The sequence below is a fragment of the Dorea sp. AM10-31 genome, assembly GCF_003435815.1.
GTDB classification, from domain to species: domain Bacteria; phylum Bacillota; class Clostridia; order Lachnospirales; family Lachnospiraceae; genus Dorea_D; species Dorea_D hominis.
Genome location: NZ_QTUV01000004.1, coordinates 115,344 through 205,672, shown reverse-complemented (window position 1 = coordinate 205,672; position 90,329 = coordinate 115,344). Strand labels below are relative to the sequence as shown.

Genomic DNA, 90,329 nt, shown 5'->3' with positions numbered 1-90,329 from the left:
CTCTTAAGAATTTTCAGGGTTGTTGTCTATTGTTTAATTATCAAGGTTCTTATTTTTTCTTGCTGCTCATGTACGAATCAGCTTGTTTATAATAGCATTTCTTAGTACATTTTGTCAAGAACTTTTTTCGTTTTTTTCAAATCTTTTTTACATCTTTTTAACAGATGCATCCGCTCTCATTCTCAATCGCTTCCGCATTAGAACTTCGAGCAAACGGAGAAAGAGGGATTTGAACCCTCGCGCCGCTATTAACGACCTACTCCCTTTCCAGGGGAGCCCCTTCAGCCTCTTGGGTATTTCTCCAAAACACTGATCTACAGCTTTACATATCACAAGACATATAAAAAACTACCGTCGCACAGACTAGTAGTTTTAAAGCGGAGAGGGTGGGATTCGAACCCACGCGCCCTCTCGGACAAACGGTTTTCAAGACCGCCTCGTTATGACCACTTCGATACCTCTCCATATATTCACTTGTTTATCGCTTCTGTATCAGCGACATGTTGTATTCTAGCACACTTCATGCCGCTTCGTCAATATCTTTTTTCATATTTTTTTATTTTTTTGTATCCTTACACTTTCCCGTAGTTAAACACCGCCTGCAAAGCCTCTTTAATTCAGATCTCATCCCTGTCTGCGACGTTCCAGCAGAAACATTTTTGCAATGTCCAGATCTTCCGGTGTCGTTATTTTTATATTTTCATAGGAACCTTCAAATAACTTTACCGGCATCTTAAGCATCTGTTCCAAAACCATTGCATCATCCGTCACCTGTACAGCGTGTTTTCCCATAAGTTTGGAATATGCATCTGTAATCAATTCTGTTTCAAATATCTGTGGTGTCTGGACTGCCCAGACATATTTACGTTCCGGTGTTGCTGTCGAATATGTCTTGTCGTCTACGATTTTAATGGTATCTTTGCTTGGCATGCCAGCTACACAAGCACGACATTTGCACACTGTATCATACCCTCTTCTTAAGATATTTTCTGTCACAAACGGTCTTGCTCCATCATGAATAAATACATAGCCGGTCTTGCTCTCTTCGCCGATTCTTCCATCTGCAATTGCCTGCAGACCATTCCAGACGGATGCATAACGCTCTGCGCCGCCTTCTACAACCGCCTTTACTTTTGAAAAATGATATTTTCGTACAATTTTTTCGTAAACTTCTTCTTCCTGTCCCTTTCCTACTACAAGAACAATATCATCTATAATAGATGATGACTGAAAAATCTCCAGTGTATAATAGATGACCGGTCTTTTATAAAGTTCTATATACTGCTTCTCTACAGAAGCATGCATACGTTTTCCACGTCCTGCCGACAGGACGATTGCCGTACAGTGTTTCTTCTGTCTGATTCCCATTATCTTTCACCTAACTTCAAGTTCGGGACTGCATTCAGATCCCAACCGTGCCTTGTTCCATTTATATATTCATAATATGCAGCCACGCCGATCATTGCTGCATTATCCGTACAGTAGATTGGCGACGGATAGTAGAACTGTACACCTTTTTCTTCACATGCTTTCTTCATTGCAGCACGCAGTGCACTGTTTGATGCCACGCCTCCTGCAATTGCAAATTTATCCACATGATATTCTCCTACCGCATGCATGGCATTTGCGACAAGTACATCTGTAACAGCTTTCTGGAAAGATGCTGCAATATCCGCCTGATTGTATTCGATTCCCTTCATCTGACAGCCATTAATATAATTCAACACAGCAGATTTCACTCCGCTGAAGCTGAAATCATATGGTGAATCTTCTACATGTGCACGTGGAAATGCAATTGCCTCTGGATTTCCTTCTTTTGATACCTTGTCAATCTTTGGTCCCCCCGGATAACCGAGCCCGATTGCTCTGGCTACTTTGTCAAAAGCCTCTCCTGCCGCATCGTCTCTTGTACGTCCGATAATGTCAAATTTGCCGTAATCTTTTACGCGTACCAGATGGGTATGTCCCCCGGACACAACAAGAGAGAAAAACGGCGGTTCCAAATCTTTGTGTTCAATAAAATTTGCTGCAATATGTCCTTCAATATGATGCACTCCGACCAGTGGTTTCTTCGCAGCATATGCGATTGCCTTCGCTTCGGCAACACCGACAAGAAGCGCCCCAACCAATCCGGGACCGTAGGTTACTCCGATTGCATCTATATCTTCCAGTGTTACTTCAGCTTCTTTTAATGCTTCTTCTATTACCTGATTAATCTTCTCAATATGTTTTCTGGATGCGATTTCCGGAACAACACCTCCATATAAGGTATGAAGTGCAATCTGCGAAGAAATCACATTGGACAGCACTTCCCTGCCATTTTTCACAACCGCTGCTGCTGTCTCATCACAGGAACTTTCAATTGCCAGTATTAATATATCTTTTTCTTCACTCATTGTTTTACCTTTCTTTTCTCTGTTTGTTATTCACGTTCTAATCCGAAAATACAAGTTCCACCGAACGCCTGTCTTTTGCTGCAATCGCATTCGGGAAAATCTCTCTCACTTCATCCATATATTCTTCCGGCTTACTGAGTGATGGGCTGTAATGCGTCAGCCACATTTCTGCTACTTCTGCATCTTTTGCCAGCTTTGCCGCCTCATAAAATGTCATATGCTTATATTCTTTTGCTTTTTTCTGCTTATCTTTTTCACCATACATACCTTCGCAGATAAACAGATCCGAATGCATGGCATTCTTGCGGATAGCATCTACCGGTCTTGTATCGGTACAATATGTCAGTTTCAGACCTTTTCTTGCCGGTCCTAATACCATATCCGGAGTATATACATGTTCTCCATCTTCTACAGTCTCACCTTTTTGCAGGATTCCCCAGAACTGCTTTGGAATTGCATTTGCATTGGCGCGTTCCACATTGAATTTGCCGGCACGATCTATTTCCATCGTATAGCCATAGCATGTTACATTGTGATTTACACGGAATGCCTTCAGTCGGTATCCATTCATCTCAAGTGTCTGCTCCTGATCTTTGATTTCTATATATTTGATAGGAAACGGAAGCTCCGGCGCGATCACACGCAGTGCATTGACAACCCGTTCCAGCCCTTTTGGGCCAACCAATGTCAATGGTTCCGTCCGGTCTGCATTTCCCATTGTAAGGAGAAGTCCCGGTAATCCACTGATATGATCTCCATGATAATGTGTAAAACAGATCACATCAATCGGTTTGAAACTCCAGCCTTTTTCTTTAATTGCAATTTGCGTTCCTTCTCCGCAGTCGATCAGCAGGCTGCTGCCATTATATCTCACCATTAGTGACGTAAGCCACCGGTACGGCAACGGCATCATCCCTCCTGTTCCTAACAAACATACATCTAACATATTTTTACTTTACCTCTGTTTCTTCTCTTTTTCTTAACTGTCGCACGTTACAGGTATTGAAAATCCAGATACGATCCTGTCATAGCAGTCCTCACAAAGATCAAACGCGTCTTTCTGTCCGTCTTTCTTCGACAAATACCCCCAGTGCTTCTCCACTTCCACGATATCTTCCTGTGGGACTTCGTTTATTACCGAAATTTTCTTTCCGCAACAGTTGCAAATAATCTCATCTAATTTTTTTATCTCTATTTTTTGTGTTCTGTAATGGCGCATACGTTCCTCCTGCATGTGTCGGTCACATTTTTTCTCTTTGTTACGCCTACATTATATTCTTTCATTTTGCAGATTCCTAGTGGAAACTGCTGACAATTATGGTATCTGCCGGCTCATCAGAACCGCATCTTCCACCGGATCTGCATAGTAATTTTTACGCACTCCGTCCTCTGTAAACCCAAAAGACCGATAAAGTGCTGCCGCGCAGTCATTTCCGGCACGTACATCCAGCATCCATCTGTGGATTCCCGACGCTTTACACCACTCTGTAAATTCATTCATAAGTGCTGTAGCGATTCCTCGCCTCTGAAACTTTGGTGCAACTGCGATTTTGACAATCTCCGTCTCATCCAGCACATAAGAGCAAAATAAATATCCTGCCAGTTTTCCTTCTATCCATACCCCTGTATTCCGATATCCCGATGCCTTCAGTGTCTCTTCTATACTGCCTGAGCTCCACGGATCCGGAAATGTACATTTTTCAATTGCCAGTATCTCTGATACTGAGTGATTTGTTGCTTCTAATACATCCTGCGGATCAAAAATCCGAACTTCTATTTGCTGTTTCATCTGCGAAACCTCATCAATCAAAATCTACTGACCGGATTTTTCCTTTTTCTCGCGTTCTGCACGTTCTCGTTCTGCCTGTGATACACGCAGGTAATCCGGGCGGTGTTCCATTGCTGTGACTGTTCTGCCTTCTCTATAATAATTCATGCCAAGTGCACCTACTGCTGCCGCGCGCTGTCGGTTCAGGTGAGCAGGCGCAAACTGAATCTTCATATCTGCAAGCAGCTCATTTTTCAGCTGTTCTCTGAAAGCCGGTACACCATCTCCCAAAAATGTTACTTTCTGATTGTATTTTTTTAATTTTTCTGCCAGTTCTTCTATCGGAACTGCCATCTGTTCTTCCATAACTTTAAGTTCATTATCTGCACATGCATAAATACCTGTATAGACCTGCCCTCTTCTCGCATCCATGATTGGACAGATCAGTCCTTCTGTACCGCAGAGATTGTATGCCAGTCCTTCCAGTGTCGGCACTTCTACCAACGGCTTCTTAAGTGCAAGTCCCAGTCCTTTTGCAGTTGCTGAACCGATACGAAGTCCGGTAAATGAGCCAGGTCCGCTCGCGATTGCAATTGCATCGATCGTATCCAGGTCTAATTCTGTCATTTTCACAATCTCATCCAGCATCGGAAGCAGAGTCTGAGAATGTGTCTTCTTATAATTCACAGTATATTCGGCAATCGTCTGCGCATCTTTCTTTTCATTTTCTGATTCCAGAACCGCAACTCCTGCTACAAGGCCGGAGCTGTCCAGTGCTAATATTCGCATATACTAATCCTCCGATAATCAAATCCTTTTTCCAGATCTTTTTCTATCTTAATCTCTGTATAATGTTCCGGTAAGATCTCTTCGATCAGGTTCGCCCACTCGATCAGGCTCACCCCGTCACCATATATATAATCTTCATAGCCAATCTCATCCATCTCTTCGACATCTCCAATCCGGTACACATCAAAATGATAGAACGGCAAACGCCCTTCCTCATATACCTGTACAATTGTAAATGTCGGACTGCTTACCGGCTCCAGTATATCCAGACCTCTTGCCAGACCTTTTGAAAAAACAGTCTTGCCAACGCCAAGATCACCGACCAGCGTATATACCTGTCCGGCATGTGCTTTCTTACCAAGTTCTAAACCGAACGCATAGGTTTCTTTCTCACTGTTTGTCTCTATTATCATGGATATTGTCCTCTCTGTTATCTTTGCACACGAACCGCCGGTGCCGGCATATTTTCATAAATCAAGTCTGCAATTTCTTTGTATTCCGCTTCAATCTGGTTTAATGGAAGAATAATTGCCTGCCCGGAATTACTGTATAAGATCAATATTTTCTTCGTTGTCACTGCACGCTTAAATGCATCCCACGATGCCATTCCACTGTCTGATTCTGTTGTTGTCAGGATTCCTTTCTCTGAAAATTCATAAGTCACCGGCATACTCAGACGATTGGAATGTTCCATCTGTTTTGTTACACGGTTGCGGATGATCATCTTCAATCCGCCCAGAACAAACGCTGCAAACAACGCAAATACAACTGCCAGTGCGATCTGCTGTTTTACAAGAAATGCCACTGCCAGTGCTACGTTCAGTACTCCAAGGACATTCCGGAATATTCCGATCTTACCGGAACAAATATGATGTATCGTAAAGTCTGTCACCGATGGGACATCCAGTTTTACTTCTACTTTTACTGCCATTTACACGCACCTCCAAATTTTCGTTATATTTCATTGTAACACATCTTTTTTTTCCGTGCCACTTCTGTTATAGAAAAATAGGTATTATTACCAGCGTTTCACCTGACGCATTCCCCGGTTTGAAACCAGATTCATCAACACAATAATCAGAAATGCAATAAAAATTACGATTGCAACCCAGACACCTGCCGTCGCATAGTCTCCATCCTGGATAACCATGGCAATCCTCTGTGAAATCGTTCCTGTTTTTCCCGGAATGTTACCTGCCAGCATGGATGTTGCGCCATATTCTCCCAGAGCCCTGGCAAATGTAAGGATTGTCCCTGACAAAATTCCCGGACCTGCTGCCGGAACTACTACTTTCCAGAAAATAGTAATCTCACTCATTCCAAGTGTGCGTCCGGCATGAATCAGGTTAACATCAATCTGTTCAAACGCCGCTCTTGCATTCCGGTACATAAGAGGAAATGCAATAACTGTTGCTGCTATAATACAGCCAAGCCATGTCTGCACGACTTTAATGTGGAACTGTTCAAACAAAAAAATTCCAAAAGGTCGTCTTCTGCTGAAAATCAACAAAAGGAAAAATCCTGCTACTGTCGGGGGAAGTACCATCGGCAGTGTCAGAAAACCATCCAGAATGGCTTTCATCTTAGGTCCTGCCTTTACCACTTTTCTCGCCGCATAGATGCCAAGAAAAAAGGAGAAAATCGTAGCTGCTATACCTGTTTTCATGGAAATATAAAGTGGGCTCCAGTCCAGATTTCGTATAATTTCTGCCATTTTTTCATTCCTCCTGTGTTTTATAATCATTTGTTATGTCCGTTATTTCTAAAACAGACTATGCTTCCCGCATAGCCTGTATCTGTTTTCTATCTATTTCATGTTTATTTTACATTTGTGTCAAAGTAATAAGAATCAAATACTTTCTTTGACTGATCCGATGTTACAAATTTTAAGAAGTCTTCTGCTGCCGCTTTCTGTGCTTTGTCAGCTTCATCATTTTTCACTTCTGCGATTGGATAAATAACATCCCCTGTCAGATCATAGCTTACTTTTTCCAGGATATCCAGATCTTTTTCGTATCCATATGTATCTGAATAGTAAGTGGTTCCGACTTCGCAGGATCCTTCTACTACTGCGGAAAGGACTTTACTGACATTATCCTGTTCACTGATTTCCACACCGCCAAGCGCTTTGGAAACTTCTTCTGTTGTAATCGTTGCCGGATCTTCCACTTTTTTCAGCTTACCAATAGATATCAGTGCCGCTCTTGTATATTTACCAACCGGAACACTGCCGCCTGCTAATGCAATACTTTTAGCGTCTTTTAATGTTTCCAGACCTTTTACTTTTGTTTTGCTGTCTTTTCTTGTTACAACAATGACCTGATTGTTTACTACATTTTTTCTTGTACCGTCTACAACCAGTCCGTCCTCTTCAAGCTGATCCATCTGTTTCTGTGCTGCTGAGAAGAATAAATCACACTCATACCCTTCTTCAATCTGTGTCAGAAGTGTTCCTGAACTGTCAGCATTATAAGTGATTTTTACATCCGGGTGATCTTTCTGATATTCTTTTGCAAGTTCTGTCATGACTGTATTCAGACTTGCCGCAATAAATACCTGGATCTCTGTCTTTTTCCCGGATTCCTTTTTTGAATCCTTGCTCTCGTTTTTGTTTCCCGCACAGCCTGCTAAAGAAAATACCATAACAGCCGCCAGCACTGCTGCTAAAATTCTTTTTTTCATTTGTCTTCTCCTTTTGATTAGATGTTGATAATTAAGAAAAATCTCTTCTTATAAATTTATAATCTAATCTTTGAAAGTTTACACCCATAGGTAATAAATAATACGAGCTTTGCCGAACTTATTATGCTATACTCGCGCACATTCGCGGCTTGTCCCACGGAGTACTTCAAGTCCATGTTCCAGGTGTGGCAGCAGAAATCTCAGTGCTTCCTTTACTGCTTTGGGGCTTCCCGGCAAATTAATGATCAGAGTTTTCCCCCTGATTCCCGATACTCCCCTGCTGAACATTGCCCTCGGTGTAATCGTCATAGAATAATTACGAATTGCTTCTGCAATTCCATTTGCCATTCGATTGCAGACCTCGATGGTTGCCTCCGGCGTTACATCTCTTTCTGAGAATCCGGTGCCACCGGTTGTAAATACAACATTAATCTGCCTTTGATCGGCAAGTCTTTTCAGTTCTTTTTTTAATGCTTCTTTTTCATCCGGCAGAAGCAGGCTTTCTTTTACGATGTATCCAGCCTCTTCAGCAAGGCTTACCGCCTCCGGACCGCTCTTATCTTCTCTTTCTCCCCGTGAGCCTTTATCGCTCAACGTAATGACTGCTGCAGTAAATGGACGATTTTCATCCAGCGGTAACTTCTCTACTTCATCTCCGACTTTTATGTGTCCGCCTTTTACTACTTCAGCAAATGCACCTTCTCTCGGCATGATGCAGTCACCCATCCGTTTATAGATCTCGCAGTGGCTGTGGCAATTCTTCCCGATCTGCGTCATTTCCAGAATCGCATCTCCGATTCGGAATCTGGTTCCGACAGGAAGATCCCGAAAATCATATCCTTCAATAATCAAGTTTTCGCCAAATGCTCCCAGTGCTACATCCGCACCTTTTTCTCTGAATTTCTGTATTTTTTCATAAGAAAGAAGGCTGACCTGCCTGTGCCAGTTACCACCGTGGGCATCTTCTTGCAGTCCCCAACCTTCTATTAAATTCACTTCTTTTTGTTCTTTTTTGACTGTACCTCTTTTTTCACTGGTACAGATTCCGACAATTTTTCCCATAGATTTACCCTCCGATCTGTGCCATTTTTTTCTTTTCCGACACTTTTTCAATCTCTGAAAAACAATGTTTTTTCGGTTTTATTTGTATTGCATGCTTTATATTTTCTCTGATTTTTTCCGAATCACCGCATCTTGCTACATCACGCACAGATATCGTTTCATCATAACAGAGACATGGTTTTAATTCGCCTGTAGATGTCATGCGCAATCGGTTACAGGAATCACAGAACACACCATGTATTGCACTGATAAATCCTATACTTCCTTCAAACCCAGGAATTTTATAATAGATTGCCGGTCCATTTCCGTGCTTTCTTTCATCCGGTTTTATATCCGGATAGATTTCTTTTATTTTCTGAAACAGCGTTGTATTGGAAATCGTTTCTCCTTCTTTTCCTTCTCCGATTGGCATGAGTTCCAGAAACCGGACATCGACAGGAATATCTTTCGCCAGAATCAGTAATTCCTTCCATGAAGATTCATTTCGCCCTCTTTGTAAAATCGTGTTGGTCTTCACATGCATTCCCATCTTCATTGCAGCTTTCAGCGACTGCAGCACCTGATCCAACATTGGAAATCCGGTAATCTCTGTATAAACTTTCTGATCTAATGTGTCCAGACTGATGTTGACACTCCGAAGACCGGCATTCCAAAGTTCCGGTAAATATTTTTCAAGCAGCACACCATTTGTTGTAAGTGTGACTTCCTCTGTACCTGGAATCTCATAAATCATCCGGATCAGATCTGCACAGCCTCTTCGCACAAGCGGTTCACCACCGGTAATTTTGAATTTATGAATGCCAAGTGAAACTGCTTCCTGACAGACACTTACAATCTCTTCATAAGTCAGAAGGTCTTTCATAGGGCAGAGCTCTATTCCGTCCGGCATACAATATTGGCAGCGCAAATTGCACCGGTCAGTAATTGAAATACGCATATAATTGATTTCTCTGCCACATAAATCCTTCATTTCTTCTATCTCGCTCCTTGCTCTCTTCCTTCTTGTTCTCTTTGTTCTCTGGGAAGGCTGTCTATCAATGATTGTTTTACATTCTTACTCCTCAAGAAGTTCTAGCAATACTTTTACAGAGCCCCCGCACACCATGCCTTCTTCACCTGCGTCTGCATTTTGCAAATCTACAGAATAAATGCTGGCTGTGTCTGTTTCGTCCTTCCCACTTTGCGGCTGTGTAGTAGTTAATGTCCGGGCTTTTGACATCAGCAGTCTTGCTTTCTGCACAACTCCGGCTTCCATACAGCCTCCACCAATCGTGCCAACACAGGTTCCGTTTTCGCAGATCAGCATCTTCACGCCAACGCCCTGTGGCGCAGAACCTTTTCTATCTATAATTGTTGCTAAGACTTTCTGTCCATAATCTGTATCATTTTCTATCGCCTTACGGATTTCTTTGGAATAGCCGTAGGTGCGTTTCTTCTTATTTTTTACTTCTATGATCTCTGCAATGATCGCAACACCGATTTCTTCCGGTGTCTCTGCCCCGATATTTAACCCGATCGGTGAATAGATCTCATCCAGCACAGCCTGATCGCAGCCTTTTTCCAGTAAGTGTTCTTTTACCATCGCAATGCGTCTGCGGCTTCCGATCATTCCAATGTATGCATGTCTTTTCTTTGTAATCTGCTCCAGGCACTCTTCATCATAGCGATGTCCTCTTGTCACAATGACGAAATAAGTGTCTGCATCTCCGTCGATTCTCTGCAGACCATCCGCAAATGCTTCGCAGTATACTTCATCTGCTCCTGCTTTTCTCGCCGCATCCGCAAATTTCGGTCGGTCTTCCAAAACAATCACATGACAGCCGATCATCCGCCCCATACGGATTACCGGAATGGAAACATGTCCGCCACCGCAAATGACAAGTTTCTTTTCATTGCCTAATGTATCACAAAATACTTGTTCATCTGAAAGCTGTATCTTTCCACTTATATCCAGCTTATGAAGTTCTTCCGGGTGTTCTCTAAAATATCTGGCATAGCGTTCTTGTGCATCCGATTCCCATACAATTTTATGATCTGCCACAAGGCACTTCTCACCCAGATATTCTGTTTGCAAGCTTGTAAGTACCTGTTTTTCCACATCCGGTTCACACTGATCAATTGCCTCGAATAATGCCCACATGTCAGTCGCTCTGCTTTTTACATCTACCATTACCGGGTGCCTCCTTTACCGAAACCACAATTCGGGAAGATGCATTCCGGACAATTCAGACATAAACCACCTTCTCCAAGTGTATTCAAATCTTCTGCTGTTAATATTTCACCGACAGTCAATCTCGGAAGTACAAGATCGAAAATCGTTCGTTTAGAATACATGACACATCCCGGAAGTCCTAAGACTGGAGTTACTTCTTTTCCTTCTTCTCTATAATATGCAAGCAGGAACATGGCTCCCGGGAGAACCGGTGCGCCGTAACTCACAATCTCGCCTGTCACCTGCCGGATTGCATACGGAGTCCGGTCATCCGGATCTACGCTCATTCCACCGGTACAGACAATCATGTTACATCCATCTGCTAATAAGCTACGAATTGCATTTTCAATCATCTGCGGATCATCATTGCAAATCTCGTGTCCACCAATCTCTATATCGTATTCAGCCAGTTTTTCTTCGATCACCGGCGTAAATGTATCCTTGATCCTGTGATAATAGACTTCACTTCCAGTTGTAACAATACCTGCTTTCTTCTTTTTATAAGGAAGGATGTTGAAAATTGCTCCTCCTGCTGTCACATCTTTTGCCTGCTGCATTTTTTCTTCACTAATCACCAGTGGGATTACTCTTGTTCCGGCTAATTTATCGCCTTTTTTTACTGGAAAATCGCCGTGTCTGCTGGCGATCATTATCTCGCCAAGACTATTGACTTTCCGTAATTTCTCCCGTTCAATCTTCAATACACCATCTATATCCGCAATCAGTTCAATTTTCCCTTCTTTGACATCTGATGGATGCATATGTTCTCCCTGGCAAATCTGGCGTAAGATCTCTGCCGCATCATTTTCATGCAGCATGCCTTCTTCCTTTTCCCAGACATAGAGATTCTCTTTTCCAACAGATAACAGAACCGGGATATCTTCTTCTGTCACAATATGACCTTTGCGGAATACTGCGTCCTTCGTCACGCCTTTGATAATCTGTGTGATATCGTGGCACAATACATGTCCGACTGCATCTTCCGTTTTAATCAGCTTCATCTGTAGTTCCTCCTGTCTGTATGTCTATGATTGCTTTTTCCAGACTAATAACGCTTTCTTCTGTGATTGAGCTGTTTATTGTGATCGCATTCCGAAAATCTTCGCCGTAATACTTATAAAAGGCATCTTCAGCGGCTTTTTGCACTTCTGTTTCCATCTTACGATAAGTTTTGACCAGCTTTTTACCGGCTTCTGTCAGCCTTGCGCCTCCGCCACCTGCGCCACCTGTCCAGCGTTCTACTATAGATATACCAATCACCTGATCCAGTTTTTTTAACATCTTGCTCCCCTTGGAATAAGAAAGTTCCATCCGTGCACACGCTTTTTGCACAGAACCGGTCTCATCAATCAATTCCAGAAGTTCACACACGCCCGGTCCGAAGAACTTTTCCTGCGTGTCAAAACGCAGACGGATCTTGGGATGGATGCAGTTGTTTATCGTGTTCGTGTCTTTCATAGTAGTGTTTCTCCGAAAAATCCATTTAATAAAATCGTTTTATGAATATATTTATTATAAGTTTCGTTATGTTTTTCAAAATATAACGGTTGTATTTTAGCATATGAAATAAAATGAGGCAAGGGTTAAGATGTTAACTTCCAGAAAGATTATCTATGTCGTTGATTTATTTGATGTCAGCCTGGATTATCTTAATACAGTACATTGTAATTCTATATTTATCTATGAAAAGATTGAGTATCACAACTACTTTTAATAAAATAAAAAAGACGATCGGTTACATTTCGTACTATTCTGCAAACCACCGTCTTTTTTTCTTTACTTTTATTTACCTATATTCATTTATATATAATGAGTTTACACAACAACCGCATCCATAATCTCCCCGATCGGAGCTGCAATGGTAAGATCTGCTCCGACAGATCTCGCTGTCTCGCTTTTATTGATCACAACCAGGTGTTTACCATGGAAATAATCGATAAATCCGGCTGCCGGATATACAACCAGAGATGTGCCACCGATAATGAGCATATCAGCTTCACTGATCGCACGGATGCTTTTCTGGATTACTTCCGGATCCAGTCCTTCTTCATAAAGGACCACATCCGGTTTGATCATTCCGCCACACTCGCAATGCGGAATCCCCTCCGCATTTTTCACATATGCTGCATCATAAAATCTGCCACATTCCATACAGTAATTACGGTGTATACTTCCGTGCAGTTCCAGTACATTCTTACTTCCTGCTGCCTGATGAAGTCCGTCAATATTCTGTGTGATCACAGCAGTCAGCTTTCCTGCTGCTTCCAGTTCTGCGATTTTCTTATGTGCTGCATTCGGTTTCGCGTTCAGATACATCATCTTTTCTTTGTAAAATTCATAGAATCCTTCCGGGTTATGCATAAAAAAACTGTGGCTTACAATCTGCTCCGGTGTATACTTATAATTCTGATGATACAATCCATCTGCACTCCGGAAATCCGGAATGTTACTTTCCGTCGAAACGCCGGCGCCTCCGAAAAATACAATACGGTCTGAATCATCAATCATTTTCTGCAACTGTGTAATCTGTTCTTTCCATTGTTCCTGCATAATCATGCACCTCCTGATTTATCTTTTTCACAAGGTATCCATATACTACCGATATCATTTTGCATTACATCTATGTGCTTCCAACCACCCAATCACTTTCCCCAGATCTGCAAGTGTTTCTGTCACTTTCGCTGTCACTTGTTCCGGCACAATTGCAATATCCGGAATATAAATAATTGCACCGCCAAGTGCGATTCCTGCGCGAAGTCCTGCTTCACTGTCTTCTAATACAAGACATTCTTCTGGCTTACATCCGATTTTCTCTGCCGCTACACGGAAAATCTCCGGATCCGGTTTGCTTTCTTTAATCTCATCACCATAGACAAATGCGTCCATTTTCTCATACACGCCCGCATCCTGCAAAAGTTTGCTTGCACGTTTCTTTTCTGTGGATGTTGCCACTGCTTTTTTAATTTCCTGTTTTTCAAGATAACCAAGCAATTCCTCTAATCCCTTTTTGACCGGTACACCATCTCCGGCTATAATCTCATTAAAAATTACATGCTTGGCAGCTCTTGCAGCGTCATAGTTGAATGTCTCTCCAAATGCTTCCATATATAATCTACGAATGACTGCAGGGTTCTTCCCTCTGCAGTCATTCATCAATTCGTCTGTTACATTAATTCCAAGATTCTCTCCTGTTCTCTTCCAACAATAGCTGGATAATCGCTCCGTATCAAACATGGTGCCATCCATGTCAAAAATTACGCCTTTTATCATGCCTGTATTCTGCCTCTTTCTTCCTGCCTGTTCTCGTGAATGTTTTATTCTCATATATACGCTCTCGTTCATTACTTCTGCCTGAAAGCATTTCACACTGTGAAATTACTCCTGGCGCAAAGCAATTCATGCCGTGAGATTATTTATTCTCCGGCTCTTCGCTGTATCCGTTAAAAAATTCTGACAATGCATCCAACGTCTTGATGAGTACCGGCAATTCTTTTTCATCCAATTTGTCCAAAATTGCCTCTGTCATCTGTCTGTGATAATCTGCATGGTGATGGTAAGCACGTTCTCCACGCTCTGTCAATTTCACAAATACAACTCTTCTGTCTTTTTCGCTGCGCTGTCTGGTCACGTACTTTTTGTTCACAAGGCTGTTCATTGCTGTCGTTAATGTTCCGACCGTTACATTTAGCTTTCTGGCTATCGAAGACATATTGCCACCTTCTCCAAGTCCGATTGCCTCAATAACATGCATATCGTTGTTCGAAATATCTTTAAATTCTTCGGTAATGATGGCTTTTTCCTCTAAGCGCCATATCTCATTGATCAGCGAAACTAACGTGTCATTGATCACCTTGTAAGCATCTTCCATGTTTTATCCCTCTTCATTCCCTGGCACTTTCCTCCCGTGCCATTCCTTGGCTGCCTTCATTCAGGCAACTTCTCATACTTTTATTATATCCATCACTCCAGGCAGAATCAAGCCTTAAACAAATCTTGTATCACCTCTTCAACCGTTTCTATTTTCGTCGCCTTATATGCATTTGCACCACAAAATAAAAGTGCATCTTCCACTTCTCCTTTAGCAGCATGGATCAACGCATCTGTAATACAATACGGAATTTCTGCTGGATTGCATTTGTGCAGACATCCGTGACATGGACTGTGTGGGATTTTCTCACCGGCACGCACCTTTTTCTGAAATGAATTTAATATTGCCCGCCCCGGCATGCCCACCGGGCTTTTCACAATTACAATATCTTCTTTCTTTGCATCCAGATACGCCTGTTTATAACGAATATCCGCATCACATTCTTTCGTTGTCACAAACCTTGTTGCAACCTGTACGCCGTCCACTCCAAGTGCAAATGCTTCTTTCACTTTTGACGCATCATCTATACCGCCGGCGAGTACAACCGGAATTTCATGATCGCATTTTTCTTCGTAAATTTTCACTGTTTCCAGAATCTTTCTGACTTCATCTTCATATTTCTTTTTCCCACGATTTTCAGATCCGCTATTTACAGAACCATGGCACAGATTTCCACATTCTGCTTCATACATTTCCAATTCTTCCACAGAAAATCCGAGGTGTCCACCTGCGAGCGGTCCTTCTATTACTACCAGATCCGGCTGCCGTTTATATTTTTTCTCCCAATATCTGAAAATCACACGTGCGGATTTTTCTGACGAAACGATCGGCGCAAGTTTCACCTGACTTGCTCCTGCTATTTTCGGCAGATCCATCGGAAGTCCTGCTCCGGAAATAATAAGATCTGTACCTGCCTGTATCGCCGCTTCTACATATTTTTCATAGTGGCGCATTGCTACCATGATATTAAAACCAATCACGCCGTCCGGCGCAATCTTTCTCGCTTTCTCGTATTCTTTCTGAATCGTTCTTAAATTGGCTTTTTCCGGATTCTGATCAAAATCCGCTTCTTTAAAACCAATCTGGGCGGCAGAGATAATCCCTATGCCGCCCACTTTTGCAACAGTTCCGGCAAGATTTCCAAGGCTGATCCCGATTCCCATTCCACCTTGTATCACTGGAACTTTTGCTGTCAAATTTCCTATTTTTAATGGTTTATAGTCCATATTTTGCTCCTTAATGTGCAAATATCTGTGTTTCCTTACATCTTACGGAAACGCTGATATCTGTGTTCTGTCAGTTTTTGCTCCGGCATTTGCTCATAATTTTCTATAAACGCCTCTACTTTTCCCCGGAGCTGATCTGCAACTGGTTTCATCGTCTGTACCGTATATTGTTCCGGCTCTTCCAGCACACATTCAATCACGCCCATTTTCTTCAGATCATCTGCTGTCAGCTTCATCACTTTTGCCGCTTCTTTTGCTTTCGTGCTGTCTTTCCACAAAATGCTTGCAAATCCTTCCGGTGAAAGAATCGAATAAATGGAATTTTCCAGCATCCACACTTCATCTGCGACTGCCAGCGCAAGTGCTCCGCCACTTCCACCTTCACCGATCACAATTGAGAGTACCGGCGTTTTTAAACCGGAAAGTTCATATAAATTTCTCGCAATTGCTTCTCCCTGTCCACGTTCTTCTGCTTCCAGTCCACAAAATGCTCCCGGTGTATCTACAAAACAGATTACCGGACGGTGGAATTTTTCTGCCTGTTTCATAAGACGCAATGCTTTCCTGTAGCCTTCCGGGGATGGCATAGCAAAATTGCGCATAATATTTTCTTTGGTGTTTGTTCCTTTTTCCTGTGCGATCACAGTCACCGGTCGCTCTTTAAAATATGCGATCCCGCCAATGATCGCCGGATCATCTCCATAGAGACGGTCTCCGTGAAATTCTGTGAAGTCCTGGAACAGCATCCGTATGTAGTCACTGCCAACCGGACGGTTTTTCCTACGGGACAGAAGGACGCGGTCCCATGCATTTATCTTCTGAGTCTGTGCCATATCTACGATATCTTCTGAGTCATTACTCTTTATCTCATCCGCTGTATGAACCGTTGTCTTACTTACCATCTTACCTGTTGCCCGGTCTACCGCCTGATCTCCTGTCTGACTTGCTGTCTCCCCTGCCGTCTTATCTATTGTATCTTCTATGTCAGTCTGCACTTTCCCGTGAAATTCCAGAATTCTGCCTAATGTCTCCCGCATCTTTGGACGTTCTACGATCTGATCAATAAATCCATGCTCCAGCAGAAATTCCGAACGTTGGAAACCTTTTGGCAGTTTCTGTCCGATTGTCTGCTCAATCACACGCGGCCCTGCAAAGCCGATCAGTGCCTTTGGTTCTGCCAGTATAATATCTCCCAGCATTGCAAAACTTGCAGTTACACCACCGGTTGTTGGATCTGTCAAGACACTGATGTATAAAAGTCCCGCATCGCTGTGACGCTTCAATGCTGCGGATGTCTTCGCCATTTGCATAAGGGACACGATTCCTTCCTGCATTCTGGCACCTCCGGAACATGCAAATATAATAACCGGCAATTCCTGCCTTGTGGCGCGTTCTACTGCTCTTGTAATTTTTTCTCCGACAATTTCTCCCATACTTGCCATCATAAATCTGCCATCGCAGACTGCCAGTACGGCGGGTTGTCCAAGAATCGTTGCTTTTCCTGTTACAACGGCTTCCCTAAGTCCTGTCTTTTCCTGCAGTTTTTCAATTTTTTCTTCATAGCCTTTATAATCAAGTGGATTCTCTGTCTGAAGATCCATATCCCACTCTTCAAAGGAATTTTCATCTGCGATCATTTCTATCCTGCGGTATGCATGCACACGGAAATACCCTCCGCATTTCGGGCAGATAAAATACTCTCTTTTTACATCTTCCGCTATAATTGCACCGCCGCATTTGTTGCATTTGCGCAATAATCCTTCCGGCACTTCCGGTTTTCTGCCACCCAGATGAATATAATTTTTTCTTCCAGAAATCTGCCTGGTCTTTTTAAACATATTGTCCAGTTTCATAAAATGTCACCTTTATTATCTCTATCCTTATGCTTTGTGTTACTGTGCTTTCACCTGCATATTTTCAATAAACCCAATGTCAATATTGCCTTTTAAATAATCCGGATGATGCAGAATCTCATACTGGTAATCTACATTTGTATCAATTCCTTCGATAATAATTTCCCCCAGTGCACTCTGCATTTTCCGAATGGCTTCTTTTCTGTTTTTTGCCCATACGACCAGCTTGGCAACCATGGAATCATAATATGGTGGAATCGTATATCCGCTGTAAATTGCTGAATCGATGCGGATTCCTTTGCCTCCCGGAAGATACATATCCGTAATTGTACCCGGAGACGGACGGAAGCCTTTTTCCGGATTTTCTGCATTGATCCGGCATTCAATTGCATGTCCGCTTAAGTGAACATCTTCCTGTTTATAAGAAAGTTTTTCCCCTGATGCGATCCGAATCTGCTCCTTGACCAGGTCAATCCCTGTAACCCATTCAGTCACCGGATGTTCCACCTGGATACGGGTATTCATTTCCATAAAATAAAAATTCCCGTTTTTCTCCAGCAGAAATTCAATCGTTCCGGCATTCTCATATCCGGCTGCTTTTGCCGCCGTAACTGCCGCATATCCCATCTTTTCCCGCAATTTGCTGTTAAGTGCAATCGACGGCGATTCCTCGATCATTTTCTGATGATTTCTCTGAATAGAGCAATCTCGTTCTCCCAGATGAATGACATTTCCATATTTGTCTGCAAGGATCTGAAATTCAATGTGTCTGGGATTTTCCACAAAATGTTCGATATACATTGTGTTATCCCCAAATGCCATCTCTGTTTCTTTCTGCGCTGTCTGAAATGCATTTTCAAACTCTTCCGGCGTATCTGCAACACGCATTCCTTTTCCGCCACCGCCAAGCGCTGCCTTGACAATGACCGGATAACCGATTTCGGCAGCTGTTTTTGCGCCTGTCTCTACATCATAAATTGCTTCTGTACTTCCCGGAATCACCGGTACACCAGCCGCTGTCATTGTATTTCTTGCTTCCTGCTTATTTCCCAGTCTCGAGATTACATCGGAATCCGGACCGATAAATGTAATGCCACAGTCTTCACATAATTTTGCGAATTTACTATTCTCGGATAAAAAACCAAATCCCGGATGAATGGCATCTGCACCGGTTATAATAGTTGCGCTAATAATGCGGTCCATGCTCAGATAACTGTCTTTCGACGGAGCCGGACCGATGCAGACTGCTTCATCTGCAAGTTTTGTATGTAATGCTTCTTTATCTGCTTCTGAGTACACCGCAACCGTTTCAATTCCCATTTCCCGGCACGCACGAATGATGCGAACTGCGATCTCCCCGCGGTTTGCGATCAGAATTTTCTTAATCATACATGCTCACCTATCCAATCATAAATGTCAGTTCTGCACTTGCAACAACTTTACCGTCTACACTTGCAACTGCCTCTCCGACACCTACCGGACCTTTCTTTTTAATGATCCGTGTCTCTAATTTTAATTTGTCACCCGGCAGTACCTTTCCGCGGAATTTACATTTATTTATTCCGCCGAAAAATGCAATCTTTCCTTTATTTTCCGGTACACTTAAAATCGCAACCGCACCTGCCTGTGCCAGAGCTTCAATCTGCAATACTCCCGGCATGACCGGCTGTCCCGGGAAATGTCCGGCGAAAAAATCTTCCCTGTAAGTTACACATTTATATCCAATGGCATATTCGCCCGGCTCATAATCTTCAATGTAATCCAGAAGTAAAAATGGATGTCTGTGTGGAATAATTTCCTGAATTTCTGCTATATCTAAATGTTTCATCTGTTCCTCCTGTGAGACTCTTTTTCCTAAATAATGCGGAATAATGGCTGTCCGTATTCTACCGGTGCTCCGTTCTCTACCAGAACTTCCGCAACCGTTCCATCGTAGTCACTCTCAATCTCATTCATCAGTTTCATCGCTTCTACGATCGCCAGCGTCTGTCCTTTTTTCACCGTATCTCCGATTTGTACAAATGCTTCCGCATCTTCCGCAGGTGCTACATAAAAAGTTCCGACAAGCGGGGATGCAACTACTTTTCCCGCCGGCACGTTTTCTTCATTTACATTTTCTTTGCCTGTACCGGTACTTTGAATATCCTTTTCATTTCTGCCTGCCGTAAGAGCTGCCGTCTCGGATGTCAGTGCCTCTGATACCTGGATCGTCTGCACTTTTCTTTCTTTTTTACTGAGTTTTATCTTCACACCATTTTCTTCATATTTCAGTTCGGTCAGATCAGATGCTGACACGGACTCAATCAATGTAATCAGATTCTGAAATTCCATGTTATTCTCTCGCTTTCCAGTATTATCCTTCATAACGTTTCAACAACAGTGTTGCATTATGTCCACCAAATCCCAGTGAATTGGTCAGCACATAATTTACGTCTTTCTCTACCGGCGCACCTACTGCATAATCCAGATCACACTCTTCATCTGTCTCGGTAGTTCCCACTGTCTGATGGATAAATCCATCCTGTATCGTTTTCACACAGACGACACACTCTACGCCGCCTGCTGCTCCTAATAAATGTCCGATCATAGATTTGGTCGAATTTACCACTACATTTTTAGCTGCTTCATCTCCAAGTGCCAGCTTAATCGCGCGTGTTTCAAACAGATCATTGTGATGTGTACTTGTCCCGTGTGCATTGATATAATCAATCTGCTCCGGCGTTACATTTCCTTCTTCCATTGCAAGTTCCATCGCTTTGGCTGCACCGCTTCCGTCTTCTGCCGGTGAAGTAATGTGGTAGGCATCTCCGGTTGCTCCATATCCTGCGATTTCCGCATAAATCTTCGCGCCTCGTTTTTTGGCATGTTCCAGTTCCTCCAAGAACACCACTCCCGCGCCTTCACCAAGTACGAATCCATCTCTGTTTTTGTCAAACGGAATGGATGCGCGCATTGGATCTGTTGATGTAGACAATGCTGTCAGACTTGTAAATCCTGCTACTCCGGTCGGACAGATACAGCTCTCTGTTCCACCTGCCACCATAACATCTGCATCGCCGTACTGGATCGCGCGGAATGCATCACCGATACAGTTTGTCCCAGATGCACATGCAGTCACAACATTCGTACATTTTCCGCGGAATCCAAGCTGAATCGAAACATTTCCTGCTGCCATATTGGAAATCATCAATGGCACCATTAACGGATTCACACGTCCCGGTCCGCGGGTTTTGATTTTATCGTATTCTTTCTCTACTTCCTGCAGGCTTCCGATTCCGGAACCAATGATCACACCTGCACGGAACGGATCTTCTTTTGTAATATCAAATCCTGCATCCTCACATGCCTCTTTTGCAGCTGCCACTGCATACTGGGAAAATGGTTCCATTCGCTTTGCAGCTTTAAAATCCATCCGCTCTTTTGCTACGAAATCTTTCACTTCAGCTGCGATCTTCACTTTATAATCTGTGGTATCGAATTTCGTAATCTCTCCGATCCCGACTTTTCCTTCTTTAATTCCCATCCAGAACTCTTCTACCGTATTTCCAATCGGAGTTACTGCGCCAAGTCCGGTCACTACTACTCGTCTCTTCAAATCCTTTTCTCCTTTATGCCATTACACACTTGTATCTTTGTCACGTCTGTAATCACTGCCATGCTCTTTTTCTTCCTGCTTACATCACCATGCCGCCGTCCACATGGAGCACTTGTCCGGTAATATAAGCTGCATCAGAGGACGCAAGAAATGCGACTGCAGATGCTACCTGCTCCGGCGAACCGAATTTCCCAAGTGGAATCTGCGATACCGATGCTTCTTTTACTTTTTCCGGGAGCACTGCTGTCATATCCGTCTCAATAAATCCCGGTGCAACTGCATTGACTGTGATTCCTCTGGATGCCAGTTCTCTTGCTGTCGCTTTTGTCAGTCCGATCACGCCTGCTTTCGATGCAGCATAATTTGCCTGTCCGGCATTTCCTGTCACGCCTACAACGGATGCCATGTTAATGATCCTTCCACTCCTCTGTTTCAGCATCTGACGTGCCGCAAACCGGATCGTGTGAAAAGCACCTTTTAAATTTGTATCGATCACCCTGTCAAAATCTTCTTCTGACATTTTCATCAGCAGACCATCTCTTGTAATTCCTGCATTGTTTACAAGAATATCCATACTTCCTTCTGTCTTTATTACATCCTGTATAAATGTCTGACATGCACCATAATCTGAAACATCACACCGGTAAATCACTGCTTTTCCGCCTTCTGTTTCAATCTGCGCCTGCACTTCTTTTGCTTTTTCTTCTGAACCGTTGTAATTGATCACAACTTTTGCTCCCTGGGATGCCAGTTTTAACGCAATCGCTTTCCCGATTCCGCGGGATGCGCCTGTGACAACCGCCACTTTTCCTTCCAGCATATATATCCTCGCTTTCTGCCTGTTTTATATGAACCTGTTTCAAATTTTTCTGTCTGTTTTTTTTGTATAAACCTGTTCCAATTTTTTTCTGTTATTTTCCGGAAAGCATTTCTGCAACTTTATCAACATCTTCCCATGCCGCTACATTGTATACGGCAACATCCCGGTTGATCTTACGAAGAAATCCTGCCAGCGTTCTTCCCGGACCGATCTCCACAAATGTATCGACACCATCAGCGATCATCTGCTCTACACTCTGCATCCAGCGGACCGGTGCACTTACCTGTTCCTTTAACAGTGCCTTTGTTTCTCTGATGTCCTCTACTTTTTTCGCAGTTACATTTGTATAGTACGGAATGGCAAGCGGATGTAATTCTGTCTGTTCTAATTCTTTTTCCAGCTCTTCACCTGCCGGTTTCAGCATCGGCGAATGAAATGGTCCGCTTACATTTAAAAGAATGGTCCGTTTTGCACCTGCTTCTTTTAATTTCTCCGCTGCTTTTTCTACACTGTTTTTTTCGCCCGTAATAACAATCTGTCCCGGACAGTTATAATTTGCGACCGTTACACCGGAAATGTCTGCAATGACATTTTCAATCTTCTGCGCATCCAGCGCCATCACTGCACACATGGCTCCTTCCCCCGCCGGCACCGTATTCTGCATCAGTATTCCTCTTTTTCTGACTAAACGGATGGCATCCTGATCTGTCATTCCGCCAGCCACAGCAATGGCTGTATATTCTCCCAGGCTCAGACCGGCTGTTACATCCGGTTTTACACCTGCATTTTCCAATACTCTCTCCATAGCAAGGCATGTTGTTACCATTGCCGCCTGTGTATATTCTGTAACGTCAAGCTTCTCATTTTTTTCAAAGCAAAGCGCCTTCATATCTATTCCCAGATGTTCTGCTGCTTCATCGTAAATCTTCGCCGCCAGTTCGCTGTTTTCATAAAAATCAGCTCCCATTCCGGCTTTCTGCGCTCCCTGTCCAGGAAAGATAAATGCTGTTTTACTCATAAAATCCTTTCCCTCCGATCAATTCATCGGTCTCTTTCACCAGTTTCTGGATCAATGCCTGACAGGACATTCTTTCTTTTACCATTCCTGCAATCTGACCTGCCATGACACTTCCATTTTTCACATCTCCGTCTACAACTGCTTTTCTTAAACCTCCAAGTGTCAGATGTTCCAGTTCTTCGAAGCCTGCACCCTTATTTTCCAATTCTATATATTTCTTTGTCATATCATTGCGAAGCGCTCGCACCGGATGTCCGGTCGTTCTTCCTGTCACACGAGAATCAATATCCTTCGCTTTGATAATCCTCTCTTTGTAATTATCGTGTACCTGCGACTCATCTGTGACTACGAAATGCGTCCCCATCTGTACACCTTCTGCGCCCAGCATGAATGCTGCTGCAATTCCTCTTCCATCTGCGATTCCTCCGGCTGCGATCACCGGAATCTTCACCGCATCTGCGATCTGCGGAACAAGTACCATCGTTGTATTTTCTCCGATATGTCCGCCGGCTTCGCATCCTTCTGCTACGACTGCATCTGCACCGCAGCGTTCCATTCTCTTCGCAAGTGCGACAGAAGCAACCACCGGAATGACCTTCACGCCGGCTTCTTTCCACATTTTCATATATTTTTCAGGACTGCCCGCTCCTGTTGTCACAACTTTTACGCCTTCTTCAACAATCACTCTGGCTACTTCATCTGCATATGGACTCATCAGCATAATATTGACTCCAAATGGCTTGTCAGTCAGCTTCTTTGCTTCTCTGACCTGCTCTCTTACCCAGTCAGCCGGAGCAGATGCAGCACCTATGATGCCAAGACCTCCGGCATTTGAAACGCCAGCCGCCAGATGGTATTCTGCCACCCATGCCATACCGCCCTGAATAATCGGATATTCGATTTCTAATAATCTGGTTACTTCTGTCTGCATAGTTCAACCTCACTTACTTATTTGTACTTTGTGCCACTTGTTTTATTTATGTGCTTCGATATATTTCACAACATCTCCAACTGTTACGATCTGTTCCAGATCTTCTGTCGGGATTTCAATTTCAAATTCCTCTTCCAGTCCCATGACCATCTCAAAAAGGTCAAGAGAATCCGCTCCCAGATCTTCTTTGAAAGAAGAGTTCTCTGTAATTTTGCTTTCTTCCACTCCAAGGTTTTCTGCTACTAACGCTTTAATTTTCTCTAACATATGTCTGTTCTCCTTCATCTTCATTATTTTTCTGTTCTTATAAATACTGCTGGGAGATCTTCTAAGCAGTCTTCCCTGTGATGTCATGTTCTCCCGGCGTTTTATATAAAGGTGGAATTTTCCAGCTCTTTATATCTCTGTGATATTTCGACCTTATACGGTCGCCTGCCGAAACTGCACTGATTGATTATTCCAAATGCTATGACCACTGAATGATTGTCGCACCCCATGTCAGTCCTGCGCCAAAGCCGGCAAGTACAATTTTACTGCCACTCTTTAATTTCCCTTTACGGTTACATTCGTCCAGCAAAATCGGGATACTGGCAGAAGATGTATTGCCATACTCCTTAAGATTCATTGGGAATTTTTCTATCGGTTCATCCAGTCTCCTGGCAACCGCTTCAATGATTCTTCGATTTGCCTGGTGCAAAATATAGCATGCGATGTTTTCTTTCTTTAATTTGTTCTTTTCGAGCGTCTCCGTTATGACTTCTGGCACTTTTTTTACAGCAAATTTAAATACTGCCTGTCCGTCCATCTGCATGAAATGTTCTTCATCAAATACTGTTTCCTTATCGATCTTTTTTGTAAGGCCATTTGCATCATGTCTGCTCTTTAGCGTAAGTGCTTTTCCGCTTTTCCCATCGGAATGTGTCACCGGAAAATACATTCTGTCTGTCGTTATTTCCTCATTCTGTGCGTCATACGCCTGTACAACTGCCGCTCCCGCTCCGTCTCCGAATAAAATGCATGTCCCACGGTCTTCCCAATTTGTCAGATTCGACAGGCTCTCACTTCCAATAACCAGTACTGTCTGGTACATTCCTGCCGCAATATAAGCTGCTGCCGTATTATATGCCAGTACAAATCCGGTACATGCTGCGCTTAAATCAAAACAAGTTGCATTTAACGCACCTATTTCTTTCTGCACTTCACATGCCGCACACGGAAGTATTACATTCGAAGAAATTGTTGATACAAGGATCAGATCTACTTCTTCCGGTCTGACATTTGCATTTTCCAGTGCACGCTTTCCTGCCTCTGCTGCCATTGATACGGTTGTCTCATTCGTGATAATGTGCCGCCTTGCCACGCCGGTGCGTTCCTGAATCCATTCATCACTGGTTTCTACTAATTTTGCAATGTCGTTATTATCCATACAATATGACGGGATATAAGAACCCGTTCCTGTTATTCTTCCAATCATGTTCATTCCTCTGTATATTTCCGCCGGAAGACAGATCGTGACATCGCATTTTATCTCCGACGAATTATTTTGACTTTCAAAGTATATATTCTTTTCCTTTGTTTGTCAAGTATTTTGATATTCAAATTATATTATCCTAAAAAATTACCCCACCGCCGGTCAGGAGATATTTCCAAAACCGGCGGTGGGTTTGAACTGTATGTACACATCAACCAATTATGGTCTCTGTCCCATTCCACCTTCCAATGTAATTGTCTCACCATTCATATATTTAAAATCCGGAGAAGCAAGCTGTACGCATGCACGTCCGATCTCTTTCTCAACGTCTCCGTAGTGTCCTGCCGGCGGCATCTTAACATTTGCCTTAAATGCGTCAGGATATGCTTTCTGGAAATTCTCTAACTGTGCTGTCCATGCAAGCGGGCAAACAATATTGACATTGATTCCATCTGCTCCCCATTCTGTTGCTGCAACTCTTGTAAGTCCACGGATACCTTCTTTTGCAGCCGCATATGCACACTGTCCATAGTTGCCAAACAATCCTGCTCCGGAAGCGAAGTTGATTACTGAACCTTTAGTCTCTTTCAGGTAAGGATAGCATGCTTTCATATAATAGAATACTGCATAAAGTCCGGAATATACTGCAAGGTCAAACTGCTCTGTTGTGTGATCTGCAAGTGTTACACCCGAAGCAGATGCCTGTGCATTGTTGATCAGTACATCAATTCTTCCAAATTTGTCAACTGTCTGTTTTACTACATTCTGAACTGCCGCCTGATTGTCCGCTCCGGCGTTCACATCTGCCTGTACCGGCAGCACTTCAATTCCGTATAATCTCTCTAATTCTTCTTTTGCATCTTCCAGCTTCTTTACATTTCTTCCGGTAATAACAAGATTAGCGCCCTCTTTTGCATAAGCAGTTGCAATACCATATCCGATCGATCCGCAACTTCCATCACTTAATACAGCGCGTCCTCCTCCTGTAATGATTGCTGTTTTTCCTGTTAAAAATCCCATAGTTTTAACTCCTTTCTGTGCGTTATGTCTTTTCTGATCCATACCTTCTGTCACGGCACCTGCAAGTTATCTCTCCTGCACTGTGGAGTGGTCTTCTTCTCGTCCTTTCGAGTTCCCCTTAAGCAGCTTCATATCCTGGCTGCACACTTCCCGAAATGGGCAACTGCGCTTCCCCAGCGCGAAAGGTATAAGAGTATAATAGCAAATCGCTCCTGCGAATTCAATATACAATTTCGTTTATTTTCAGTCATATTTGTTAATTTTTTACTAATCTTTCTTATTGTTAGAAAATTGCCATTTGAATACTTATTTATTCCATCCCCACCTGAATATCTGCTTTATTTTTCTTTTCATTTGTCCCCCAGCTTGTTACAATAAAGTATGATGTCAGGGTCAAAAGTCTGAAAACACGATATGTTACACAAGAGCGGTTTTATGGCTTTATGACCCGCCTCGATATGAGCATAAAAAGAAAGCATTAGCTTCACGATATGCGAATATGGGGTAGAATTTAAGAAAAGATGAGGTAACAAAATGAAATTAATGATTGCATCCGATATTCACGGTTCAGCTTATTACTGCAAAAAAATGCTGGAAGCATATAAAAAAGAAGAAGCAGACCGTCTGCTTCTTCTTGGCGATATTTTATATCATGGACCACGTAACGATCTTCCGAAAGATTATAACCCAAAGGAATGTATCGCTATGTTGAATCCGATGAAAGAACATCTGCTCTGTGTCCGTGGGAACTGCGATACAGAGGTTGACCAGATGGTTCTGGAATTCCCGATCCTTGCCGACTACGGTTTCCTGGAACTGGATGGACATACGATTTTCGCCACCCATGGTCATCATCACAATCCGAAGAATCCACCGATGTTAAAAAAAGGTGACATTCTCTTAAACGGACACACACACATTCCTGCACACCAGGATAATGGAACTTTCATTTACATGAATCCGGGATCTGTCTCTATTCCAAAGGAAAATTCTGCACATGGGTATATGATCTATGACGGTGAATTCCACTGGAAAAAACTTGATGGGGCAGAGATTCCTATGCCACTCCAAAAGGTTTAATAATAATTTAAATTAAAAAATAGATCGCGTCCAACCTCATTGTCTGGCACGATCTATTTTTTTCTTAATTTTTCTGTTCTTTCTTAAACACTCTTCTATATAAATTACGCATTCCACTGACTAACAGTGTCAGATAACGAAGTACCGGTTCTGTTGCAATGGAAAAAATCACAAACAACATAATGCATTTTTCTGACATCCCTGTGATTGCAAACAGCTTTGGCAGGAAGATACTGCAGAGGATGAGACCTGTCATGGACCCAATCCACACAATTCCGCGCAGAAGATTCAAAGGCTGACAGATCCGGTACAATATCATAAATCCAACAACCGCAAGCAGCATAGTTGCTGCTGTCGAAATAGCCGTTGCTCCAACTCCGAATTCCTGCCCAAACACAACCAGTGCCCCAACTGCAAGTACATCAGTAAGCCCCGCCGGAAGTGCTTTTAATACAACATTTGTAAGGAAATGTCCTTTAATAATATCTTTATTCGGCTGGAACGCAAGGAAAAATCCCGGTATTCCGATCGTAAACATACTAATCAGCGAAACCTGTGATGGTTCCAGCGGATAAGAAATCATAAATACAACCGAGAACAATGACAACAGGAAGGAGAATATGTTCTTTACAAGGAACAGACTCGCTGATCTCTGGATATTATTTACTACACGTCTTCCTTCCAATACAACTGATGGCATACAGGCAAAATTGGATTCCAGAAGCACAACCTGTGATGCCTGTACCGCCGCGTCACTTCCGGATGCCATTGCAACGCTACAATCCGCATCCTTTAATGCCAGTACATCATTTACTCCGTCTCCCGTCATTGCTACGGTTCTTCCCTGGGCTTTCAAAGCCTGTACAAACTGACGCTTCTGCGCCGGTGTAACACGTCCAAACACAGTATATTCCGCAATCGCTTCCGCTGTCTCTTCTTCTGTCCGAAGCGTAGACGCATCAATATAACGATCTGCATTTTTAATTCCTGCTTCTTTTGCAACCTCAGAAACCGTCAATGGGTTATCACCGGAAATAACTTTCACATCTACTCCCTGTTCTGCAAAATAGGCAAATGTTTCCGGTGCCTCCTGACGGATTGGATTTGCCAGAAGAATATAGCCGTAAGGAATCACCTTATCTCTCAGACGTTCTCCGTCCAGTTCTCCTTCGTATTTACCAAACAATAGCACACGATATCCTTTGCCGGCATATTTCTGGACCTCATCCCTGCACTGGTCATAATCTTTCCGAAGCACCAGTTCCGGTGCGCCAAGTACATAATTATTCTCTGTGCCATCCTTTTCCTTCAAACACACTGCACTGTATTTCACTGCGGATGTAAAAGGAAATACCTTCACCACGTTTCGTCCGTCTCTATCCTGGAAATACTCTTTCAGTGCCGCCATTGTTGCATTATCATTGCTCATGGCTTTTGCAAAATCTCCAATTAACGTACGGAGCTCCTTTTCATCTGGTTTTCCTGCTGACTTTTTCTCACCGATTTCTTTTTCTTCGGTTTCTTCTTTTTCTTCATTATCTTTTTCATCTGCTGTAACTGCTACCAGTTGCTTCACACACATAGATGGTTCGGTAATCGTTCCTGTCTTATCGACGCACAATACATCTACACGCGCAAGCGTCTCGATACTCTTCATGTCATGCAGCAATACTTTCTTGCTGGCAAGTCTCATGGAACTTACTGCCAGCGCAACACTTGCAAGCAAGTATAAACCTTCCGGGATCATACCGATCACAGCTGCTACCATAGATGTAATACTTGACCGGAACGGATCATGGTTCATAAAGAAGCTCTGCACAAATAAAACAATTCCAATCGGGATCAACGCAATTCCGACAAATTTGACCAGTTTGTCAAGAGAACGGATCATCTCCGACTGTTCACCCTGTTGCATCTGCTTTGCTTCCAGAGTCAGTTTTGAAATATACGAATCAGCACCAACTGCATCCAGTCTTGCATGACACTGACCTGCCACAACAAAGCTTCCCGACATCAGCGAGTCGCCTTTTTGCTTCGTAATCTCATCCGATTCTCCGGTAAGCAGCGACTCATTGACCTGCACCTCGCCTGCCACAACAATCGCATCTGCCGGTATCTGATTTCCCGCTTTAAAAATTACAATATCATCCAGAACAAGCTCCTGTGCATCTACTCTGGATATCTTACCGTCTCTTACCACACTGGCATGCGGTGCATTTAACATATTCAGATTATCCAGTACTCTTTTTGCGCGGACTTCCTGTATGATACCGATCAATGTATTAAAAATAATAACCGGAAGAAATGTCAAATCCCTGAACGCTCCGACAAGGCAAAGTAAAATTGCCAGTACGAGAAAAATCAGGTTAAAATAAGTAAATACATTCTCATGTATTATTTCTCCTGTTGTCTTTGACGGCGGATCTACCGCTATATTCGACCAGCCATCTGCTCTGTGCTTAGCCACCTGTGCCGCTGAAAGCCCGATCTCATAATCCGGCTCGTAACGGTCTGTAGTTCTCTTTCTAACACCTGTTTTTGTAAATGTTTCTGTTATTCCTTCATCAAAAGGTTCGTCCTTATAGCCTTTATTTTTATAGTAATTCTGTCTTTCTTTTTTATATTTCCAACCGGCGGGCTTTTTTCTTTTCATTTAGTCCCTGCCTCCTTTTATTTTATGTTAGGATTAAAAAATGCCATACGAATTATTCCGTACTGTATACTCCTACAATTCTCCCCAATCTTCTATATCATCTTAGCACATTTTTCCATCTGCAAATCTAAAGATTCTGTAAATAGTTTCTTAGTTTTATCATAACATACTTTAAAATATTATCACAAAATATCTTTTGACTATCTGTCTATTCTTCGTTATAATCGTAAAAGCAAATAAGAAAAGGAGACAGAACATCTATGAATTTCAATCAGATTACCATGTTATCAAAAATGAAAAATGCCATGGAAACATTTCGCCGGAATCATCCAAAATTCCCATTGTTTTTGAATGCCGTATCACAGAATGCTCTTGTAGAAGGAACTATTATTGAAATAAATGTAACTACGCCAGAAGGAAAAAATTACTGTACTAACGTAAAATTAAAAAGCAGCGATCTTGAATTAATGGAAACCTTGAAAAATATGAACTCTTAAGACCTGTTGTTTCTGTCGGGCAATGCTAAAGCGAGCTACAAAGCCTGCCACTGACAGTTTTTTCCGGATATTAGGGCAATACAAAAGCAGCACCGCAATATCTTTCTGAGGAATTCCCTCATTTTCAGATATTACCGTGCTGTTTTTTATTACTACCTTTATAGTCTGACTTTTAGCTATATATGAAGAATCTGTCACTGACATTCTTCAAAAACGACATGATACTTCAGACTCCCACTTTTTTACAGATATCTGCCAGACAGCATCTGTCACAGTGTGGCGTTGTCCGTGCTGTACAGACTTCTCTTCCGTGATATACAAGACGATGGCAGAGCTCACTTCCTTCTTCCGGAGGGATGATCTTCCATAGTTCCATCTCTACTTTCTTCGGATCTTTGATTCCATCTACCAGTCCGATCCGGTTAGACAGCCGGATACAGTGTGTATCTGTAACGATCGCAGGTTTTCCAAACACATCTCCCATAATCAGGTTTGCGCTTTTACGCCCAACACCTGGAAGTTTCAGAAGCGCTTGAAAATCATCCGGTACATTTCCGTCGTATTGTTCATCCAGAATCTTCATGCAGGCGCTGATATCTCTTGCCTTACTTTTGCCAAGTCCGCATGGTCTGACAATTTCTTCAATCTCTTCCGGTGAAGCCTGTGCCAGCGCTTTCACCGTCGGATACTTATCATACAATGTTTCAACGACTATATTCACTCTGGCATCCGTACACTGTGCGGCAAGTCTCACACTTACCAGTAGCTTCCATGCCTGATCATAGTCCAATGTACAGTCCGCATCCGGATATCTCTTTTTCAAACGTTCTATTACTTCAAGTGCTCTTTGTTTTTTTGTCATTCTGTCTGCTCCTTCTTGCTGCCATCACTAATCATCTGTAATCTTGGAATGATGTATTACATACCCAGTTTTTCTGCAACAGCCTGTCCTGCCGGTGTGCCTGCGACACCACCGATACCCGTCTCACGAAGAGTGACATCCATCTTATCTCCAACATCTTTCATTGCATCAATCACCTGATCGATCGGGATCTTACTTGTAATTCCAGCCAGCGCCATATCTGCAGCTGCCAGTGCATTCACTGCACCTCCGACATTTCTCTTCACACATGGGACTTCTACCAGTCCCGCTACCGGATCGCATACCAGTCCCATCAGATTCTTAAGCGCCATTGCACATGCATTGGCGATCACTTCACTGTTACCGCCACGTACATGACAGATTGCACCTGCTGCCATCCCGGAGCCGGAACCGATCTCAGCCTGACATCCACCTGATGCACCTGCAAGATATGCTCTGTTGGCTATGATCTGTCCCAGACCTGCTGCTACATATAATGCTTCTATCATCGTTTCCTCCGGCACCTGATACTCTCTATAATAAGTAACAAGAACTGCCGGAAGTACACCACATGCTCCAGCAGTCGGTGCTGCTACTATTCTCTTCATGCATGCATTATTACAGCCCATTTTCAATGCATTTGCCATAACTTTTGCCATAAAATCGCCACATAACGGTTTCTCATTCTCTCTGTAGACATCCATCTGACCGCCGTCTTTTCCGACCATTCCACTTTGTGAAACCAGATTCTCTTCATAGGCATCCAGGTTTTCCAGCATAGACTGCCACATACCTGTCATCTGTTTCCAGGAGTTCTCCAGTGTAACTCCTCTTTCATTTGCATCTTCTATCTGTACAGCCTTCCAGAATGGAATGCCATCTTTTTTGCAGCGTAGCTGCGCTTCTTCCATTGATTGATATGACATACGCTTCTATCTCCTTTTACTATTCTTACTCTACTCCGTTCGGATCCAGGAATTTTACCCGGATAATTCCCGGCTTACTTTCCAGATCTTCGATTGCTTCCTTCGGAATCACCTGATCTGTCTCAACAACCATTACCGCACAGCCGCCACGTTTATCGCGAAATACCTGCATTGTCGCAATATTAATCTCCGCTTTGGAAAGTGCTGATGATACATCCATGATCCGTCCAGGTTCATCTATATTTCGAATAATCAAAGTGCATGTCTCACCGCTGAAATTCACGTCTATTCCATCCAGCTTGCAGACTTTGATACGACCACCACCGATGGAATGTGCCTGCATCTTCATCGTCGGAACACCTTCTGCTTCCATCACAATCTGTGCTGTATTCGGGTGTGCACCTTTAATGTCCTTGTTCTCAATTGTAAATTCCATGCCTTCTTCTTTTGCTACATCAAAACTTACCGGAATCCGCATATCGTCTGGCAGCATCCCCAATAATCCTGCGATCAGTGCTTTGTCCGTTCCGTGTCCTTTCCCCGTTGCAGCAAATGAGCCATGCAGATATACTGTAGCTTTCTCTGGCTGTCTCCCGAACAATTGTCTTGCAATAAGACCGATGCGCGCTGCACCTGCTGTGTGGGAGCTTGATGGACCGATCATAACCGGTCCTAAAATATCAAAGATATTTCCCATTTTTTTACCCTCTCTTTTCTATTTTTTGACACATATCTACTTCTTATTATACGTTTTCTCACCTCTCTTTACAATCTTTTTCTGTACGCCGTTCTACTTATTTTCTTTCTCTTTTTTGTTATAAAAATCACATAATTTCCACCGCACTTTCCACTCCTGTATTCATCTATTTTGACACTGCAAACTTGTAAACAAAGTCATGATATGCTAACATTGAAGTCAGTCTAAAAAAGGGAGTGTATGACCTATGAACAAGAAAGAAGTACTGGAAATCCGCAAGCAGTTCACGCCGGAAAACTGTGCAATTACACGTATTTGCGGCTGCTATGTGGATCACGAGAAAGAAAAAAAGACAGAACTGAAAAAGGCTTTTCTTTCCATGCCGGAAGAAGAAGCCTTCAAATATTTTGATATTTTCAAACATACGTTATCCGGAACACTTGGGAAAAATCTGATGAACATGGAATTTCCGACAGAGCAGGAGATGCCGGGTGGAACGCAGGAATTTCTCTTAAAGCTCCGTGACAGCAAGCTTACCGATGATCTTCTGGTTGAGGAATTTTACGATAAGGTCATTGAAAATTATATTTACCCAGAAAATTATTACATCATACTGATCCATGCGGTCTATGATGTGCCGGGCAAATCTTCAGACGGTCTGGAGATGTTCGATGCTTCCGATACTGTATATGAACATATCATGTGCAGTATCTGTCCGGTAAATCTTACCAAAGCGGGACTTACATACAATGCAGAGACGAACAATATTGAGGACCGTATCCGCGACTGGTTTGTGGAATTACCTGTCAAAGGTTTCCTCTTCCCGGCATTTAATGACCGTGCAAGTGATCTTCACGGAGTTCTGTATTACTCCAAGAAACCAGAAGAGCTGCAGCCGGACTTCATTGAAAATGTTCTCGGAAGCCAGATCCCACTTACCGCAAAAGATCAGAAAGCATCTTTCCAAACGATCATCAGTGACACACTGGGGGAAGATTGTGATTATGAAGTTGTAAGAAATATTCACGATAATCTGAATGAAATGATCGAAGAAGCCAAAGAAACACCGGAACCGCTAGAACTCGGCAAACCGGAAATGAAGAATCTTCTTGCCAGAAGCGGCGCTTCCCAGGAACATCTCGAAACTTTCGATGAGGAGTTTGAGGAAGTGGTCGGCGAAAAACAGACATTACTTGCCGCCAATATTGCAAGCACAAAAACTTTCCAGATTGAAACTCCGGATATTGTTCTGAAAGTAAACCCGGAGCGGTCTGATCTCGTTGAAACCCGAGAAATTGACGGGCGGAAATGTCTCGTTATTCCGATTGATGAACATCTGGAAGTCAATGGAATTGAAGTCCATTAAGCATGGGATAAAAAGTATGGACTTTCGTTTTACAATTGAGTGCAAATAAAAATTTGCATATTTTTTCAAAATAATGCAAAAAAACATTTGCATTATCTGCCAGAATGTGATATTATACTTTTTGTCAGCGAGCGGAGATGGCGGAATGGCAGACGCGCTAGATTCAGGTTCTAGTGGGAGTTTATCCTGTGAGGGTTCAAGTCCCTTTCTCCGCACTAGCGATAAGAACTCTTGAGTAATCAAGAGTTTTTTTGTTATGGCAACGAAGCAAATGCATCATATTTGCATGACAGCATTTAACGACCGCTAATCAGAGCAAGATTCTCGAGAGCGTATCTTGTCTCTGTGTATACGATGAGCCAAGTACAGATTTGTGCTTGCACAAGGATCTGTATTTGGCGAACAAAACAAAAGACTTCACCCTGGGCACGCCCAAAAATGAAGTCTTTTTCGTTCCCTTACTATTTTCCTGCGAAACTTATTTAATAGCATCTCTCCATGTTGCAGGCTCAAACTTGTCCTGAATTGGGATCAGTCTCTGGTCAACATCGATCTGTAATACAGAGTTGAAATTATTTGTTGCCATCATCTGGCATGCAAATCCAACAATAACTACGATCTCTTTGTCAGTGTAATATTTCTTTAACTCTGTAAATGTTTCGTCAGATACTTTTGTAGGGTTCTTAACGATCTGCTCTGCAAGACTCTTCAGAAGTGCTTCTTTCTCAGTTGGTTCAAAGTTAGATGGATCAATTCCGATCTCTGCTAAATCGCTTACGAAGAATAAGGAGCACAGAAGGCATCCGTTTGTTGAAGATACAGAATGTGCATAAACAATTGCTGCACGCTGTCCAATAATTTCAACCAGTCTGTTCCATGATGTATACCATCCCATAAATGCGTCATATGTTGCATAATCCTGAAGCAGTGCTTCTTTCATATTTGTTAATTTTCCCTGATTCTTTAACTCAAGATAAGCTTCCAGTTCTTTTCCTGTAGCTTCTTTTTCATTTGTAAATGCTACTCTTGCCATTTCTTAATGCCCTCCATTTTATAACATATTCTTTCAGTAGGTTTATAGGAACATAATACTACTTTCCACATTTTCCGTCAATCATAATTCACATTTTCTCACTTTTTTGTTTGTTTTTTTGGTGTTTTGACAAATGTATTTCTGTTAAAACGATGTAAATTTACTTTATTACATATAAAAGCACTTGCGCCTCATTATCGAAAAGGCTATAATATTCTACGGAAGATTTTGTAATTTTCGCAATAATTCCAACAATCATTTCTAAAATTATTTTAAAGGCAGGTGAACAGCATGGACGGTTGTGATAGTCACGGGCGAAGTAAGAATATAGAATCGGAAACAAGCAACAGTCGATGCTGTTATTTTCTATAATTTTTGATTCTATTTTCCATGCCCTGATTTTCATTTCTTAAGGATCTTAAACAACTGAAAATCACATAGCAACTTGGAGGTAAAAATGGAAAATAAAACACAGAATTACACACCGGAGATTCTAAAAATCATCCGGAGCAACACCTCTCCGGGGATTATGCGAAACAAACTGGAAGACTACCACGAGAATGATCTCGCAGAAGTTTTTCCGGAACTGACCGTAAAAGAGCGTGTCAAACTTTGTCGTATTCTCGACCTGGATATGCTTTCTGATATCTTTGAACACACCGATGAAAAAGAAGCAGCAGAATATTTGAATGAAATTGATGTCAAAAAAGCGGCATTAATTTTGTCTGCAATGGAAACAGATGCCGTTGTAGATGTTTTGCAGATGGTTCCAAAAGACAAAAAGAATCTTTTTATCGAACTGATGGATGATGATGCCAGAAAAGACATCGCCATTATTGCTTCTTTCGACGAGGAAGAAATCGGTAGCAAAATGACAACCAACTGCATTATGATCCGTGAAAATCTCACGGTCAAGCAGGCAATGAGCAGCCTTATTGACCAGGCGGCAAAAAATGATAATATTTCTACTATATTTATGGTGACAGACAAACAGACTTTTTATGGTGCTATGGATCTGAAAGATCTGATCATCGCAAGACAGGATCAGCCGTTGGAAGACTTGATCGTAACGTCTTATCCTTATGTATATGGAAATGAACTGATTGATGATTGTATTGAAAAGTTAAAAGATTATTCCGAGGATTCTATCCCGATTCTTGACAATGAAAACAAACTGCTAGGTGTCATCACATCCCAGAGTATGGTAGACCTGGTTGATGACGAGATGGGTGAAGACTATGCAAAGTTCGCCGGATTGACCGCTGAAGAAGATTTGAAAGAGCCATTGCGCGAGAGTATTAAAAAGCGTCTTCCGTGGCTTCTGGTTCTGTTAGGTCTTGGCATGGTTGTTTCTTCTGTTGTCGGATTATTTGAAACAGTTGTAAGCCAGCTTACATTAATTATGTGTTTCCAGTCACTGATTTTGGATATGGCCGGAAATGTCGGTACACAGTCGCTTGCTGTTACGATTCGTGTCCTCATGGACGAGTCATTAACCGGAAAACAAAAATTTGAACTTGTATTAAAAGAAATGAAAATTGCATTTTCCAATGGTTTCATCCTTGGTGTTCTGTCCTTTGTATTAATCGGATTGTATATTGCACTTTTCAAAGGAAAGAGTTTCCTGTTCGCCTATGCAGTCTCCGGCTGTATCGGTGCTTCACTGTTATTGGCAATGGTTATTTCCGGCGCCGTTGGCACATGTATTCCTCTTTTCTTCAAGAAAATACATGTCGATCCGGCTGTCGCATCCGGGCCACTTATTACAACCGTCAACGACCTTGTTGCCGTCGTATCCTATTACGGACTTAGTTGGATCCTTTTAATCAACCTGATGCATTTAGCAGGTTAGAAAAGGGGACGGGGATTTTCTAAAAAGGGACAGGTGCAACCGCAAAAGGGGACGGGGATTTTCTAGAAAATCCCCGTCCCCTTTTGCGGTTTTTTACATTTTCATCATGCCAGACATGATACACCCACCAATTGCTCCACATTTTCCCAATTCTATCCACTGGTCCATGTGGAATTTTATTCCACCGATTCCATATACAGAAATATCTACAGCTTCACAGACTTCTCGTAAAAAGAGCAAGCCTCTCGGCGGCAGCCCTTTTTTGCAGTCTGTAGCGTAAATGTGCCCTGCTGTTATGTAGGTTGCACCGAGTTTTTCTGCTTCTATGGCCTCTTCTACAGAATGTACAGAAGTGCCAAGTTTCGCAAATTTTTCTCTCCACCGCCCAGATGCACTTTTCCCAGCCGTCACTTCCCGTAACAATGGCAGTGGCAAATGAAGGCCGTCACACGGCAATTCCATCGCCACTTGATAGAATGTATGCAAAATACATGGAACCTGATACTCTTTGCAGATTGCCAGCACTTTCTCTGCAAGATCTTTATATTCTTTTTCGGTCAGATCTTTTTCCCGCAAAATTATGGCATCCGGTCCCCATTCACAAATTTTTCGGATCTGTTCTAAATATGGTCTCTTGCTTAATGTACGGTTTGTCACTGCAACTACATGAAACCCTTGCACTTTCTCATTTGTACATCTATCATCCGTATTTTTTATTTCTTTACACATACTATAATCTCTTTATATCTTTTACTTGTTCACACATAAAATATAATCGCTTCGTGCATTTTATTTCTTTACGAAAATATAATCTCTTTATATCTTATAATTCTCTATACATAAATATAATCACTCATGACCGGCTGCAGATCATTTTTCAGCAATGCATCATAAACTTCCTTCACACTTCTGCCATCAGAAATTTCAAACTGATCATCGCCTTTGTCCTCGATATCTTCCACATGGCTTCCGATTCCGGTGCTGACTCCTGCAGAAATCTTAGTAGCCGCAATACCTACGAGATGATCTCGCACGCGTGCGCACTCTCTTGTTGATACGGTAATGCTTGCAAATGGCATAAAGAGACGATATGCGCAAACAACCTGCAACAGCTGTGTCTCATGCACATCCATCGGGTTGATCCGGTCGTTATTGATGATCGGACGCAACCGTGGACAGGAAAATGCAATTTCAGCATGTGGATATTTTCTCTGTAATAAATATGCATGATATCCGGTTGCAAATGCATCTTTGCGGAAATCGTCCAATCCCAGAAGTGCGCCGAATCCGACACCACGCATGCCACCTTTTAAAGCACGCTCCTGTGCATTAACACGATATGGATAAATACGTTTATGTCCTGCCAAATGTAATGTTTCATATTTATCAGAATTGTACGTTTCCTGGAATACGGTCACATAATCTGCACCACATTCGTGTAAATATGCATATTCGTCTGAATTGACCGGATAGATTTCAAGTCCGATTACTTTGAAATATTTTCTTGCAATCCTACATGCATTTCCGATATATTCCACTGTGGACTTACTTCTGCTCTCCCCAGTCAGAATGAGAATTTCCTGTAATCCAGTTTCTGCAATTGCCTGCATTTCTTTCTCAATTTCTTGATCATTTAACTGCGCACGGTTAATTTTATTGTGACAGTTGAATCCACAGTAAATACAATAATTCTCGCAATAATTTGCAATATAAATCGGCGTAAACATATACACACTGTTTCCAAAATGTCTGCGTGTCTCGTCTTTTGCTGCCTGTGCAATTTCTTCTATAAACGGAAGTGCCGCAGGTGATAAAAGCGCCGCAAAATCTTCTGGTGTTCTGGATGTGTGTGCGATTGCCCGCTTTACATCTGCCGCCGTGTATTTATCATAATCGTAAGCTTGCATAGCTTCTACAACCTGATTCAACACTTCTGAGCCGATATCTTCCATTCCCGGCAAATATGTCATATGATCGATTCTGTTTTTCTTCTGATCTTCCAGAATCTCCTCACTTAATATACTTTCATTGATATGTTGATTTTCCATCTTTTTTACCTTCTTATATTTTTGCAATTTTTGTTAAGATTAATCCTCTAAAAATCCCGTAAGCGGAGAGGATGCGCTGGCACCTCTTTCGATTGTTCTTCCAAGTCCGGACAGATAAGCACTGCGCCCTGCCTCGATTGCTTTCTTAAATGCTTCTGCCATGACCGGAACATCACCTGCTGTTGCGATTGCTGTATTTGCCATCACTGCCGCTGCGCCCATTTCCATTGCTTCGCATGCCTGTGATGGGCGACCGATTCCGGCATCCACGATGATCGGTAGATCCATTTCATCAATGAGAATCTGTATAAATTCTTTCGTCGCAAGTCCTTTATTGGAACCGATCGGCGCTCCAAGTGGCATAATGCATGCTGCTCCGGCATCTGCCAGCGCTCTTGCCGCATTCAGATCCGGATACATATATGGCATAACTACAAATCCTTCTTTTGCAAGAATTTCCGTTGCTTTTATTGTTTCGTAATTATCCGGCAATAAATATTTGGAGTCGCGGACAACTTCGATTTTTACAAAATCCCCGCATCCAACTTCTCTTGATAATCTTGCGATTCTGACAGCTTCTTCTGCATTTCTTGCTCCGGATGTATTCGGAAGTAATGTTACATTGTCCGGAATATAATCCAGAATATTTGCCAGTCCGCCTTCATTTGCGCGGCGAAGCGCCAGTGTAATGATCTGCGCATCTGCTTTTTCAATGCATGCTTTTACAAGATCCAGTGAAAATTTTCCTGATCCTAAAATAAATCTGGATGTAAATGTGTGTCCTCCCAGACTCCATGTGTCTTTTGTACTCATATGTTTGTCCTCTTTTCTTATTATTTTTTGATTTATATCTCTTCCTCACCAAGAAGCAAGCGTGTGATCATATTTGCTTCATGGGCAGCGCAGATTGCAACTCTTGGCGCCATCAGTCCATTTCCATAACCTGGCTCTGTCACACGGTCACCACACAGGTAAAAGTTCTTCATCAGATGTTCTGTGCGAATTGTATTACTGCTCCCATAGCCTGCCATTCCGGTTGCCGATACCAGTTTCTTTTTCGGAAAATGCTGTAGAATTCCATTTACCAGCATTGCTTTTGCCTCTGGATTATCAAACGCTTCGCATACAATTCCTGCATCTTCAAAAAGAGAAATCAGATTCTCTTCTGTCACTTTCACGCAGTCCGTCCGGATATCAAGATATGGATTGATTTTCAAAAGCAGCGATTTCAACGCATCGGTTTTATACATTCCAAGATGTTCCATAAAGTACTGCTGCCGGTTCAGATTCGTAATATCCACTACATCAAAATCAATCAAGTGCAAATGCCCGACACCAATTCTTGCAAGTGCATACGCCACATTTGATCCAAGCCCACCAAGTCCGGCAATTGTCACATGTCCGGCAGATAATTTTTTCTGGATCTCCGGCGAATGACGTTCTTCCAACGCCGCCTGGATCTCTTCTTTTGTTAATGTCTTTGTTGTCTGTCCTTCCATCATTTTCTCCTTTATGTCATTAACTTCCTGGCTCATCTCTTTTTGGTCCGGAACTTCTTTTTCCTCATCGATTTCCTCACGCAACTGTCATAATCCCTGTGCTCATCTCTTTCTGTCCCGGACTACTCTTTCTTCCGCTTTAGCCTCCTCCGACAAATGTCACAACTTCCAGACGATCACCGTCTTTCAACATCGTATCGGAATATTCATATTTCGGAAGAATATCTCCATTTAACTCTACCGCAATCCTTTTCATCTGATATCCTGCGTTTTCCAGATAAGCAGCAACAGATATTGACTGTTTCATCTGAATCTCTTTTCCATTTACTGTGATCATTTCACTACACCTCCTTTTAATCTTAGAAAAAAAGAGTTCACAAAGAAACGTACCCGCGGTGGTGCGCCCCTTCATGAACTCTTGTTCACTCTCAATCTTTTATACCTGTTAATAACAAAAACGGAAGATACCAAAGTATCTTCCGCTCATAGCATATTCCTTGCGTTCCTACGTTGGCATTATCCAAATCAGGTATATGGGTCGAAGTTTTAAACTTCCTCTCAGCCTATCACATAAGCTCCCCGGTTCTATTTGATTGTTCCTCTCCAGTATAAATGTATTTCACAGATCTGTCAAATATATTTTATATCACATCCTTATCTGGAGCATCTGAACTGAAGTTCTTCCCATCTTCTGTCTACTTCTTTCTGGAAAGCCTCTAACAGATACTCATTGCCTTTCTTGAAAAGATGTTTGAATCTTCCCTGTGGTCTTAAGAAATCTTCGATTGGGAGTTTCTTCTTCGGCTCATAGTTCAGAATCCATTTTCCTTCTACGACCTCAAATAACGGCCAGTAGCATGTCTCTACACCAAGTTTGCAAATCTCCATAATATCCGGCGTATTGTATCTCCATCCACGCGGACATGGTGCCATAATATTTAAGAAAGCAGCGCCTGGTGTATAAATCGCTTTTTCGGATTTGATATGCAGATCTTTAAAGTTCTGTACAAACGTTGTCTGTGCCACATACGGAATATCATGCGCAGCAATTACAGATGCAAGATCTTTTCTGTTCTGTGGTTTTCCGTTACTCTCGCTTCCTACCGGTGTAGTTGTTGTATCTGCATACATCGGTGTTGCAGAAGAACGTTGGATGCCGGTATTCATGTAAGCACCGTTGTCATAACAGACATATACCAGATCCTGATTTCTCTCCATTGCTCCGGACAGTGACTGCAGACCAATATCATAAGTACCACCGTCACCACCAAATGTGATAAATTTGTATGTTTCGTCTAATTTTCCTTTTCGTTTTAATGCTTTGTAAGCACCTTCCACACCACTCATGGTTGCGCCTGCATTTTCAAATGCATTATGAATGTAGCTGTCTTCCCATGCTGTGTATGGGTATGTAAATGTGGATACTTCCAGACATCCTGTTGCATTTCCGATGACTGCTTTATCACCTTCATGAAGACCGCGCAGTACATTACGAACTGCGATTGTTCCACCACATCCGGCACACATTCTGTGTCCTGGCGCCAGACGCTCTGATTTATTCATTGTCTCTTTAAAATTATAACTCATCTTCTCTACGGCCCTCCTTATTCTCTAATTCCAAGATAGCGGTAGGTTTCTCCTGCATCGCCATCTGCGATCATCTGTTTCAGGGCTTCAAATACGCCTTCCATGTCTTCTACGCGCACGTCACGTCCGCCAAGACCGTAGATGTAATTCACTGCCAGCGCATCTGCTTTTGCGCGGTATAATGCACTCATCACATCTGCACCTAACGGTCCGCCATGGTTCGTATAGCTTTCTGCACGGTCCATAATTGCAACTGCTTTCACATTTTTGAGCGTCTCCGCGATCTCATCAGCCGGAAATGGGCGGAACAGACGGATCTTCACAAGTCCGACTTTCTCTCCCTGTTCTCTTAAGCGGTCAATTGCATCTTTTGTTGTTCCTGCTGCAGAACCGATCATTACAACTGCACGTTCAGCATCTTCCATGCAGTAAGATTCAAACAGACCATATTCACGTCCGGATACTTTTGCAAATTCCTTTGCAACCTCCTCTACAACTGCCGGTACGTGTTTCATGCCTTCTGCCTGCGAGCGTTTTGCTTCCATATAATAATCTGTGATTGCATATGGACCAACTGCCATCGGGCATTCCGGATTCAGAAGATAATTCTCCGGTTCATATTCTCCAACGAAATTCTTTACCTCTGCGTCATCCAGTAATTCGATATTTTCTACTGCATGACTGGTGATAAATCCATCCTGACAGATCATGATCGGCAGTCTGACATCTGCATGTTCGGAAATGCGATATGCCTGCACCATGTTGTCATATGCTTCCTGATTATTTTCTGCGTAAATCTGGATCCAGCCTGCATCTCTTGCTCCCATACTGTCGGAATGATCACAGTTGATGTTGATCGGGCCGGAAAGTGCACGGTTTACAAGAGCCAGTGCTAACGGCAGTCTATTAGATGCCGCAATATATAATTCTTCCCACATATAGGCAAGTCCGCAGGAAGAAGTCGCTGTCAAACTTCTTGCTCCTGCTGCCGAAGCTCCGATTGCAGCGCTCATGGAACTGTGCTCACTCTCTACCGGAATAAACTCTGTATCTACCTGTCCGTTTGCTACAAAAGAAGCGAAATACTGTGGAATCTCTGTGGACGGAGTAATCGGGAATGCCGGGAACACATCTGGATTAATCTGTCTCAATGCGATTGCAACCGCTTCATTTCCTGATAAACGTTCTCTTTTTCCCATCTTATTTCACCCCTTCCATCTTAATTGCGTCAAATGGACATGCTTTTACGCAAATGCCACATCCTTTGCAGTGTCCATAGTCAAAATCCAGTCTCTTCATGTCTTTTACCGGGATGCAGCTGTCCGGACAGACCGGTACACAAAGTAGACACTGTTTACATTTATCTGCGATAAATTCTGGTTTTACTTCTGACCATTCCCCTGTGTTGAACTCTTTGGAGGTTCCTGCACCGGCAACGATCATACCTTCTGTCAGCTCTTCCCATGTTGCTTTTACACCTAATTTACTGATATCTGTAGCCATTAGTGCACCTCCTTAAATGCCATCTCAAGTGCTTTCATATTGCCGTCAATAACTTCCGGCTTGCTGGCGAATTTGTGCTTGAAGGATGCTTTCATTTCTCTTAAGAAAGTCTCCTCATCCATAATCCCTGCTACTTTTACAATTGCAGCAAGAAGTGGTGTGTTCGGGAAATATTTTCCCATTGCCTCCATTGAGACTTTGTGTGCGTCAATAATATAAACTTCTCCTTCGTATCCATGAAGATGCGGAATGATCTCCTCTTTTGTGCGCTGTGTATTTACAAGAATTGCTCCATCTTTTTTCAAACCGCTAGTCACATCCACGGATTCCAGTAAGGATTCATCTACTACAACTACATACTGTGGATCATAAATATTAGAATGTACACGGATCTTTGTATCGCTGATTCGGTTATATGCTGTAATCGGTGCTCCCATACGTTCCGGGCCATACTCCGGAAAACCCTGTACGTATTTGCCTGTCTGGAATGCTACATCTGCCAGCAACAATGCGGCTGTTTTTGCACCCTGACCACCACGACCGTGCCATCTGATTTCTGTATGATTACTCATCTTTCGTATTCCTTTCTTTAAAAATTAGTATTACTCTGATTATACTGTATAAATATGCGCATGTCTAGAGCGCACTCTGTTTTTATGTTTTTTATAATTCTTGAGAATTGCATCTGCATCTTGCTTTTTCTTGCAGATGTAGATACTTTTCCGGCGTAAGACACCAAGAATCAACTTGTATCTCACAAGTCCACAGAAACATCTCACCACGAAAAAGCACCCCAGAAGATCTGCTCATCGACAATTCTCCTGGGATGCTTTTTCGTGGCTTTCGACTGTTATTACGGATATTTACTTTTTCTTATATCTTTACTTTTTCATTCTACAACCCTGGTATCACTATTTGATACCGTTATCTACCTGATACATATGTTTGATCAGGCGGAATATCTGATTTGTGTACCCCCACTCATTATCATAGAAGCTGATAAGCTTAAAGAAATGTCCATTGATCTGGATTCCTTCACGTGCATCAAAGGATGATGCATGGCTGTCTCCGATAAAATCAGAAGATACTACTTCGTCATCGATATAATCTAAAATTCCTTTCAGATATGTCTCTGAAGCTTCTTTCATTTTCTTACAAATATCTTCGTAACTGGTTTCTATTTTTAAAGCAACATTCAGATCCACAATGGATACATCTGAAGTCGGTACACGGTAAGAAATCCCATTCATGCGATCTTTTAATGTTGGAATAACGAGTGAAATCGCTTTTGCAGCTCCTGTTGTGGATGGGATCAGGTTGCCAAATACGGCACGTCCTGTACGCCAGTCTTTAAGTGAACGGCAGTCAACTACTTTCTGCTTAGCTGTAGCAGAATGTATCGTAGACATTAATCCATACTCAATTCCGTAATTGTCTTCTAAGACTTTACACAATGGTGCAAGACAGTTTGTTGTACACGACGCATTCGAAACAACATGCATAGACGGCTGATAAAGTTCGTGGTTGATTCCCATTACAAATGTCGGTGTATCCTGGTCTTTAGCAGGTGCGGAAATGATTACTTTCTTTGCGCCACCTTTGATATGTGCCATTGCTTTCTCTGTAGTACAGTAAGCACCTGTCGCATCTATAATATATTCTGCTCCACATTCCCCCCAACGAATGTCTGCAGCATCATTTTCCGAGTATACACGAATCTTCTCACCATTGACGATGATTCCATCCTCATACCTTTCGAGCGTTCCCTGAAAACGTCCGAATATTGAATCGTAACGGATCATATAAAGAATATAATCCAGATCAGCGTTTCTTACGTTGATCCCACAAAGTTTAAACTGCTCCGGCTGATTGATGGCAATACGGAATGCGACTCTGCCAATGCGTCCAAATCCGTTGATGCCAATTGTTATTGCCATAATAAATACCTCCTGTGTATGACATATTAATACTTTTGTATCTTTCCCCATTTGCAATAACAGTCCGCCACAATCTATCGCGAGTGTAACATACTTTTTCCCGGAATACTACCGAATTGACAGTAATTAATCATTTAACGGGATACGTAAATATTTAACAAGATTTCGATTTTTTTCACAGCTATTTCTGACTGAATATGCCTCCGTCTGACAATCTCCTAATCAAGATTAAAAAGAATAGAAATGAAGTTTCCTATTATATAGAAAATGGTGCCCTGCGTATCTGCGCAAAGCACCATTTTATTCGTATTATATTCTTTATTTATAAATCATTATGCTTAAACCATTTCATACCTGTAAGCACTTAGATTCATTTTATTGAGCCGGGCTTACAACAACTTTGTATGTTGCCTTATTTCCAGCTTTTGTTCTTGCAGTAATAGTAGCTTCTCCTGCTGCGACTGCTGTAACTTTTCCAGTTGCATCTACTGTTGCAACCTTCTTGTCGGAAGAGCCGTAAACAACTTTACTGCTTACACGTGCCGGCCAGCAAGCCAGTTTATTTTCTGCTGCAGAAGCTCCTGCAACAAGCATTTTACCGGAAGCATCTTTGTTTACTTCTTCTGCTGCAAAGCTAAGCTGTGCATAGTTCTTTACAACATCTGCAGATACGTCCTGGATTGGCCATGCAGCTTTGTCTTTCTGCCAATTCAGCTGCCATAACCACCATCCGCCATCATACACGCTGATGTTCTTCACACCATTCTGATAGCAGATCAGGAATGGGATTGTAGCTCTCCATCCGGTTCCGCAATAGAATGATAATTCATTGTCTAAAGAAGAGTCAGACTCTGCAAGGATAGATTTTACTTTGTCGATTCCTACAACTTTACCGTTTTCAACATAGCTTCCATCATCTGTGTTATGTCCCCATACAGCACCTAAAGGCTCTCCTGCATAGTCGATATATCCATAACCTGTTTCTTCGCCTTCAAATTCTTTTGTAGAACGGATACTTACCAGACGGAAGTTTGCGTCATTCTGTAGTTTGTCTTTTGCATCCTCTGCTGACAGGATGTACTCTGGATGCGCCGGAACAGTTGTACCGAAGCTGTAATTATCTCCTCCGGCTTTCTGCTCGTTTACTTTTGTCTCCACATCGTATCCGGCAGCTTTCCATGCCTGCATACCGCCATCGACAACTTTTACGTCTTCAACTCCTGCATAAAGCATTGCAAACGCAACTCTTGTTACGCTAGAATCAGATGCACTTCTGCCGTATAAAACTACTTTTGTATCTTTTGTAATTCCGTTTCTCTTCAGGAACTCACTTAACTGTTTACCACTGCGGATATTGAAATTGTCTTCCGGTTTTACATCTTTTTCATCGTAAAGGCCAAAGTCATCTTTTCCGTCTCCATATGGCCATGGAGCACAGTCGTCATATTCTACTGCATCTGAGTTGATATGATATGCTCCCGGGATATGACCTGCATTATAGTTTTTATCTCCTGCTGTGTCTCCCCATGCAACTTCTGATACGAATACATTTTCATATCCTTTCTGAAGTCCGGACATTGCGCTCTTTAACCATTCCGGCGATACATATACCTGCTGTTTGGATACGGATGCCGGAGTCTTATCTACAACTGTAACTTTGCATGCAGTTGACAGATATTTGCCTTTGCTGTTTTTCTGTGTTGCTTTTACAGTAATTGTTGCTGTACCGGCTTTCTTAGCTGTTACTTTCCCATTGCTGCTTACAGTTGCTACTGCTTTGTTGCTGCTTGTCCATTTTACAGGGCAGTATACGCCAGCCGGTTTTACAGCTGCTTTCAGTGTGTTTGTTTTTCCGACTACTACAGTTGCTTTGACAACACTTACTTTAACACTGCTTGGTTTTAAGTTCTTAACAGTAATCTTCACAACTTTTTTCACTTTTTTGTTCTTCTTGGATGTTACAGTAATGTTTACCTTTCCGGCTTTCTTACCTGTTACAACACCTTTGGAAGATACGGTTGCAATCTTCTTGTTGCTTGATTTGTAAGTAACTGCCTTGCTTGCATTTGCAGGCTTTACTGATTTGACCGAAATTGTAGACTTTCCTTTGATATCAACTGTTTTTGTTGTTACCTTCACGGAAAGGCTCTTCGGTGCTTTGGACGCTGCCTGTGCCGGTACGCTTGTACCGAAAACTGCTACAACTGCTAACATAGCAATCATTGCTGCCGCAGCCTTTTTCATAAAATTTTTCATGATTTACCCTCCTTTTGTAAATTTGTATCAGGGCATATAATCCCTGATAATATTTTACTGCAATAGAAACTTTCACTCCAATTGGTATTTTTGATATATAAAAGCACTTATAGATTTTTATTGATATTTATTATCAATAATCGTCATCGGATACTATAGCAGCAAAATTCCCGACATACACATCCGATTATGTACATGCCGGGAATTTTTTTATTCGTTATTCTCTTCGACTATTTTGTTTTCACTTTTTTAGCAGCTGACCAGCCTGAGTAAATCTTCACACTCTTCTTGCCAACTTTAACTGTCTTATAAGTACGAACTCTTACATAGTAAGTTTTCTTAGCACTTAATTTTTTCACTGTTTTCTTAACCGTTGTGTTTTTAGAAATCGTAGATGTCTTTACAGATTTTGCGAACTTTTTATTTGTTGAATACTGTAACTGGTATCCGCTTGTCTGCTTGCTCTGTTTCTTCCATGTTGCGCTGAAGCTCTTTCTTGCAGCTTTTACTTTTGAAAGGCTTGTTCCCTTTGGATTAATGTTAAATGTCTTTGTAAATGTTCCTTTGTAGTCTCCCTTGAAAGTAACTTTTACTGTGTATGTTCCGACATTTTTGCATCCTGCTGCATATTTTACTGTGTAATCTTTGCTTGTAATTTTCTCACCTTTATTGTTCTTTGCAACAACGGCTGGTTTCTTTACCTTTCCATCGTATACATAGCTTGTCTTAGCAAGTTTTACGGAAGCTACTTTTTTCACTTCTGGTTCCGGTTTTGGAGCTTCTGCTTTAACTAATGCTGCTTCTGCGTCTTTCACAGCCTGGATCGCATTCTGGTAATCTGCAGCTGTTACTCTTTCTGCTCCTGCTACCTTCTCAGAAATAGCCTTCGCAGCATCTACTGCTTCTTTGTAAGCATTCCAGCTTTCTTTTGTGAAGTCAACTTCATTTTTCCGCTCTGCATCAGCAAGAACTTTTTCCATCTGCATTTTTGCTGCATCTGTAATATCGTATTTTGGATTTTTCTTAACAGCAATACGAACATCGCCTGCGCTCTCAACTGAGAATCCATCAATACTTGTAATTACTGCGTTCTCTCCTTCACTTACTGTAAAGTTATGTGCATTAACCAAAATTACACTGCTTACCCAATCTGTGTCATCTGCAACTGTTACATTATAAGTTGATCCACAGTCTTCTGCCGGATTGATCTTATACTCAGCTACACCTTTATTATTTGTCACAATATTTCTGACACGAGTTTTGTCATTATCTGCTGTTAATTTAAATTCTACGCCTTCTACCGGTACACCTTCAGCATCTACTGCTTTCACACGGTATACATCTTCTGCTGAGAAAGCGGAATTGTTTGTATATTCTTCATCCTGTGATGCCGGAATAACAGTTACACTCACACCTTTCAGGTTTGTATAAGTACCTTTTTTGCTTGTTGGTGTGATCTGATATTCTTCTTCCTTCTCTGTTGTATTTTCAGGAAGTGTTACTTTGATGATTGGATTTTCCTTAGAAATCTGAGTTGGTACATTTGTCTGTACTTCATCCCACATCGGATAACCCTCTGGAGTAATCGTTTTCTTACGCACACGATAGTAAATTGTTCCCTCGTCTGCTCCGTAATTGTCTAATACAAGTCGAAGTTCTACCGTTCCACCTTTGCTTGTCAGCTTATCCCTTGATACACCAATATTTGCTGAATCCCATGATGGAACTTTTTTTAATGCTTCCATTGCATCTTCAATGTTCTTCTGTGCAGCTTTGATTTCTTCTACAGAAGCATTGTCAGTTAATTTTTCTGCTGCATCTACTGCAGACATAACTTTTGCTTTGCTTTCATCTGTGTAAAGGCTATAATCAAATTTCTTTGCTTCTGCAATTTTGGCTTCCAGCGCTTTTCTTTCCGGAGACATTTCTACCAGGCCATTTTTCGCTGTCTCTAAGTTTGCCTTCGCATCTTTGATATTAGCTTCTGTAGCATACTTATCTTCATACACCATTTTTGCATTCGCAAGCGCCTGCTGAAGAGCTGCCCAGCTTTTTGATGTATAATTGTCTTTGTTTAATTTTTCTACTTCATCGATTACAGCCTTTAATGCCACTTTTTGTGCATCATCAGCCGCTGCCTTCTTAACTACAAACTTAATTTCGCCAGCCTGATCAATTGTGCTTCCATTAATCTTGGAAATAATAGGACTCCATGATTGATCATGACCAACTTCAAATGTACATCTGTTCTCACTTGTCCATCCACTGTCTTCCGAAACTCTGATCGTGTAAATACATGTTATGTCATTATCTTCTATTTCATACTCTGCCACACCATTTGCATTTGATGTAAATTCCGGCTCATTTCCAAAAGACTCATCTTTTCCGACTAATTTTACACCTTCTACCGGAGCTCCATTTTCATCTACTACTTTTGCACGGAATGTAGTTTCATCAGATAAAACTTTCTCTTCCTCTGATCCTGCGTTGGCTGCTGCAACAGTGAAAGATGCTCTCTTGGCACCTTGTTCCGTTCCACCCCAAGAATTCTCGAACTGTCCACTTGTCAGATTTACGATCAGTTTATATTTCACTTCTGTTGTCTCTTTGTTTGCCGGAATATTTACTTTCAGTTTGTTCCCGACAACCTGTCCTTCAACATTCTCATATCCTTTTACTATTTCCCAATTATAATCACCAATATCTTTCTTTAACTGGTAATAAATCGGACTGTCTGTTGTTGAAAAGTCGTCAAACTTAATTGTTGCGACAAGTTCTCCTCCTTCACTCGGAAGCTCTTTTGAATCAAGAGCATAGCTGTAGATTCCATATCCTGCAGCTTTTGCTACACTCACCTGTCCACTCAATAATCCGAAGACCATTGCTAAAGACAGGAGCCAGGCAAAAATTCTTTTCATTTTCCCCATTACTTTTTTCTCCTTTTCTTTTTCCATTTGCTAATTACATTACGATTACTATTATACGTTGTTTTTCGCATTCTCTCCAATCGGTATTGTCAATAAATCAATCTATTTATTCATAGTATCTATACAGGAAGAAGGCTTTCTCCTGCCTTTTATAGCAAGTGAACACCTTCTCTTCGTTCTCTACTATTTCATCTTCACTGCCTTAACTTTTGACCATCCAGAATACAGCTTCACTGTCTTCTTTCCGACCTTGACATTTTTGTATGTGCGAACTCTTACATAGTAAGTTTTCTTAGCGCTTAATTTCTTCACTGTTTTCTTAACAGTTGTATTTTTAGAAATCGTAGATGTCTTTACAGATTTTGCGAACTTTTTATTTGTAGAATACTGTAACTGGTATCCGCTTGTCTGCTTGCTCTGTTTCTTCCATATTGCACTGAAGCTTTTTTTAGCCGCTTTTACTTTTGAAAGGCTTGTTCCCTTTGGATTGATGTTAAATGTCTTTGTAAATGTTCCTTTGTAGTCTCCCTTGAAATTAACTTTTACTGTGTAAGTTCCGACATTTTTGCATCCTGCTGCATATTTTACTGTGTAATCTTTGCTTGTAATTTTCTCACCTTTATTGTTCTTTGCAACAATGCCAGGTTTCTTTACCTTTCCATCGTATACATAGCTTGTCTTAGCAAGTTTTACAGAAGCTACTTTTACTTCCGGTTTTTCTGGATTTGATGGTTTCTCCGGTTCAGTCTCGCCTTCCTTGATAAGTACAAATTTCAGCTTTTCTTTTCCAGTTGCCTTTACTCCATTGACAGTTGCTGTCATTCTCGGTGGTCCGCCTTCTACACCGTAAGCAACTGTATAATAAATTTCCTCTGGGCTTGCCATATATTCATCTACTGGTTTGATTGTAATTTTATCGTAGATAGTATCCATCATCTTATGCTGAATGATCAGCATACCATTTTCATCACTAACAAGGGCTTCTGTATCCTTTACATACGGTGTTGTCTTTTCCTTTACGAATTTAACACCTTCCATCGGAACACCTTTTTTATCTACCACTCTGATTTCAATACGATCCCAGATTGTATTAGATTCGTTCTCATACTCCGGATAAGCATCTGGTGTTTCACCTTTTTCAATCTTTTCTTTGTTACTTTTGATTGCCTGGATTTTCTGTTCGTCGATATAAGTTTTCTGTTCGTCTGTCAGCTTCTCATATGTGTCCAATGCCTTCTGCACGGTTTTTAAATCTGCTGCACTCATATTACTGATGCTGAATTCATCAATATATTTATTCACTTCGATTGCGGCAAACAGATCCTCTTTCTTTGAATTGTCAGGCAGATAAGTCATTTCTTTGTCTAGTGATGTCAGCTCTGCCAGTGGTCGTATATCCTTTACTTTCGAATCTCCCGTAAGGCTGATTCTCTCCAGCGATTTAATCTTGCTTACTGATGCAATATCTGTAAGATCCGGATTGTCTGACACATCTAATGATGTAAGGCTTGTAAGTCCGCTCATATCCGGAAGTTTTTTCAATGCATTATAAGATACATCTAATGTTCTAAGATCTGCCAACTGACCAACCGGTGCAATATCTGAAACTTTATTACGAATCAGACTTAAACGCGTCAGTTTTTTCATATTTGCAATCGCAGAAATATCTGTAATCTCATTTTCATTGAGTAGCAGACTACGCAAATTCGTCAGACTCTTAAGTGCGGAAATATCTGTGATCCCATCACCTTTTAAAAATAACTGCTCCAACTGACTTAATCCTGAAAGTGGCGTAAGGTCTTTAATCTTTGCTCCTTCTTTGTATGCCGTAAATCCTATTGCAATCTGCTTTGCAGATGTGGCATATTGTAAGCCTTCCAGACTTTCTACATACCATGGCATTTTCCAGTTTTTAAATCCATTCGGATTGGAACTGGACTCATAAAAAATGTACTGCACAGCCGAAGATGCTACATCCTCTCTTGTCAGTACGAACTTCTCATCATTTTTGTTCATGGCAGAACGAATTGCCCAATTGAGTATCGGATCTGGAACAACATCTTCCTTCTCTGGATAATAGACATCTTTTTCTGCCAGTCCGGAACATCCTCTGGATTGCGCATGGACATTGCCTGTCCATGCGCATGTTGCGAGCATGATTCCTGTCATTAACATTGCGACTGTTTTCTTTGCTCTTCCCTTTAACATTGTTTCTCCTTATTTCGTCTTCACTGCCTTAACTTTTGACCATCCAGAATACAGCTTCACTGTTTTCTTTCCGACCTTGACATTTTTGTATGTACGGACTCTTACATAGTAAGTTTTCTTAGCACTTAATTTTTTCACTGTTTTCTTAACAGTTGCGTTTTTAGAAATCGTAGATGTCTTTACAGCTTTTGCAAACTTCTTATTTGTTGAATACTGTAACTGGTATCCGCTTGTCTGTTTGCTCTGTTTCTTCCATGTTGCGCTGAAACTCTTTCTTGCAGCTTTTACTTTTGAAAGGCTTGTTCCCTTTGGATTAATGTTAAATGTCTTTGTAAATGTTCCTTTGTAGTCTCCCTTGAAAGTAACTTTTACTGTGTATGTTCCGACATTTTTGCATCCTGCTGCATATTTTACTGTGTAATCTTTGCTTGTAATTTTCTCACCTTTATTGTTCTTTGCAACAACGGCTGGTTTCTTTACCTTTCCATCGTATACATAGCTTGTCTTAGCAAGTTTTACGGAAGCTACTTTTACTTCCGGTGTTTCTGGATTTGATGGTTTCTCCGGTTCAGTTTTTACCAATGCTGCTTCTGCATCTTTCACTGCCTGAATCGCATTCTGGATCTCTGCATTTGTTGCACTATTATCTTCTGCAATTTTCTTTGCAGCTTCTACTGCATTCTTATAAACTTCCCATGACTCTGCTGTATAATCAGATTCATTTTTCTTTCCGGCTTCTGTGAAGATTTCTACCATTGCGTTTTTCGATTCCTCTGTCACTACTGTTCCTGCAATCTTGACACCATTCTCGCCTTTTGCCATATAATATCCATCTTCTGAATTTGGAATAGTCTCTACTCCGATTTCCCAGTATGCGGCTTTCGGAAGGTGTAAAACAGACGGAAATTCTGCCTCAAATGTACGAAGAGTTTCTGTACCTTTTGCTTCCGCTTCTTTTTCTTCTACCTGTCCTAATAAGACTCCTTTTGGTGAATAACAGTGTACTACATAATAGAACTTTGCAGGAAGACTTGTTCCTTTCACAGTAATTGTAGCTGTCCCACCCTCGCGACTCACTTCTGCACCTGCGCCAGATACCTCTGAAATACTTAGTTCGTTCTTTTTTACAACAAGCTTTACTTCTTCGCCATCGTATTCCTGTCCATTTACTTTAGCGATGTAATTCTCATTCTGGTCTGCGTCTCTTTCAAAATAAATATTTTCAATCGGTGTAACGATTTCATAATCTTCGCCTTCTGCAAGTGCTATTGCAAATGGCATGCCGATTCCTTCTCTCTGTGACAGTGTATAGCTTGCTGTCCCGGTTGCATCTGTCGGTTGTGCGAATGAATTTCTACAGCAATGCGGAGAGAAAATCTCTAAGTGTACGTCCTCTACCGGAAGACCCTTTTCATTTACTACTTTTACGTTCAATGTCTTTGGATGCTCTACCGGTTCCACTGGTTTTTCGCTCTCTGCCACTTTCAATGTCAGATCAACTGTATCACCTGTATATGCTTCTCCGTTTACTGTTGCAATACAAGGATATCCCCAGCTTTCGCCAGAATTTTGTACATCCATTTTCAAAGAATCATTTGCAAGTGTATATCCACTTCCTGATGCTGGTTTTACTTCATAGATTCCGAATCCTGTTCCGTCACCGTCCGCAGCATCCATGTTTGCCATAACAAGATCAGTAAAATCATTTTCATCCAAGTATGCTTCACCACTATCATCTGTTGTGACAAAATCATAAGTTTCTCCGTCTTTTTCAAAGACAAGCTCCACGCCACTTAAAGCTTTCCCTGATTCATCCACTGCGCGAACTGTAAGTTCTGTCGCATGACTTGCCGCCTTTGCCGTCAAAGGTGCTGCTCCTGCAAATGTTCCAAGTACCATCGCTACTGAGAGCACACCTGCAAGAAGTTTTGCTTTTAATTGTTTCATAATCTTCCTCCTCTGGATTTTATTTTATCTTGATTTTAATGGTCTTCTTAATACCACTTCCATCCGTTGCCTTTGCGGTTATTTTTACTGTCTTTCCTTTTCCCGCTTTTTTCGCTGTTACTTTACCCTTTGCAGTAACTGTTGCATACTTGCTGTTTGAACTGCTCCATGCAAGCTTTTTATTCGCATCTTTTCCAGTTGTCTGCACCGTTGCTTTGACTGTTGTTGCTTTTCCGTTCTTCAATGTACCGGAAGCTTTCAATGTGATTTTCTTTACAGCATGTTTGCGTATGCGGATTGTATAGCTACCTGCTTTCTTGCTTCCGTCAACTGCTGTTGCTTTTATTGTGACTTTTTTTCCGGCTCCTGCTTTATTTACTGTTACTTTTCCAGTGGAAATTACTGTTGCATATTTCTTATTGGAAGTTGTCCATTTCACTTTTTTATTTGTCGCTTTCACCGGAGAAATTTTCGCCTTTAACTGAATTTTCTTTCCTGCAGCGATTTCCTTTGATCCTCCTGTCACTTTCACTTTGCTGACTTTTGTTACCAACGGAACAGATTTTTTTTCATACTCGATCACTACATGATGGATTCCAAGACTATGCATCGTGAAACATGCTTTTCCGCCTTCATTTGTAAAAGGAATTTCCTGCAACTGCTTGTTCTCATCAATGTAGTAAACCTTCTTCACCGCCTTACCTTGCGGAACTTTTCTTGTAACAGTAAAGTCTCCGGCTGCAAGCTTTGCTCTCTCCCAGCGATGTGGATTTACGACACTGATGTCCAGGACTTCATAATCTTTATTCGGAAGTTCACTCACAAGATCTTTGCTTAAAGATTTCTCATATAAAAGCATATCCTTGAAATTGATTCCTGTCACACTCGTATCACCTGATTTGCTTACAAGTATTGTATCCGAATGATGTGTCTCGTTCTTATCTACCAGTCGAAGCTCATCTACTTTTGCACAGCTGGAATGGTTGTATGCATATCTTCCAGCGCCGTACTCGGATTTATCTTTCGCAACAAGTGGGAACGAATCTATATCCCATTGCTCACTTTCAACTATAACCATGTAGTTTTGATCTTCCAGAAGTTCCGTCTGCAATCTGCCATTTTCTCCGGTAGTGCATTCTAATGTCTCGAGTGGACTTACCAGCTTTATATTTACATTTTTCAAGAGACCTGTTCCTTCTTTATAATAAACCGGCAAGCTGACTCCGACACGCATGTCGTTTTCCAGCTTATCGTATACTTTATTCGGGTCTCTTTTATACATTCTAAGCTCATCTACTTCCGGATAATCGTATACCGTCTGATTGTCTGATCCTTGACTTATTTTTTTGATATTATAAATCTTTCCTTCTTTTACCCAGATATAAAGAATCGGTGTACGGTATTCTTCATCCTGCGCATAGATCATATAGTTATTGTTATTGACAAGACTTAAGTCCGGAAGTTTTCCATTTTCTACTGTTACTTCGCCTTCCGTCTCCTGTTTAGTCGTGTTATAGATTACAAATTTGACTGGTTTCGTCATAGGTCGCGTGACAATTGGATTTGCGGAAGCGATCACAACTTCATTGACATTGATTCCTTTAATCGTAACCCGTTCGGTCGCGTAAATATCCTTGTATTGATATCCCGGTACTCCATTGTATCTTTTTTGTTCCAGATCTTTTGTTGTCTGCACAACTTTCTTCTGTTCTATACTTGTCTGTGCGCTCGCAGCGCTTACATCGCACATCCTCCCCGGTGCAACGCCTGCGACCAGGTTCCCCGCAACAGCCGCACAAAGTAAGCCTGTAAGTATCTTTTTTCCTTTCATATTCCCTCCATTTTTCTTGTAATTCTTCGTTAAATCATTACTTTTCTTTACTTTTATTGTAATATATTCTCCGCACTCCTTCCAATCGATTACATTGATAAACGAGCCTTTTTATAGATATCATCTATTGTATATTATTGCTATATAACAAATGAGCAGGTCCCTTATTGTAAGGGTTTCCTGCTCATAAAATGGATTTAATTATTTTACTGTTGTCTTCTTAACTGTAGACCATCCGGAATATAATTTCATTGTCTTTCCGTTTACTTTCACATTCTTGTATGTACGAACGCGAACATAGTATGTCTTCTTCGCAGTTAACTTCGTTACTGTCTTTGAAACAGTCTTATTGTTAGAGATTGTCGAAGTCTTCACGCTGCTCTTGAAACTCTTGTTTCTTGCATACTGCAACTGATATCCAGATACTTGTGTTTTCTGTCTTGACCACGTTGCTTTGAAACTCTTCTTGGCTGCCTTTAATGACTTCACCTGTGTTCCTTTCGGAATGATTGTAAATGTTTTCGTATATTTTCCTTTGTAGTCATTCTTGAACGTAACTGTTACAGAATACTTGCCTACATTCTTACGACCGGATGCATATTTTACTGTGTAGTCAGATAATGGAATAATTTCCTTCTTATCATTTTTCGCTACAACTGCCGGGCGTTTTACTTTGCCATTATATGTGTAAACAGTTGTCTTCAGTGCTACCGATGATACTTTCTTAATTTCCGGTGTCGGTTCCGGCTTTGGTTCTGGCTCTGGCTTCGCAATCTTTTCCAGTCCTGCAATAGCCTGTTCCAGCTTTGTTCTTGCTTCATCTACCTGCTGCTGGGTTGCATCTTCGTTATTTCTGACTTCATTTGCTTCCCAGAATACCGGGTAGAACGCGTTCCATGATTCTTCTGTGTAATCAGCCTTTTTCAGTCCTCTTGCAATACTAAGCTGTGTCTGAAGTCCTTTCAGATCAAGCTTTTCTTTTTCTTTTTCTGCTACTTCTACAAAGAAACTAAGATCCGCAGGGTCGTCTACAGTGATCGACTTTATAAGTTCACTGTTTGCGCCATATTCGCCTTTCACATAATATACTTCTATTTTCGTTACTTTTGACTGTTCTTCTACAAGACGAATTCTTACTTTTTCATACTTTTTCGATTCAAGCATGTCTATTGTATAGTAATTATAAGATCTGCCCTGTGTCGTATATTCTGCAAGTCCATCTGCATCGGACTCTATCTCTGTAGTTCCCGGTGTCCAGGAATTTCCAACCGTAAATTTAAGTCCAGGAATTGCAACACCTTTACTATCTACAAAAGCGATGTGCAGTGTCTTGTAATCCGGTCCTTTTTCGAGTCCATCAATGGCATTGATCAGTTTTTCTTCTGCTGCATCGATCTGCTCCTGCGTCGCATTTTCATTTTTATTGACACTGTTTGCCTGAGCAAGTGCATTTTTCAATGCTTTATAAGACTCTTCTGTGTGCCCAGCCTCTTTAACTGTTTCCGCCTTTTTGATTGCTTTCTCAAGATTCTGTTTATTTACACAAAGCACCTCACCTGCGTTCAGCTGTAGTGTACGATTAATGGATGGCTTATCAACTGCTGTTCCATTAATCTTACCAATCTGTCCTTCTTCATTCACCTCAACTGTGATCACATCTTTGTCTCCGGTAAATTTAGACTCTTCATTCAGTGAAATATTATATGTAAGCGTCTTTACTGCTGTCGGGAATGTGTACTCTGCAATTCCGTTGCCATCTGTACTGATTTCAGAAAGCACTTCATCGGAGCCCTGCTTTTTCACACTGAATTTTACATTTTTCAGTGGCTGTCTGTCTGCATTACCAACAAAAATATTAATTGTAGATTTGTCTGCTTCATAGTACTTATCGTATTTGGAAAGAGAACTGTCTGGCTCAACAGCCTTTCCTTCTTCTAAAAGTTTAATATTCTTCTCTGCAACGCTGATACGATTCTCATTAATATAGGATTTCGCATCTTCGGAAGCTTTGTTATATGCTTTTCTTGCAGCAATCACATTTGTCTTGTCACCAAGTTCTACTGTATTCGCATTAAACTTCTCAATCAAACGATTTACATTTATTACTTCGAATAATAAATCTTTCTTTGTCTCAATCTTTGTACCACTTAAGTTCAATTTACCCTTTGTAAGTTTTGTAAGCTCTGTCAGCGGTGTAATATCTGAGATATTTTTATTATTACCCAGATTCAAAGATTCCAGATTTCTAAGATTTGCAAGTGGAGTAATATCTGAAACCTGATTGTTAATAAGATCAAGTTCTTTTAACTTTGTCATATTCTTAAGAGCACTGATATCTGTGATCTTATTATCTCCAAGCCACAGCATCTTCTCTATATTCGTAACACCTTCCAGTGCAGAAATATCAGTAATATTATTATTACGCAGTGTTACTTCCTGCAGACTTGTACATCCCTCTAAACCGTTCAGCGTTGTGATGTTGTTAGATTCCATCGCCAGATATTTCAGCTTGCTCATCTTCTTTAACGGTGTAAGATCTGATATTGTGTTATACCCACAATTCAAACGTTCCAGATTCACTAAGCCGGAAAGTGGCTTGAGCGTTGTAAGCTCATTCATGTAAAATCTTAAATCACCAAGATTCGTCAATTTTGAAAGTGGGCTTAAGTCCTTGATCTTATTGTAAGATAAATCAATCTTGTAAAGATCTTTACCATACTGCAGTCCTTCTAAGCTGTGTACATAAATATCCAATGTCTCCGGATATGCTTCCGGATGTGTACCTGCTGAGAAAGTAAACTGTTTCAGCCCTTCAAAACGTTCCGGTGTAATTGGTTTATAATCTTCTTTTTTATAACTCTGATCGAGTGTCACACCACGGATAACCCAGTTTAACATCCAGTCCTGGATCACATCTTCTGGTGCCGGTTGGAAGACATCCTCTTCCTCTACATTCACTCACGCATCTGCTGCATGGGCTGCCATAGATATGTTTCCCGCACATAACATAGCTGCCAGTAACGCTACTGTAATTTTTTGTCCTACTTTTTTCCAGTTCATTACTATTTCCCTCTCTATTTTAATACATCTATATAGTACCAAATTTAATTATAACGAGAAGCTTACTCTTTGTAAATTCATTTCCTGTATAACACTTATAGATAATTTTCATATGCCATAATTTGTGTTATAAAAAGAAACCGGTGCGTAAGAATCTTAATTTTCTCACACGCCGGTTTCTTAAATTATTATGCAACTCGTCTTTATTTATTATTTTGTTTTAACAGATTTAGCTGATGACCATCCGGAATATAACTTCACAGATTTTCCATTTACTTTCACTGTCTTGTAAGTACGTACACGAACATAATATGTCTTTTTAGCTTTTAATTTCTTAACTGTCTTAGAAACTGTTTTGTTCTTAGAAATTGTAGCTGTCTTAACGCTCTTCTTAAAGTTTTTGCTTGTAGAATACTGTACCTGGTATCCTGTTGTCTGTACAGACTGTTTTGCCCATTTTGCAGTAAATGCTTTCTTCGCTGTTTTTACTGAGCTCACCTTTGTTCCTTTTGGAAGAATTGTAAATGTCTTTGTATATTTTCCTTTGTAACCGTTCTTAAATGTTACTGTTACAGAATATTTCCCAACATTTTTACGTCCTGCTGCATATTTTACTGTGTAATCAGATGCAGGAATGACTTTTTTCTTATCATTTTTAGCAACTACAGCTGGTTTTTTCACTTTTCCGTTGTATGTGTAAACCGTTGTCTTGAGTGCTACAGCTCCAACCTTCTTCACTTCCGGCTGTGGTTCTGGTTCTGGTTTTGGTTCCGGCTGTGGCTCTTTTTCTACTAATGCTTCAATTGCTGCTTTTAAGTTTGCAACCTGTGCATCTACTTCTGTCTGTGTTGCTTTTTCATTTGCATATACAGTATTTGCTTCTGCAAGCGCATTCTTGAGTTCTTCTACTCCGGCACTGTATTTGTTTGTATCGATTGCTGTTGCTTCATCAATTGCTGCTTTCAAAGCTACTTTATCCGCTTTTTCAGCTGCACCTTTTTCTTTCAGAACATATACTAATTCTTCACTGATATCTCTGAGATTCTGTCCATCAATCTTCTCAATTTTTCCTTCGTAGTAATATGTCGTATAACTATGTGTTGTTTCACATTCCCACTTATCATTCTCTGCGAGAGAAATTGTTTTTGCTGCATCAATGTCATACTGATCAATTGCAATTTCAACTACACCATTTGCATCACTTGTTACTGACTTTGAAGCTAAATTGTTGTATGAATTTTTTACATCAAATTTTACACCAGCTACCGGATTGCCATTCTGATCTACTGCTCTTGCGCGGAAATGACTTTCATCTGGTAAAACTTTTTGTGTATCAGGAGTTCCAGGCTCTGTTCCTGTTGCTGCTGCAACAGTAAAAGTTGCTCTCTTTGCACCAGTCTCTGCCGTCCCCCATAAAGTTTCAAATTTTCCACTTGTCAGGTTTACGATCAGTTTATATTTGACATCTTTTGTTTCTTTGTTTGCTGGGATATTTATTTTGAGTTTGTTACCAACGACCTGACCTTCAACATTGTCATATCCTTCTACTACTTCATACTCATACTCACCAACAGCTTTCTTTAACTGATAATAAATCGGGATGTCTGTTGTTGCAAAGTCATCAAACTGAATATTTACGACAAGTTCTCCACCTTCACTTGGGAGTTTGTCTGATTCCAGTTCAAACTTATAGATACCTAAACTTGCAGCTTTTGCTACACTCACCTGTCCTGCAAACAATCCAAAGACCATTGCAAGGGACAGAATCCAAGCCAAAATTCTCTTCTTGTTCCCCATAACGTTTCTCCTTTTCTTTTTTTGAAATCCATTGATTTCAGACAGTCCTTTACATTTTCATTTTACCTTCTTTTATGATATGTATCCAATCGTTTTTATAAATATATCGTCCGATTTATTTATTTTATCTATATATTATATAGCAAAAAAGCGTGGTCTTTTGCCACGCTTTCTTTTTAATTCTCTGTTCCGGTTACAAGTTGGTCTTTGTAATTCAACACCAGATTCTTGCCACCACCGGTCAGAATATACAGTTGTTTCTTCGCAACCCCTGCATCCATCAGGACTGCTGCCGCACGCTGAGCTCCCTGCTCACCAGCCATACATACAATAACTGTCGGAACATCCAGATCTTTGATCTTCGCTTCTTCTTTCCGCACATTCGCCTGTGCTTCTGCTGTCTTCGTCGGCCATGCAGGCGCCCACATAGATCCTTCGATATGTCCGGCTGCATATCCTGCCTCAACACCGCCTACTACTTCTTTTTCAAATCGAATGTCGAGAACATTCAATGTTCCGGCTTTTACCCTTTTCAGAACAGTATCTGCATCCAGATACATATCATCCCACCGCATGAGATAATCTTCACCCCTTGACACTGCAACTTTATAACTTACTTCTTCTGATGCTGTTGTCTTTGCCGTAATAGTTGCATTACCAAAGCCAATTGTATTCACTTTTCCATCCTGATCTACATTAACAATCTGATTACTTAACTCGGAACCATAACCATATATTATGTTCTTACGAACTCTCGCCGGCCAGCAGGTCAGTTTATTTTCGGCAACAGTTGCCTCAAGCGCCATCAGCTTATGTCCTTCACTGTCTGTTGTAACTTCTTTTTTTGCAAATTTCAACTGACCATAAGTCTTTGCATCTTTCGGTGAAACTTTCTGGATTGGCCAATTTTCCGGTTCTTTCTGCCAGTTTACCTGCCATGCCCACCAGCCGCCATCGAAGACGCTGATATTTTTTATTCCATTCTGATAACAAATTAAGAATGGAATCGTTGCACGCCAACCGGTACCACAGTAGAAGGATAATTCATTATCGAGGGATGAGTCGGATTCTGCAAGAATGGATTTCACTTTATTAAGTCCGACTACTTTTCCATTTTCAATATAGCTTCCATCGTCTGTATTGTGTCCCCATACTGCACCTAACGGTTCACCTGCATATTTAATATAGGAATATCCTGTCTCTTCGCCGCGGAATTCTTTCTCCGAACGGATACTTACAAGGCGGAAATTAGCATCATTCTGTAACTTTTCTTTTGCATCATCGGTAGACAGAATATATTCCGGATGTGCCGGAATCGTCGTACCAAACGTATAATCTGTACCACCGGCTGTTGCTTCATTTACTTTTGTCTCTGTCGGTAATCCTAGTTTATTCCATGCTGTCATGCCACCATCTATCACTTTGACATCTTCTACACCGGCGTATAACATAGCGAATGCTACTCGTGTAACACTGGAATCCGATGCACTTCTTCCGTACAGTACTACCTTGGTATCTTTGGTGATCCCGTTGTTTTTTAGAAATTCTCCAAGCTGCTTTGCACTTCGGATATTGAAATTGTCTTCTGGTTTTACTTCTGTCTCTTCATAAAGCTGCTGATCGTCGATTCCATCCAGATTCCAGTCGTCATACTCTACTGCATCGGAATTGATATGAACCGCTCCCGGAATATGTGCTTCGTTATAAGCTTTGTCATTTTCTGTCTTGCCATAGGCAACTTCTGCTAAAAACACATGTTCATATCCAGGCTGCTGTCCTTCTGACGCACTCTTATACCACTCCGGTGATACATACACCTGTCTCTTAGGAACATTTTTCACTTTCACCGTTACCTTGCAGCTCTTTGCCAGGTATTTTTTCTTATTGTTCTTCTGTGTTGCGCGAACAGTAATTGTTGCTGTTCCCGGCTTCTTTGCTGTAATCTTTCCGGTGTTGCTTACTGTTGCAACTGCTTTATTGCCGGATGACCATTTTACCGGACAGTACACACCTGACGGTTTAACTGTCGATTTCAATGTCTTTGTCCCACCAACATATAAGGCTGCCTTTGATGCACTGATTGAAATGCTTGTCGGTTTTAAATCTTTTACTTTCATTGTTACCGACTTTTTCAGCTTTTTATTTGCCTTTGCTGTTACTGTAATCTTAACTTTTCCAGCCTTTTTTCCTGTCACAACACCCTTGGATGATACGGTTGCAATCTTTTTATTGCCGGATTTGAATGTTACCGCTTTGCTTGCTTTTGACGGTTTGACGGATTTTACAGATATCGTTGCATGTCCTTTGATATCAATCGTCTTCGCTGTAACTTTGAGTGACATCTTTGTTGGCTTTTTCGATGCCGCTTTACTCGGGATTGCAGTAAATGCAACTGCCATAACCACAACTAAGGCAAGCAATCCCAGTGCTTGTTTTTTGATTTTCTTTTTCATCACGCATTTCCTCCAATGTAATGATTTACTCCGCAACGTTTATCCACAGTATAACATTAACTCTCCGGTTCTTCAATTTATAAAAGAAGCAGCCGCCTCAGAATTTTTCCGGAAACGGCTGCCTCTCTTATTTAAGCAAAATGTTTCTTTATTTTACCTTTACGCTTTTTACTTTTGACCCTGTAGAATAATATGTAGTCTTGCCTACTTTCTTGTATGTGCAAATTCTTACATAGTATTTCTTATTCTTTTTCAATTTCTTGATGGTCTTGCTTGTGTATTTGTTCTTTGTTATCGTTGATGCCTTCACAGACTTCTTGAACTTCTTGTCCGTTGTGTACTGGATCTTGTAACCGGTTGTCTGCTTCTTCTGCTTCTTCCATGTTACTTTGATCTGTTTCTTACCGGAGTTCTTCACAGACTTCAGGCTTGTTCCCTTCGGCAGAATCTTGAATGTCTTTGTAACTTTTCCTGTATAGTTGTTCTTCATTGTTACAGTAACTTTGTATGTTCCGACATTCTTTCTTCCGCTGCTGTATTTTACAGTGTAGTTTGAAGCAGCAACTTTCTTTCCGTTTACAACAACTTTCACTGCAGGTTTGCGAACCTTTCCGGTATATGTATAAGCAGTTGTTGATAATGTTACGTTTTTAGATGTAACTTTTTTCTTAATCGGTGTATTGTCAACGTAAACTATTTTCTGGCAATCGCTGGATTCAAATTTTTCTGCCTGACTCTTGGTAAATACACGAACTACTACAACATGGTCGTTGTTTGTTCCCGCATTGCCATAGAATGCATCACTTGCAAGCTCTGTCACAGATGCCGGAATATCTACGCTCTCAAGATATCCTTCCTTGAATGCGTATTTACCAATCTTTTCTACACCGTTTTCGATCGTCAGCTTCTTTAATGTGATTGCTTTGAACGTTCCTTCAAAAGCAGATTCTCCGATCTCTTTTACAGTTCCCGGAATAGTAAGTTCTTCAATGTGATGTAAGTGGAAAGCTTTTCTTCCAATCTTTGTTACGGATGCCGGAATTGTAAGACTTGTAAGTCTTGCTCCTGCAAATGCCATTTCACCGATCTCTGTTACTGTATCCGGGATGTCTACATGATCTAAGCGGATGTTCATTGAGAATGCTCCCTGTGGGATTACAGTTACATTCTTGGATAATGTAAGGTCTGTGATGTCATTCGTTGAAAATGCTCCTGCTCCTAAATCTGTTACCGTATCCGGAATAACAAGTTTCTTCAACTGGTTGGAGTTAAATGCACTTTCTCCGATTTTTGTTACAGATGCCGGGAATTCTACATTGTTAATCTTATTATAACGGAATGCGCTTGCACCGATGGTTGTAAGTGTGTCAGGTAATACAACCGTATCCATACCATTCGGTGATTCTACGCTGTCTTTTCCCTGTACCCATTCGCCATCCGGAATCTCAAATGCTCCGTCTGCAACTTCTGTGATTGCTTCCTGTGTCTCAGGATTCAGTGACGGGATTACGAGTGTGCGTATACCGTCTTTTACAACTGCATCGCTCTTACGTGTTTTATTTCCCTGCTCGCTCCATCCTGTAATCTTATTTCCATCATAAGTGAAGTCCGCGTGTGTCCAGCCGCTTCCTACGATTTCATCATAGATGACTTTATGTCCGGTTCCATCGTTCTTGTCTGCATATTCCGGATAGAATACATTTGTTACTTCTTCTAAATGTGCTTTATTTGAAGTATATAATTTTACCTGTCCCTTTTCACCTTTGACAAATGCTGTATTTGCCAGTTTCTGCAGGCTAGACGGGAGATATACACTTGTTAATAATGTTTTTTCAAATGCTGTCTTTCCGATCTCGGTCAGACCTTCGTGCAATGTTACACTTGTCATTCTCGGTGCAAGACCTTCTCCGGTTACATTCTGTGAGAATGCACTCTGTCCGATGGTTGTTACGGATACCGGAATGTCTACAGACTCTAACTGGTTTCCTTTAAATGCATCTCTGTCAATTAATTTCACTGTAGAAGGCAGGCTTAAAGAAGTAAGCGGTGCATTTCTGAATGCCATTCTTCCAATCGTTTCTACTCCTTCCGGAATTGTCAGTTCTTTAATCTTTGTTGCATTAAATGCGGAAGTCGGAATTTCTTTTATGGATTTGGAAAGTGTTACTTTCTCCAGAGAAGCACTTGCTGTAAATGCTCCATTTCCAAGTGTTGTTACACTGTCCGGAATGGTTACTTCCGTAAGCGCTGTTGTCTGGAATGCTGTTGCACCAATAGATGTTACCGTATCCGGAATCGTTACTTTTGTCATTCCGATTGTTGCAAATGCACTTGCGCCGATTGCAGTAATTGCTTCGCCGTTTTCGTTTGTCTCAGGAAGTGTTATTTCTGTATCACCATTTGCAATTTTCGCCTTTCCGGCATCATTTAATCCGGTAATGGTTGTTCCGTCAAATGTAAACTGGGAAGTATTCCATGGCTGCTCTTCTGCCGGCATCTCACCGTAAATAACTTTCTGTACCCAGGATTTGGTTCCCTGTGTATTTGTGCCCTTTCCAGTACCCTCTACATGCTGGATCATTCCTTTCTTTCGAAGATCCACATTCTCATTGTACATGTATACGATACGACTTGCCTTTAAGATTGTATTTGTCGGTGCATCTGACTCCAAATCTTCTTTACCTGTGTTTGCTCCAAATGCATATACTGTAACTTTCTCTGTTCTATCCGGAAGTCTTACAGATTTGATGTTGTTATATGCAAAACACATATTATCCAGATTCAGATTGAAATCACATGTCTTCGGAAAGTCAACAGTTGTAATCTGATTTTTAGCAAACGCTGCATTTCCAATCTGCCAGATTGTATGAGAGAATTTTACGCTCTTTAACTGGTTGCTCTGGAATGCTGTTCCGCCAACATAGATTACGCCTTCCGGTAAATCCAGAGATGTCAGCTTATTGCTTGTGAAAGAGTTATTCTGAATAATGAAATTTCCTCTTTCTGTTAATCCTTCTGCAATTGCGCTTCCACTGTAACTTGCCATCACTCCCTTCGGGAATGTTACAGATGTAAGTCCTTTCTTATAAAAAGCTTTTGTTCCGATACCAATAATCGGATTTCTGTCTGTATCCTTTGCAGGAATCACAAGGTCTGTATTTGTTTTTAATTTTTCTTCTCCGGATGCAGATAAGCCCGTGATACCAACACCACTGATTGTTGTTACATCCGATGTATTTGATGCCGGATATAATTCCTGACTGATCGTATCATATGTAAAGTCTTCTGCGTTCCATTTATCTTCCTGTCCCGGTACTTTCAGGATCAGGCTGTGATAATCAGACTGTGGAAAGTTCTTTGTATCGTTGTACTGTGTTTCCGAACTTACATATACTTTTGTCTTCACTGCTGCAGCACCGGAAGAATATACTTTTTCAAATGTATTTGCCTGCAACTTCTCAACCGTCGATGGTAATACTACCGATTTAATCGTTTTATTTCGGAATGCTCTGCTTCCGATTGACTTTAAGCCTTCCGGCAGTGTCAGTGTACACTCATCTGTCAAATATTCCTTAGTAGAAAATGCATAATTTCCAATCGAAGTTACCGTAGATGGAATGACAATCTTATGGATGTTATTTCCTGCGAATGCATTATTTCCAATCGTCTTAACTCCTTCCGGAATGGTCAGTTCCGTCAGATCCGTCATGTAATTCTGTGCGTCACTGCATCCGAAGGCTCCTCCCGGAATGTCTGTCAGGTTCTTAGAAAGAATAATCTTCTTTAACTTCGGATTCGTTCCGAATGCGCCACCGCCGATCTTTGTAACACTGTCCGGTAAAATAATACTCTCTAACTGGTTCTTCTGGAATGCTGCCACACCGATTTCTGTCAGTGTCTTTGGAAATTCAATCTTCGTAATACCGCAGTCTGCGAAAACTTTTGCACCAATCTTTTCCAGTTTTGCCGGAAGTGTAACACTTGTAAACTTCTCGTCTGCTGTTGCAAACATTCCAGTATAGCCATTTCCTGTATAATCAGCGATTGCTGTCACATACTCACCATCTGAATTCTTGTTCGGTAATACCAGATCTGTATTGTCTTTTCTCTTTTCAATACCGCTCTCAGAGAAACCGGTGATCGTTGTTCCGTCAAATGTAAAATCATCTGCTATCCATGTCTTGTCCGCATTCGGATCTTCACCAAGGATCAGTTTCTGATGCCAGGAGTGCTGTGACTCTGCGGTACGATCCATATGGTGGATACGTTCCATGTCAAACAACTTCTCATTGTCTGTGTACATATAGACAACGCCGCCAAATTTCTGCTCTTTCTCCGGTGCATCTTTGGAACACTCTTCCATTCCCGGATTCCAGTAGAAGACTTTCTTTTCTACTACTTCCATATAATCCGGAAGTCTTACGGATTTGATGTTGTTGTGTGCAAATGCAAAGGCATGAATCTGTGCCTGGAAATCACAGGTTTTCGGGAAATTGACCTTTGTGATCTCATTGTATGCAAATGCGGAGTTCTCCAACCACCAGAATGTATGTGGAATGGTTACGGATTTCAGTTTATTTCTTGCAAATGAACTTGGTCCGATATAGATCACACCTTCCGGCAAGTCGAGAGAGGTCAGTTCATTTCCGTCAAAAGCACCTGCGCCAATCAGGAAATTACCTCTTCTTGTTACTACATGTGTAACTGTGTCATTATAATCTACCATCATACCATCCGGCAGTGTCAATTTTTCAATCCCCTGCTTTTTAAATGCACTGTCAGCGATACCTACGATTGTAGTTCCATTCGGATCTTCAGACGGAATGACAAGATTCTTATTCACTTTAATCTTCTCTGAACCTGTCTCAGAAAATCCTGAAATTGCTGTACCGGATACGGTAAAGTCACGACTGTAATCACAGCCGTTCAGTCTCTGGCTCATCTCTGTGTAAGTGAAATCTTCTGCTGTCCATACAGATGTGTCGATGTCACTTGCAGATGCGTCAGAGTCTGCCTGTTTCTTATCCGTCTTGGTCGTCTTGGTTACTTCTTTTTTCACTTCTGCGTTCTCAGAAGCATCCTCTGCCTTCTCATCTGTTTTGGAAGCTTCTGTTTTAGAATCTTCTTTTACAGTTTCGGCAGACGCATCTTTGGACGTATTCTCGTCTGCAGATACGTTCTCATCGTTCGAAGTTTCCGTTACTTCGGACTGCACAGCCTGGGCTGCGCTTGCTGTATTATCCTGTGCAAATGTCGGCATTGCAAGGGAAAACGACAACGCAAACGATAATACAACCGCTAAAAACTTTTTCATTTTCATGCTTTTAGCCCTCCTTATTACTTATTTATGTAAACTTTATTTACATACACCTTTTACCGGCACACGAAGCCAGGTCTCATATATATTGTTTTTAAATGGCGCTTCTTCCCCGATTTCCGGAAGATTTAAATTGGTTTGTCCATCCTCTGCTCGTCGCAGAAATCCGGTTTTTAAGTCTTCTTCTGATAAGCAGTAAGTACCCTTCTGATTATCGAATAACTCCGGATGAACCAGATACACTGCTGCGATCACATCCCAGTTATAAAATCCATGGATTCCGTAATCTCCTTCGTTATAACCGAAATAATAATCGGTTTCTCTCAGGATATACTCACCCATCGGGTTATTCTGCCCACCTAATCTCTGCTGATATTCCTCTTTGGTAAATAGCACTTTCAGGCAATTATTTCCTGTAATAATAGAAACATTATTTCCTTTTGTCAGCACCAGATATGTTGCCTTTGGATCACAGGAAAAATTCAATTCATCCATCTGTTTCTTTTCAAAAATCAATGGTTCTGTAATTCCACCCATCAATACAATTTCTTTTACATTTTCAAAGAAATGTTCATCCGCATAATAGGCATGCTTTAGATTCGTAAGCGACCCGGTTGCAAGAATAGAAAGTTCGCCTTTGTATTTTCTTGCCATCTCTGCGAGATAATCTCCTGCCGGACTTTGCTCTGTTCCAGCGGATTCACCACCTTTTTTCACAGTCAGATCTGTGCGGCCGATATCTTTTAACAATTTTTCTGTCTGTGCGTACACAACCGGAAGCTTGTTGTTTCCATAAGTGCAGGTCACCCCATGCACAGTTGCTTCTTCACATCCGAGCAGGTAGAGAAGTGCCAGTCCGTCATCGACATCACAGTCCTTTACGCCCAGTGTATTATCACAGTCAAATATTACATGTTTCATTCTCTCTTACTCCTTTTCTTCCGGAAACAGGCAGATGCTCTCCGGTGCAAATTCTATTCCCGCTCTTGCTCCTTCCTTAAATCCGGCAACATGGATTCTTGCACTGATATCCTGTGCATAGAATGTCTGCTTCTCATCCTGCAAATAAAGATCCACAGTCTCTCCTAAGTACGTCATTTCCCTGATCTCCACAGCAGAACCCTCCGCTATAATTTTTACATCAAAAGGCCGGACAAGAAGCTCGTACTTTCCATCCGCATAACCTTTCGCCTCACAGGAAATATAATCGCTATCAAACTGTTCTTTCTGCACGGTTCCTTCAATATAATTGGCTTTTCCGAAATATGCCGCCACTTGCCGGTTTTCCGGATGCTGGAAAATCTCTGTCGGTGAGGCATACTGCAATATATGTCCGTTGCTCATAAGTGCGATCCGGTCAGACATCTGCAGTGCTTCTTTCTTATCGTGTGTGACAAGGATTGTCGTGATCTTTCGCTCTTTCTGTAATTTTCTGACGAGCGCACCCATCTCCAAGCGTAGCTTTTCATCCAATCCGGAAAATGGTTCATCCAGAAGCAGGATCGATGGTTCACAGGCAAGTGCCCTAGCAAGCGCCACTCTCTGCATCTGTCCACCGGACATTTCTTTGATCTTACGTTTTTCGAATCCCGGAAGCTGTACGTCTTCCAACAGTTTCTTTATGATCTCTTTCTGTCTTGCCTTCGGGACTTTCTTAAGTTCCATTGGAAATGCTATGTTCTTTTCCACTGTCATATGTGGGAACAGTCTTAAATCCTGAAACACGATCACAGTCCCCCGTTTCTCCGGCGCCATATTCTGAATTTCTTTTTCATCCAGACAAATACGTCCCTTTTCAATATCGAGTAATCCGGCTATGCTTTTCAACATTGTACTTTTTCCACAGCCAGAAGCTCCCAGTAAGGAAATTAGTTCGCCGCTTTTGACAGTCAGGCTCACTCTATTTAATATTTTATTTTTTTGAAGTGTTACTTCCAGATTTTCTATTTCTAATTCCATTTCTTATTCACCAATTTCTGTACTTCTTTATCTCTTTTCCACATTTCCCGATCTCTTATGTGTAATATTCTCCGCTTCCATTTTTCGTCCACAACTTACTGATTCCTTCAAATATCGCAAACACGATCAAAGTAATTCCCAGGAAAATCATGCTGTAAATACTTGCGATATTGCGGTCGCCGCCTTGCAGATACGGCACCATAACAATCGCGAATGTCTTGACACTTCCCCCACCGATCAGCAATGTAATGAAATACTGGCTGAACGAAACAATATAAGACATACTCATAGAAGCTAACATCACAGGCATTAACATCGGAAATGTCACTTTGAAAAATGCTTTCCATGGTCCGGCGCCAAGTACTCTTGCCTGCTCTTCGAGTTTATTTCCAACTGCCTCTGTTCCTTCAATCATCAGATGTACTGCATACGGAAGCGAACAAATCGTATGTGCTACGACGACTCCGGTAGCGGTATTGCTCAGTCCCCAGCGTATGAAGGATACTTGGATTCCCATCGCAAATACAGTAGAAGGCACTAAAAACGGCAACATCGAAAGGAAATAAAAGAAGCCTTTTCCTGCAAAATCATACAACACAAGCGCTCTTGCTGTCATTGTGCCTATCATTACTGACAACACACCTACAACAGCAGAAATAAAAATGCTGGATGCAAACAACTGTATTAATTCTTCTTTTCTTCCAAATACTTCATCTAATGCACGAGTAGAAAAAACCTGTGGCAGGAGATTCGGCCATGCCCACCGTTCTGTAAATACCCAGACGATCATCGTCAGTATCGGAAATAGAATGAGAAATACAAATATCCCAAGCAGGATTTTGCCTAAATAACTGTTACTTTTTTTCATTGTGCTCTTTCTTAGCCTTTCTACGATTTAAAATCTCTGTATTTTTCTGCATCAGCCGAAAATATGCAACTGCACAGATCATGGAAATAATAGTAATAATTCCATTCAATGCCATTGCATACGGACGATTTTCAAGATCCGGATGAATGTACTGTGTATGTGCCAGGATCGGTAATGCTTCCGGGGAGGTCGGTCCCAGTAAAAGCGGAAGCTCATAAGCGCCCAGTGCAAATGTAAAAATGATCAGAAAACTGCTGCCAATCGCTCTTCTACAAAGTGGCAGGGTGACTTTCATAAAAGCTTTTCTTCTGGAGGCTCCCAGATTAATCGCCGCTTCTCCAAGGCTTCCATTAATATTTGCCATCAATGCAATGACAAAATATATCACAAACGGAATCTCCTTCCACAAATATGCGATAATGATCCCTACACCATTTGTACTATATAAAAGCTGTACAAAATCCTGCTGCTCTTTGATAAATCCCATTGCACATAAAACTCTTGCAAGCAAACCATTCTGTGAAAGAATATTCACTACAAACAGTGCAACGACTACATGAGGCACAATGATCGGGAGCTGAATGATCCGCATCCCTTTTCCTTTTGTATCTGTATTCATAACAAGTACCGCACATATTCCGACTCCGATCAGAACTGCCAGAGTTGCTGATGTGACTGCAATATACAAGCTGTAAATGATTGATTTTACAATATCCGGTCTGGATAAGATCTCTTTATAATATTTAAATGTTGGTTCTGTAAGACCAAAAGCCGGAATCACCCCAAGACTTTGGGTGATTCCGGTTGCCAGTCCTGCTATAAATATGATTCCAAGTATAATCTGCGGAACCAACAACGCATATGGTATGAATTTTTTCCACATGTATTCTTTTCCACACTTACTAAATCGTTTTTTGCTAAATTATTTGCCGACTACTTCTTCCTGCCAGATCTCTTCGATAACTGGAACAAGCTGTGCAGGCATCTCAGGAAGTCTCTTGGAAAGGAGCTCATCCTGTGCGATAACACCTTTTCCTAAGTCAACATTGTCAAATTCTTTCTTCTGGTCATCAGACAGTTTGTCATAAGATACAACCGGAAGAGTCTTCATCTCTTTGTAACGGCTTGCCTGAATCTCCGGTGACATCATCTCATTGATTGCTACCATTGCTCCGGCTTTGTTAGCAGAGTTTGCTGCGATTGCCATAAAGTTCGTATTACCGATTGTTCCTTTGTCAAACTGGAATGTCTGAGTTGTCTTCGGATAGGTTCCGTTGTCAATTCCTACAGCTGCATCATAAGCGCCATATGTCATATACATAACCAGTTCGCCGTCAGAGTACATCTTCTCACACTTTGTAGAGGAATCCGGGAATGATTTTCCACCGTTCCACAGATATGGATTTAATTTCTTCAGGTAATCCAGTGCTGGCTGAATTGCTTTTTTCACAGTTGCTTTGTCTGCTTTCATATCCATGAACTGCTCGTATCCACCACAGGTTTCATAAATGATATTTCGCACAAATACACTTCCTGTGAAGTCCGGAAGTTTTGGATATGTTACTTTTCCTTTGTATTTCTTGCAGAACTCTAAGAATTCTTCTGCATTCTTTGGAGTTTCTTTTGCAGCAGCATTGTCTTTCATAAATACAAACTGTGCTTTTCCGTATGGTGCTTCGTATCCTTTGATCGGATATGCAAAGTCATAATTTACATCTTCAGACTTGGTGTCAATATATTTTGAGAAGTTAGGAAGCTTGTCTGTAAATGGTCCGTACAGCATGTTTTTCTCTTTTGCTGATTTGAAGTTCTCTCCATTGATCCATATCATGTCGATGTCGCCATCTTTTTTGTTTCCTTCCATTTCTCCGGATAACTGGCTTAAGATCTGATCAATATCCATCGGAACACGTTCCATCTTGATATCGTATTTTTCTTTCATATCCGGTGCGAATACGTCGTCCAGCCATTTATTCAGGACTTCATCTCCACCCCATCCATAAAATGTTACGGTTGAGCCTTTGGCTTCCTTTTTCATGTCATCAAATGACATCTCTTCCACTTTCGAATTTTTCTTGTCCGAAGAGTCTTTGCTGCTGTTGCTGCTGCATGCTGCAAGTGAAAGTGTCATCGTAGTTGCAAGCAACACTGACAAAATTTTCTTTTTCATTGTGTCTCTCCCTTTGTATCATATATTTATGTAAATTTTATTTACATACAAAATGTATCTTTCAGAAACTGATGCATCTTCTCCAGAAAATCTGCGTCCAGATATGCGTTCAATTTCTCAAACGTAGACTGGTTAAATAACATTTTCCCGGGCTCTCTGTACTGTACCCATGCCATGGCACACCATGTAATTCCACGCAGGCAAGTGATTCCTGTAAACTGCATGGCACGTTTCTTCAGTCCTGTGACATCGAATCTTCCGGCAACCGCCCTAATATATGTATCGAGGAAATCTAACATCTCCTCTCTTTCTAACAGCACATCCGTCTTCCAGAATGTCGTTGTCGGTGCCAGAAAATGTCCGAGGTCCTGCGCCGGATCGGCATATAACGGTTTTTCCCAGTCTACGAGATAAGTATATCCCTTCTCATCTACAAGAAAATTCGTATTGTTCAATTCTGTATTGACGCAGCACTGGTAAACCGGCTCATTCGGAATGCTTCTTACAATCTCCCGGCCCGTATCCAGCATCTCACGAATCTTTTCTTTCTTCTCTTCTTCACCAAGCGATGATTCCATATATGTCTTCACCATTTCCTCACACTCATCCAGAATCGCTTCCAGCGGATTCTCCGGTGTGATCAGTGTGTGCATACCTTCTTCCGGCATCTTTACACTGTGAATATCTGCAAGACATTCTGCTGCACCGCCCAGCCCTTTGTGATAATCCAAAGTTGTTCCAGGCAAGAATTCCATGACCATAATGCCATGTTCCAAATACTCCAGACTGCCATCAACATAAAGTGGCTTCGGTGTTCTTCCGGAAGATTCCAGAAGTTTCAATGCGTGAAATTCATATTCAATCTGATGTCTTAAATGCATCTGGCTTCCGCAGTTCACGCGGAGCACCAGTTTCTTACCTGTCACCGGATGTGTAAATACATAATTACGGTTGTATTCACCCTGCGCCAACATCTCATATCTCTCTGTCACTTCCTCCGAAAGCCCCAATACCTCCCGGTAAAAGGGAAGGCGGATATATTCTTTTAATCCTTTAATGCTATCCATATTTATCTCCTAAATTACAATACATCTATCGCACATCCTTATAGAGACTTGCGATCTTCTCGATCGAAACACCATCCCGATACATCTTGCGTAACCGGTTCATCAGCCACATGAGCTTTAATTTTGGAATGATTCCATCCGGGAAACGTCTGTCCGATGTGTAAATACGGTGTCTTGCCATTCCTAAGCGGATACCTTTTTCTTTTAAAGTCAGTGAAAACTGATAATCTTCCAGTATCGGCAGTTCTGCAAACATTCCTGCTTCAAAGAACAGCTCTCTTGTCACGAATATACCCTGATCTCCGAACATGACTTTCCGGTCTTTGATCCGGTGATTGGAAATCACGCGGCATGTCCACATAAAGAAATTTTTTGAATGAAATGCGATTCCAAAACATCCTGCCTGATGGTCTTTCATTACATATCGGATCTCTGGTACAAGTGTAACCGGAATTTCGCTGTCACAGTGCAAAAAACATAAAATATCTCCGTGGCTGTTCTTTGCACCGACATTCATCTGTGCTGCCTTTCCTTTGTCCGAATGATATACCGGAAATGTATCTCCCAGCAATTCCAATGTCCGGTCTGTACTTCCACCATCTACAAATATAACTTCACATTTATCTTTCAGGCCTTCCATCTGCCGTTTCATAGCAAGGATCGTTGTCTCTTCATTGTAAATCGGTATAATAATTGATATCTTCGTTGTACGCATCAGGTATTTTCCAGTCTGCGTTTTCTGTAATTTCGAATTCTCCCGCATCTTCTGCCGGAAAGCTATGACATCTTCTTTTCTGTCAATGTCACTTAATTCCCGGATAAATCCGACCTGTAATCCGACTTCTTTCAGTCCTGCCAGTGTATTTTCCATCACACTGGCATGTCCATAACTCTGCTTTTCGAATACTTCTTTGTGTGGCTCATTCATTCCAACCAGATAGTAACCGCCGTCTTCCGTTGGTCCGAATACAATATCCTTCGTCTCTAATATACGGAATGCATTTTCCATATCTGTGCTGTGAAGTTCCGGGATATCCGTGCCAAATAAAATACAGGAATCATATCCCATCTTCAAAATATCTTTGATAGCGACATACATCCGCACACCAAGGTCTTCGCCTCTCTGCGGAAAATATTTTGCTTCTTTTCCAAAAATCTTACGGATCTTCTTCTCCTTATCTTCCGGCGTGTAACAGACAAAAATATCTGCTGCCGCCTGCTCACATTCTCTCTCAATATCCTTAAGCAGGCAAATATGTACTTGTTCACACTGTTTCGGTGTAAAATAAGGCATCAGTCTTGTCTTTGTCTTTCCCGGAACAGGCACTCGTGTAAAGACGATCACCGCCCGTTTATTCTTCATGTTCATTCTCACTCTCTTCCGGCTGTACATAACGTTTTTTGAGGAATGCGCCCATCGCAAGCACAAGCGCTGCGAGTACGACTGCAATTCCGATATATAAAATTCGATTCTCTTTATCTGCCAGTCCGGCTGTTCCTACTGTATACATTGCCGTTCCCGGCAACATAAAAAGGAGGGAACATACGGAATAGGTCACAAATTTGATATCTGTCACTCCATACGCAAAATTCTGTAAGTTGTACGGGAACAACGGTACCAGTCTTGTGATCATAAGAATAAAGATCTCGTTATTTCCAGATTCATCAAATAACCATTTTTTCAAATATTTGTTCTTCATAGCAGCCGGTTTGATACTGTCTTTCAGGAAAAATCTTCCTGCAATGAATGCAAGCATCGCGCCGATGGTCGTCGCCACTGAACATGCGATTGTTCCAAGCAGCGGTCCAAAGAGGAGACCTGCAGCAATGGCAAATGTAATCCCTGGAAGAGCCAGAGCTACACAGCCTACGATTGTAAGTCCCATGTAGAGAGCCAGCGCAACCGGCAGATTATTCTCTACCATCTCATCGAGCTTCTTTAAATTGTTAATATTTCCGATATATTCAGACCAGCCAAATATATGGTTTAACACAAGAATTACCAAAATGAGTCCAATAAATATGATTAGTTTTATGTGCTTGCCTTGTTTCTTCTCTTCATTCATACCGTTACTTTAAATACCTCTTAATTATATTTTTACAGATATGGGGGCAATGCCCCCACAAATATGATTGTTTTTCCGTGACTACCAGATCACTTTACTATTTAATTTTCAATGTTACTGTACTCTTCTTACCACTTCCGTCAGTTGCTGCTGCGGTGATCTTCACCTTCTTGCCTTTGCCGGCTTTCTTAGCAGTTACTTTACCGGAAGATGTTACAGTTGCATACTTTGTATTACTGCTTGTCCATCTGACTGTTTTATTTGCACCTTTACTTGCAGTTACTTTTAATTTTAATTTTAATGTTTTTCCAGCTTTGACAGATGTTGCTTTCGAAATGCTTACTTTCTTAACGATTCCCTTCATGGAAGTGATCGTGTAAGTACCTTTCACTTTGCTTCCGTCTTTTGCAGTTGCTGTAATGGTAACTTTCTTACCACCTGAATTTTTCTTTAATGTCACATTGCCATATTTATCTACAGTTGCAACTTTTGTATTGCTGCTCTTCCATGTGACTGCTTTGTTTGTCGCATTGGATGGTGAAACCGCTGCGGCAAGCTTCACTTTCTTTCCTGCTGCGACTTTTTTATAAGAACCTGCAACTTTAACTTTTTTCACTTTTACAGTTGCAGGTTTTAATCTGCGATATGTGTATGTGTAATTGCGGCCGGCATCCCCGATCAGATCTTTATCCCATTTTACTGCCGGGCTGATGACCGGTTCTCCCGCTTTGTTTTTCACTACTTCATATCCCGGGATACTCTTCGGCGCAATGTCAAACTGTTGTACCATTGAGATTGCATAAGCCTCATATTTATCCGGTTTTGCAAGGGCTTTTCCTGTGCCCTCTTCTTTGTAATTTACAGTGACTGTTCGAATGTCTTCTTTATCTGTAAATGCGTATTCTGTCTCTTCTCTGATTCCAGTATTATCTACTCTTAATACTACGGACGGACTTTCCAGGAAATGTTTTCCATCCAGTGCTACCTGAATTGTAAATTTCTTAGGTTCGTCTGTTCTTGTGCCGGCGAATCTTGCCGGAAGGACTTCGATCAGCTGACTGTTTCCATCGCCAACTGCTCCGTTCTTATTCATTCCTGCGATTGCAACGAATCGTAAGGTGCCATCTCATTCCGGAATGTCGTACACCGGGAAGATAATTCCATTCTCATCGATGGCACGAACTTTTACTATTTTGGAATCAAGATTTGTTCCATACAGACGAAGAACGGTTTTTAATTCTCCGACCTGTGGGGATACTTTTACTGTAATATCTTTATTGAAATCACCCGTGTTGTCTTTGTTATTACCGGTGATCGTCATTGTTGCCAATGTCTGCTTGGCCGGGTCTGTTCCTTTTGCCAATACAGAAATGATCGCCTTCTTCGCCGGGTTCCCATTGCTTCCTTCGTATACTAACATGCCCTTATACTTTACATTGATCGCATAGGCCATTGTATTGTCTGTCGTATTCTCCGGTACAGTTACTGTCATCTGCAGACCATTCTCTGTCTTTACAACATCAAGCGTTGTTCCGACTGCCGCATCTGTTTCTCCTGCTCCGGTTAAATACGCTTCTACATCCTTCTCAATATCAATCTCATCTACACGTACACCTTTGAGTGTGGCAGTTACTGTTCCACCCTGATAGTCAAGAACCTCTTTACTGAGATCAATCTGGCTGATCGTTGGTTTTGTAGTGATTGACCATGATACTTCTTTGTTATATTTGTTGTCGTCATTTTTTAATGCACCGGCTCCGACATAAAGGCCGGAATCCACTCCAAGTTCGTTTTTCGTAAAATCTTCTTTGAAGCGAACGATAAGCTGATTTCCTTCGATGATCACTTCATCTTCATCTGAAACCGTACGGATTTTCTCGAATGTACCGTGCATTTTCGCAATATAGATTTTGCTCTTAACTCTCTCCATATCCGCATATCCAAACTGGATATCTTCCTTGAAGGTTGCTGTGATCGCATTGGAACCTGTCTGTGCGATCTGCTCTACTGGAAATTCCACCATATCTCTTGTCTTCTTTTCCAGTAAGACTGTTGTCTCAGCCTGTTCCTCAATTGTTTCCCCGTTTTTGACACCTGCTTTGATCTTTAAGTCAATATCATTCCTCATCGGGTTCTCCGGAACTTCGATGATTGCAGTGTCTTTTTTCACTTCTTTGACTGTAGGCTGTATCTTGTTCGATACAGACATTCCTCCCTCTTTCAAAGTCGCATCAAATTCTACTCCCCAGTTTTCGGATGTGAGACCTGTTCCGGTTGCTTTAACCGTAATCGTCCCTCCGTCCTCCGGAAGCGTGTCTGGCGTAGCTTTAACAGCTGTTACTACTGCCTCTTCCTGCGCTGCTTCGTCTTGTGCATGAACAGTGAATCCCTGTCCTGTTCCAGCCAGCATACAGCAGACGAGAGCAACAGAAAGTGCCTTCTTCCATCTGTTGTTTTTCATGTTTTTCCTCCTAAATGACCTGATAGTCTATTATGTAGCGTATCATATTTTCCGGCTTTTCACTAATTGATAAATCCAATAAATATGGCTTATTTATCATTTATATCAATAAATAAGCCATATTTTATATTTTTGTCGTTTTAATCAATAGATTTTCTATCTGTTTCCTTATTCACCGATACTTTTCTTAGATTCCCCTTTAATTTTCTTCTTTAATCGCTTTATTTTCTCATTAAGAGTCAGTAGGAATGCCAGTCTCCTGCGCACCCTGCGAAGCGTATATTTTAACTGGTCTCTGTCATTCATCCGTTCCGTTGCTTTACATAGAAGAAAGTCTCCTGCCGACATCGACTTCATTCGCATGAGATCCGCATACATCCATGGTTCTTCTACCATATCTTCTGTCACGTCCTCCAGATCAACCGCACGCATTCCCTCCTCTTTCAGAAAATCATACAATTCTTGATAAGCAGCAAAAGAAGTCTGTATATTCAAAGACCGAAACAATCCTCTTATCATCTTATTGCGAAAACTTTTCTCTACCAACGCAAAATCATCTTGCTTTTTCAACTGTTCCCATGTATAACGATACGATTCAAATGGGCATTTCCATGTCTCTGATGCCTGTGACGTTAAACTTCCTGGATTGTTCATTCTATAATAAGCAAGCTCTTTACTGACCGTTGTAATCCGCTCTGCCTGATACATTGCCTGCATGACAAATGCAGTATCATTTCCCTGCCGGATATCCTGGAATGTAATCTCATTTTCCACAATGAACGCTCTGCGAAGCATTTTATTCCACAGCATGTTCGATGCAAAGCCAAAGATATCCCCCGGTATGTCATATTTATTAAATGGATCTTTCTCCGGCAATTTATCTTTTTGCAGATATCCGCCTGTTTCATATAATTTGCCGTCCCCGCGAAATTCACACACTTCACAGACACAGATGTCTGCCTGCACCTGCTCGGATTTGTGATACAGTTCCTCCAGTGCTTTTGGATGAAACCGGTCATCTGCATCCCAGAACACAACATATTTCCCCACTGCACATTCCAAACCTTTGTTTCTTGCAACTCCGGCATTGTGCTTTTCCTGCTCGATCAGATGGATTCTCGGATCTTTCTCCATGCGCTCACGTATAATCTTAATGGAGTCATCTTCTGATCCGTCACTGACGCACAGAATCTCAATCTCCCGGAATGTCTGCGCTTCTACAGAATCCATCATCTCTTCCAGGTGACTCTGCGCATTATGAAAAGGAATGATCACTGATACCTTCGGCACATGCTCTCCCGACTCTTCTCTGACATTATTCACTTGTATCATTTTTTTATCTTCGTTCTTATCTCTGCTCCTGTTCATAAACTCTCCAGCTTTTCTTTCGAATATTCTGATACTTGCGGTATTCTCCCTTCTGGTAAAAATAAAACGCTTTTTTTCCGTCTATTCCCAGTTCGTGAAACCAGGTTTTCTTTAATATCTGGTACAGTTCTTTCTTCTTTGGGCCATTCAGCGTCTCCAGATTCCAGAGCGAAAAATGCAATGCATAATTGATATAGTCCTGCTCCAGTTCATGATAGAGTCCTCTTTTTTTCAACTCCTCTCGAAGTTCCAGAAGTGCTTCATAAAAGCAGGTCCATGACTGTTCTCTTGTGTTAGACAGCGAATTCTGATTGTCTCTGCGCTGATGGATGAGTACTTCATCCAGAATCTCTATATTCTTTGCGGTCACAATAGCAAGGAAGGTAAATAGCAGATCGTTTGATGTGCGCTGTTCCTGGAAATAAAGCCTCTGTTCCTCTACAAAGCTTCGAAGAAAAAGCTTGTCCCATGTCCATCCGACAAATACTTTGAATACATTATCGGTAAACTGTCGGTAATTCATCGGGCGGTATGGAGGAAGTGCATGCCGCCTGATCGTCCATGCCACACTTTTGTACTCGCCGGTTGTTTCGTAGTATTGATCTGATCCAAACACCAGAAGCTCTGCCCGACTTTCTTTTGCTTTTTTATATGCTTTTTCCAGCATATCCGGTTCAAAGAAATCGTCTCCATCCAGAATGGATAAATATTCTCCTCTTGCAATGCGAAGTCCTGCATTTCTCGCCGCTCCGGCGCCGCCGTTCTCCTGACTGATTATTTGGATACGGCTGTCTTTTTCCGCATATTTTTCAAGAATCTGCTGTGTCCGGTCTTTCGATCCGTCATTTACACATATGATCTCAATCTCTTTTAACGTCTGTCCGATGATACTGTCCAGACATTGCGCAAGATATGTTTCTCCATTATAAACCGGAATGATCACCGATACTTTGCACATTTTATCTGCCTCCACGAAGTTTCTTCTTTAAAAGACTCGGTGCTCCAAGGAGAAGTTTTCCAACACGAAATGTTTTGGAACTCCTGATCTTTTTAATCTCTTGGCGAAGTTCCTGATTTTCTTCTTCCAGCTTCGTAATCTGTTCGAACACCTGCTGATTGATGGTTCTTGGATACACGCACATTTTATAGTAATGTTCCGGATCTTGCACTATCCGTTCGATGTTATTCCATGTCTTATCTGTAAATGTATCCGGAATCACATCTCCCAATGCAATCCCTCTTTTTAACTCCTCACTGAACCGCATCAGATATTCATAGCGATATTCTTCTGCGATCCTCCAAAGCGTTCCAAGATAATTATGATATTTCTTAAACCAGTATACATGGCGAAACCGCTTCCACAGCACTTCATCCTGCATTAGAATATCTTTAATATAGTCGTATTCCTGATTGATACAATATACTTTTTCGCGATTATTTACCGATGAATTCGGATTATCCCGACGATTCATATAGTAAGGCGTATCAAGGATCATCGCCCTTTTCGCATAAATGAACGTCTGAAACCAAAATCCATTATCCTGGAAAGAAGCTCCCGGCGTCTCGTGATGCCGGATCTTATGCTGTTCCAGAAATTCTCTTCTGTAAATGCCGCTCCATGTATTCATGATAAAGCGGATTGCATCCGGTTTTTCACTCGGATTGAACACATGATTATAATCTTCCGGATTCACACTCAGATGATTATAATATAATTCTTTATTTCCATTCTCTGCGGTTACAAAACGATAAAAATCAGCTTTTACGAAATCAAGCTCATATTCTTTTGCCTTCTTATATAAATCTTCATACATATTTAACGGAACATAATCATCCGGCTCGACAATACCGATATATTCACCGGATGCCGCATCCAATCCCTGATTCATCGCTTTCCCATAGCCACCATTTTTCTGTGAAATAATGCGGATCCTGTCATCTTTTTTCGCATACTGCTCTAGAATCTGCAGCGAATGATCCGTTGATCCATCATTAACGCAGAGAATCTCAATCTCTTTCAGTGTCTGATGAATCACGCTCTCCATACATTCTTCCAGATATTCTTCTACATTATAAACCGGTATGATCACCGATACTTTCTTCATATTTCAAGTTCCTCGTTTCTTATTGTTCCTTCGCTTTTTTGAAAAGTTTGCGTATCATACGGATGGGAAATCCAATCACTCTGGCTACACGGTAAGTAGTCGAATATTGGATGCCCGACAACTTTTTCTGTGTCTTTGTAAGCTCTTTTCTGGTTTCCGCAAGTTCTTTTTTCAGCTTCTTAATCTCCACTCCACGGTCAAATTTCTCTCCATATGTGATCTGAAGTTTACGGTTGATCTCGGATTTTTCCTTATATGTCCGGAACAGTTTTTCCGTGATCCGTGTATGCTCTCTCACCAGCGTCTGGAACTGGATCTTATCCAGCCCCCACAATCCTTCATATGCGTACTTCTGTGCCTCCGGCATCTCGGAATATTGTTTTGCCGCACGCCATAATACAGTATGCATTGTATCATAAAGAACATCTGCCATCTCTTCCGGCATGGAATGGATTTCCAGAAAATGTTCCATCGCCACATAGCTCTTCATCAGTCCGTAAATATGTTCAAAACTGGCCTTTGCCGTCATAATAGAACCCGATCGCACTCTGCGGTGGAAGAATTCCTTCTTCCAATATCCACATCTCTCTGCCATCAGCATTGTCATAAATGTAAAATCAATATCCTCATGCAAAATACCCGGCTGAAAAGCAAAATGATGTTCCTCAAGATACCGGCGTTTAAAAAACTGCATGCCTACATTTGTGCGGTACTCTTTTGTCTTCTGCATCCTTTGAAACATTTCTTTCCCATCACAACAGGCAGGATAGTTGCCCTTTCTCTGGTAATATCCGTCAAATTCGTTGTGCACAGCCTCCATGTCTTTCTCTTCAAAGAATGCACAGCCATCGTAGTATAAAACTTCCAAATCATGTTCCTGACATCTTCCGGCAAGCTGTTCCAGTGCCTCCCGTTCCAGCCAGTCATCACTGTCCATAAAATAAATATAATCTCCGGATGCTGCTTTCATTCCTCTGTTTCTTGTTACAGACAATCCGCAATTTTCCTGTGTATATACAGAAATTCTCTCATCTTCTTCTGCATAATGCTTCAAAATTCCCAGTGTATAATCCGTGGAACCATCATCAATACAGATAATCTCCAACTCTTTTAAAGTCTGTCCTGTAATGCTGTCCAGACACTCTTCCAGATATTTTTCCACATTATAAGCGGCAATCACAACAGTAACTACCGGATGCCCGGTTGACTTTCCTTCCTTTATGCAACGTATATCTCCATAATTCTGTCTGCGTTCCCGTTCTTTTCTCACCTCTCTGGCATATGGAAGTCCACGCAGATAATTAATATTTTCAGGCATATCGTATTCTTCATCCGCATGCTCCAACAAATGCATATCCAGAAATCTGTCCGAACATAATTTATCGATCACTTTCTGGCGCACCTGTTCCGAATGAAGTGTCCGGAGATTATAAACACAGCCGGATGCCACCATATTGCAGAATCCTATCTCCAGTTCTTCATAAATACCTCTTCTTGTCAGCTCTTTATAAACCGATTCATACGCTTCAAGAAAACAAAGCGGGTTCTGATCCTTTCTGTTCTGCAGGCTTCCACCATAATTGACTCTGTAATATACCAGATCTTCTCTCACAGCCGCCACACGCTCCGCTGCTCCAAGTGCCGTCAATGTAAAATAGACATCATTGCTGTTCGGAAGATTCTGAAACTTAAGTTTCTGCTCCTGAATATATTCTCGCCGGAAAGACTTGTTCCACGGAGCAGGTGTTGTCAGTGTAAACAGTTCCCCCTCCATGGTCTTTCTCGAAAACACTTCCTGTACCGGCAGTAATTTTCTCCAGAGATAACGCGGTACGTGCTCTGATCTCCCTGTCAGATCATCATACTTCCTTGCTCCAAAAAGAATCACGTCCGCATTTGTTTTATTACCTTTTTTGGCAATCTCTTCCACAAGTGTATCTGTGAAAAAATCATCTGCATCCAGAAACAACAGATATTCGCCTTGCGCACTCTCCATTCCCAGATTCCGTGCTGCTCCGGCGCCTTGATGATCTTGCCTTAGTATCTGCACACGCGGATCCTTTTCTGTATACTCTTTCAAAATGGAAGCCGAGGCATCCGTCGATCCATCATCCACACATATGATTTCTATATTCGGATTCGTCTGTTTAAGAAGCGAATCCAGCGCTTCTCTTAAATAAGGTTCTGTGTTATATACCGGCATAATCACCGATACGTCTGTTTTTCCTACTTTTTTCATCCTCTTATCAATTTTCTCCACATTCTGACCGGAAAACCTATGCATCTTGCAAGGCGGTATGTTTTACACCCTTTGATTCCGTCAATCTTCTTCTTCAGCTCTCTGTTGATCTGTTTTAATTCTTTAATTTCCACACCACGGTCGAATTTCTCACTATAAGTCTGTTGCAATTTCCTGTTAATCTCCGATTTTTCATCATAAGTCCGCTGTAACTTTTCCTGAAGCTCCGTTCTTTCACGCACCAATCTGTCTTTCCATTCTTCCAGAAATTGATTCCGTTCTTTTAATTTGTCATTTTCTTTTATTTTTTTAGCCGTTTCATCAAGAAGATGCTGTTCCTGCTCTTTCCAGGTTCTCTCTCTTCTTTGTCTTTCAGCAACCTTTATTCTTTCTTTCAGTCCCGGAAAGCAAGATTCAAATTGAATCCGCTTCTTATCTTCCAAAAGCTCTTCAGACCTCTGCGCCATCCACGGGAGCTGCATATACGCTTCCTTTATTGTTGTATATTTATCATGCCATGTCTCATAATCCAGTGTATCCGCTTCGCTTTGTAATTGCTCAAACTTCTTATAAAACATATCAAATATCCCTTGATTTTCTCCCTGCAATTCTTCTCTTAATGCCAGCAGCTGCTCTACACGGCTTTCAAAGGAATATTCTTCTTGCAACACCTGCCACATCTGTTCTACTCGTTCCCGGATTGCAGGATAATCAACCTGTATTTTTTCTGCCTGTTCTACAAATTGTTCTTCATTAGTATAAAACAGTACCGAATCTCCAAATAATTTTTCTATAATATCTACATAATCGGAAAGAACCGGAACTCCACATGCCATTGCTTCCAGTATCCTAGTGTTCATGAAGCCATGTTCCGTCATATCTTCATAATGATCGTTCAATGTAATCTTCGTCTCCCAGTACAATTCCGGCAGCATATAATTAGGAATGTTCTCTGCCATGACTGCATCGGCGTGCTCCGGCAGTAACTTATCCCATCCTTTTCCCCATATCTTAAGCGGGATATGATGCTCCAGCGCCCAAACAACACTTTTTCTTTTAATTCCTCTGGAATTACCTACAAACACCCAGTCATATTTTTTTTCTTTCTCCACTCTTGCCGGGTGAAAGATCTCCATATCTGCACAGATTAACAACTGACGTACCGGAACCTGCACTTTCCTACAGATCTCTTCCAGATACTCTTCTTTTGCGGAACCAATGCAGACCAGGTCATAGGCATTATACTCTTCCACCGTAACTCTGTCCGGATGGCTTAAATTCCACATAATGTAAATGGTATCCGGATCCCTTCTGTCCGGATAATATGCTTCCGGTCCCCGCAATGCAACTACAACATCCGCTGCACCTTCGTTTTCCCATTCATCTCTGGATTCTATAACTGTATATACGCCTGCTCTGTTCAGATATTTTTTTAATGTACAGGCAAAAAAATAGTCAGACCAGTTCTTCTTCGATGCATTATTCGGGAATCCGGCTTTGATGACCCATATTTCTTTTCCGTTTGCCAGTTTTCTTCTATCTTCCATATCTGATTTACCGCTTTCTCCTCTGGATTCTTATTTTAGACATAGTATCTCCATTTTCTATATCTTATTAATTATAGAGAACATTTTCCGGACCGTCTAATTGATTTTTTCTATTATAGGCATTATCTATATGTTGTATTCTTCACATAACTGTTCACAATACTCTTCATCTTCCGTTACTCGCTTTGCGTCATCATACTGTTTCTTTTCTAATAGTAATTTTATCAATTCTACTTGTCTTCGTCCTTCCTCTCTTCCCTCTTCTCTTCCTTTTTCCCTAATCAGTCTTTCGCGTTCCTCTGCTTTCATAAAACTCGCCTCCATCTCATCGCTGGCTTTTATTTGTTGAATTTTATGATGCAAGTCCTTCAGCCGATGGTCACTGTTTTCACGCAATCCTGTATCATTGCTTTCTGTAATATAATGCAGAAAATCCACTAGCTCCGGCTCTACTTCTTCGGCATTTGTTCCGTTCGTGTTAAGGAATATTTTTCTGCAACAAAGTCCATACGGATTCCTCGTTTTCCCGGCAGATTATGTATTACTTTCTGTCCTTCTTTCCAGCGCAGGCTTTTTAATCTTTTTCCTGTTGCAAACTCAATAATTGTCTTACATGTTTCCAAATCTTCTGTTGCAACATCAAACAGGAAATCGTCCATCAAGTTAAGATCTTTCAATGTACGACCTTTCTTCCCACCCTGATTCTTCTGAAGCATTGCATCATTTTCCATATTTATTTTTTCGTTTTTAATCATATGTTTCCTCCTTAAGTATAACGGATTAGTGAAAAATCGTCTACATCTACACAGTCCGCCCTTTTCTATTAATATGCTAGAAAGTAAATTTAGTTTGGATTCTCCTGTTCGACTCGAACCTTTTGAATATGTTTTGATATTCTTTTGATAATGGTTTTTGATTTTTTTGAAATTAAGTACTCTTAGATTTTTATGAATCAACATATGTTGTAGATGTATTTTATCACAGCGGTGCGAAAAAAGCCACAGAAAAATCCGGTGCTTCTCCATAACGCACCGGACTTTTCTGTTTATAATTGAGTAAGGGATCTATTCCATTCATCTATGAAGCGTTTTCAGCTCTTATTCATACAGCGGATATTTTGCGCAGATCTTATTAACTTCTTCACGGATCTCATCTGCTTTTGTATCGAAATCTGTGACTGTCATCTTGATCAGTTTTGCAATTGTCTTCATATCTTCTTCTTTCAGTCCACGAGTTGTAACTGCAGGTGTTCCGATACGAACTCCGCTTGTTACAAACGGACTTGCAGGATCGTTCGGTACTGCATTTTTATTAACAGTAATATATACTTCATCCAGGCGATTCTGTAATTCTTTTCCTGTAATGTTCATATTCTGAAGATCAACTAAGATCAGATGGTTATCTGTTCCACCACTTACAAGGTTAAATCCTTCTGCTACCATAGCATCTGCAAGTGCTTTTGCATTCTTAACAACCTGCTGCTGATACTCTTTGAATTCTGGTTTCAGAGCCTCTCCGAAACATACAGCTTTTGCAGCGATGATGTGCTCAAGCGGTCCTCCCTGTGTTCCTGGGAAAATAGCTTTGTTAATTGCTTTTGCATGCTCTTCTTTGCAAAGGATCAGTCCACCTCTTGGTCCACGCAGTGTCTTATGTGTTGTTGTTGTTACAACATCTGCATACGGAACCGGGCTCTGGTGAAGTCCTGCTGCCACCAGTCCTGCAATGTGAGCCATATCAACCATCAGATATGCGCCAACTTCTTTTGCGATATCAGCGAAAATATCAAATTTGATCTCTCTTGGATAAGCAGATGCTCCTGCTACGATTAATTTAGGTTTGCATTCATGTGCAATCTTACGAATCTCGTCATAATCCAAAAATCCTTCATCATTTACATTGTAAGGTACAAAATTATATAAGAGTCCTGATAAGTTTACCGGTGAACCATGTGTCAGATGTCCGCCATGTGCCAGGTTCAGTCCCATAACTGTATCGCCCGGTTTGATGAGTGCCTGATAAACTGCTGTATTAGCATTTGCTCCGCAATGTGGCTGTACATTTGCGTGCTCTGCGCCAAATAACTTCTTCGCACGTTCGATTGCAATATTCTCCAGAATATCTACGTCTTCGCATCCACCATAGTAACGTTTTCCCGGATATCCTTCTGCATATTTGTTTGTTGGAACGGTTCCCATTGCGAGCATAACCGCAGGGCTTACGATATTCTCTGAAGCAATCAGTTCGAGATTTCTTCTCTGTCTTCCAAGTTCCAGCTCCAGTGCTTTTCCAACTTCGTCATCGTACTCTTTGATATAATTTGTTACATCTTCAATTCTGTTCATCTTATTGTCCTCCTTCGATACGCCTGTTTCCCCCAATAAAAAACAGGCAAAAAACCTTTGCTTCATTTACTAAAGATCTTTTGTCTG

76 protein-coding genes, 3 tRNA genes and 2 riboswitches (1 of these 81 only partly in view) are annotated in these 90,329 nt (G+C 41.4%); of the genes, 5 read left to right on the top strand and 74 right to left on the bottom strand.

Annotated elements, in window-relative coordinates:
* Positions 1-214: 214 nt before the first annotated feature.
* The 32 genes from DW125_RS08760 to DW125_RS08605 form a co-directional block, all read right to left on the bottom strand.
* Positions 215-303 (bottom strand) — tRNA-Ser (locus DW125_RS08760).
* 75 nt (positions 304-378) lie between these two features.
* Positions 379-464, bottom strand: a tRNA-Ser gene (locus DW125_RS08755).
* Positions 465-624: 160 nt separating this feature from the next.
* Positions 625-1,368: a 2-C-methyl-D-erythritol 4-phosphate cytidylyltransferase gene (ispD, locus tag DW125_RS08750; RefSeq protein ID WP_117537868.1), complete on the bottom strand. Its 744-nt coding sequence runs from the start codon at positions 1,366-1,368 to the stop codon at positions 625-627.
* On the bottom strand, positions 1,368-2,396 hold the full coding sequence (gene tsaD, locus DW125_RS08745; protein WP_117537867.1) for a tRNA (adenosine(37)-N6)-threonylcarbamoyltransferase complex transferase subunit TsaD: 1,029 nt from the start codon (positions 2,394-2,396) through the stop codon (positions 1,368-1,370). Before tsaD ends, ispD begins: the two co-directional genes overlap by 1 nt.
* A 37-nt stretch (positions 2,397-2,433) precedes the next feature.
* Positions 2,434-3,342 (bottom strand): ribonuclease Z, encoded by a 909-nt coding sequence (locus DW125_RS08740; RefSeq protein ID WP_117537866.1) that lies wholly within the window; start codon positions 3,340-3,342, stop codon positions 2,434-2,436.
* A gap of 33 nt (positions 3,343-3,375) precedes the next feature.
* A complete protein-coding gene (locus DW125_RS08735) occupies positions 3,376-3,615 on the bottom strand; it encodes a hypothetical protein (RefSeq protein ID WP_117537865.1) in 240 nt (79 codons plus the stop codon).
* 96 nt (positions 3,616-3,711) lie between these two features.
* Complete coding sequence (gene rimI, locus DW125_RS08730; RefSeq protein WP_117537864.1) at positions 3,712-4,185, bottom strand: ribosomal protein S18-alanine N-acetyltransferase; 474 nt, start codon at positions 4,183-4,185, stop codon at positions 3,712-3,714.
* Positions 4,186-4,209: 24 nt separating this feature from the next.
* The gene (gene tsaB / locus DW125_RS08725) at positions 4,210-4,953 is read right to left on the bottom strand and encodes a tRNA (adenosine(37)-N6)-threonylcarbamoyltransferase complex dimerization subunit type 1 TsaB (protein ID WP_117537863.1); all 744 of its coding nucleotides are present in this window, start codon (positions 4,951-4,953) and stop codon (positions 4,210-4,212) included.
* Entirely contained in the window at positions 4,941-5,366 is a 426-nt protein-coding gene (gene tsaE, locus DW125_RS08720) for a tRNA (adenosine(37)-N6)-threonylcarbamoyltransferase complex ATPase subunit type 1 TsaE (protein WP_117537862.1), read from the bottom strand. The genes tsaB and tsaE overlap by 13 nt, the downstream gene beginning before the upstream one ends.
* A 17-nt stretch (positions 5,367-5,383) precedes the next feature.
* Positions 5,384-5,884 (bottom strand): YcxB family protein, encoded by a 501-nt coding sequence (locus tag DW125_RS08715; RefSeq protein ID WP_117537861.1) that lies wholly within the window; start codon positions 5,882-5,884, stop codon positions 5,384-5,386.
* Between the two features lie 87 nt (positions 5,885-5,971).
* The gene (gene modB / locus DW125_RS08710; protein WP_021859732.1) at positions 5,972-6,667 is read right to left on the bottom strand and encodes a molybdate ABC transporter permease subunit; all 696 of its coding nucleotides are present in this window, start codon (positions 6,665-6,667) and stop codon (positions 5,972-5,974) included.
* Between the two features lie 104 nt (positions 6,668-6,771).
* Positions 6,772-7,635, bottom strand: a complete 864-nt coding sequence (modA, locus tag DW125_RS08705) for a molybdate ABC transporter substrate-binding protein (RefSeq protein ID WP_117537859.1) — start codon at positions 7,633-7,635, stop codon at positions 6,772-6,774.
* Between the two features lie 126 nt (positions 7,636-7,761).
* Positions 7,762-8,697, bottom strand: a complete 936-nt coding sequence (locus tag DW125_RS08700; RefSeq protein ID WP_117537858.1) for an MOSC domain-containing protein — start codon at positions 8,695-8,697, stop codon at positions 7,762-7,764.
* 4 nt (positions 8,698-8,701) lie between these two features.
* Positions 8,702-9,667, bottom strand: coding sequence for a GTP 3',8-cyclase MoaA (moaA, locus tag DW125_RS08695; protein WP_117537857.1), 966 nt, complete (start codon positions 9,665-9,667; stop codon positions 8,702-8,704).
* 84 nt (positions 9,668-9,751) lie between these two features.
* Entirely contained in the window at positions 9,752-10,867 is a 1,116-nt protein-coding gene (locus DW125_RS08690) for an XdhC family protein (RefSeq protein WP_242992933.1), read from the bottom strand.
* Positions 10,867-11,910: a molybdopterin-binding protein gene (locus DW125_RS08685; RefSeq protein ID WP_117537856.1), complete on the bottom strand. Its 1,044-nt coding sequence runs from the start codon at positions 11,908-11,910 to the stop codon at positions 10,867-10,869. The genes DW125_RS08690 and DW125_RS08685 overlap by 1 nt, the downstream gene beginning before the upstream one ends.
* Positions 11,897-12,367, bottom strand: a complete 471-nt coding sequence (locus tag DW125_RS08680; protein ID WP_117537855.1) for a winged helix-turn-helix domain-containing protein — start codon at positions 12,365-12,367, stop codon at positions 11,897-11,899. The genes DW125_RS08685 and DW125_RS08680 overlap by 14 nt, the downstream gene beginning before the upstream one ends.
* 357 nt (positions 12,368-12,724) lie before the next feature.
* The gene (locus tag DW125_RS08675) at positions 12,725-13,459 is read right to left on the bottom strand and encodes an NAD-dependent protein deacylase (protein ID WP_330411856.1); all 735 of its coding nucleotides are present in this window, start codon (positions 13,457-13,459) and stop codon (positions 12,725-12,727) included.
* A gap of 54 nt (positions 13,460-13,513) precedes the next feature.
* Entirely contained in the window at positions 13,514-14,233 is a 720-nt protein-coding gene (locus tag DW125_RS08670; RefSeq protein ID WP_226977123.1) for an HAD family hydrolase, read from the bottom strand.
* Between the two features lie 85 nt (positions 14,234-14,318).
* Positions 14,319-14,777 carry a MarR family winged helix-turn-helix transcriptional regulator gene (locus tag DW125_RS08665; RefSeq protein WP_021859721.1) on the bottom strand — a complete coding sequence of 153 codons (459 nt, stop codon included), beginning with the start codon at positions 14,775-14,777 and terminating at the stop codon, positions 14,319-14,321.
* Between the two features lie 107 nt (positions 14,778-14,884).
* Positions 14,885-16,003, bottom strand: a complete 1,119-nt coding sequence (locus DW125_RS08660) for an NAD(P)H-dependent flavin oxidoreductase (RefSeq protein WP_117537853.1) — start codon at positions 16,001-16,003, stop codon at positions 14,885-14,887.
* Positions 16,004-16,038: 35 nt separating this feature from the next.
* Positions 16,039-17,856, bottom strand: coding sequence for an acetyl-CoA carboxylase carboxyltransferase subunit alpha (locus tag DW125_RS08655; RefSeq protein WP_117537852.1), 1,818 nt, complete (start codon positions 17,854-17,856; stop codon positions 16,039-16,041).
* Between the two features lie 39 nt (positions 17,857-17,895).
* Positions 17,896-19,245, bottom strand: coding sequence for an acetyl-CoA carboxylase biotin carboxylase subunit (locus DW125_RS08650; protein ID WP_117537851.1), 1,350 nt, complete (start codon positions 19,243-19,245; stop codon positions 17,896-17,898).
* A 10-nt stretch (positions 19,246-19,255) separates the two neighbouring features.
* On the bottom strand, positions 19,256-19,684 hold the full coding sequence (gene fabZ / locus DW125_RS08645; RefSeq protein ID WP_021859717.1) for a 3-hydroxyacyl-ACP dehydratase FabZ: 429 nt from the start codon (positions 19,682-19,684) through the stop codon (positions 19,256-19,258).
* 26 nt (positions 19,685-19,710) lie between these two features.
* Positions 19,711-20,187: an acetyl-CoA carboxylase biotin carboxyl carrier protein gene (gene accB / locus DW125_RS08640; RefSeq protein ID WP_021859716.1), complete on the bottom strand. Its 477-nt coding sequence runs from the start codon at positions 20,185-20,187 to the stop codon at positions 19,711-19,713.
* Between the two features lie 22 nt (positions 20,188-20,209).
* Positions 20,210-21,451, bottom strand: coding sequence for a beta-ketoacyl-ACP synthase II (gene fabF / locus DW125_RS08635; protein WP_021859715.1), 1,242 nt, complete (start codon positions 21,449-21,451; stop codon positions 20,210-20,212).
* Between the two features lie 79 nt (positions 21,452-21,530).
* The gene (gene fabG / locus DW125_RS08630; RefSeq protein WP_117537850.1) at positions 21,531-22,271 is read right to left on the bottom strand and encodes a 3-oxoacyl-[acyl-carrier-protein] reductase; all 741 of its coding nucleotides are present in this window, start codon (positions 22,269-22,271) and stop codon (positions 21,531-21,533) included.
* A gap of 91 nt (positions 22,272-22,362) precedes the next feature.
* The gene (gene fabD / locus DW125_RS08625) at positions 22,363-23,289 is read right to left on the bottom strand and encodes an ACP S-malonyltransferase (RefSeq protein ID WP_117537849.1); all 927 of its coding nucleotides are present in this window, start codon (positions 23,287-23,289) and stop codon (positions 22,363-22,365) included.
* A complete protein-coding gene (fabK, locus tag DW125_RS08620) occupies positions 23,282-24,220 on the bottom strand; it encodes an enoyl-[acyl-carrier-protein] reductase FabK (protein WP_021859712.1) in 939 nt (312 codons plus the stop codon). The genes fabD and fabK overlap by 8 nt, the downstream gene beginning before the upstream one ends.
* 42 nt (positions 24,221-24,262) lie before the next feature.
* Positions 24,263-24,487, bottom strand: a complete 225-nt coding sequence (locus DW125_RS08615; protein WP_021859711.1) for an acyl carrier protein — start codon at positions 24,485-24,487, stop codon at positions 24,263-24,265.
* Between the two features lie 199 nt (positions 24,488-24,686).
* On the bottom strand, positions 24,687-25,694 hold the full coding sequence (locus DW125_RS08610; protein WP_117537848.1) for a beta-ketoacyl-ACP synthase III: 1,008 nt from the start codon (positions 25,692-25,694) through the stop codon (positions 24,687-24,689).
* A 216-nt stretch (positions 25,695-25,910) separates the two neighbouring features.
* Positions 25,911-26,711 (bottom strand): SDR family NAD(P)-dependent oxidoreductase, encoded by an 801-nt coding sequence (locus tag DW125_RS08605; protein ID WP_117537877.1) that lies wholly within the window; start codon positions 26,709-26,711, stop codon positions 25,911-25,913.
* A 534-nt stretch (positions 26,712-27,245) separates the two neighbouring features.
* Between DW125_RS08605 and yfcE the strand changes: the two genes are divergently transcribed.
* Positions 27,246-27,791 (top strand): phosphodiesterase, encoded by a 546-nt coding sequence (gene yfcE / locus DW125_RS08595; RefSeq protein WP_021859708.1) that lies wholly within the window; start codon positions 27,246-27,248, stop codon positions 27,789-27,791.
* 64 nt (positions 27,792-27,855) lie between these two features.
* Here the strand turns inward: yfcE and DW125_RS08590 are convergent, their stop codons facing one another.
* Entirely contained in the window at positions 27,856-30,444 is a 2,589-nt protein-coding gene (locus DW125_RS08590; RefSeq protein WP_117537846.1) for a cation-translocating P-type ATPase, read from the bottom strand.
* Between the two features lie 260 nt (positions 30,445-30,704).
* On the opposite strand from DW125_RS08590, the gene DW125_RS08585 reads away from it, so the two are divergent.
* Positions 30,705-30,941, top strand: a complete 237-nt coding sequence (locus tag DW125_RS08585; protein ID WP_117537845.1) for a hypothetical protein — start codon at positions 30,705-30,707, stop codon at positions 30,939-30,941.
* Positions 30,942-31,167: 226 nt separating this feature from the next.
* Here DW125_RS08585 and DW125_RS08580 read toward each other — a convergent pair whose 3' ends face one another.
* The 3 genes from DW125_RS08580 to sdaAB are packed head-to-tail and all read right to left on the bottom strand — an operon-like array spanning position 31,168 to position 33,426.
* Entirely contained in the window at positions 31,168-31,803 is a 636-nt protein-coding gene (locus DW125_RS08580) for an endonuclease III domain-containing protein (protein ID WP_021859705.1), read from the bottom strand.
* Positions 31,804-31,859: 56 nt separating this feature from the next.
* Positions 31,860-32,729 carry an L-serine ammonia-lyase, iron-sulfur-dependent, subunit alpha gene (sdaAA, locus tag DW125_RS08575; RefSeq protein WP_117537844.1) on the bottom strand — a complete coding sequence of 290 codons (870 nt, stop codon included), beginning with the start codon at positions 32,727-32,729 and terminating at the stop codon, positions 31,860-31,862.
* Between the two features lie 25 nt (positions 32,730-32,754).
* Positions 32,755-33,426: an L-serine ammonia-lyase, iron-sulfur-dependent subunit beta gene (gene sdaAB, locus DW125_RS08570; RefSeq protein WP_117537843.1), complete on the bottom strand. Its 672-nt coding sequence runs from the start codon at positions 33,424-33,426 to the stop codon at positions 32,755-32,757.
* 247 nt (positions 33,427-33,673) lie between these two features.
* Between sdaAB and DW125_RS08565 the strand changes: the two genes are divergently transcribed.
* Together DW125_RS08565 and DW125_RS08560 are read left to right on the top strand one after the other, a co-directional pair.
* On the top strand, positions 33,674-34,792 hold the full coding sequence (locus DW125_RS08565; protein WP_117537842.1) for a DUF4317 domain-containing protein: 1,119 nt from the start codon (positions 33,674-33,676) through the stop codon (positions 34,790-34,792).
* Positions 34,793-34,923: 131 nt separating this feature from the next.
* Positions 34,924-35,007, top strand: a tRNA-Leu gene (locus DW125_RS08560).
* 263 nt (positions 35,008-35,270) lie between these two features.
* Here the strand turns inward: DW125_RS08560 and DW125_RS08555 are convergent.
* Entirely contained in the window at positions 35,271-35,825 is a 555-nt protein-coding gene (locus DW125_RS08555) for a carboxymuconolactone decarboxylase family protein (protein WP_021859701.1), read from the bottom strand.
* Between the two features lie 457 nt (positions 35,826-36,282).
* Between DW125_RS08555 and mgtE the strand changes: the two genes are divergently transcribed.
* On the top strand, positions 36,283-37,677 hold the full coding sequence (mgtE, locus tag DW125_RS08550) for a magnesium transporter (RefSeq protein WP_117537841.1): 1,395 nt from the start codon (positions 36,283-36,285) through the stop codon (positions 37,675-37,677).
* 93 nt (positions 37,678-37,770) lie between these two features.
* Here the strand turns inward: mgtE and DW125_RS08545 are convergent, their stop codons facing one another.
* From DW125_RS08545 to glyA, 37 genes are all read right to left on the bottom strand, one after another.
* A complete protein-coding gene (locus tag DW125_RS08545; protein WP_021859593.1) occupies positions 37,771-38,406 on the bottom strand; it encodes a thiamine phosphate synthase in 636 nt (211 codons plus the stop codon).
* 104 nt (positions 38,407-38,510) lie between these two features.
* The gene (gene thiH, locus DW125_RS08540) at positions 38,511-39,725 is read right to left on the bottom strand and encodes a 2-iminoacetate synthase ThiH (protein ID WP_117537840.1); all 1,215 of its coding nucleotides are present in this window, start codon (positions 39,723-39,725) and stop codon (positions 38,511-38,513) included.
* A gap of 39 nt (positions 39,726-39,764) precedes the next feature.
* Entirely contained in the window at positions 39,765-40,538 is a 774-nt protein-coding gene (locus DW125_RS08535; protein WP_021859595.1) for a thiazole synthase, read from the bottom strand.
* Between the two features lie 32 nt (positions 40,539-40,570).
* The gene (gene thiF / locus DW125_RS08530; protein ID WP_408640167.1) at positions 40,571-41,227 is read right to left on the bottom strand and encodes a sulfur carrier protein ThiS adenylyltransferase ThiF; all 657 of its coding nucleotides are present in this window, start codon (positions 41,225-41,227) and stop codon (positions 40,571-40,573) included.
* Between the two features lie 136 nt (positions 41,228-41,363).
* Positions 41,364-41,561 (bottom strand): sulfur carrier protein ThiS, encoded by a 198-nt coding sequence (thiS, locus tag DW125_RS08525; RefSeq protein WP_021859597.1) that lies wholly within the window; start codon positions 41,559-41,561, stop codon positions 41,364-41,366.
* 147 nt (positions 41,562-41,708) lie between these two features.
* A riboswitch (TPP riboswitch) is annotated at positions 41,709-41,816 on the bottom strand.
* A 62-nt stretch (positions 41,817-41,878) separates the two neighbouring features.
* Complete coding sequence (locus tag DW125_RS08520) at positions 41,879-42,811, bottom strand: thiamine pyrophosphate-dependent enzyme (RefSeq protein ID WP_021859598.1); 933 nt, start codon at positions 42,809-42,811, stop codon at positions 41,879-41,881.
* 17 nt (positions 42,812-42,828) lie between these two features.
* On the bottom strand, positions 42,829-44,010 hold the full coding sequence (gene porA / locus DW125_RS08515) for a hypothetical protein (RefSeq protein WP_021859599.1): 1,182 nt from the start codon (positions 44,008-44,010) through the stop codon (positions 42,829-42,831).
* 1 nt (position 44,011) lies between these two features.
* On the bottom strand, positions 44,012-44,314 hold the full coding sequence (locus DW125_RS08510; protein WP_021859600.1) for a 4Fe-4S binding protein: 303 nt from the start codon (positions 44,312-44,314) through the stop codon (positions 44,012-44,014).
* Positions 44,314-44,886 carry a 2-oxoacid:acceptor oxidoreductase family protein gene (locus tag DW125_RS08505; protein WP_021859601.1) on the bottom strand — a complete coding sequence of 191 codons (573 nt, stop codon included), beginning with the start codon at positions 44,884-44,886 and terminating at the stop codon, positions 44,314-44,316. Before DW125_RS08505 ends, DW125_RS08510 begins: the two co-directional genes overlap by 1 nt.
* A gap of 339 nt (positions 44,887-45,225) precedes the next feature.
* Positions 45,226-46,251 carry a type I glyceraldehyde-3-phosphate dehydrogenase gene (gene gap / locus DW125_RS08500; protein WP_117537839.1) on the bottom strand — a complete coding sequence of 342 codons (1,026 nt, stop codon included), beginning with the start codon at positions 46,249-46,251 and terminating at the stop codon, positions 45,226-45,228.
* A 375-nt stretch (positions 46,252-46,626) separates the two neighbouring features.
* On the bottom strand, positions 46,627-48,507 hold the full coding sequence (locus tag DW125_RS08495) for an Ig-like domain-containing protein (RefSeq protein WP_117537838.1): 1,881 nt from the start codon (positions 48,505-48,507) through the stop codon (positions 46,627-46,629).
* Between the two features lie 230 nt (positions 48,508-48,737).
* Positions 48,738-51,434, bottom strand: a complete 2,697-nt coding sequence (locus DW125_RS08490; RefSeq protein WP_158549905.1) for an FIVAR domain-containing protein — start codon at positions 51,432-51,434, stop codon at positions 48,738-48,740.
* Positions 51,435-51,617: 183 nt separating this feature from the next.
* On the bottom strand, positions 51,618-53,642 hold the full coding sequence (locus tag DW125_RS08485) for a leucine-rich repeat domain-containing protein (RefSeq protein ID WP_117537836.1): 2,025 nt from the start codon (positions 53,640-53,642) through the stop codon (positions 51,618-51,620).
* A 9-nt stretch (positions 53,643-53,651) separates the two neighbouring features.
* Positions 53,652-55,589, bottom strand: coding sequence for an FIVAR domain-containing protein (locus tag DW125_RS08480; protein WP_117537835.1), 1,938 nt, complete (start codon positions 55,587-55,589; stop codon positions 53,652-53,654).
* 19 nt (positions 55,590-55,608) lie between these two features.
* Entirely contained in the window at positions 55,609-57,420 is a 1,812-nt protein-coding gene (locus DW125_RS08475) for an Ig-like domain-containing protein (RefSeq protein ID WP_158549904.1), read from the bottom strand.
* Positions 57,421-57,621: 201 nt separating this feature from the next.
* The gene (locus DW125_RS08470) at positions 57,622-60,378 is read right to left on the bottom strand and encodes a leucine-rich repeat domain-containing protein (RefSeq protein ID WP_117537834.1); all 2,757 of its coding nucleotides are present in this window, start codon (positions 60,376-60,378) and stop codon (positions 57,622-57,624) included.
* A gap of 312 nt (positions 60,379-60,690) precedes the next feature.
* Positions 60,691-62,277, bottom strand: a complete 1,587-nt coding sequence (locus DW125_RS08465) for a fibronectin type III domain-containing protein (RefSeq protein ID WP_117537833.1) — start codon at positions 62,275-62,277, stop codon at positions 60,691-60,693.
* A gap of 176 nt (positions 62,278-62,453) precedes the next feature.
* Positions 62,454-64,730 carry a rhodanese-like domain-containing protein gene (locus DW125_RS08460; RefSeq protein ID WP_117537832.1) on the bottom strand — a complete coding sequence of 759 codons (2,277 nt, stop codon included), beginning with the start codon at positions 64,728-64,730 and terminating at the stop codon, positions 62,454-62,456.
* Positions 64,731-64,878: 148 nt separating this feature from the next.
* Complete coding sequence (locus tag DW125_RS08455) at positions 64,879-70,050, bottom strand: leucine-rich repeat domain-containing protein (RefSeq protein ID WP_117537831.1); 5,172 nt, start codon at positions 70,048-70,050, stop codon at positions 64,879-64,881.
* Between the two features lie 36 nt (positions 70,051-70,086).
* Positions 70,087-70,968 (bottom strand): nucleoside hydrolase, encoded by an 882-nt coding sequence (locus DW125_RS08450; protein WP_117537830.1) that lies wholly within the window; start codon positions 70,966-70,968, stop codon positions 70,087-70,089.
* A 6-nt stretch (positions 70,969-70,974) separates the two neighbouring features.
* The gene (locus DW125_RS08445; protein ID WP_117537829.1) at positions 70,975-72,006 is read right to left on the bottom strand and encodes an ABC transporter ATP-binding protein; all 1,032 of its coding nucleotides are present in this window, start codon (positions 72,004-72,006) and stop codon (positions 70,975-70,977) included.
* Positions 72,007-72,061: 55 nt separating this feature from the next.
* Complete coding sequence (locus DW125_RS08440; protein ID WP_117537828.1) at positions 72,062-72,874, bottom strand: ABC transporter permease; 813 nt, start codon at positions 72,872-72,874, stop codon at positions 72,062-72,064.
* A complete protein-coding gene (locus DW125_RS08435) occupies positions 72,861-73,757 on the bottom strand; it encodes an ABC transporter permease (RefSeq protein ID WP_117537827.1) in 897 nt (298 codons plus the stop codon). The genes DW125_RS08440 and DW125_RS08435 overlap by 14 nt, the downstream gene beginning before the upstream one ends.
* 39 nt (positions 73,758-73,796) lie before the next feature.
* Entirely contained in the window at positions 73,797-75,044 is a 1,248-nt protein-coding gene (locus DW125_RS08430; protein ID WP_117537826.1) for an ABC transporter substrate-binding protein, read from the bottom strand.
* Positions 75,045-75,085: 41 nt separating this feature from the next.
* Positions 75,086-76,111 (bottom strand): phosphotransferase family protein, encoded by a 1,026-nt coding sequence (locus DW125_RS08425; RefSeq protein ID WP_117537825.1) that lies wholly within the window; start codon positions 76,109-76,111, stop codon positions 75,086-75,088.
* A 25-nt stretch (positions 76,112-76,136) separates the two neighbouring features.
* Complete coding sequence (locus DW125_RS08420) at positions 76,137-77,480, bottom strand: TIGR04283 family arsenosugar biosynthesis glycosyltransferase (protein WP_242992931.1); 1,344 nt, start codon at positions 77,478-77,480, stop codon at positions 76,137-76,139.
* On the bottom strand, positions 77,464-78,177 hold the full coding sequence (locus DW125_RS08415; protein WP_117537824.1) for a TVP38/TMEM64 family protein: 714 nt from the start codon (positions 78,175-78,177) through the stop codon (positions 77,464-77,466). The genes DW125_RS08420 and DW125_RS08415 overlap by 17 nt, the downstream gene beginning before the upstream one ends.
* 97 nt (positions 78,178-78,274) lie before the next feature.
* A complete protein-coding gene (locus DW125_RS08410; RefSeq protein WP_117537823.1) occupies positions 78,275-79,270 on the bottom strand; it encodes an Ig-like domain-containing protein in 996 nt (331 codons plus the stop codon).
* Between the two features lie 33 nt (positions 79,271-79,303).
* Positions 79,304-80,638 carry a hypothetical protein gene (locus DW125_RS08405; protein WP_117537822.1) on the bottom strand — a complete coding sequence of 445 codons (1,335 nt, stop codon included), beginning with the start codon at positions 80,636-80,638 and terminating at the stop codon, positions 79,304-79,306.
* Between the two features lie 168 nt (positions 80,639-80,806).
* Entirely contained in the window at positions 80,807-82,006 is a 1,200-nt protein-coding gene (locus DW125_RS08400; protein WP_117537821.1) for a glycosyltransferase family 2 protein, read from the bottom strand.
* Positions 81,987-82,964: a glycosyltransferase family 2 protein gene (locus DW125_RS08395; protein WP_117537820.1), complete on the bottom strand. Its 978-nt coding sequence runs from the start codon at positions 82,962-82,964 to the stop codon at positions 81,987-81,989. The genes DW125_RS08400 and DW125_RS08395 overlap by 20 nt, the downstream gene beginning before the upstream one ends.
* Before the next feature lies 1 nt (position 82,965).
* The gene (locus DW125_RS08390) at positions 82,966-84,111 is read right to left on the bottom strand and encodes a glycosyltransferase family 2 protein (RefSeq protein WP_117537819.1); all 1,146 of its coding nucleotides are present in this window, start codon (positions 84,109-84,111) and stop codon (positions 82,966-82,968) included.
* A 19-nt stretch (positions 84,112-84,130) separates the two neighbouring features.
* Entirely contained in the window at positions 84,131-86,350 is a 2,220-nt protein-coding gene (locus DW125_RS08385) for a glycosyltransferase family 2 protein (RefSeq protein ID WP_158549903.1), read from the bottom strand.
* Complete coding sequence (locus DW125_RS08380; RefSeq protein ID WP_117537817.1) at positions 86,347-87,897, bottom strand: glycosyltransferase family protein; 1,551 nt, start codon at positions 87,895-87,897, stop codon at positions 86,347-86,349. The genes DW125_RS08385 and DW125_RS08380 overlap by 4 nt, the downstream gene beginning before the upstream one ends.
* Before the next feature lie 126 nt (positions 87,898-88,023).
* Positions 88,024-88,206, bottom strand: a complete 183-nt coding sequence (locus DW125_RS14250) for a hypothetical protein (protein WP_242992929.1) — start codon at positions 88,204-88,206, stop codon at positions 88,024-88,026.
* 140 nt (positions 88,207-88,346) lie between these two features.
* A complete protein-coding gene (locus DW125_RS14245; RefSeq protein WP_021860916.1) occupies positions 88,347-88,652 on the bottom strand; it encodes a hypothetical protein in 306 nt (101 codons plus the stop codon).
* A gap of 342 nt (positions 88,653-88,994) precedes the next feature.
* Complete coding sequence (gene glyA, locus DW125_RS08370; protein ID WP_117537816.1) at positions 88,995-90,242, bottom strand: serine hydroxymethyltransferase; 1,248 nt, start codon at positions 90,240-90,242, stop codon at positions 88,995-88,997.
* 80 nt (positions 90,243-90,322) lie between these two features.
* A riboswitch (glycine riboswitch) is annotated at positions 90,323-90,329 on the bottom strand; it runs 103 nt beyond the window's last position.

Coding starts and splice junctions, on each gene's coding strand:
- thiF (WP_408640167.1), bottom strand. CDS start 41,227: ATGATGGAAGGACAGACAACAAAGACATTAACAAAAGAAGAGATCCAG.
- glyA (WP_117537816.1), bottom strand. CDS start 90,242: ATGAACAGAATTGAAGATGTAACAAATTATATCAAAGAGTACGATGAC.
- DW125_RS08445 (WP_117537829.1), bottom strand. CDS start 72,006: ATGGAATTAGAAATAGAAAATCTGGAAGTAACACTTCAAAAAAATAAA.
- DW125_RS08420 (WP_242992931.1), bottom strand. CDS start 77,480: ATGAACATGAAGAATAAACGGGCGGTGATCGTCTTTACACGAGTGCCT.
- fabD (WP_117537849.1), bottom strand. CDS start 23,289: ATGAGTAAAACAGCATTTATCTTTCCTGGACAGGGAGCGCAGAAAGCC.
- yfcE (WP_021859708.1), top strand. CDS start 27,246: ATGAAATTAATGATTGCATCCGATATTCACGGTTCAGCTTATTACTGC.
- DW125_RS08715 (WP_117537861.1), bottom strand. CDS start 5,884: ATGGCAGTAAAAGTAGAAGTAAAACTGGATGTCCCATCGGTGACAGAC.
- DW125_RS08465 (WP_117537833.1), bottom strand. CDS start 62,277: ATGGGGAACAAGAAGAGAATTTTGGCTTGGATTCTGTCCCTTGCAATG.
- DW125_RS08510 (WP_021859600.1), bottom strand. CDS start 44,314: ATGGCTACAGATATCAGTAAATTAGGTGTAAAAGCAACATGGGAAGAG.
- fabG (WP_117537850.1), bottom strand. CDS start 22,271: ATGCTGGAAGGAAAAGTGGCGGTTGTCACAGGCGCATCCCGCGGAATC.
- DW125_RS08585 (WP_117537845.1), top strand. CDS start 30,705: ATGAATTTCAATCAGATTACCATGTTATCAAAAATGAAAAATGCCATG.
- DW125_RS08490 (WP_158549905.1), bottom strand. CDS start 51,434: ATGGGGAAAATGAAAAGAATTTTTGCCTGGCTCCTGTCTTTAGCAATG.
- DW125_RS08440 (WP_117537828.1), bottom strand. CDS start 72,874: ATGAAAAAAAGTAACAGTTATTTAGGCAAAATCCTGCTTGGGATATTT.
- DW125_RS08485 (WP_117537836.1), bottom strand. CDS start 53,642: ATGTTAAAGGGAAGAGCAAAGAAAACAGTCGCAATGTTAATGACAGGA.
- DW125_RS08735 (WP_117537865.1), bottom strand. CDS start 3,615: ATGCGCCATTACAGAACACAAAAAATAGAGATAAAAAAATTAGATGAG.
- DW125_RS08685 (WP_117537856.1), bottom strand. CDS start 11,910: ATGAAGCTGATTAAAACGGAAGATGCAGTCGGACATGTATTGTGCCAC.
- DW125_RS08390 (WP_117537819.1), bottom strand. CDS start 84,111: ATGAAGAAAGTATCGGTGATCATACCGGTTTATAATGTAGAAGAATAT.
- DW125_RS08545 (WP_021859593.1), bottom strand. CDS start 38,406: ATGTGTAAAGAAATAAAAAATACGGATGATAGATGTACAAATGAGAAA.
- tsaD (WP_117537867.1), bottom strand. CDS start 2,396: ATGAGTGAAGAAAAAGATATATTAATACTGGCAATTGAAAGTTCCTGT.
- DW125_RS14250 (WP_242992929.1), bottom strand. CDS start 88,206: ATGAAAGCAGAGGAACGCGAAAGACTGATTAGGGAAAAAGGAAGAGAA.
- DW125_RS08425 (WP_117537825.1), bottom strand. CDS start 76,111: ATGGATAGCATTAAAGGATTAAAAGAATATATCCGCCTTCCCTTTTAC.
- DW125_RS08690 (WP_242992933.1), bottom strand. CDS start 10,867: ATGGTAGATGTAAAAAGCAGAGCGACTGACATGTGGGCATTATTCGAG.
- modB (WP_021859732.1), bottom strand. CDS start 6,667: ATGGCAGAAATTATACGAAATCTGGACTGGAGCCCACTTTATATTTCC.
- fabZ (WP_021859717.1), bottom strand. CDS start 19,684: ATGAAACATTTAGATATAGCAGAAATTCAGGAAATTATTCCACACAGA.
- DW125_RS08565 (WP_117537842.1), top strand. CDS start 33,674: ATGAACAAGAAAGAAGTACTGGAAATCCGCAAGCAGTTCACGCCGGAA.
- DW125_RS08655 (WP_117537852.1), bottom strand. CDS start 17,856: ATGAAACTGGACAATATGTTTAAAAAGACCAGGCAGATTTCTGGAAGA.
- DW125_RS08740 (WP_117537866.1), bottom strand. CDS start 3,342: ATGTTAGATGTATGTTTGTTAGGAACAGGAGGGATGATGCCGTTGCCG.
- DW125_RS08480 (WP_117537835.1), bottom strand. CDS start 55,589: ATGAAACAATTAAAAGCAAAACTTCTTGCAGGTGTGCTCTCAGTAGCG.
- ispD (WP_117537868.1), bottom strand. CDS start 1,368: ATGGGAATCAGACAGAAGAAACACTGTACGGCAATCGTCCTGTCGGCA.
- DW125_RS08610 (WP_117537848.1), bottom strand. CDS start 25,694: ATGATTGGAAGAATAACAGGAACGGGTTCTTATATCCCGTCATATTGT.
- DW125_RS14245 (WP_021860916.1), bottom strand. CDS start 88,652: ATGATTAAAAACGAAAAAATAAATATGGAAAATGATGCAATGCTTCAG.
- DW125_RS08670 (WP_226977123.1), bottom strand. CDS start 14,233: ATGAGAATAAAACATTCACGAGAACAGGCAGGAAGAAAGAGGCAGAAT.
- DW125_RS08590 (WP_117537846.1), bottom strand. CDS start 30,444: ATGAAAAGAAAAAAGCCCGCCGGTTGGAAATATAAAAAAGAAAGACAG.
- DW125_RS08675 (WP_330411856.1), bottom strand. CDS start 13,459: ATGCAGGAACAATGGAAAGAACAGATTACACAGTTGCAGAAAATGATT.
- DW125_RS08450 (WP_117537830.1), bottom strand. CDS start 70,968: ATGAAACATGTAATATTTGACTGTGATAATACACTGGGCGTAAAGGAC.
- thiH (WP_117537840.1), bottom strand. CDS start 39,725: ATGGAAAATCAACATATCAATGAAAGTATATTAAGTGAGGAGATTCTG.
- DW125_RS08615 (WP_021859711.1), bottom strand. CDS start 24,487: ATGTTAGAGAAAATTAAAGCGTTAGTAGCAGAAAACCTTGGAGTGGAA.
- DW125_RS08455 (WP_117537831.1), bottom strand. CDS start 70,050: ATGAAAATGAAAAAGTTTTTAGCGGTTGTATTATCGTTTGCGTTGTCG.
- porA (WP_021859599.1), bottom strand. CDS start 44,010: ATGGGAAAAAGAGAACGTTTATCAGGAAATGAAGCGGTTGCAATCGCA.
- DW125_RS08665 (WP_021859721.1), bottom strand. CDS start 14,777: ATGGAAGATGCTTACAAGGTGATCAATGACACGTTAGTTTCGCTGATC.
- DW125_RS08650 (WP_117537851.1), bottom strand. CDS start 19,245: ATGATTAAGAAAATTCTGATCGCAAACCGCGGGGAGATCGCAGTTCGC.
- tsaB (WP_117537863.1), bottom strand. CDS start 4,953: ATGCGAATATTAGCACTGGACAGCTCCGGCCTTGTAGCAGGAGTTGCG.
- DW125_RS08520 (WP_021859598.1), bottom strand. CDS start 42,811: ATGAGTTATAATTTTAAAGAGACAATGAATAAATCAGAGCGTCTGGCG.
- DW125_RS08435 (WP_117537827.1), bottom strand. CDS start 73,757: ATGTGGAAAAAATTCATACCATATGCGTTGTTGGTTCCGCAGATTATA.
- rimI (WP_117537864.1), bottom strand. CDS start 4,185: ATGAAACAGCAAATAGAAGTTCGGATTTTTGATCCGCAGGATGTATTA.
- tsaE (WP_117537862.1), bottom strand. CDS start 5,366: ATGATAATAGAGACAAACAGTGAGAAAGAAACCTATGCGTTCGGTTTA.
- DW125_RS08385 (WP_158549903.1), bottom strand. CDS start 86,350: ATGAAAAAAGTAGGAAAAACAGACGTATCGGTGATTATGCCGGTATAT.
- DW125_RS08460 (WP_117537832.1), bottom strand. CDS start 64,730: ATGAAAAAGAAAATCAAAAAACAAGCACTGGGATTGCTTGCCTTAGTT.
- DW125_RS08475 (WP_158549904.1), bottom strand. CDS start 57,420: ATGAAAGGAAAAAAGATACTTACAGGCTTACTTTGTGCGGCTGTTGCG.
- DW125_RS08400 (WP_117537821.1), bottom strand. CDS start 82,006: ATGAACAGGAGCAGAGATAAGAACGAAGATAAAAAAATGATACAAGTG.
- sdaAB (WP_117537843.1), bottom strand. CDS start 33,426: ATGGGAAATATCTTTGATATTTTAGGACCGGTTATGATCGGTCCATCA.
- sdaAA (WP_117537844.1), bottom strand. CDS start 32,729: ATGTCATATCAATCAATGGAAGAAGCGCAGCTACGCTGCAAAAAAGAT.
- DW125_RS08700 (WP_117537858.1), bottom strand. CDS start 8,697: ATGGGAAAAATTGTCGGAATCTGTACCAGTGAAAAAAGAGGTACAGTC.
- DW125_RS08580 (WP_021859705.1), bottom strand. CDS start 31,803: ATGACAAAAAAACAAAGAGCACTTGAAGTAATAGAACGTTTGAAAAAG.
- DW125_RS08680 (WP_117537855.1), bottom strand. CDS start 12,367: ATGAAAGACACGAACACGATAAACAACTGCATCCATCCCAAGATCCGT.
- moaA (WP_117537857.1), bottom strand. CDS start 9,667: ATGAAGGATTTATGTGGCAGAGAAATCAATTATATGCGTATTTCAATT.
- modA (WP_117537859.1), bottom strand. CDS start 7,635: ATGAAAAAAAGAATTTTAGCAGCAGTGCTGGCGGCTGTTATGGTATTT.
- DW125_RS08555 (WP_021859701.1), bottom strand. CDS start 35,825: ATGGCAAGAGTAGCATTTACAAATGAAAAAGAAGCTACAGGAAAAGAA.
- DW125_RS08535 (WP_021859595.1), bottom strand. CDS start 40,538: ATGAGTACAAAAGACACATGGAGTCTGGGAGGACACACATTTACATCC.
- DW125_RS08410 (WP_117537823.1), bottom strand. CDS start 79,270: ATGAATAAGAACGGAGCAGTTGGCGATGGAAACAGTCAGCTGATCGAA.
- DW125_RS08415 (WP_117537824.1), bottom strand. CDS start 78,177: ATGAATGAAGAGAAGAAACAAGGCAAGCACATAAAACTAATCATATTT.
- mgtE (WP_117537841.1), top strand. CDS start 36,283: ATGGAAAATAAAACACAGAATTACACACCGGAGATTCTAAAAATCATC.
- fabK (WP_021859712.1), bottom strand. CDS start 24,220: ATGCAGACAGAAGTAACCAGATTATTAGAAATCGAATATCCGATTATT.
- thiS (WP_021859597.1), bottom strand. CDS start 41,561: ATGATCACAGTAAATGGAAAAGAGATTCAGATGAAACAGTCAATATCT.
- DW125_RS08380 (WP_117537817.1), bottom strand. CDS start 87,897: ATGGAAGATAGAAGAAAACTGGCAAACGGAAAAGAAATATGGGTCATC.
- DW125_RS08395 (WP_117537820.1), bottom strand. CDS start 82,964: ATGTGCAAAGTATCGGTGATCATTCCGGTTTATAATGGAGAAACATAT.
- DW125_RS08505 (WP_021859601.1), bottom strand. CDS start 44,886: ATGAGTAATCATACAGAAATCAGATGGCACGGTCGTGGTGGTCAGGGT.
- accB (WP_021859716.1), bottom strand. CDS start 20,187: ATGGAATTTCAGAATCTGATTACATTGATTGAGTCCGTGTCAGCATCT.
- DW125_RS08430 (WP_117537826.1), bottom strand. CDS start 75,044: ATGAAAAAGAAAATTTTGTCAGTGTTGCTTGCAACTACGATGACACTT.
- DW125_RS08605 (WP_117537877.1), bottom strand. CDS start 26,711: ATGGGATTTTTAACAGGAAAAACAGCAATCATTACAGGAGGAGGACGC.
- DW125_RS08660 (WP_117537853.1), bottom strand. CDS start 16,003: ATGGACTATAAACCATTAAAAATAGGAAATTTGACAGCAAAAGTTCCA.
- gap (WP_117537839.1), bottom strand. CDS start 46,251: ATGGCAATAACAATTGGCATCAACGGATTTGGACGCATTGGCAGAGTC.
- DW125_RS08405 (WP_117537822.1), bottom strand. CDS start 80,638: ATGAAAAACAACAGATGGAAGAAGGCACTTTCTGTTGCTCTCGTCTGC.
- DW125_RS08495 (WP_117537838.1), bottom strand. CDS start 48,507: ATGAAAAATTTTATGAAAAAGGCTGCGGCAGCAATGATTGCTATGTTA.